At 41.6% G+C, this 95,678-nt stretch carries 90 protein-coding genes, 1 other RNA gene and 3 pseudogenes (1 of these 94 cut by a window edge); 51 read left to right on the plus strand and 43 right to left on the minus strand.

Features of this window, described 5'->3' with window-relative positions; all coding sequences use genetic code 11:
- From nuoF to ndhC, 5 genes are all read right to left on the minus strand, one after another.
- Window positions 1-151, minus strand: the 5' end (the start) of a protein-coding gene (gene nuoF, locus FTU39_RS02495; RefSeq protein ID WP_004975453.1) for an NADH-quinone oxidoreductase subunit NuoF. The gene continues 1,187 nt to the left of window position 1, outside the view; the window shows 151 of its 1,338 coding nt (coding positions 1-151); the start codon lies at window positions 149-151; its stop codon lies off the left edge, out of view.
- On the minus strand, window positions 148-657 hold the full coding sequence (gene nuoE / locus FTU39_RS02500; RefSeq protein ID WP_004975451.1) for an NADH-quinone oxidoreductase subunit NuoE: 510 nt from the start codon (window positions 655-657) through the stop codon (window positions 148-150). The genes nuoF and nuoE overlap by 4 nt, the downstream gene beginning before the upstream one ends.
- A gap of 14 nt (window positions 658-671) precedes the next feature.
- The gene (nuoC, locus tag FTU39_RS02505) at window positions 672-2,459 is read right to left on the minus strand and encodes an NADH-quinone oxidoreductase subunit C/D (RefSeq protein WP_004975450.1); all 1,788 of its coding nucleotides are present in this window, start codon (window positions 2,457-2,459) and stop codon (window positions 672-674) included.
- Window positions 2,460-2,544: 85 nt separating this feature from the next.
- Window positions 2,545-3,222: an NADH-quinone oxidoreductase subunit B family protein gene (locus FTU39_RS02510; protein ID WP_004975447.1), complete on the minus strand. Its 678-nt coding sequence runs from the start codon at window positions 3,220-3,222 to the stop codon at window positions 2,545-2,547.
- A 6-nt stretch (window positions 3,223-3,228) separates the two neighbouring features.
- The gene (gene ndhC, locus FTU39_RS02515; protein WP_004975445.1) at window positions 3,229-3,774 is read right to left on the minus strand and encodes an NADH-quinone oxidoreductase subunit A; all 546 of its coding nucleotides are present in this window, start codon (window positions 3,772-3,774) and stop codon (window positions 3,229-3,231) included.
- A gap of 440 nt (window positions 3,775-4,214) precedes the next feature.
- Between ndhC and FTU39_RS02520 the strand changes: the two genes are divergently transcribed.
- A complete protein-coding gene (locus tag FTU39_RS02520; protein WP_096901797.1) occupies window positions 4,215-4,571 on the plus strand; it encodes a hypothetical protein in 357 nt (118 codons plus the stop codon).
- 124 nt (window positions 4,572-4,695) lie between these two features.
- Here the strand turns inward: FTU39_RS02520 and FTU39_RS02525 are convergent, their stop codons facing one another.
- Both FTU39_RS02525 and prpF read right to left on the minus strand, forming a co-directional pair.
- Window positions 4,696-5,631: a polyprenyl synthetase family protein gene (locus FTU39_RS02525; protein WP_178866902.1), complete on the minus strand. Its 936-nt coding sequence runs from the start codon at window positions 5,629-5,631 to the stop codon at window positions 4,696-4,698.
- Between the two features lie 140 nt (window positions 5,632-5,771).
- Window positions 5,772-7,016, minus strand: a complete 1,245-nt coding sequence (gene prpF / locus FTU39_RS02530) for a 2-methylaconitate cis-trans isomerase PrpF (protein ID WP_180051674.1) — start codon at window positions 7,014-7,016, stop codon at window positions 5,772-5,774.
- Window positions 7,017-7,337: 321 nt separating this feature from the next.
- Here prpF and FTU39_RS02535 point away from each other — a divergent pair, with 321 nt between their 5' ends.
- From FTU39_RS02535 to FTU39_RS02560, 6 genes are all read left to right on the plus strand, one after another.
- Complete coding sequence (locus FTU39_RS02535) at window positions 7,338-8,693, plus strand: amino acid permease (protein ID WP_171287414.1); 1,356 nt, start codon at window positions 7,338-7,340, stop codon at window positions 8,691-8,693.
- A 266-nt stretch (window positions 8,694-8,959) separates the two neighbouring features.
- Window positions 8,960-10,078 (plus strand): ABC transporter ATP-binding protein, encoded by a 1,119-nt coding sequence (locus tag FTU39_RS02540; RefSeq protein ID WP_180051675.1) that lies wholly within the window; start codon window positions 8,960-8,962, stop codon window positions 10,076-10,078.
- A gap of 21 nt (window positions 10,079-10,099) precedes the next feature.
- Window positions 10,100-11,116: an extracellular solute-binding protein gene (locus FTU39_RS02545; RefSeq protein WP_136143844.1), complete on the plus strand. Its 1,017-nt coding sequence runs from the start codon at window positions 10,100-10,102 to the stop codon at window positions 11,114-11,116.
- An 87-nt stretch (window positions 11,117-11,203) separates the two neighbouring features.
- On the plus strand, window positions 11,204-12,826 hold the full coding sequence (locus FTU39_RS02550; protein WP_180051676.1) for an iron ABC transporter permease: 1,623 nt from the start codon (window positions 11,204-11,206) through the stop codon (window positions 12,824-12,826).
- Between the two features lie 382 nt (window positions 12,827-13,208).
- Window positions 13,209-14,444: an OmpP1/FadL family transporter gene (locus tag FTU39_RS02555; RefSeq protein ID WP_373686604.1), complete on the plus strand. Its 1,236-nt coding sequence runs from the start codon at window positions 13,209-13,211 to the stop codon at window positions 14,442-14,444.
- A 311-nt stretch (window positions 14,445-14,755) separates the two neighbouring features.
- Window positions 14,756-15,937 (plus strand): OmpP1/FadL family transporter, encoded by a 1,182-nt coding sequence (locus tag FTU39_RS02560; protein WP_180051678.1) that lies wholly within the window; start codon window positions 14,756-14,758, stop codon window positions 15,935-15,937.
- Window positions 15,938-16,010: 73 nt separating this feature from the next.
- Here the strand turns inward: FTU39_RS02560 and thrH are convergent, their stop codons facing one another.
- A complete protein-coding gene (gene thrH / locus FTU39_RS02565) occupies window positions 16,011-16,628 on the minus strand; it encodes a bifunctional phosphoserine phosphatase/homoserine phosphotransferase ThrH (RefSeq protein ID WP_180051679.1) in 618 nt (205 codons plus the stop codon).
- Window positions 16,629-16,818: 190 nt separating this feature from the next.
- On the opposite strand from thrH, the gene FTU39_RS02570 reads away from it, so the two are divergent.
- Together FTU39_RS02570 and FTU39_RS02575 are read left to right on the plus strand one after the other, a co-directional pair.
- Window positions 16,819-17,550, plus strand: a complete 732-nt coding sequence (locus FTU39_RS02570; RefSeq protein WP_180051680.1) for a phosphoadenylyl-sulfate reductase — start codon at window positions 16,819-16,821, stop codon at window positions 17,548-17,550.
- A 178-nt stretch (window positions 17,551-17,728) separates the two neighbouring features.
- Entirely contained in the window at window positions 17,729-19,108 is a 1,380-nt protein-coding gene (locus FTU39_RS02575; RefSeq protein WP_179994820.1) for a wax ester/triacylglycerol synthase family O-acyltransferase, read from the plus strand.
- A 59-nt stretch (window positions 19,109-19,167) separates the two neighbouring features.
- Here FTU39_RS02575 and FTU39_RS02580 read toward each other — a convergent pair whose 3' ends face one another.
- The 6 genes from FTU39_RS02580 to FTU39_RS02605 form a co-directional block, all read right to left on the minus strand.
- On the minus strand, window positions 19,168-19,338 hold the full coding sequence (locus FTU39_RS02580; protein ID WP_004975418.1) for a PA1571 family protein: 171 nt from the start codon (window positions 19,336-19,338) through the stop codon (window positions 19,168-19,170).
- A gap of 129 nt (window positions 19,339-19,467) precedes the next feature.
- Window positions 19,468-20,922, minus strand: coding sequence for a ribonuclease G (gene rng, locus FTU39_RS02585; RefSeq protein WP_104852376.1), 1,455 nt, complete (start codon window positions 20,920-20,922; stop codon window positions 19,468-19,470).
- Between the two features lie 39 nt (window positions 20,923-20,961).
- Window positions 20,962-21,528, minus strand: coding sequence for a Maf-like protein (locus tag FTU39_RS02590; RefSeq protein WP_180051681.1), 567 nt, complete (start codon window positions 21,526-21,528; stop codon window positions 20,962-20,964).
- The gene (gene mreD, locus FTU39_RS02595) at window positions 21,516-22,022 is read right to left on the minus strand and encodes a rod shape-determining protein MreD (protein WP_154320436.1); all 507 of its coding nucleotides are present in this window, start codon (window positions 22,020-22,022) and stop codon (window positions 21,516-21,518) included. The genes FTU39_RS02590 and mreD overlap by 13 nt, the downstream gene beginning before the upstream one ends.
- The gene (gene mreC / locus FTU39_RS02600) at window positions 22,009-22,866 is read right to left on the minus strand and encodes a rod shape-determining protein MreC (RefSeq protein WP_167846190.1); all 858 of its coding nucleotides are present in this window, start codon (window positions 22,864-22,866) and stop codon (window positions 22,009-22,011) included. The genes mreD and mreC overlap by 14 nt, the downstream gene beginning before the upstream one ends.
- Window positions 22,867-22,882: 16 nt before the next feature.
- On the minus strand, window positions 22,883-23,929 hold the full coding sequence (locus tag FTU39_RS02605) for a rod shape-determining protein (protein WP_004975408.1): 1,047 nt from the start codon (window positions 23,927-23,929) through the stop codon (window positions 22,883-22,885).
- A 137-nt stretch (window positions 23,930-24,066) separates the two neighbouring features.
- Between FTU39_RS02605 and gatC the strand changes: the two genes are divergently transcribed.
- From gatC to FTU39_RS02625, 4 genes are all read left to right on the plus strand, one after another.
- Entirely contained in the window at window positions 24,067-24,381 is a 315-nt protein-coding gene (gene gatC, locus FTU39_RS02610; RefSeq protein WP_004975405.1) for an Asp-tRNA(Asn)/Glu-tRNA(Gln) amidotransferase subunit GatC, read from the plus strand.
- A 52-nt stretch (window positions 24,382-24,433) separates the two neighbouring features.
- Window positions 24,434-25,912, plus strand: a complete 1,479-nt coding sequence (gene gatA, locus FTU39_RS02615) for an Asp-tRNA(Asn)/Glu-tRNA(Gln) amidotransferase subunit GatA (RefSeq protein WP_180051682.1) — start codon at window positions 24,434-24,436, stop codon at window positions 25,910-25,912.
- Window positions 25,912-27,387: an Asp-tRNA(Asn)/Glu-tRNA(Gln) amidotransferase subunit GatB gene (gatB, locus tag FTU39_RS02620; protein WP_180051683.1), complete on the plus strand. Its 1,476-nt coding sequence runs from the start codon at window positions 25,912-25,914 to the stop codon at window positions 27,385-27,387. Before gatA ends, gatB begins: the two co-directional genes overlap by 1 nt.
- 89 nt (window positions 27,388-27,476) lie before the next feature.
- Window positions 27,477-28,427: a DUF5655 domain-containing protein gene (locus tag FTU39_RS02625; protein WP_180051684.1), complete on the plus strand. Its 951-nt coding sequence runs from the start codon at window positions 27,477-27,479 to the stop codon at window positions 28,425-28,427.
- Between the two features lie 181 nt (window positions 28,428-28,608).
- Here the strand turns inward: FTU39_RS02625 and FTU39_RS02630 are convergent, their stop codons facing one another.
- Both FTU39_RS02630 and sbmA read right to left on the minus strand, forming a co-directional pair.
- Window positions 28,609-29,574 (minus strand): hypothetical protein, encoded by a 966-nt coding sequence (locus FTU39_RS02630; protein WP_180051685.1) that lies wholly within the window; start codon window positions 29,572-29,574, stop codon window positions 28,609-28,611.
- Window positions 29,575-29,853: 279 nt separating this feature from the next.
- Window positions 29,854-31,050: a peptide antibiotic transporter SbmA gene (gene sbmA, locus FTU39_RS02635; protein WP_180051686.1), complete on the minus strand. Its 1,197-nt coding sequence runs from the start codon at window positions 31,048-31,050 to the stop codon at window positions 29,854-29,856.
- Window positions 31,051-31,445: 395 nt separating this feature from the next.
- Here sbmA and FTU39_RS02640 point away from each other — a divergent pair, with 395 nt between their 5' ends.
- The gene (locus tag FTU39_RS02640; protein ID WP_004975391.1) at window positions 31,446-31,652 is read left to right on the plus strand and encodes a hypothetical protein; all 207 of its coding nucleotides are present in this window, start codon (window positions 31,446-31,448) and stop codon (window positions 31,650-31,652) included.
- 664 nt (window positions 31,653-32,316) lie between these two features.
- Window positions 32,317-33,675, plus strand: a complete 1,359-nt coding sequence (locus FTU39_RS02645; protein WP_180051687.1) for an NAD(P)-binding domain-containing protein — start codon at window positions 32,317-32,319, stop codon at window positions 33,673-33,675.
- A 119-nt stretch (window positions 33,676-33,794) separates the two neighbouring features.
- Here the strand turns inward: FTU39_RS02645 and glpK are convergent, their stop codons facing one another.
- The gene (glpK, locus tag FTU39_RS02650; protein WP_180051688.1) at window positions 33,795-35,279 is read right to left on the minus strand and encodes a glycerol kinase GlpK; all 1,485 of its coding nucleotides are present in this window, start codon (window positions 35,277-35,279) and stop codon (window positions 33,795-33,797) included.
- A 130-nt stretch (window positions 35,280-35,409) separates the two neighbouring features.
- Between glpK and ssrA the strand changes: the two genes are divergently transcribed.
- The 18 genes and pseudogenes from ssrA (at window position 35,410) to FTU39_RS02730 (ending at window position 49,847) form a co-directional block, all read left to right on the plus strand.
- Window positions 35,410-35,769, plus strand: a transfer-messenger RNA (tmRNA) gene (gene ssrA, locus FTU39_RS02655).
- Between the two features lie 179 nt (window positions 35,770-35,948).
- Complete coding sequence (locus FTU39_RS02660; RefSeq protein ID WP_180051689.1) at window positions 35,949-37,178, plus strand: tyrosine-type recombinase/integrase; 1,230 nt, start codon at window positions 35,949-35,951, stop codon at window positions 37,176-37,178.
- A gap of 149 nt (window positions 37,179-37,327) precedes the next feature.
- A complete protein-coding gene (locus tag FTU39_RS02665) occupies window positions 37,328-38,185 on the plus strand; it encodes a hypothetical protein (RefSeq protein ID WP_180051690.1) in 858 nt (285 codons plus the stop codon).
- A 122-nt stretch (window positions 38,186-38,307) separates the two neighbouring features.
- The gene (locus FTU39_RS02670; RefSeq protein WP_180051691.1) at window positions 38,308-38,523 is read left to right on the plus strand and encodes a transcriptional regulator; all 216 of its coding nucleotides are present in this window, start codon (window positions 38,308-38,310) and stop codon (window positions 38,521-38,523) included.
- 1 nt (window position 38,524) lies between these two features.
- Window positions 38,525-38,743 carry a helix-turn-helix domain-containing protein gene (locus tag FTU39_RS02675; RefSeq protein ID WP_180051692.1) on the plus strand — a complete coding sequence of 73 codons (219 nt, stop codon included), beginning with the start codon at window positions 38,525-38,527 and terminating at the stop codon, window positions 38,741-38,743.
- Window positions 38,740-39,108, plus strand: coding sequence for a hypothetical protein (locus tag FTU39_RS02680; RefSeq protein ID WP_180051693.1), 369 nt, complete (start codon window positions 38,740-38,742; stop codon window positions 39,106-39,108). Before FTU39_RS02675 ends, FTU39_RS02680 begins: the two co-directional genes overlap by 4 nt.
- A gap of 8 nt (window positions 39,109-39,116) precedes the next feature.
- A complete protein-coding gene (locus tag FTU39_RS02685) occupies window positions 39,117-39,512 on the plus strand; it encodes a hypothetical protein (RefSeq protein ID WP_373686603.1) in 396 nt (131 codons plus the stop codon).
- Window positions 39,505-39,822 carry a hypothetical protein gene (locus tag FTU39_RS02690; RefSeq protein WP_180051694.1) on the plus strand — a complete coding sequence of 106 codons (318 nt, stop codon included), beginning with the start codon at window positions 39,505-39,507 and terminating at the stop codon, window positions 39,820-39,822. Before FTU39_RS02685 ends, FTU39_RS02690 begins: the two co-directional genes overlap by 8 nt.
- A complete protein-coding gene (locus tag FTU39_RS02695) occupies window positions 39,806-42,601 on the plus strand; it encodes a DUF927 domain-containing protein (RefSeq protein WP_180051695.1) in 2,796 nt (931 codons plus the stop codon). The genes FTU39_RS02690 and FTU39_RS02695 overlap by 17 nt, the downstream gene beginning before the upstream one ends.
- 98 nt (window positions 42,602-42,699) lie before the next feature.
- Complete coding sequence (locus FTU39_RS02700; RefSeq protein ID WP_180051696.1) at window positions 42,700-43,116, plus strand: hypothetical protein; 417 nt, start codon at window positions 42,700-42,702, stop codon at window positions 43,114-43,116.
- 10 nt (window positions 43,117-43,126) lie between these two features.
- Window positions 43,127-43,450 (plus strand): annotated as a pseudogene (gene ssb / locus FTU39_RS02705) (single-stranded DNA-binding protein); the annotation flags it as partial.
- A gap of 483 nt (window positions 43,451-43,933) precedes the next feature.
- Window positions 43,934-44,062: a hypothetical protein gene (locus FTU39_RS13805; protein ID WP_257224385.1), complete on the plus strand. Its 129-nt coding sequence runs from the start codon at window positions 43,934-43,936 to the stop codon at window positions 44,060-44,062.
- Window positions 44,063-45,064: 1,002 nt separating this feature from the next.
- Window positions 45,065-45,277 (plus strand): hypothetical protein, encoded by a 213-nt coding sequence (locus tag FTU39_RS13810; RefSeq protein ID WP_136144447.1) that lies wholly within the window; start codon window positions 45,065-45,067, stop codon window positions 45,275-45,277.
- Window positions 45,278-45,462: 185 nt separating this feature from the next.
- Window positions 45,463-46,614 (plus strand): efflux RND transporter periplasmic adaptor subunit, encoded by a 1,152-nt coding sequence (locus FTU39_RS02710; protein ID WP_004975381.1) that lies wholly within the window; start codon window positions 45,463-45,465, stop codon window positions 46,612-46,614.
- Window positions 46,611-47,819: an ABC transporter permease gene (locus FTU39_RS02715; protein WP_180051698.1), complete on the plus strand. Its 1,209-nt coding sequence runs from the start codon at window positions 46,611-46,613 to the stop codon at window positions 47,817-47,819. The genes FTU39_RS02710 and FTU39_RS02715 overlap by 4 nt, the downstream gene beginning before the upstream one ends.
- A 1-nt stretch (window position 47,820) precedes the next feature.
- A complete protein-coding gene (locus FTU39_RS02720) occupies window positions 47,821-48,528 on the plus strand; it encodes an ABC transporter ATP-binding protein (RefSeq protein WP_180051699.1) in 708 nt (235 codons plus the stop codon).
- Window positions 48,529-48,802: 274 nt separating this feature from the next.
- Window positions 48,803-49,060 carry a hypothetical protein gene (locus tag FTU39_RS02725; protein ID WP_004975373.1) on the plus strand — a complete coding sequence of 86 codons (258 nt, stop codon included), beginning with the start codon at window positions 48,803-48,805 and terminating at the stop codon, window positions 49,058-49,060.
- 30 nt (window positions 49,061-49,090) lie between these two features.
- A pseudogene (locus FTU39_RS02730) lies at window positions 49,091-49,847 on the plus strand (zeta toxin family protein).
- Between the two features lie 94 nt (window positions 49,848-49,941).
- On the opposite strand, the gene FTU39_RS02735 reads toward FTU39_RS02730, so the two are convergent.
- The 3 genes from FTU39_RS02735 to FTU39_RS02745 form a co-directional block, all read right to left on the minus strand.
- Window positions 49,942-50,259: a hypothetical protein gene (locus tag FTU39_RS02735; protein WP_104852389.1), complete on the minus strand. Its 318-nt coding sequence runs from the start codon at window positions 50,257-50,259 to the stop codon at window positions 49,942-49,944.
- A 140-nt stretch (window positions 50,260-50,399) separates the two neighbouring features.
- On the minus strand, window positions 50,400-51,182 hold the full coding sequence (locus tag FTU39_RS02740; protein WP_104852390.1) for a sulfite exporter TauE/SafE family protein: 783 nt from the start codon (window positions 51,180-51,182) through the stop codon (window positions 50,400-50,402).
- Window positions 51,183-51,226: 44 nt separating this feature from the next.
- Window positions 51,227-51,910, minus strand: coding sequence for an MBL fold metallo-hydrolase (locus tag FTU39_RS02745; protein ID WP_096902279.1), 684 nt, complete (start codon window positions 51,908-51,910; stop codon window positions 51,227-51,229).
- Between the two features lie 193 nt (window positions 51,911-52,103).
- On the opposite strand from FTU39_RS02745, the gene FTU39_RS02750 reads away from it, so the two are divergent.
- The gene (locus FTU39_RS02750; RefSeq protein WP_180051700.1) at window positions 52,104-53,441 is read left to right on the plus strand and encodes a sigma-54-dependent Fis family transcriptional regulator; all 1,338 of its coding nucleotides are present in this window, start codon (window positions 52,104-52,106) and stop codon (window positions 53,439-53,441) included.
- Here FTU39_RS02750 and FTU39_RS02755 read toward each other — a convergent pair.
- The 5 genes from FTU39_RS02755 to FTU39_RS02775 all read right to left on the minus strand — a co-directional run bounded on the left by FTU39_RS02755 (window position 53,436) and on the right by FTU39_RS02775 (window position 58,350).
- Entirely contained in the window at window positions 53,436-54,269 is an 834-nt protein-coding gene (locus FTU39_RS02755; RefSeq protein ID WP_096902277.1) for an SDR family oxidoreductase, read from the minus strand. The genes FTU39_RS02750 and FTU39_RS02755 overlap by 6 nt on opposite strands.
- A gap of 40 nt (window positions 54,270-54,309) precedes the next feature.
- Window positions 54,310-55,164, minus strand: coding sequence for a TauD/TfdA family dioxygenase (locus FTU39_RS02760; protein ID WP_180051701.1), 855 nt, complete (start codon window positions 55,162-55,164; stop codon window positions 54,310-54,312).
- Entirely contained in the window at window positions 55,118-56,809 is a 1,692-nt protein-coding gene (locus tag FTU39_RS02765) for an AMP-binding protein (RefSeq protein ID WP_180051702.1), read from the minus strand. The genes FTU39_RS02760 and FTU39_RS02765 overlap by 47 nt, the downstream gene beginning before the upstream one ends.
- Window positions 56,810-56,837: 28 nt before the next feature.
- Window positions 56,838-57,632 carry a thermostable hemolysin gene (locus FTU39_RS02770; RefSeq protein ID WP_167846200.1) on the minus strand — a complete coding sequence of 265 codons (795 nt, stop codon included), beginning with the start codon at window positions 57,630-57,632 and terminating at the stop codon, window positions 56,838-56,840.
- Between the two features lie 220 nt (window positions 57,633-57,852).
- Window positions 57,853-58,350, minus strand: coding sequence for a thioesterase family protein (locus tag FTU39_RS02775; RefSeq protein WP_096902274.1), 498 nt, complete (start codon window positions 58,348-58,350; stop codon window positions 57,853-57,855).
- A gap of 120 nt (window positions 58,351-58,470) precedes the next feature.
- Between FTU39_RS02775 and hemB the strand changes: the two genes are divergently transcribed.
- Both hemB and thiO read left to right on the plus strand, forming a co-directional pair.
- Window positions 58,471-59,484: a porphobilinogen synthase gene (gene hemB / locus FTU39_RS02780; protein ID WP_004975342.1), complete on the plus strand. Its 1,014-nt coding sequence runs from the start codon at window positions 58,471-58,473 to the stop codon at window positions 59,482-59,484.
- A 13-nt stretch (window positions 59,485-59,497) separates the two neighbouring features.
- On the plus strand, window positions 59,498-60,616 hold the full coding sequence (thiO, locus tag FTU39_RS02785) for a glycine oxidase ThiO (protein WP_004975341.1): 1,119 nt from the start codon (window positions 59,498-59,500) through the stop codon (window positions 60,614-60,616).
- Between the two features lie 20 nt (window positions 60,617-60,636).
- Here thiO and FTU39_RS02790 read toward each other — a convergent pair whose 3' ends face one another.
- On the minus strand, window positions 60,637-61,554 hold the full coding sequence (locus FTU39_RS02790) for a TIGR01777 family oxidoreductase (protein WP_180051703.1): 918 nt from the start codon (window positions 61,552-61,554) through the stop codon (window positions 60,637-60,639).
- 136 nt (window positions 61,555-61,690) lie between these two features.
- A complete protein-coding gene (locus FTU39_RS02795; protein ID WP_004975337.1) occupies window positions 61,691-62,137 on the minus strand; it encodes an ABZJ_00895 family protein in 447 nt (148 codons plus the stop codon).
- A gap of 481 nt (window positions 62,138-62,618) precedes the next feature.
- Between FTU39_RS02795 and FTU39_RS02800 the strand changes: the two genes are divergently transcribed.
- From FTU39_RS02800 to FTU39_RS02810, 3 genes are all read left to right on the plus strand, one after another.
- The gene (locus FTU39_RS02800; protein ID WP_180051704.1) at window positions 62,619-63,869 is read left to right on the plus strand and encodes an exonuclease SbcCD subunit D C-terminal domain-containing protein; all 1,251 of its coding nucleotides are present in this window, start codon (window positions 62,619-62,621) and stop codon (window positions 63,867-63,869) included.
- Between the two features lie 9 nt (window positions 63,870-63,878).
- Window positions 63,879-67,490, plus strand: coding sequence for an AAA family ATPase (locus FTU39_RS02805; protein WP_180051705.1), 3,612 nt, complete (start codon window positions 63,879-63,881; stop codon window positions 67,488-67,490).
- A gap of 139 nt (window positions 67,491-67,629) precedes the next feature.
- Window positions 67,630-67,905: a hypothetical protein gene (locus tag FTU39_RS02810; RefSeq protein ID WP_004975329.1), complete on the plus strand. Its 276-nt coding sequence runs from the start codon at window positions 67,630-67,632 to the stop codon at window positions 67,903-67,905.
- Window positions 67,906-68,265: 360 nt separating this feature from the next.
- On the opposite strand, the gene FTU39_RS02815 is transcribed toward FTU39_RS02810, so the two are convergent.
- Window positions 68,266-68,955, minus strand: coding sequence for a YggS family pyridoxal phosphate-dependent enzyme (locus FTU39_RS02815; protein ID WP_131261727.1), 690 nt, complete (start codon window positions 68,953-68,955; stop codon window positions 68,266-68,268).
- 124 nt (window positions 68,956-69,079) lie between these two features.
- Between FTU39_RS02815 and FTU39_RS02820 the strand changes: the two genes are divergently transcribed.
- Entirely contained in the window at window positions 69,080-70,117 is a 1,038-nt protein-coding gene (locus tag FTU39_RS02820) for a type IV pilus twitching motility protein PilT (RefSeq protein ID WP_004975327.1), read from the plus strand.
- A 21-nt stretch (window positions 70,118-70,138) separates the two neighbouring features.
- Window positions 70,139-71,257 (plus strand): PilT/PilU family type 4a pilus ATPase, encoded by a 1,119-nt coding sequence (locus FTU39_RS02825; RefSeq protein ID WP_104852406.1) that lies wholly within the window; start codon window positions 70,139-70,141, stop codon window positions 71,255-71,257.
- A 72-nt stretch (window positions 71,258-71,329) separates the two neighbouring features.
- On the opposite strand, the gene fur is transcribed toward FTU39_RS02825, so the two are convergent.
- Entirely contained in the window at window positions 71,330-71,767 is a 438-nt protein-coding gene (fur, locus tag FTU39_RS02830; protein ID WP_004975325.1) for a ferric iron uptake transcriptional regulator, read from the minus strand.
- 118 nt (window positions 71,768-71,885) lie between these two features.
- Between fur and FTU39_RS02835 the strand changes: the two genes are divergently transcribed.
- A complete protein-coding gene (locus tag FTU39_RS02835; protein WP_004975323.1) occupies window positions 71,886-72,284 on the plus strand; it encodes an outer membrane protein assembly factor BamE in 399 nt (132 codons plus the stop codon).
- A 56-nt stretch (window positions 72,285-72,340) separates the two neighbouring features.
- Here the strand turns inward: FTU39_RS02835 and FTU39_RS02840 are convergent, their stop codons facing one another.
- From FTU39_RS02840 to FTU39_RS02885, 10 genes are all read right to left on the minus strand, one after another.
- Window positions 72,341-72,661, minus strand: coding sequence for an RnfH family protein (locus tag FTU39_RS02840; protein ID WP_004975319.1), 321 nt, complete (start codon window positions 72,659-72,661; stop codon window positions 72,341-72,343).
- Window positions 72,658-73,743: a hypothetical protein gene (locus FTU39_RS02845; protein WP_004975316.1), complete on the minus strand. Its 1,086-nt coding sequence runs from the start codon at window positions 73,741-73,743 to the stop codon at window positions 72,658-72,660. The genes FTU39_RS02840 and FTU39_RS02845 overlap by 4 nt, the downstream gene beginning before the upstream one ends.
- Window positions 73,744-73,888: 145 nt before the next feature.
- Entirely contained in the window at window positions 73,889-74,344 is a 456-nt protein-coding gene (locus FTU39_RS02850; protein WP_154320417.1) for a bacteriohemerythrin, read from the minus strand.
- A gap of 263 nt (window positions 74,345-74,607) precedes the next feature.
- The gene (locus FTU39_RS02855) at window positions 74,608-75,456 is read right to left on the minus strand and encodes a class II glutamine amidotransferase (protein WP_096902262.1); all 849 of its coding nucleotides are present in this window, start codon (window positions 75,454-75,456) and stop codon (window positions 74,608-74,610) included.
- Window positions 75,457-75,605: 149 nt separating this feature from the next.
- On the minus strand, window positions 75,606-76,406 hold the full coding sequence (locus FTU39_RS02860) for a GNAT family N-acetyltransferase (RefSeq protein ID WP_026438333.1): 801 nt from the start codon (window positions 76,404-76,406) through the stop codon (window positions 75,606-75,608).
- Window positions 76,407-76,615: 209 nt separating this feature from the next.
- Window positions 76,616-77,521, minus strand: a complete 906-nt coding sequence (gene argB / locus FTU39_RS02865) for an acetylglutamate kinase (RefSeq protein ID WP_004975310.1) — start codon at window positions 77,519-77,521, stop codon at window positions 76,616-76,618.
- Window positions 77,522-77,531: 10 nt separating this feature from the next.
- On the minus strand, window positions 77,532-78,974 hold the full coding sequence (locus tag FTU39_RS02870) for a phosphomannomutase/phosphoglucomutase (RefSeq protein ID WP_004975308.1): 1,443 nt from the start codon (window positions 78,972-78,974) through the stop codon (window positions 77,532-77,534).
- Between the two features lie 219 nt (window positions 78,975-79,193).
- Window positions 79,194-79,646, minus strand: a complete 453-nt coding sequence (gene dut / locus FTU39_RS02875) for a dUTP diphosphatase (RefSeq protein WP_004975307.1) — start codon at window positions 79,644-79,646, stop codon at window positions 79,194-79,196.
- Between the two features lie 97 nt (window positions 79,647-79,743).
- The gene (locus FTU39_RS02880; RefSeq protein ID WP_004975304.1) at window positions 79,744-81,783 is read right to left on the minus strand and encodes a UvrD-helicase domain-containing protein; all 2,040 of its coding nucleotides are present in this window, start codon (window positions 81,781-81,783) and stop codon (window positions 79,744-79,746) included.
- 169 nt (window positions 81,784-81,952) lie between these two features.
- Complete coding sequence (locus FTU39_RS02885) at window positions 81,953-82,606, minus strand: OmpA family protein (protein ID WP_004975301.1); 654 nt, start codon at window positions 82,604-82,606, stop codon at window positions 81,953-81,955.
- Window positions 82,607-82,862: 256 nt separating this feature from the next.
- On the opposite strand from FTU39_RS02885, the gene FTU39_RS02890 reads away from it, so the two are divergent.
- From FTU39_RS02890 to FTU39_RS02915, 6 genes are all read left to right on the plus strand, one after another.
- A complete protein-coding gene (locus FTU39_RS02890; protein ID WP_004975299.1) occupies window positions 82,863-83,789 on the plus strand; it encodes an acyltransferase in 927 nt (308 codons plus the stop codon).
- 15 nt (window positions 83,790-83,804) lie between these two features.
- Entirely contained in the window at window positions 83,805-84,863 is a 1,059-nt protein-coding gene (locus FTU39_RS02895) for a hypothetical protein (protein ID WP_004975298.1), read from the plus strand.
- Between the two features lie 143 nt (window positions 84,864-85,006).
- Entirely contained in the window at window positions 85,007-85,732 is a 726-nt protein-coding gene (minC, locus tag FTU39_RS02900; protein ID WP_004975296.1) for a septum site-determining protein MinC, read from the plus strand.
- Window positions 85,733-85,800: 68 nt separating this feature from the next.
- Complete coding sequence (gene minD, locus FTU39_RS02905; RefSeq protein WP_004975294.1) at window positions 85,801-86,613, plus strand: septum site-determining protein MinD; 813 nt, start codon at window positions 85,801-85,803, stop codon at window positions 86,611-86,613.
- 2 nt (window positions 86,614-86,615) lie between these two features.
- Window positions 86,616-86,888 carry a cell division topological specificity factor MinE gene (gene minE, locus FTU39_RS02910; protein ID WP_096902698.1) on the plus strand — a complete coding sequence of 91 codons (273 nt, stop codon included), beginning with the start codon at window positions 86,616-86,618 and terminating at the stop codon, window positions 86,886-86,888.
- A gap of 94 nt (window positions 86,889-86,982) precedes the next feature.
- Window positions 86,983-87,270, plus strand: coding sequence for a PA4642 family protein (locus FTU39_RS02915; protein ID WP_180051706.1), 288 nt, complete (start codon window positions 86,983-86,985; stop codon window positions 87,268-87,270).
- A gap of 130 nt (window positions 87,271-87,400) precedes the next feature.
- On the opposite strand, the gene FTU39_RS02920 is transcribed toward FTU39_RS02915, so the two are convergent.
- On the minus strand, window positions 87,401-90,589 hold the full coding sequence (locus FTU39_RS02920) for a DNA translocase FtsK (RefSeq protein ID WP_004975289.1): 3,189 nt from the start codon (window positions 90,587-90,589) through the stop codon (window positions 87,401-87,403).
- Window positions 90,590-90,930: 341 nt separating this feature from the next.
- Between FTU39_RS02920 and trxB the strand changes: the two genes are divergently transcribed.
- The 3 genes from trxB to FTU39_RS02935 all read left to right on the plus strand — a co-directional run bounded on the left by trxB (window position 90,931) and on the right by FTU39_RS02935 (window position 93,563).
- Window positions 90,931-91,884: a thioredoxin-disulfide reductase gene (gene trxB / locus FTU39_RS02925; protein WP_070154293.1), complete on the plus strand. Its 954-nt coding sequence runs from the start codon at window positions 90,931-90,933 to the stop codon at window positions 91,882-91,884.
- Window positions 91,885-91,991: 107 nt separating this feature from the next.
- Window positions 91,992-92,723, plus strand: coding sequence for a leucyl/phenylalanyl-tRNA--protein transferase (gene aat, locus FTU39_RS02930; protein ID WP_131261723.1), 732 nt, complete (start codon window positions 91,992-91,994; stop codon window positions 92,721-92,723).
- Between the two features lie 24 nt (window positions 92,724-92,747).
- Complete coding sequence (locus FTU39_RS02935; RefSeq protein WP_131261724.1) at window positions 92,748-93,563, plus strand: arginyltransferase; 816 nt, start codon at window positions 92,748-92,750, stop codon at window positions 93,561-93,563.
- Window positions 93,564-93,603: 40 nt separating this feature from the next.
- Here FTU39_RS02935 and rimI read toward each other — a convergent pair whose 3' ends face one another.
- From rimI to FTU39_RS02950, 3 genes and pseudogenes are all read right to left on the minus strand, one after another.
- A complete protein-coding gene (gene rimI, locus FTU39_RS02940; RefSeq protein WP_004975283.1) occupies window positions 93,604-94,062 on the minus strand; it encodes a ribosomal protein S18-alanine N-acetyltransferase in 459 nt (152 codons plus the stop codon).
- A gap of 106 nt (window positions 94,063-94,168) precedes the next feature.
- The gene (locus tag FTU39_RS02945; RefSeq protein ID WP_004975282.1) at window positions 94,169-95,050 is read right to left on the minus strand and encodes a metal-dependent hydrolase; all 882 of its coding nucleotides are present in this window, start codon (window positions 95,048-95,050) and stop codon (window positions 94,169-94,171) included.
- Window positions 95,051-95,552: 502 nt separating this feature from the next.
- Window positions 95,553-95,678: pseudogene (locus tag FTU39_RS02950) on the minus strand (elongation factor Tu); the annotation flags it as partial.

Here is a 95,678-nt window from a genome sequence, read left to right on the forward strand (position 1 = left end):
GCATAGAAATCGCTTTCTTAAAGCCTGCATAGCCTTCTAGTGCTTCGTAATCATCTGCATTACGCACGTGCTCTTGCTTGCTTAAACGCCAAGTTAATGGATGCGTTTCTGGGTTACCGTCACCATAAATTGGTCTTGGTTCGGTATTCATACATACTTCTCCAATAACTGTTGCACCGATGTCACCTCAACTAAACCGTGAGTATCTTCATCAATCATCAAGGTTGGACCCTTATCGCAATTTCCTAAACAGCAAATTGGCAATAACGTGAAACGACCATCTGCAGTCGTTTGACCAAACTGAATGCCTAATTCACGCTGGAATGCTTCTGCAAGTGTTTCTGCACCCATCAAAAAGCATGCAATCGAGTCACACAATAAAATCACGTGACGACCTACAGGCTGGCGATAAATACGGTTATAGAATGTTGCGACACCTTCTAAATCAGCAACGCTGATGGTTAGAAGCTGTGCAATCGCATTTAACTGCGCATCATCTACCCAGCCATTACGGCGCTGTACACACTTCAAGGCATCTAAAGATGCTGCACGTGGGTACGGATAATGACCAATGTGATGTTCAATTTCATGGATTTCTTCCGCAGTCAAAATCCCTTCAACATTCACACGTGGCTTTTTATCAGTCAAAATCATCATAATGCGTTTACCCCTTAGCGATCCACGTCTGCCATTACGACGTCAATGGTCGCTAAATAAATGATTAAGTCAGATACCAGACTGCCGTTAATCACAGAAGGCATTTGCTGTAAATGCGTGAAAGTTGGTGTACGAATACGGGTACGGTAACTCATCGTTGACTTATCTGAAGTCAAGTAGTAATTCGATGCACCTTTCACCACTTCTGCCATTACAGATGCTTCACCAGCAGGCATTACAGGACCCCAAGACACGCTTAAGAAGTGCGTAATCAGGGTTTCAATATCTTGTAATGTCTTGTCTTTTGGTGGTGGAACAGCCAATGGATGGTCTGCTTTATATGGACCAGATGGCATGTTATCTAGACATTGTTTGATGATTTTCAATGACTCTTCGATTTCACGGAAGTGAACCAGTACACGAGCGTAAGCATCGCCTTCGTACTCTACAGGTACTTCGAAGTCATAGTTTTCATAACCACTGTATGGACGGTATTTACGCACGTCAAAGTCGATACCTGTTGCACGTAAACCAGTACCTGTCACACCCCAAGCCAAGGCAGATTTCGCATCATACTGCGCTACGCCTTGCGTACGACCCATGAATACCGAGTTGCGTAATGCCGCAGTGTAGTATTCGTTCATACGTTTTGGCATCCACTCTAAGATTTCACGAATCAGGTGTTGCCAATTGTTTGGTAAGTCGTGTGCGGTACCACCGATACGGAACCATGCTGGGTGCATACGGTAACCGGTAATAGCTTCAATCGCATCGTAGATTTTTTGACGGTCTGCGAACATATAGAATACAGGGGTCATACCGCCCGCATCCTGAATTGCAGTACCAATGAACAATAAGTGGTTATTGATACGGAACAATTCCGACATCATGACACGGATACATTGTGCGCGGTCTGGCACAGTAATGCCTGCCAGTTGTTCCACACCCATGACATACGGCATGTTTTGCGCACAACCACCCAAGTAGTCCACACGGTCTGTATAAGGAATGAATGAATGCCAAGTTTGACGCTCAGCCATCTTTTCCACACCACGGTGGTGATAGCCGATATCTGGCACACAGTCTTTCACTTCTTCACCATCCAACTGCAAAATTACACGGAACGCACCGTGCGCAGATGGGTGGTTAGGACCCAAGTTCAGGAACATGAAGTCTTCGTCTTTATTACCGCGCTTTAAGCCCCAATCTTCAGGCACAAAGCGAAGGTGTTCTTGCTCGAAGTCTTGTTTGGCTTGGTTCTGCATATACGGTGTATATTCCGTTGCACGTGCAGAATACTCTTTGCGTAACGGATGACCTTCCCAATATGTTGGCAACAAGATACGACGAAGCATTGGATGCCCTTCGAAGTTGATACCAAACATATCGTAAGCTTCACGCTCGTACCAGTTGGCATTTGGCCAAATGTTGGTTGCTGTTGGAATATTGAGATCACTCTCATTCAACGCAACTTTAATACGAATGTCCGTGTTACGCTCTAGCGATAACAAGTGATAGAACACAGTAAAGTCAGACGCAGGTAGACCATCGCGGTGAGTACGCAAACGCTCATCTACCGCAGACAAGTCGAACAACATCACGTATGGACGTGACACTGTACGCAAGAACATTAAAACTTCTTGTACACGTGCGCGCTCAACCCAGACTGTTGGAAAATCTTCAAAAGTCGTTTGCACATAGAAGTTCTCACCAAATTTGGTTTTGAGCTCTTCTACAATTGCAAATGCTGGGCGTGAATCAACTGCTGTTGATTCTGGCATAGCAATGTCAGTTTCAGCCATTGGCTTGGCTTCCTATTTAATACAAATTCAGTCAACCTAAACGACAACTACACCCGTCGGGTGCATCAATATTTGTACGTTTAAATTATTTAATTTCATCCATAGAGCGTAAGTTTTTCACCGCAATACGCTGCGCATTCTTACGGTCACGTTCTGGCATCATCTTCGGCTTATATACTGGCTTAAGATCATCACCAATCACCGCAGACAACGGACGACGCTCTAATTGAATTTGGTCTTGTAATAACATCAATGCTTGGATTAATGCTTCAGGACGTGGTGGGCAACCCGGAATGTACACATCCACAGGAATGATTTTATCCACACCTTGCACAACTGAATAAATGTCGTACATACCACCTGAGTTTGCACATGCGCCCATTGAGATTACCCACTTAGGCTCAAGCATTTGCTCGTACAAACGTTGAATTACAGGTGCCATTTTCACAAAACACGTACCTGCAACAATCATCAAGTCTGCCTGACGCGGTGAAGCACGAATAACTTCTGCACCAAAACGTGACAAGTCATGCACACCTGTTAAGGTAGTTGCATACTCTACGTAGCAGCACGATGTACCAAAGTTAAACGGCCAAACTGAGTTCTTACGTCCCCAGTTTACTGCTGTATGTGCCAAGTCCTCTAAACGAGTCATGAACACATTTTTATTCACTTCTTCTTCAAGCGGATCGGTTACGATCTGACGCTCTTGAAGTGGATATTGATCAGCATCGGGATTCGCACGGGTTAAGGTATATTTCATCCCGAGTTACTCCTTGTCAGATGAGGTAGTCGCAGATTTTTTTACACGACCAGAGGATTGAGCTGGAATTTGACCGGTAGGGTCCGTTACCAATTCTTCAATTGAGTTAAAGCGTGTGATTTCTGCAAGATCCATATTTGGCGAACCAATTTTAGGTTTAATCCCTGCTGCTTTACGCTTATCAGATGGAGCCCAGTTCAGCGCACCAGTTGATAATTCATAAATTAAGCCAACGAGTAAAACTAAAATAAATACAGCAGCCGTTGCAAAGCCCACCCAACCTACTTCACGAACAGAAGCTGCCCATGCGTATAGATAAAGTGCTTCTAAGTCGAAAACAACGAAGAAAATTGCAACCAAATAGAACTTTGCAGATAAGCGGATACGTGCTCCACCAGCACCTACAACACCCGACTCAAACTGCTCTTGCTTCGCACGCCCCCATGATTTACCCCCAAGGAGTAAAGGAACGGTCAGCATAAAGACGCATAAAAATGTAACGCCGATCACGAAGGCAATAATTGCCCATTCGTATGGAGTAATGGCACTCATGCGGGGATAACTCCTGGCAGGCCTATTTATTAACAAAGAATGTATGTATTGGCCTTCAAATACACCAAACACAAAATTAATCACGCCAATTGTACCTGATTTATGATTTCACTTGCTAGTTCATAAGTCTTAGTCTTTCGGATGATTTTTTATTCAAATACTTGATATTTTAGAATTCCACTACTCCGTAGGGCTCTTAATCGCTTTAACAAATAGATAAGTCAGTTGTGATTATTTTTTCCAAAACACCAATTGAGCGGTTCGTTGCAAAGTTTTTAAATTTATAGAGAGATCATCGCAACTTCAGGTTTCAGCTTAGTTTAAGCCGCACAAAATTTTGTGTAGTTTTTGCAACTTAGACCCTGAGTTTCTTTAATTTTTCACCCAGAGTGTGCTATTCCTAGTAAGCATTAAAAATTTGAATAATAAGGAGTAAACACATGAGCTTAGACTATACCCACAAACCAAATTACTTTATGTTTGCGCAATTATTTATTCGTCATTTGCAAAATTATTTTGAAAAACATCCTGACGCACAAAATGCAATTTTTGACCTGCGTGATATTTACGAGTTATTTCGCCAAGACAAAGCATCTGCCACCATTAATTTAGACGGCATTATGAATATTGCAGATGAATACCGCCTTGAAACCTTACAAGGCGATCAAAAATTAATTAGCCGTTATGCGATTGATCCACAAAATAATTCTTTGTTGGTAGATTTTAACCGCGAGGCTTTAGACAGCTTAAAACAAGGCAAAGCAATTTTACCACCTGATGCAACGCTACAAGAATAAAGCCGTATAGAATCTGCATTAAAGTGTGTTGCTTAAAACAGCCAACACTTTCATAAAGCACAAAAAAGCGAGCATCTGCTCGCTTTTGAGTATTGAGAGCCACAAGCCCTCCATCTAGAATAATTTAGCTTTTACGTGACAATAAAAACTCGGAAATTTGCTGTAACTCTAAGACGGTATCAGTTTTAAAATATGCCAACGCAGCAAAGGCTTGATCGTGCAATTCTTGTGCATAAGCTTGTGCTTTTTCCAAGCCCATGAGTGCAGGATAGGTCGATTTTTCAACTTGTTCATCTTTCCCTGCAGTTTTACCTAGTACTTCAGTATCCGAAATAATATCTAAAATATCGTCTTGTACCTGAAAGGCTAAACCAATCGCCTGCGCATATTCACGCAATTGCGGAATCGCTTTATCTCGTCCATCAAACACGGTCACAGCGGCCATCATCACCGCTGCAGAAATTAACGCCCCTGTTTTATTACGGTGGATATTTTCCAAAGTCGCCTGATCTACCTGTTTACCTTCAGACTGCAAGTCTAAAACCTGACCACAGACCATTTTTGAAGAAGCGGTGGCTAAAATTTGCATCTGTTTGAGCACAATGCCTTGATCTACTGCAACAGCCTGATCAAACAAACGACTGCCTAAAATTTCAAATGCCATCGACTGTAAAATGTCGCCTGCCAACAATGCTGTATCTTCACCATACGCTGCATGGCACGTCGGTTGCCCACGACGCAACAAGTCATTGTCCATACACGGCAAGTCATCATGTGCCAATGAATAGCAATGAATCAGCTCAATCGCAACTGCAGCACGGCGTACCGCAGCAGAGTTTTGATTCGGTCTTAATGCTGCGGTGGCATAACACAAGGCAGGGCGAACACGTTTTCCACCCAACATGACGGCATGATGCACGGCAGACTTTAACGGTTCTGGCAATGCAAAAGCCTCTAAAGCGGTAAGCAAGTCTTGCTGAATACGTTGTTGGGCTGCGGTTAATGCATGCGCCTGTAAATCGTGAAGTGATGACACATTCGCCTCGAGTGGTTGGTTCATGTCTAATAAGCAGTAAGCTGCCTGTGTTGCAGCATTGTACCTGTAATTCAAAGTTTTTTAAGCCTTAACTGAACTGATATAACATTTCAGCCATAAGAAAGCCCCTATCGAAATAGAGGCTGTATTTAGTTAACTAGAGTCTATGACACTTCGTCTATCCTATCCTTCACTGCGCCTTGCACTGCAAACAAAACATATTCTAATGTTTCCGCAGGTACACGCACCCAACCTTCCATTAATACACGTGCACTACGGCTCATCACAGCTTTTTTGACTTGCCATTGTCCATTTTCCTGCACGGCTTGCGCACCCACACGAAGCGTACCTGATGGATGTCCAAAGCGCACTGCTTCACGCTCTCCCCCGCCCGCAGCCAAGTTGACCAATGTTCCCGGAATGGCTGCAGCTGTACCAATCGCGACTGCTGCTGTACCCATCATGGCATGGTGTAATTTACCCATCGACAATGCACGTACCAATAAATCGGTATCTTCAGCCTGAATTTGTTTACCACTTGAAGATACATAACTTTTTGGCGCAGAAACAAAGGCAATTTTTGGCGTATGTTGGCGTTTTTCAGCTTCAGCAATTTCCTGAATCAAACCCATTTGTTTAGCACCATAAGCGCGAATGGTTTCAAAACGTGCCAAAGCTTGTGCATCACCATTGATTGCATCTTGCAGTTCTGTGCCTGTATAACCAATTTCTTCTGCATTTAGGAAAATTGTTGGAATACCCGCATTAATAAAGGTCGCTTGGAATGTTCCAATATCTGGCACATGCAAAGTGTCCACCACATTTCCAGTTGGGAACATCGCCCCACCTTCTTCGCCATCATCGGCAGGGTCTAAAAATTCAATTTGCACTTCTGCTGCTGGGAATGTCACGCCATCCAGCTCAAAATCACCTGTTTCCTGCACCTGACCGTTGGTCATCGGTACATGCGCAATAATGGTTTTTTCAATATTTTTCTGCCAGATACGTACAGTACAAATGCCATTTTCTGGAATTTTACTGGCATCAACCAAGCCATTGCTGATCGCAAATGCACCGACTGCAGCCGTTAAGTTACCGCAGTTACCACTCCAATCCACAAAAGGCTGATCAATCGAAACCTGTCCAAACAGATAATCGACATCATGATCGGGCTGCGTACTTTTCGCCAAAATTACCGTTTTGCTGGTGCTTGAGGTTGCACCGCCCATTCCATCAATTTGCTTGGCATAAGGGTCTGGACTGCCAATGACGCGCAATAAAATTTGATCTCGAATTTTGCCTGGCAGCTGCGCTGCTGCAGGTAAATCATCAAGTTTAAAAAATACGCCTTTACTAGTACCGCCGCGCATATAAGTCGCTGGAATTTTAACTTGTGGTGCAAAACGCATGAATTTTATTCCCTTGTTTTTTGATTGTTATGGCCATATAAAAAGACCCTTTTGCATCATAACGGTTTTTATTCAAAAGGTATCGCGGTCTTGACTTAAGTATAAAAAAACAACATTTGGTAAATTTTACCCTAACCAGTCATCTTGATTTATAAGGCAAAAATAAAATTAATATATTGATTCACTTATCTTTTATACAAATAAAAACCATAAAATATTTTAATATTTATCATAAATTTATTTCATTATTGTCTAGCTACTAGGCTAATGAAATTTGATCTATTACAATCTTGTCACTTTTTCCTTGTCGGGCTGAATACTTTGAACAACGAGTCTTCACAACTTCAGCGTGGCTTAAAGAACCGCCATATTCAATTGATTGCCATGGGTGGAGCAATTGGTACAGGCTTATTCTTAGGTTCCGCGCAGGTCATCCAATCTGCTGGCCCTTCTATTATTTTGGGTTACGCCATTGGTGGTCTTATTGCATTTTTAATTATGCGCCAATTGGGGGAAATGATTGTTCATGAGCCCGTTGCAGGATCATTCAGTCACTTTGCCTATAAATATGCAGGTAAATTCCCTGGCTTTTTAGCAGGTTGGAACTACTGGATTTTGTATATTTTGGTGGCAATGGCAGAACTCACCGCAGTTGCCAAATATATTAACTACTGGTGGCCGCATATTCCTGCTTGGACTTCGGCATTGTTCTTTTTCATTGTGATTACCATTATTAACTTGGGCAATGTAAAGTTCTATGGTGAGTCAGAATTCTGGCTAGCAATCATTAAAGTCGCTGCTGTGGTTTCGATGATTGTGTTTGGTTTATATCTCTTACTTTCTGCAGATGCCAATTCAACCGCATCATTCAGCAACCTTTGGGCGCATGGGGGGTTCTTCCCGAATGGCTTTGAAGGTCTGTTCTTCATGCTTGCATTCCTCATGTTTGCCTTTGGCGGCATTGAGTTGATTGGTATGGCTGCCGCAGAAGCGCAAGATCCTGAAAAAACCATTCCTAAAGCCATTAACCAAGTGGTGTTCCGTATTCTAATTTTCTATATCGGTTCACTCACCATTCTATTGTCTTTAGTGCCTTGGAATCAGTTAGATTTAGGTGGTTTAGATAAAAGTCCATTCGTAATGATTTTTAGTCAAATGGGCATTGAATGGGCAGCGCACTTACTGAATTTCGTGATTTTGACTGCGGCACTTTCTGTGTATAACAGTGGGATGTATGCCAACAGCCGTATGCTGTTTGGTTTGGCCAAACAAGGTAACGCACCAAAAATTTTCCTAAAAGTGAATAAACAAGGTGTGCCAATTCCAGCAGTATTATTCTCTGCGGTATTAATTTTCGGCTGTGTATTGTTGAACTACTTTGTACCCGAAGAAGCTTTAAGCCACCTCATGTATATTGTCGTTGGTGCATTGGTTTTAAACTGGGCGATGATCAGTTTGACTCACCTTAAATTTACCAGCACACTGAAAAAATTAGCGATTCCAACTAAGTTCCCTGCGCTATGGTCACCATTTAGCAACTATTTGGTTTTAGCGTTTATTGCAGTGGTACTTTATATTATGTGGACTCAAGGCTTTAAAGAATCAGTCATTATGATTCCTGTATGGGTGGTCTTGATGTACATTTTATTTAGAGTGCTTAATGCGAAAAAACCTTAATTTGCATAGTACGCATAGTACAGATTTCTAAAAATTGAAAAGTTATTGCTTCGGCAGTAACTTTTTGCTTTTAAGCCCCCCTTTTAATAGCCCATAAATAAAGTGCTGCACTTAAAATAATTTAAATTCCAACCTATTGTTTTCAGTTGATATTTCAACTTTTTGTAGCAAAAACTACATCATTTACATTCTAAATGATAAAAGACTCTACATGAGAAGAGTTCTTAGTTATCATTTGAGCACAAAATTTGTCGTGTGAATAAACTATGAATGCGTACGCTGCTCAACCTGCCAATGTCTTGACGATCCAACAGCTCAGTAAAAAGTTTGGTTCGCGTTTTGCAGTGCAACAAGCAACATGGTCAGCGATGAGTGGACAAATTGTGTGTTTATTAGGTCATTCAGGCTGCGGCAAAACCACAATGCTACGTCTGATTGCAGGCTTGGAAACACCAAGCAGCGGCACAATCCAACTGGAACAAAATACCTTGTGGAGTGAGCAAGCACAGATTCCTGCGGAAGCACGCCATATTGGTTTAGTGTTTCAGGATTATGCACTTTTCCCACATTTAAGTGTGTTAGACAATGTTATGTTTGGCTTAAAGAAATTTCCCAAAGCGCAGCGGGAAACCATTGCCAAACAAGCTTTAGCGCATGTTTCCATGTTGCATCATCAAGACAGCTATCCATATACACTTTCGGGCGGCGAACAACAACGCGTTGCCTTAGCACGTGCCTTAGCACCAGAACCGCAAGTTTTGTTGATGGATGAACCTTTTTCAAATTTGGATCATCGTCTGCGTGATCAAATTCGTCAAAATACCATTCAACTCCTCAAACAAACTGCAACGACTACGGTTATCGTGACACATGACCCAGAAGAAGCATTGCAAATTGCCGATCAAATTATTTTGATGCATCAAGGGCAAATTATTCAAATTGGTTCACCGAAACAACTTTATTTACAGCCTAAAACGTTATTTGCTGCACGCTATTTTTCCGCATTGAATGAAATCCCAGCGCAAATCGATCACCAAGAAATTCATACCGTATTTGGCAAGATTGATTTGCCAGAACATACCACCGCTCAAGATTCACTGGTCTGCTGCTTCCGTCCGCATCACTTGCGTGTCAGCCAAACACCAAGTGAAAATGCGTTGCCCGCAAGCGTTGTGTCATCCAGTTTTATGGGTCATGCACAACAACTGCATCTAAAACTACGCGATCATGATCTCACGCTTTTAGCACAAGTGAACCACCTTCAAGATATTCAACCTACTGATCAGGTCTATGTTTCTGTCGATTTAAACAGCTGTTATTTCTTGGCGTCTGATGAACAATCACCCACTGCTTCATCTTCTACTCAAGCTGCTGTTCAGGTTTAAATTTTTAATTAGGAATACTGCATGAAACCACTGTCTAATTTATCATTGCTTGTTACAGGTTTACTTGCATTTGGTGCAAGTGTCGCACAAGCAGCGGAAGTCAATTTATACACCACGCGCGAACCTGTGCTGATTCAAACCTTATTAACCGAATTTACCCAAAAAACTGGGGTAAAAGTCAATACGGTTTTTATTAAAGATGGTTTATTGGAACGTGTAAAAGCAGAAGGTCGTCGTTCTCCTGCCGATGTGATGCTGACTGTAGATTTTGGCAATTTGGTTGATTTAGTAGAAAGTGGTTTAACCCAGCGCGTAAGTTCTAAAACCTTAAATAGCGCAATTCCTGCCAATTTACGAGCTGCCAATGGTCATTGGTATGCTTTGTCGATGCGTGCACGTGCAGTCTACGCCTCTAAAGACCGTACACCGCTTAATGCGATTACTTATGAAGATTTAGCCAATCCAAAATGGAAAAATAAAATCTGTATTCGTTCAGGCAACCATCCATATAACACTGCTTTAATTGCAGCGTATATTGCCCATCATGGTGAAAAACAAGCCGAAACTTGGTTGCGTGGCGTGAAAGCCAATTTAGCACGCCCAGCAAGTGGTGGTGACCGAGATGTGGCGCGTGATATTTTAGGTAAAATTTGTGATATTGGCGTTGCCAACACCTATTATGTCGGCACGATGCGTACAGGTGACGCGGAACAAAAACGCTGGGGCAATGCGATTAATGTTGTGTTACCACGCTTTAAAAATGGTGGAACGCATGTCAACGTATCGGGTGCAGTGGTTTCTAAACATGCACCAAACCGTAAAGAAGCCGTACAGTTGCTCGAGTTTTTAGCTTCAGATCACGCGCAAGCCATTTACGCACAAAACGGCTTTGAATACCCAGTCAAACCTGGGGTAAAAATTGACCCTATTATTGCCAGCTTCGGTAAACTCAATATCGACTCGATTCGCTTAAGCGATATTGCACGTCACCGTAAAGCCGCCAACTTATTGGTCGATAAAGTCCAGTTTAACCGCTAAAATTTCCTGCTTTTGTCTTACAGTGCAGCGCTTTGCACTGTAAGATGCTCTGCTGCTCCCTCCCCCTTATTTAGTACCTCTATCGCAATGCTTAAAAATAAATTTAATTTTTTATTTTCGCTCAGTGGGTTATTGACACTACTCGCCTGTTTACCTGTGGTCGCTTTAATTTGGACAGCATTACAAGGTGATAGTGAAATTTGGGGGCATCTGCTGCGTTATGTAATTCCACACACGTTGGCAGAAACAGGGATTTTATTGTTGGGTGTGGGAATTCTCACCATCCTGATTGGTACAGGCAGCGCATGGATTGTAACAGCGTATCAATTCCGAGGTCGTGCATTTTTAGATTGGGCCTTACTGCTGCCTTTAGCCGTACCAACTTATATTATTGCGTATAGTTATATCGACATTTTGCATCCTATTGGTCCTGTGCAAAGCATTCTGCGTGATTGGTTTAATTTAGAATTACAACAGTTTTGGTTTCCTAATATTCGTAGCGTTTGGGGCGGCATCTTCTTGCTTAGCTTTGTACTGTATCCGTATGTGTATTTAAGCACCCGTGCAATGTTTCTGATGCAATCGGCCAGTTTAATTGAGGTTGCACGTACATTAGGATTAAAACCCGATCAAGTGTTTTTACGTGTTGCAATTCCACTGGCACGTCCTGCAATTGCTGTGGGTACTAGTCTGGTTTTAATGGAAACCATTAATGATATTGGTGCAACAGAATTTTTAGGCATTAAAACCTTAACTTTGTCGATTTATTCAACCTGGACCAATCAGTCCGATTTAGCCAGTGCCGCACAAATTGCCATTTTCATGTTGATGATTATTACTTTATTGGTGTTAGTAGAGCGTTTAGGTCGACGTAAACAGCGCTATATGAACTCTGCACAACGCAGCCGTTTAATGCCTGCACAATCGGTCAAAGGTACTAAAGCACTTGTATTATTGGGTTTAGGTTTAATTCCTGTTTGTATTGGCTTTTTAATTCCCACCAGTCATTTATTGGTCGAATCCTATAAACGCATTCAATATGCGGGCTTTTCAGATTTCCTATTACAAGCCTCAATCAACACACTAATCCTTGCCAGTCTTGCAACTGTGGTAACTATTTTGATTGGTTTCTTTATTGTCAGTGCGGCACGTTTTAGCAAACACCACTGGTTTAGCCGTATTGCCAGTTTAGGTTATGCCATTCCAGGAACTGTTTTAGCCATTGGTCTCATGTTGGCTTTGGGAAAAATTGATCATGCCATTGCCGACTTTTTAGAATTTAAATTAGGGATACACACAGGTTTATTATTTCTCGGTACCAGTTTTACCCTTATTTATGCTTATGCAGTGCGTTTTTTAGCTATTTCAGTAGGTGGCATTGAGTCAGGCTATAACCGTATTCATGGTGTTTTTGATGATGCTGCACGCAATTTAGGGCAAAACAACTTCGCACTGTTGTGGCGTGTACACCTACCATTATTACGCCCTGCTATTATTTCTGCAGCTTTATTAATTTTTGTAGATTGCATGAAAGAGCTGCCTGCCACTTTGTTGCTCCGTCCTTTAAATATGGAAACACTCGCTACCCAGCTATATGCAGAAGCCTCTAGGGGCACTTATGAAGATGGCGCAGTAGCAGCTTTACTAATTGTATTGGTTGGGCTGATTCCTGTCATTCTTTTGGCAAAGCTTGGAAAAACCACACGTTAATGCACCCCATTTTGTTGCAAGATATGCCTTGCAACAAAATGAGTTTTGATAAAAAGTATTTTTTTTAACCAATTAAAAACATTTAAACAAGAGATTGATTTTTAAATTTTATTCTTTAATTTCAATCACTAATAAGCCAAAAACCCATACCAATTAGAACAAATACTCTATTTGGTTTAATTTTTATACTGAATAGTTTTTTCTAGAGCATTTACTCTTATTTTAATTGTGATATTTTTGTCACATGGAGTAACAAATGGTCTCGGTGAATACAAGCCGAAATCATCCTAGATTAAAGCTTAAAGCATCAACAAAAACTGTCATAAAAGACTTTATAGCCCAAGGGAAATGTATAATGAAATTAAAAGCACTAAGCACAGCAATGATTTTAGCAACTGTACCAATGACAGGTGCTTTTGCTGCAGGTATGGATCGTTCTGGTCAATCCATCGCTGCGTTCTTACAACCGGGTAACTACTTTGAAGCAGGTATTTCTGTATTAGACCCAGATGTATCTGGTAAAACTACAGCTATGACCACACTTACGGGGCAGCAAATTCCATCACACGCAACAGGTGATATGGCAAGTGATTATTACTTCCCTCACGCTGCCTTAAAACTACAAGTCACCGATCAATTTTCTTTCGGTATAATTTACGATCAACCATTCGGTGCAGAAGCTGAATATACTGCTCAATCAGCAGCATTTAATCCGACAGGAAGTGACGGTACTCGTGCGGAAGTAACGACTGAAAATCTAAGCTTCTTATTTGGTTTCCAACCAACTGAAAACTGGAATATCTACGCAGGTCCTGTATATCAAACTGCAAAAGGTAATGCTGCATTACGTGGTGATGCATATAGTCTATTACAGGGTTACGATGTATCCATGAAAAAAGACAGCGAAATTGGTTGGTTAGCAGGTCTAGCTTTCCAAATTCCAGAAATTGCACTTAAAGCCTCTTTGACCTATCGCTCTGAAGTTAAGCATGAGTTAGCAACTACAGAAGCAACACCTCAAATTGGCCTTGGTCCAACGGTGCTTGCTCCTGCAATGCCACTTACACCAACAGGAAATACCAAAGTAACAACTCCACAGTCTGTTAATTTAGATTTTCAAACAGGTATTATGGCAGATACCGTTGCTTTCGCAAATGTCCGTTGGGTAGATTGGTCTGACTTCAGTATTCGCCCACCTGCTTTTGGTAAAACTCTAGATGGTTTAGCAACGGCATCTGCTTCACCACTCGTACCTGCTCCATTAAAACCTAAGCTAGCAAGCTTAAAAGGTGGCAACCTTGTTGAATATAACGAAGAGCAATGGTCAGCTACTGTTGGTGTTGGCCGTAAACTGAACGATAAATGGGCAGGTAATGTCTCTGTAGGTTGGGACTCTGGTGTCGACAATCCTGTAACGACTCTTGGTCCAACTGAAGGCTACTGGAATGTAGGTCTAGGTGTTCAATACTCACCTGCACCAAACTACTTTATTGCGGGTGGTGTTAAATACTTCTGGTTAGGTGATGCAACCGCTTTAACAGTTGCTAACCCGAATGTTGGTGAATTCACAGATAACCATGCGATTGGCTACGGTTTAAAAATGGGTTACCGCTTCTAATCTATTGTGCTTTTCAAAGGAGCCATCCTTCAGGGTGGCTTTTTTTTCAACTAAAACTCCCAGTTTTTATACGAGTGTTAACCAAATGTTCAAATTTAAAACAATCAAACTTATACTTACCCGAACATCCATCCAAAAAATTATTCAATAAAATTCAATTATTTAAAATTAATTAATAGTACATTTACTCTAATCAAGTACAATTTATAACTTATTCAGTTCATTTATTCTACGAAGTTGAGCATTTACTCTTTTTTTAAATATGTTACTTTTCCTGCACTTTTTGTTACATAAAGCATCAGGGAACGACCATGAAGCTCAATAAAATCTATTCGGCTATTTTACTTAGCACTCTCCCACTTACACCTGCGCTTGCTGCTGGTTTAGACCGTTCTGGTCAATCTATTGCTGCATTTTTACAATCAGGCAATTATGCAGAAGCAGGTATTTCAATTTTAGATCCAACAGTTAAAGGAAAAGATCTTATAAAAAATAACGTCAGCGATATGGCTGAAGACTATTACTTCCCTTCTGCTGCAATTAAAGTACAAGCGACTGAACAAATTTCTTTAGGTCTTTTATATGACCAGCCATTTGGTGCAGATGCGATGTATAGCCTAGAACAGAGCATGTTTACTAATGGAATTGAAGGCACAAAAGTTGAAGTTGAAACACACAATCTTACCGCTTTAATTGGTTACCAACCTACAGAAAACTGGAATTTCTACGCTGGACCAGTTTGGCAGACAGTAGAAGCAGATATTAATTTACGTGGTCAAGCGTATGGTAATACTGGTTACAACATTGAGGTTAAAAAGGAAGAAGCTTGGGGTTGGCTTGCTGGTTTTGCTTATCAAATTCCAGAAATTGCATTAAAGACTGCTGTTACCTATCGTTCTGAAATTAAGCACAATGCTAACTCAGTAGAAACATCGGATATAAAAATTCCTGCGGGTTACCTCCCCCACTTACCAAATGGAATTGAAGAAACACGCTTAGAAAAACTAAATGCAACAACACCACAATCTGTAAATATAGATTTTCAAACAGGTATTGCAGCGAATACTTTAGTTTTTGCCAATATTCGCTGGGTACATTGGGATCAATTTGCTGTTAAACCCTCACTATTAGGGGATTTATCCATTATCCAAAAACCTACAGCACAGCGCCAAAACCTCATCGACTATTCAGATGATCAATGGTCTGCAACCGTAGGCGTGGGTCGCAAGTTTAATAGTCATTGGTCTGGTTCTGCTTCTGTAGGTTATGACTCTGGTGCAGGTAACCCTGTAACTACTTTAGGCCCTGTTGAAGGCTTCTGGAGCGTAGGTTTAGGTGGTCAATATAGCCCTGCGGAAAATTATTTTATTCAAGCTGGCGTAAAATACTTCTGGTTGGGTGATGCCACTGCACGTACGGGTACAACAGACGTTGGTGAATTTGAAGACAACTATGCTTTGGGTTATGGTCTAAAAATCGGCTACCGCTTCTAAATCAATGCACTGTTAATATCGCATAAAAACAAAGGGCATCAAATGATGCCCTTTATTGTATTCAGCTTCGGAATTAAGCTGGAATATCACGTACCGAAGCACCACGAATTGCTTCTTTTAATGCTTCATAACCATAAATTGCAGGGAATTGTGGGAATTCTGCAATCACATTTTCAGGTGCATCAAATAAGAAACCTTTGTCCGCTTCACCTAGCATCGTGGTGTCGTTATATGAATCACCTGCAGCAATTACACGGAAATTTAAACCGTGTAAGGCTTTAACAGCTTGACGTTTTTGGTCTGGTTGACGCAATTTATAAGCGGTAATCATGCCATTTTCATCTGATTCTAACTTGTGGCAGAAAATTGTTGGCCAACCCAATTGCTTCATCAACGGATGTGCAAATTCATAGAACGTATCTGAAAGAATAATCAATTGGAAGTGTGTGCTCACCCACTCGACAAACTCTTTCGCGCCAGGGAATGGCCCCATATCCGCAATCACCGCTTGAATATCATTCAAACCCAAGCCATGCTGTTTCAGAATATTTAAACGCTGAGTCATCAACACATCGTAGTCAGGAATATCACGTGTAGTTGCTTCAAGTTCTTTAATGCCAGTTTTTTTAGCAAAGTTAATCCAAATTTCTGGAACTAACACACCTTCAAGATCAAGACATACGATTTCCATGGGTTCTCCCAAAATACCTGTAAAAGTTTTTCCCTATCATAGCCGAAGATTTGCTATTTGCCTTGTTCTTTTTTAAATCTATTTCATTCATAAGCATTTATTTTTTAGTGATAAGACCTTTTTAGGAATTCCATTAAAATAATCCGCTCAAGAACAAAGATTAGCCCTCAAGCCGACTGCAGGAAGACTTATGCACACCATTCCCACCATAGATATTGTTGATGCACTCGCGACTGAATATGCCGATAAATCACCGAGCGACATTTTAAAACTTGCCTTAAGTCAGCAAGGCGAAGTCGCGATTTCATTTTCAGGTGCAGAGGATGTGGTGCTGATTGATATGGCATCCAATTTAGGTTTGCCATTTCGTGTATTTAGTTTAGATACAGGACGTTTGCATCCTGAAACCTATCAATTTTTAGAAACTGTACGCAAATATTATAATATTGAGATCGAAATTTGCTTTCCTGAAACCGAAGCAGTGCAACAGTTGGTACAAGAAAAAGGCTTATTTAGCTTTTTTGAAGATGGTCATCAGGAATGTTGTGGGATTCGTAAAGTTCAGCCTTTACGTAAAAAACTGGCAACACTAGACGGCTGGATTACAGGACAACGTAAAGACCAAAGTCCGGGTACACGCCAAGATATTCCTGTCGTACAAGCAGATGCAGGATTTTCAGGCCCTAACAAGCAATTAATCAAATACAATCCACTGGCAAACTGGTCAAGCAGTGACGTATGGAATTACATTCGCATGATGGAAATTCCATACAATCGTTTGCATGAAGAAGGTTTTATTTCAATTGGCTGTGAACCTTGCACCCGCCCTGTGTTGCCAAATCAACATGAACGCGAAGGTCGTTGGTGGTGGGAAGAAGCAACGCACAAAGAATGCGGTCTACATGCTGGAAATTTAAAATAACAAATCTGTTACTACAATAAAAATCACAGTTTTACTGTGATTTTTATTGACTTGCGATGGCGCAAAAATCACTATATTTGTTTGATAAAAAAGATATACTGAATTAAATCTTATATAACTCTAAAAACCTTGTTCAGATAAGAACAAGCGTAGAAATTGCAGTGAGGCAATCCACAATATGCGTCCATTACACCCTATTGATTTTATTTTCCTATCACTCGAAAAACGTCAACAGCCCATGCATGTGGGTGGATTATTCTTATTCCAAATTCCAGAACATGCGCCAGACACTTTTATTCAAGACTTGGTTGCCGATATTCGCAATTCAAAGTCGATGCCTATTGCACCATTTAACAATAAGCTCAATGGTCTATTTTGGGATGAAGATGAAGAGTTCGATCTCGATCATCACTTCCGTCATATTGCCTTGCCAAAACCAGGTCGCATTCGTGAATTATTAACGTATATTTCACAAGAACACAGTTCACTGATTGATCGTGCCAAACCTTTATGGACTTGCCATATTATTGAAGGCATTGAAGATAATCGTTTTGCAATGTTCTTTAAAATTCATCATGCCATGGTAGATGGTATTGCTGGCATGCGTTTGGTGGAAAAATCCCTTTCGCACGACGAAAATGCAAAAAGAATTGTACCGCCTTGGTGTGTGGAAGGTCCGCGTGCTAAACGCCTGAAAGAACCGAAAGTCAGCCGTTTAAAGAAAATTTTTGGTGGGGTTAAAGGTCAGTTTGAAGCAACCCCTCGCGCAGTTTATGAAGTATCACAAACTGTTGCCAAAGATATGGGACGTAATCCTGATTATGTCTCCAGCTTCCAAGCACCAAGCACCATCTTAAACCAACGTGTGAGCGCCTCACGTCGTTTTGCCGCTCAATCTTTTGAGTTTGCACGTTTGCACCGTATTGCCAAAGCTTTAGGCGTAACCATTAATGATGTGGTGCTGGCAATTTGCTCAGGCGCATTGCGTGAGTACTTACTCAGCCAATATGCATTACCTAAAAAACCTCTTATTGCAATGGTGCCTGCCTCTATTCGTGATGACGATTCTGAAGTATCCAATCGAATCACCATGATTTTAGCCAACTTAGGTACGCACAAAGAAGATCCGCTTGAACGTTTAAAAATTGTGCGCCGCAGTGTACAAAATGCCAAGCAGCGTTTTAAGCGCATGAATGCCAATCAAATTATGAACTATAGTGCTTTTGTTTACGGCGCTGCTGGTTTAAATATTTTGTCAGGCATTATGCCAAAGCGTCAGGCCTTTAACTTGGTGATTTCCAATGTACCTGGCCCACGTGAACCTTTGTATTGGAATGGTGCAAAGCTAGATGCACTATACCCTGCTTCAATCGTGTTAGATGGACAAGCTTTAAACATTACCATGACCAGCTATTTAGACAAATTAGAAGTTGGTTTAACTGCTTGTCGTCATGCCTTACCGAAAATGCAAAACTTATTGCAACACTTAGAAGATGAAATTCAGCGCTTTGAACAGATTATTGATGCGCCTGAAGGGGTCAATAAAATCGTGGATTGATACGTCAATCCATCAGAAAAATAATTCAATAGAATCAATTAAGGGGCAATTGCTGCCCCTTATTTTTGAATAGTACGACACTGTTTTAATAATTGCTGACAAACTGCGCTAACCATTGCAGTGGTAATTTGAGTTTCTTTACCTTGCTCATCCACAATATAACCGTTATGTGTCACTTTACGATCTAATACTTTTAAACTCTTTTGAATCACAACTTTACTCATACCCATGACATACCTCATTTGCTAAACCGAGGGAGATGTTCGGCTTTGGCTACTCTGTATGCTTAGTATTGAGAATTCACTCAAAAAAGTAAAATTTCAGATGTAACAACTGTTTAGCGATATCCTGTTACAATTTCAGCTCAGAATGATATCGTATTGCTCTTGCGTATATAAATTTTCCACCTGAAATTTAATCACACGGCTGACAAAGTGCTCTAAATCCGCCACTGCTGGCGCTTCGGCAGTTAACAATCGGTCAATCACCGATGGGTGTGCAACGACAGTAAAGCCACGTTGTGATTCAAATGCGCGTGCATATCTTAAAATTTCTCGAAAAATTTCGTAACACACTGACTCTGCTGTTTTGACATATCCCCGCCCCTGACAAGTTGGACAGGCTTCACAAAGTAAATGTTCTAATGATTCACGGGTGCGTTTACGGGTCATCTCGACCAAGCCCAGTTCAGACACTTGGGTAATTTTGGTCTTGGCATGATCTCGCTCAAGCATACGCTCAAACTGACTCAAGACTTCATCACGATGCTGTACTTCTTGCATATCAATGAAGTCGATAATGATGATGCCACCCAAATTACGCAAACGTAACTGGCGGGCAATGACCTGTGTCGCTTCCATATTGGTTTTAAAAACAGTGTCTTCTAAAGTCCGACCACCGACATAAGAACCCGTATTCACATCAATGGTGGTCATGGCTTCGGTCTGATCAATCATCAGATAACCGCCTGACTTTAATGCCACACGGGTTTGCAACGCTTTTTGAATATCTTCTTCGACATTGTATAAATCGAACAGTGGGCGCTCGCCTGGGTAATGAATCAGGCGATTGTGCATATTGGGCACAAACTCATCCACAAATTCTTTTAATTTGGCGTGAATTTCACGAGAATCGACATAAATTTTGGCGGTGTTATCATTCGCCAAATCACGAATTACGCGTTGCGGTAACGGCAACTCTTCAAAAATCAAAGAAGGCACAGCAATGCTTTTTTGTTTACGCTGAATGTATTCCCACAATTTTGCCAAGTAACACATATCTTGCACTAAGGCCGCTTCATCGACGCCTTCGGCTGCTGTGCGTACAATCACTGAGCCTGGTAATTTATGCTCAGCCTGAATGGTTTCAATGATCCCGCGTAGACGCTCACGTTCTTCACTCGATTCAATGCGTTGTGATACGCCAATATGACTGCCATACGGCATTAGAACCAAATAACGCGAAGGAATGGAAAGATCAGTGCTCAGTCGTGCGCCTTTAGTACCGAGCATATCTTTCATCACTTGCACGGTTAGAATTTGCCCAGGCTGCAATAATTCAAAGACATTCGGTGTAGGTTGGCTGCGCGGCCAAATCATGTCATTGATATGCAAAAAAGCAGTACGCGATAAACCAATATCGACAAAAGCGGCTTGCATGCCTGGCAGCACGCGCACCACTTTGCCTTTATAAATATTGCCCACCAAACCACGCTTGGCTGTACGCTCAACGAATAGTTCATTGACCGTGCCGTTTTGAATTAACGCCACCCGACACTCCATCGGTGTGACGTTAATCAACAACTCGTCAGACATAATAAAACTCAAAACATTATAAAAATTTTTGTGCAGCAGTTAATTTAGTGCCTTAACTGTCTGTAATAACTGTACGGTTTCATAGAGTGGCAGGCCGACAACATTGCTATAACTGCCCTCAATACGCGGAATATAACGTGCTGCGATGCCCTGAATCGCATAAGCACCCGCTTTTCCAATCGGCTCACCTGTTGCCCAGTAGCGTTCCATATCATCTAGGCTAAGCGATTGAAATTCAACCTGTGTACGTACCACTATACTGGATTTTTTCTGTTTTGTACGCACACAAACCCCTGAAAAAACATCATGTTTTCGACCAGAAAGTTGTGACCAAATGGCAAAGGCATGTGCTTTGGATTCTGGCTTGCCCAAAATCTGCCCATCTACGCCTAGACTGGTATCGGCAGCAATCACAATAGCATCAGGAAATAGCCGTAAAACCGCATCGGCTTTGGCACATGCCAACCGCTCAACATACACGGCAACATCTTCGCTCGCTAAAATAGATTCATCGATGTCTGGACTGTAAATTTCAAATTCCAGCCCAAGCTGTTGCAGGAGTTCCCGACGGCGCGGTGAACTTGAGGCAAGAATTAAATGCGCCATTTTCGCAAGAAATAATACAGCACAGGCCAGAGCAAAATACTACTCAGCAAAGGTTGCCAATGACGGGCAAATGGGAACTGAATCCCACCCATGACTTGCATCACCCAAATCAGGGCGAGGTGAGCCAAAATTGCGATTACACTAATGACCCATAAATTCGCAAACGTCATAATACGGCGCTCACGAGTCAGGAAACGCGCCACAAAAGTAATCACCACAAAACTCAAGGCATTCATGCCCAAAGGTGCATCGAGGAGCAAGTCTGCAAACAAGCCTGTACCAAAGGCAAACCAAATACCACACCAAGTTGGTTGCCCAAGCACCCAAAACAAGGTCACCATCAACATAAACAATGGTCGCCAACCCGAGCCTGTATAAGACAGCGGATACACCATGAGTACAGATGCAGCAATTACAGAAAAAATAATCGGAAATAGTGGATCTTTATTCTTGTTTTGTCCGAGTCGGGTTTGTCCAATTTTAGCGATTGGCATTTGGCTGCTCCTTCGCTAAAGATTCTGAGAACAGCACCACCACATGATGACCACCCGCCAATTGTGCTGCAGGCATCACATCAATTTGTGCAAACTCACCAGAATTATGTCGGCTGATTTTGGCAATGCTTCCAACCAAATATCCTGCAGGGAAATGCTCGCCCAAGCCTGAGCTATAGACTTTCTCTCCAACCTGAATATTGGCACTGGTCGGTACATATTCCATTTTCAAACGCCCTAAATCGCCCGTACCCGACACAATGGCTCGCATGCCTGTATGTTCCAAACGCACTGAAAGTGAGTGTTCTTTGTCAGAAAGCAACATGACACGGCTACTGTGTGGATACACAGCAATGATCTGCCCCATAATGCCTTTATCATCCAAAACGGTTTGCCCGACTTTGAGCTGATTTTGTGAACCACGGTTAATCACAATAATGTGGCGCAAAGGATCGGCATCGGTACCAATTACTTCAGCAATTTCCATGCGTCCATCAATGATTAGAGGCGTATCGAGTAGACCACGCAGGCGGGTATTTTCTGCAGAGAGTTCAGACAATTTTTGCAAACGGACTTGAGCCTGTAATAGCTCTGCCTGCATCGCGGTATTTTCACGACGCAATTGAGCCTCAGACTTACTTTGTTGACTTAGCCATTCTCGCGACAATACAGGATAGCTTGCAAGGGCATAAATTGGATTATATGCCGCATACAAAACATCACGTGCAGGTTGAATTACATGCGGGACACGCCAGTTAAAGAACAGGATGACCAAGCAAGTAATGACCGCAATTATAAAAGAGCGAAAAGATGGCGGTTGTCTGGAAAACAGATTTGTTTGCACCGCCGAATCCTATGTATTAGCCAACAAATAACATATCGTGGTTTGGATTATCAAAGAATTCCAAGACCTTGCCACCACCGCGGGTAACGCAAGTTAATGGTTCTTCAGCGACTACCACAGGCAAGCCAGTTTCTTGTGCCAAAAGCTTGTCTAGGTTACGCAATAGCGCACCGCCACCAGTTAACACAATTCCACGCTCTGCAATATCGGAAGAAAGTTCAGGTGGAGTTTGTTCCAGTGCAGATTTTACTGCCGATACAATGCTTTGTAACGGATCAGAAATGGCTTGGGTAATTTCATCAGAAGTTACAGTAATGGCACGTGGCACACCTTCTGCCAAGTTACGACCACGTACTTCAATTTCCAGTGGTTTAGCACCTTCATCTGGCAATGCCATGCCAACTTCTTTCTTAATGGTTTCTGCTGTGGTTTCACCAATCACACAACCATGTGCCTTACGCACGTAGTTAATGATTTGCTCATCAAATACATCACCACCAATACGCAATGAATCTGAATAAACACAACCTTGTAATGAAATGATCGCGATTTCTGTCGTGCCACCACCAACATCTACCACCATTGAGCCACAAGCTTGCTCGACAGGCATACCTGCACCAATTGCTGCTGCCATTGGCTCTTCAATTAAACGTACATCACGTGCGCCCGCATTAAACACGGCTTCACGAATGGCACGGCGCTCTACCAAAGTAGATTTGCATGGTACACACACCACTACACGCGGTGCAGGTGGGAATAAACGTTTTTCATGCACTTTGCCAATAAATTGGTTCAGCATGGTTTCAGTCACTTCAAAATCAGCGATAACACCATCTTTCATTGGGCGAATTGCAGAAATGTTTGCAGGGGTACGACCCAACATTTGTTTGGCATCAAGACCGACTGCGGCAACAATTTTCTGTGAACCGCTGTGACGAATTGCCACAACTGTCGGTTCATTTAATATAATGCCTCGTCCTGGCGCATAAATAAGTGTATTTGCTGTACCTAAATCAATGGCTAGGTCTGGCGAAAACAAGCCAATTAGTCGTTTTAGAATCACGGAGTCGTTCTCGATTAAACTTTATGTGGACGCAAGTTGGCAACTTTAACTAAATGTGGTGCGTTGAACAAGTCAATCGCTTATTATAACGCACGATATTTTGAAATTTTTTATTAATACTGATTTTAGGTGATGTTATGTCTACCTCGGATGCTCAGCATTCTGCAGATTTAAATGCACAAACAGTTTCAGCAATTGCCCATCTTGCTCGTCTTAAACTCAATGATACGCAATCTGCTGAGTATGCTCAAAGTCTAAATAAAATTTTAGGCATGATGGAAAGCTTAAAAGGCATAAATACCGATGACGTTGAGCCTTTAAAAAGCCCATTTGACCACCCTCAACCATTACGTGAAGACGTCGTAACCGAACAGAATCATCGTGAGCAATATCAAGCTGTTGCCCCTGCAGTTCAGGATGGCTTGTACCTTGTTCCACGTGTGATTGAATAATTTATTCGGCTGTTACATTTTGACTTCATAAAAAGGTAAAAGAATTTTTCTCATGACAGATTTACATCGCTTATCGATTCGTGAAATCTCTGAGGGTTTAGCGGCAGCCAAATTCTCCTCTCGCGAACTAACAGAACATTATTTAAAACGTATTGCCAAAATTGATCCGCAAGTGCGCTCTTATGTCACCGTGACCAATGAAGTAGCACTGGCACAGGCGGATGCAGCCGATGCATTACGTCAGGCGGGTCAAGCGACAGCACTGACAGGTATTCCTGTTGCACATAAAGATATTTTTTGTACCCAAGGCATTAAAACCTCTGCGGGTTCAAAAATGCTGGACAATTTTATCTCGCCTTATGACGCAACTGTGGTGGCACAAGGTAAAAATGCAGGTTTGGTCACTTTGGGTAAAGTGAACATGGACGAATTCGCAATGGGTTCAACCTCTGAAAGTTCGTTCTATGGCGCGACCAAAAACCCATGGGCACTTGACCATGTACCGGGTGGTTCGTCAGGTGGTTCTGCTGCTGTCGTGGCGGCTGACCTTGCACCATTTGCTACAGGTACAGATACAGGTGGTTCAATCCGTCAGCCTGCGTCTTTCTGTGGTTTGACTGGTCTCAAACCAACTTACGGACGTGTTTCACGTTACGGCATCATCGCTTATGCATCATCTTTAGATCAGGCAGGCCCAATGGCACGCTCTGCAGAAGACTGCGCATATTTAATGAATGTAATGGCAGGTCATGACGCCAAAGACTCAACCTCTATGGATAAAGCGGTTGAAGATTATGTGGCGAACCTGAATGTAACAACGCTCAAAGGCTTACGCATTGGTATTCCGAAACAATACTTCAATGTGGCTGGTTTAGATGCTGCGGTGAAAGCACGTGTTGAAGAATCACTAAAAAAATTAGAAGAATTGGGCGCAGTATTGGTTGAGATTGACCTCAACATGACTGAAAGCTACGTGCCAACTTACTATCTGATTGCCCCTGCAGAAGCATCGTCCAACCTTTCTCGTTACGATGGTGTACGTTACGGCTACCGCGCAGAAAATCCTCAAGATATTTTAGACCTCTACAAACGTTCACGTTCTGAAGGTTTTGGTGCAGAAGTGCAACGTCGTATCTTGATTGGTACGTATGCTCTTTCTGCGGGTTATTACGATGCTTACTACGTGAAAGCACAAAAAGTCCGTCGTTTAATTCAGCAAGACTTCTTAAAAGCCTTTGAACAGGTCGATGTGATTGCAGCACCAACTGCACCAACAACTGCCTACAAAATTGGCGCGTCTTTAGACCCTGTTGAAATGTATTTGGGTGATATTTACACCATCGCGGTGAACTTAGCGGGCTTACCTGCAATTAGTGCGCCTGTTGGTTTTGACCAAGATCACTTGCCTGTAGGTTTACAATTGATTGGCAATTACTGGTCTGAATCACAACTGTTATCTGTGGTACATCAGTATCAACAAGCGACCGATTGGCATACTCAACGCGCTGCAATTGCTGAGGAGAACGCATAATGGCGAAGAATACTGCTAAACCAAAATCAAACCTGATTGATGGTTGGGAAGTCGTGATTGGTATTGAGATTCATACTCAGCTTGCAACCAATTCTAAAATTTTCTCGGGCTCATCAACCGAATTTGGTCAAGACCCAAATACGCAAGCCAGCCTTGTTGATTTAGCTATGCCGGGCGTCTTGCCTGTGCTGAATAAAGAAGTGGTGGATTTGGCAATCCGTTTTGGCTTGGGTATTGATGCCTACATCGACCAAGCCTCTGTATTTGCACGTAAAAACTACTTCTACCCGGATTCTCCAAAAGGCTACCAGATCAGCCAGATGGATAACCCGATTGTAGGCTTGGGTCATATCGACATCCAACTTGAAGATGGCACGACCAAACGCATTGGTGTGACCCGTGCGCACCTTGAAGAAGATGCAGGTAAATCGATTCACGACCAATTTGAAGGCATGTCAGGTATTGACTTAAACCGTGCAGGCACACCTTTATTGGAAATCGTATCTGAACCAGATATGCGTTCGGTTGAAGAAGCGGTTGCTTACATTAAAGCGATTCACACACTGGTTCGTTGGTTGGGTATTTCTGACGGCAACATGGCTGAAGGTTCGTTCCGTGCGGACTGTAACGTGTCGTTACGTCGTCCGGGTCAACCCTTCGGTACACGTTGTGAACTTAAAAACCTGAACTCATTCCGCTTTATTGAACAAGCGATCAATGTTGAAATTGAACGTCAAATGGAAATCTTGGAATGGGATGGCACCATTGATCAGGAAACACGTTTGTTTGACCCTGTGAAGATGGAAACGCGTTCAATGCGTTCGAAGGAAGAAGCCAACGATTACCGTTACTTCCCTGATCCAGACTTGTTGCCTGTGATTATTCCTGATGCGCAAATTGAAGCCATTAAAGCGACTATGCCTGAGCTTCCTGCTGCACGTCGTGCACGTTTCGTGGCGGACTTTGGTGTAACTGAGTACGATGCTCACGTGCTCACATTGACTCGTGAAATGTCAGAATTTTACGAAGCTGTGGTTGCTGCGGCTGGTGGCGCGGCACACGGTAAAATTGCAGCAAACTGGGTGATGGGTGAATTCTCAGGTGCACTCAATAAAGCAGGTTTAGATTTGGCAGACTCTCCTGTATCTGCCGAGAAACTTGGCGGTATGATCGCACGTATTGTGGACAACACAATTAACGGTAAGATCGCGAAGCAAGTATTCGGCTTTATGTGGGACGAAGGCAAATCTGCGGATGAAATTATTGCTGAAAAAGGCTTGAAACAGGAAACTGATACAGGCGCGATTGAAGCAATCATCAAAGACGTACTTGCTGCGAACGAGAAGATGGTTGAAGAGTATAAATCTGGTAAAGACAAAGCTTTCAACGGTCTTGTTGGTCAGGTAATGAAAGCTGCGAAAGGCAAAGCCAACCCTGCACAAGTAAATGAGTTGATGAAGAAATTGATTGGTTGATAATTGACTAATTCTTTGTTTTTATGAGATAAACCTCACTTCGTGTGGGGTTTATCACAATATACTTTTAAATCATAGAATGACTTAACATGCCAATATTTGAAATTAAAGATCAACAACAATTACAAGTTGTAGAAAAAACCAACTTCTTATTAGAAAAAGATCTGCAAAATTTAATTGAAAAGAATTTAATCCCTGTTTTTAATTGCAAGTTTATTGCTAGTGAGTTTTCAACTGGTGCAATACATGCAGGGCGCATTGATACACTCGCATTATCTGAAGACAACAACCCCGTCATTATTGAATATAAAAAAGTAGAGTCATCCGAACTCATTACTCAAAGTTTATTTTATCTACATTGGATTCAAGACCACAAAGGTGATTTTGAAGTCGCAGCTAAAAAAGTTTTAGGGCAAAACATTGAGATAGATTGGTCTGATATTCGCGTTATTTGTATTGCACCAAACTATAAAAAGTATGATTTACATGCAGTACAAGTGATAGGTGCAAATATTGAACTATGGCGTTACCAGCTATTTTCTAACCAAAGCCTATATCTCGAAGAAGTATTTCATACAGCCACATCAAATGCTCACGCTTTAACACATTCAACCGATCAGCCTACAAAAAATCCTGTGATGGTTGCTGCAGGAAAAAAAGCTGCAATTACCAGAAGTATTGGACAATATTCAATAGATGACCACTTAGCAAATAAGCCTAAAGAAATCATTGATCTGATCGAAGCTTTACAGGAGCTTATGATGCAAATTGATGAATCTATCGAGGAAATTCCTAAAAAATATTATATTGCTTATAAAAGCACTCAAAATATCCTAACTGTAGAAGTCCGAGCAAAAAACTTAAAAATTTATTTAAAATTAAAGCCTGAAGATATACCTACAAATACATCAAATTACCGTGATGTTTCCAATATTGGGCATCATGGAGTTGGCGATGTTGAATTTACAATTTGCACAATTGAAGAATTAAATGCAATACAGTCTTATATTGAACTTAGTTATAATAAAATCGGTGGATAACCCTTTTTATTCATACAATAAGAGTTTTTTTAATAGCAAAGGCGATTTATAAGTACACCTAGTTAGCAAACTTACTTGCAGCTTAGGACGTGTGCAATACTTAATGTACTTTTAATCTCTACTTGCTAATAAGCATTACTTAGCAAGTGCACAAATAAAAATTTAATGTGAGGCAATCACCTCACTTCATTCCTCTCAACATATTCTTAGCCCCTGCATGATTATAATTATTGGCTAAATTCTGCAAAATACGTTTTGCCTGTGCATCTGAATTTGGAAAACGACTCCGATAACTCGAAACACCCGTTAAACAACGTGCCACCAACATACCAGATTCTGTATAAATACGTGTACCCTCTGCGCCCTGTAACTTGCCATAGTTATAAGCACGTTGCGCATTATTACAGGCATTAATTTGATTACGCCCACTGTTTAAATCACGACGTGCCGCCACATATAAACGTGTCTGTTGCTGTTGTGGTGTTTCGACCACACGTGGTGGGGCTGTTTTTACTGGTGCAGTCACTGGCTCTTTTTTCTCTTCAGGTTTTTCCTTCGCTTCAGCAACTTTGGTTGCATTAGTTGTTTTTGGATTACTTGGAGCTGCTTTAGGTACGGCCTTTGTAGGTGCAGAAGCCGCGCGGTAAAAGCGTCGTGCTTCATCTTCAGACATTATTTTAGTAACCAAACTCACCACTCGCGCTTCACCACGCTGTTCCAACTGGCGCTCTGCCACAGGTTCAATAGATACAATCCAACTTTCGCCCTGATTACCTACACAGCGGTATGCCCCAATCCCCTGTTTTACATCTCGATAAGTATTGAGTAGTTTTTTAGACCATGCATTTTTGACTAAACTCATTGAGCTTTTATAGGCCAGCGTTAAGCGTCCATTTTGTGACTGACAATAGCTGCCCATATATTTACGTGGAATCATAGATTCAGCAGGCTGATCTTTGCGCTGTGGCCCCCAATAATAGACATATTCTTTAGCGGCACCACTGGGCTGATTTAAGTTTTTTTGAACAATCAGTTCTTGTGCAGATGCAAAATGCTTCACCGAATTTGGGCTAAATTGATCAACTGTTGCACAACCAAATAATAGGCTGCCAATTCCCCCAATCAAGAGTAATTTTTTGCAGGTCACGTCTCAATTCTCAATTGTTTTTATATCAATGAAAATATATGAATTGGGGCAAAATAACAAATACAACACCTTGATTTTATAGTTAATTAATCATAATTTTATTTGAATCAAGTTTGATATTTTTATAAAACAATCCAATTCATCGCAGTTTTTTATGATTTTGAACACTAGCACCAGTATTATTTTTATACAACTGTTCAGATCAATTTATATTTGGCAGTCACCACTCTAAACATGCGAACGCGACATCCACAACACTTATGAATGTCGCCATCAAAACTATTGATCCAAGGTCGATTCAAATGCTTTTAAACGCTTATGAATAGACAAGAGCTCAATAATAGTCGGCCAAGACGCGATGAGGTACTGGAACGACTCACGGACTTTGCCAAATACGTTGGCGATTTGCATCATCAAGCCCAAGGTAATTGCCCCTGCGGCAATGCTTGGGAATAACACAAATAAGCCGTAAATATTGTCTAATTGCATATACCAAATGCGTACCAAGTTAAAATAGGCATAGTGGAAATATAAACGGAAATAGTTCAAACGCACTTTGCTAAACAGTTCTTTTAAACTCAGCGGATCAGCACGTTCAGCGTGATCTTCACCATAAACCAATTCTTTACGATATGCAGCTTCGACTTTTTGGTTGTTAAATTCCAGACCTGGTAACTTCGCACCCACCACAATTAACACCACCGTACCAAATACTGCCCAGCCAACAGCCGCCCACACTAAGGCATACGGAATTTCCCCCACTATAGGCAGGGCTTTGACATGCACAGACAAACTAAACAGCACAGGTAAAAATGCCAACAAAGTCATTAGGGCTTCGACTAAATTTACCCCTAAAGTTTCCATGGTTCTGGCAAAGCGCATGGTATCTTCTTGAATACGCTGTGAAGCCCCTTCAATATGTCTGAGTTTTTCCCAATGTGCGGTGTAATAATTATTCATTGCCGTACGCCAACGAAAAACATAGTGACTAACAAAAAATAAATTCAAAACCATTAAGGTCACTGCCACCATGGCGATGTATAAAAAGGTCAGCACACCTGCATAGAGTTCATTGACATCTCCACCGCCACTACTGAGCATTTTTTGAATCAGGTCATAAAATGGGTTGTACCAAGCATTCACCACAACATTGACTTGTACCCCAAACCAAATATTGAACAGGATGAATGCCGATCCCCATACCGACCAACGCTGCCACGGGTTATTAGATTTAAATTTCCAAAAGGTGGCAAAAATAGTGGTTGATACAAAAAACCAGAAATAAAACCATAAAAATGCAGGTGACCAAAAACGACTGACATCAATGGGTAATGTTGCTTCGGCATAACCTTGTGGGAAGCCAATCCAACTGCCCCATGCGCTACCGCCTGAATACCACAAAGCCAGATTAATGGCGAACCAAACAAGCAATGAAATAAAAAACCACTTTGGATTTGGAAAAAATGACTTAAACATGCAGACAAAAAGCCTTTATTTTTTAAATTGGAATGTAAAACCCAGTGCCTTCACCACTTAAAAAAGCGTGAATGGATACTTTAACTTTTATACTTTATACGCTGTTTTTTCAGCAATAATTTTATTTTTATACTGAAAACTGTAAATTTCATCAATCGGCTATATTTTACTGCGCTGTTCATTTGCCATTCATCTAAGGAATTACATCAAATTTCAATTTCTTATATTTTTAAAATGTCAAATTATGAAGTATTGGGCAAATTTATTGCGATTTTTTGACCAACAATTCAAGTACAAAATATTTAAACCCGACACAAATTTACGATTTTGTGTAGATTATTCATCAATTTACTATATAATACAGTTGATTAAAAATAACTCATTTAGGGTGCGGTATGGAATCTCCAACAGAAAACATTGCTATTGAGCTACTTGAACCTATTGTTCTACGTAAAGAAAACTGCGCACCAATTGAATTCGAGCAAGGTACAATTTTAAAAGTTTTATTGGTTAATCCTAACTCCTACTTGGTTACCGTAGACGACGAATTTAACTTTACTGTCTCTTTAGAAGATGAAAATAAGGTGTGGCGTAAACTTTAATTACTGAGTCGCCACAAACTTTAATGATTGAATGTACGCAAAGCACATTCAATCATTAGATAAAGCTTGATAAATACGCTACTGCTTTCATGGCTTATAAAAACTAAACTTTCATTACACCTATCAATCACAGCATCCTTTTAATTTTTCAGAAGTCCACTTCGGGTATGGCTCTCTGAAAATGTTGCCTAAGATTCAGTTTTCAATCCTCTGTATATCATTGTAGATTTTGCAACAATCTCATCAAAATCACCTTTATATTGGGCAAAATGAGATAAAAATTAGCTTTAAATTTTCATCTTATTTTCTCTATAAAAATCAATAAAATATACCAATTGATCAAACCAAAACAACAACAGCAATGACTTTAAATTCACTTTTACAACTAAGCAAAACCAAAATTAATCAAAAATTATGATAAGATCATGCTTCTTGTAAAACACATTTTTTTATAAAGATGAGTTGCTTAAGCAATTTTTACTGTCTTTAGTGTGTTTTATTTTTTCTATTTTTTTAATTCACATCCTATTTTGACAAGATCTACTTGATCTCTAAATTTAGGATTGTATTTGCTTATTTTTATAATGCGGATATTTAAAATCCTGAATTGTGTCACTCAAAATTGGAGAAGTAATTAAGAACTCAAAAACTAATGGAGATAGCAATGGATCGAATTGCAATTATTGGCGCTGGCCCAAGCGGCATGGCCCAATTAAGAGCGTTTCAGTCAGCAAAGGCCAAAGGTCTACAAGTTCCTGAAATTGTATGTTTCGAAAAACAAAATGATTGGGGTGGACTCTGGAACTATACTTGGCGCACAGGTATAGATGAACATGGCGAACCTGTCCACGGCAGTATGTACCGTTATTTATGGTCAAATGGCCCTAAAGAAGCGCTAGAATTTGCCGATTATACTTTTGATGAACACTTCAAAAAACCAATCGCGTCTTATCCGCCACGCGCAGTGTTGTGGGATTATATTCAAGGTCGTGCAGAAAAAGCACAGGTGAAAGACTTAGTCCGCTTTAATACCGCTGTTCAGCATATTCATTATGATGATGCGACGCAAAAATTTACGGTTGATGTCGAAGATTACGCACAGCAACGTCATTATTCAGAACAGTTTGATTATGTTGTGGTGGCCTCTGGGCACTTTTCTACCCCGCGTGTCCCTGTTTATGAAGGCTTTGATCAATTCCATGGTCGTATTTTACACGCGCATGATTTCCGTGATGCACTGGAATTTAAAGGTAAATCAGTGCTGTTGGTGGGCAGCAGCTACTCTGCCGAAGACATTGGTTCGCAATGTTATAAATACGGCGCCAAACAAATTTACAGTTGCTATCGCAGTAAAGCCATGGGCTTTAAGTGGCCCAAAAACTGGTCTGAAAAACCACAATTACTGCGTGTAGATGAAAATACTGCTTATTTTGGTGATGGAACATCGGCCAAAATTGATGCCATTATTTTATGTACGGGCTATTTACACCACTTGCCGTTTATTGAAGATGGCTTGCGCCTCAGAACGCATAACTGCCTTTATCCACTAGGTTTATATCAAGGTGTGGTTTGGGAAAAGAATCCTCGTTTGTTCTATTTAGGCATGCAAGATCAATGGTACACCTTCAATATGTTCGATGCGCAGGCATGGTTTGTCCGTGATGTGATTTTGGGCAAAATTGCGTTGCCAAGCATAGACGAAATGCAAAGCCATACCCAAACCTTGCATGAAAAAGAACAACGCTTAATGAGCGATGAACAATCTGCACGTTTTCAAGGGGATTACATCAAACGCCTGATTGCGCAGACCGACTATCCATCTTTCAATATTGATGCAGTACACGATATTTTCATGCAATGGAAAAAGCATAAAAAAGAAAATATTATGGGCTTTAGAGATAAAGTTTATCGCTCAGTGATGACAGGAAAAATGGCTAAACCGCATCACACACCATGGCTTTATGCACTAGATGATTCTTTGGAAAGTTATCTAGAAGATGAAGCTCAACGTGAGGCAATGTAAGGCGTAATCTAAAAGATCAAAGTAACGAAAAAACAGCTACAAGCCTCAAAAGTTTTGCTGATGAGGCTTGTGGTTTAAAGATTTATTTCAACTTAGCGTTATTTTAGAAATAGCGCTGATTATAAGTCTGACTTAGCACGTTTTAAGGCTTGTTGCCAACGCGCTAAATGTTCTGCACGCTCTGCTTCATTCATTTGGGGTTCAAATACCCGATCTAACTGCCAAGATGCTGAAATTTCAGATAAGTCAGAAAATACACCCGCCTTTAAACCTGCCATAGCTGCTGCTCCCCAAGCGGTTGATTCCAACATTTTAGGACGTAACACAGGCACATTTAAAATATCGGCTTGGAATTGCATCAACATATCATTTTGACTAGCACCACCATCGACTCGAAGCTCTTTCAGTGGATGATCTAAATCGGATTGCATCGCAGTGAGTACATCCGACACCTGAAATGCAATGGATTCCAAGGCAGCACGGGCAATATGTGCCTTGTTGGTGCCACGTGACATTCCACATAAAAGCGCTCGCGCTTCACTGTCCCAATGTGGCGCACCAAGCCCTGTAAATGCAGGAACTAGCACTACACCATCGCTAGAAGTTACACTATTGGCAAGTTGTTCCACATCGCTGCTTTTTTGGATAATACCCAAACCATCGCGCAGCCATTGCACTACAGCACCTGCCATAAAAACACTGCCTTCAAGGGCAAAATGGGTTTGATTTTGACATTGCCACGCCAAAGTAGTGAGTAACTTATTTTGGCTAAATTGCACCTGATTGCCTGTATTAAACAACATAAAACAGCCTGTGCCGTAGGTATTTTTTGCTGTACCAACTTCAAAGCACGATTGCCCAAACAACGCCGCCTGCTGATCGCCTAAAATACCTGTAATTGGGATATTCGCCCCCAATAAACCCGTTGCGGTATCTGCAATATAGCTGTCGGATGCAATAATTTTAGGTAAAACTGATGCGGGAATTTGAAATAATTCCAGCAATTCTTCATCCCAAGTTTGGTGATGTAAATTCATCAACATCGTTCTTGAAGCATTACTCGCTTCAATGACATGCTCTGCGCCTTGGGTCAAATTCCAGATTAACCAACTGTCGATGGTGCCAAAAGCCACATGCCCCTGCTGTGCCAATGCTTTTAATCCATCGACATGCTCAAGCAGCCACACCAGTTTGCCTGCACTAAAATACGGATCTATACGCAGACCTGTTTTTTCCTGAATCAATTGCATCTGATTATTTTGAATCAAGTGATGACACCAATCAGCCGCACGACGATCTTGCCAAATTATTGCAGGCGCTAATGGTTTGCCTGTGCATTTATCCCACACCACTGTGGTTTCACGTTGATTGGTCACACCAATTGCGCGAATGTCTTTAGCCAAAATACCTGCAGTCGCCAGAGCCTGTTGCACCACTGCAATTTGATTTGACCAGATTTCTTTGGCATCTTGTTCCACCCAACCTGAATGTGGGGTCTGAATATGGGTTTCTCGTTGTGCCGTTGCCTGAACTTGTCCGTGTTCATTGAAGATGATGGCGCGACTAGAAGTTGTGCCTTGATCGAGTGCCAGTAAATAACTCATATTTTTTATTGTGTTTGACTTGAAAAATAAAATATTATCGCAATTATGTAACTAAGCACATCGAAATGTGTAATTGTGCAGAAAATACATCGTAATTTTTGCCAGCTATGCTATGATTGCGCTGTGATATGGGGGTGTTATTGGCTTCGACGCTGATGATGAAGCTCATAGATGCATGCCGAGAGCGCATTTTCTCTCGTAAATCAAATTTGCATTAAAATAGTCGCAAACGACGAATCTTACGCTCTAGCTGCCTAAGGGCCGCTTGTCCGCTTCACTGAATACTTGTGGTCAGTGAACCCGACTGAAGCGCACGCACACAAGTCCGTATAGAGTTGAGCCTCGGGACTTTATACCAAACTTAGAGGATCGCACTTTAAACCCTGTTCGTCGGGTCTTAGAGTGTTAAAACAATAGACGATATCTAAGCATGTAGTATTCTCGAGTGTAGTGTTGGCGGACGCGGGTTCAACTCCCGCCACCTCCACCATATACCTAACAAAACATGGCAGAATATGCCAAGTTTTAAAAGATAAAGGCTTGAATCTTAAGGGTTTAAGCCTTTTTTCTTGCCTAAACATAACTAAATATAACTAGCCACAGGGATACATGCCATGTATCCTAGCGTGTATCCCCTCATATTTATTGAACTGGCAGGGATACAAGAAAATGAAACGAACAGACATAAAACGCAGACCACTAGCAGACACCGTACTTGCAACCCTTGAGCCTGAATCAAAAGAATATCGGGAGCTAGACGGCAACGGCTTATATTTTCGTGTCAAACCTGATGGTAATAGATCGTGGCAACTACGATATAAAAAAGCTGATGGTAAATGGTCATGGTTAGGTATTGGTGGCTATCCTGAAATATCAGGACAGTTAGCACGTAAAAAAGCGCAAGAACTTTTAAGCGACATTTCAAAAGGTGATAACCCCATCATCACCAAACAAGAACGCAAGCGAAAAGAGATAGAACAGCACAGTGCTACTTTTGAAGTCTTAGCTCGTGAATGGTTAGACACAAAAAAGGAATCATGGGTACAGGACACCATGACCCGAAATAAAGGCGCACTGGAAAAACACATATTCCCGATTTTTGGGAAACGCTTTTACACCACCATAAAGCCTATTGAATGGATGAACTTATTAAAAAGTATTCAGCAAGAGAAAGGTATTTTTGAACAGGTGAACCGTATGCGCTCGATGTGTCGTGACATTTACGATTTTGCAAAGGTCACTGGACGTATGGACTACAACCCAGTTGAGGGCATTCAAAAATACTTACAGCAAGGCAAGAAGCAAAACATGTTGCATGTGGCTGAACCTGAGTTACCAGCCTTATTGAGAGCTATCAATAATTATCCGACTATGGATGTGCGTATAGGCTTGCAACTTTTAGCTATGTTGTTTTGCCGACCAACTGAACTAAGACAAGCCAAGTGGCAAGAATTTGATTTAGAGCAAGGCTTATGGAATATCCCTGCTGAACGTATGAAGAAACGCCGTGAGCATCTTGTACCGTTGCCAACTCAAGCCACTACCCTATTAAAAGAATTGCAAAGCTATGAAACCAATTCTGAATACTTATTTCCGAGCAGATCGGACAAGAGCAAGCCAAAGTCAGACACAGTTTTCATTATGGCTTTGCGCCGTATGGGTTATGAGGGCAGACAAACCCCACACGGATTTAGACATATTGCGAGTACCTTGTTAAACAATCGTGGCTTTGATGAACGTCATATTGAAGCAGCACTGGCACACGTAAAGGACGGTGTGGCAGGCGTATATAACAAGGCTCAATATTTAGATGACAGAGCAAGCATGATGCAATGGTACGCCAATCATTTAGAAGAAGTTGCAGATCAGAGCATTATTCAGTTTAAAAAAGCACAGTGACAAGGCTTGTCGCACTACTAGCCAATAAATGCACAATTATAGCTTAATATCGTTTATATTCAGATTGCTAAGTCTAGGTTAGCTCCCGAAAGTCGGACACCCAATCCGATTGGCTTAGCATCATTTTGGGGGATGCTGTGGGGGGCATTATGAGTAAACAAGGTGTTGTTAAATTAGATTTTTACTTTGATAGTAATTATATAGATTCACTATTTGATGAGTACAGAGAGCTTTTTGAGCAAATTAATACAGAGATAGAGTTTTATGAAGACCAATTTAAAGAAAGCATAACTCAATTACATCCAGACGACCCACAAGAGGAAAAAAATAAACTATATGATGCGGTTATAAGCTCTTATAACCCTCAAATTGAGTTTTCTAGGTATGTAATAGCTACACAGGTACACGCAATCAAAGAGGAGCTAAATGAAAAATTAGTGCATTATCTTGGTGATAATTTTGAATATTTTTCAACTATGCACGAGAGCATGTTTTATGGGGATAATCCTAAAGCACAAACGAAAGAAGCTATTAAAAACATAAAAAAAATGGAAGTACCATACATTTTTGATAAACAGCCAATTATTGAGATTGAGCTAACTGTTAGAGTTTTACATGCTATCCACATTTTAAAAGAAATTGAACAAGCCGTGAAAGCTGACAGTAATGCCCCTTTATTTAAAATATCATTGCTTATGAATTATTATCAAAAATTAACACCTGCATTCAATGATATTGAATACTACAAAGCGACTTTGGCAATATCGAACAAGCATAAACAAACGATAAATAGAGTAAATAATGAGAGCCAGTTAAAAGAAAAAGCCTTACAGGTTTTTAAAGATGGACATCCAACCCAAAAAAGGAAATGGAAGAATAGAACTGAATTTAAAAATTATTTTTTAGTGAAGCATAATTCATCCATAAACGATGAAAAAAAATGGGTAAAAGATGCGACCCTTGATAGATGGATTAAAGAGTTTTTTTCAAGTGAATTTCAAAATTAAAGTTAGCTAGAAAAAACATGAATTTGCTAGCAATCACACCTAAATACTAGCTATGAAATTTTGTTAAGTTATTAATTTCTAAATACTAAGCCCACTATATTTTTGTATGAGTGGGCTTTTTTATGACTATCACACCAATCCGCGTTCAATTCAAAACCGCTTGCCAAATTCTTGATGTAAGCCGTGAATCATTGCGCCATATCGTGCGTACAGATGCCACCTTTCCCCGACCGATTAAGACTGGCGACACCAAACAAGCCCCAGTCTATTTCGACTATACCGAGCTTGTAGAGTGGCACAACAAGCAGCGTTTAAGCCTTGCAGCTATGGAGGCTTAACATGAACAAAACTACTCAAGACCAAACCATCCTAGACCACCTTAAAAGCGGTAGAAGCATTACCGCCGTTGAGGCTGTACGTTTGTATAACTGTTACCGCCTAAGTGCGAATATCGAGCGTTTACGCAAAGCAGGCTACGACATTGTGACCCACCATGAAAAGAACAGCCGAACCACTGGCAGACATGCACGTTATGAACTTCGGGAGGTGGCAGCATGAATAAGCATATTGACCCTGAATTTTTTAAAGCCTTTGACCACTACAAAGCAATGGTGAAGCAATACGGAGATGACCACCCCATCACCGAGCAGGCACTCATTTTAACAATGCACTACACGCCTGAGCATATTAAAGAGGAAATGCACCAAAAGGCTAAGGAATTAAACCTATTGCCACCGCCAAGCGGTTACACGGATGACGGCGAACCCATGTACCGCCTAGAGGACATTGCCAAGCATTTTGGCATTAGCTTTGAAGAAGCAGAGCAGCATTTATTGCAGATGATGGATAACCGCCAAAAGGTCGGCTTATCGAATGATGGGATTTTGATTAATCCCAACACCAATTTTAACCGTGTGCAGTAGGTGGAAGCGTGAAAGAGCTATTTTTTGAAATGTTTAAAGGACTACTTCTAGGCATGTGCTTTGTTTTGTTTTGCTTTGTTATTGCAAGTCTAAGCCGTTCCGCTTATGCTGTAGACCTCTCAAAAACCGTTAGCGTCACCCCACAACGTCATTGTGGTTTTATTGTGCCTAAGTTTTGCAAAGCCTCTCAAGCTGTGCAGAAAACAAGCGCAAGCGTTTCAGCTACGCATACAAGGCTGCAATCCCTCTATGGGGAGTGGACACTGCAAAATAAAATACCCCTTGTGGGAAATATGCAGGGCAGAACTAACGGTCTGAGAGTGGCACTCCCTACCAGTTTTATTTATCAAAATGAGCTGGCTTTTACTCAAAAACTACCGTTAGGAGGCAATCATCATGCCTAATCAAAATCAAAAAACCGTTTCACTTGTTCATTATCTTGCTGATGTTTCAGATGCCTACTCACTTGCTGAAAGTGATATGCACTGGATGAGTACAGCTATATCGCATATCCGTAAAGAAGTCAGAAAACTTAATGAGTTGGCTAAAAGTGGCAAAGAGGTCACACAGTATCATTTTGGCGAATTGATGCAGCATATAGACATGTATGAATATCTTGCCGAGAACAGACATAACCAACATGCAGAACTAGCAGAGAGTTACACCGCCAAGTATGAAGCAGCTAAAGGGGGTGAACATGACACTACACCATGACACCCCCGAGCTACTCAAGCCGTTGGATATTCTAGCGCAATGCACAGAGCTTACGCCAACAGATGAGGCATACATTGAGCATAAACTCATACAGCGTTTTGGCAGTCCTGAACAAAAGATTCATGTTGATGACAGCATTGTCACCATCAACGGCGTTAGCTATGACAGTCCTATTGTTTTGCCTATCTACAATGGGCATCTTGAGCTTGTTCAATGTGCTGTGATGCAAGACAACAAGCCTGTGGCAGTCATTCCCGATGGATTGGCTAAAGGCTTTGCAAGGTATGGTCATTTTGACCATGCCAAGCCCATTATTGTGACCTACAACCTTGAGGCATTTTTTAAGATTGCTCAAACAGGGTACGCCGTTGCTTTGGTGCTACTCCCGACTTTGTGCAACTCAACTCTACCAGTGTTAAAGCCGTTTGATTTTAAGCAGATGCAATTTGTGATTAATCAATTAACACAGGCAGGCTATCAGCAGCTTTATATGCCTATCAGACCTGAACACCTAGAGGCATTTAAACCACTGGAAGAAAACACCGCCGTTAGATTGTTGAATCAATATCAAGATGACTTTGCATGTGACTTGTCACAGTACGAAAGCGTGGAGGATGTGCAGTCATTTTTAAATGATGCGATTGAGCAACTGCCTAAAAGTGAGGTATTGCCTAAAGGACATTTAGCCAAGCCGATGAAGTGGGAAAACGGACATTTCCACATTACAGAGGCAGGCTTATATTTTGTTGAAGAAGATAAAAACGGCATAAGCCATAAGCGTTTTATCTCAAGTCCTGTATTGGTCACAGCAAAAACAAGGGACGACTCTAGCAACAACTGGGGTGTGTTGCTTCAATGGAAAGATGACAACGGCGTAAAGCATATTCAAGCCTTGTCAATGGAGTTATTTCAAACAGACGGCGCAGACCTACGCAAAGCCTTAGCCTATCAAGGCGTAACGATTGCACCCGACCAACGAGCAAGAAACCTTTTCCAGTGCTACCTAATGAGCTATCGAGCAAACCGTTATGCCTTATGTGTAGATCGTGTGGGGTGGCATGAAAATGTGTTTGTATTGCCTCATGTGCAGATCGGACAAACAGCCGATAATGATTTAATTGTTTATCAGGCAAGTAACACCCTAGATAACCGCTATCAGAGCAAAGGCACGTTGGCACAATGGCAAAGTGATGTAGCGCAATTGGTCGCAAGCCATAGCTTGTTAGTGTTTTCTCTATCTACGGCGTTTACTGGGCAGCTACTCACACCACTAAATCAACAAGGGGGTGGCTTTCACATTAAAGGCGGTTCATCTAAGGGAAAAAGCACAGCCTTAAACTTGGCTTGTTCAGTATGGGGAAATCCTGAAAACTTCTACCGTACATGGAGAGCAACAGGCAATAACCTAGAGCATACCGCCTATATGCACAATGACGGCTTTTTAGTGCTAGATGAGATTGGGGAAATCAATAACCCGAAAGAGTTAGGAAACATTGTTTATATGCTTGCAAATGGCATGGGCAAAGGTCGCATGACTAAACAAATTACAGCAAAGCCAATGCACCAATGGAAAGTTATATTCTTATCTAGTGGAGAAAAAAGCCTTAAAGACATCATGCAAGAGCAAGGACAAAAGACCAAGCTAGGGCAAGAGATACGCCTTGCTGATATTGATATAGACCAATCAGAGCATGGCATTTTTGACTGTATAGACTTTGCAGAGGATGGAGCAAAACAGTCCATTGAACTTACTAAGCGTTTAAATCAATCCTACGGCGTGGCGGGTATTGCATGGCTTGAATATATCACCAGTCACAAGGCGCAAGCGATTAAGCAGGCAGAACAGCTATTAGAGCAGTACAGAGAAGCGTTAGCAGCCCATCATACGCAAGGGCATATTGTACGAGTGGCAAATTATTTTGCCCTTGTAGCCGTTGCAGGCGAATTAGCAACTCAAGCCAACATTACAGGGTGGAAATCAGGCACAGCGTTTAACGCCGTACAACAGGTATTTAATCAATGGTTAGGCAGTTTTGAGCAGGTCGGAGATTTTGAGGACAGGGAAATGCTTGCACACGTTAAGGCATTTTTTGAGGCAAACGAGTCTAGCCGTTTTGAATCTATTACACCCGACCCCGACCATGCAGAGCGCATTTACAACCGTGTTGGCTACTGGAAGATAGAGAACGGCGAAAAAGTCTTTTATGTATTGCCTGAACAATTTAAAAACGAAATTTGCAAAGGCTATGACAGCAGAAAAGTTGCAAGGGCATTGCTTACCCATAACCTGTTAGAGCATGACACAGGTAAGAGCGTTAAAACTGTTCGCCTACCATGCCGTAATCTTGCCGTTAAAGTTTACGCTATTAGGGAGAGTATCTTTTCACAGGAAATAGATATTTTTGAGGGTAACAAAGGTAACAAGGGTAACAGCCTTGATTCTAAAGGCTTTGAGCTTGTTACCCAAGCCAAAATAGAAAAGGTAACAAGGGTAACAAGTGGGGTAACAGGGGCAAGCAATACAGCCGTGTTACCTGTGTTACCTAACCAAAATAAAAAAGGTAACAAGGAAAACCCTAGTAATATCAATAGTGTTACCTGTGTTACCCATGTTACCCAAGAAAAACAGTCTTTCCGTGATTCACTCAGCAGCAATGCACCTGAATCAGCATCACATGGAGAACCCCCAACACCAAAAAAACAGGTAAAGGCTAAAGCATCACCGCCTAAAGAAGTGATAGACACAAAAACAATTGATATGTTCGGGGGTGGCGTATGAACATGCAAAAAGCACTACACATAATTCAGTTGGCGAAGTCGTACCAGTGCAGATTGTTTATCGCTCCACCTAATCAATTGAGATGGGAAAGTCCTGTCATGCCACCTGATGAACTACTGGAGGAGTTGAGAGCCAACAAACCCATTTTGATTGAGTACCTGAAACATACAAGCCGTGACCTATCAATATTGGTTAAACGTGCGCTAGATGGCTACCATTGGCTGCTAGACCGCAAGCGCACCCATTACCGCTATAACGGTGTACCTATTGTGACCGCACGTATAGCAGCAAGCGAATGGAGAGAAACAGTTAAGAGCGTGTTAAAGGTCAATGATGCTGAGTTGCATATCATTGAGAGATTGCTCATTCAAAGCGAGCAGCTTGTATATTTTGACCATGCAAAAACATTGCTCACTACCCCCGACCAACTAGAACATGACTACATGCCCGATGACAACACAGGGGCAGCATTTAATGCTTGGTTATCTATGCCATGCGAATTTATACACAGTTGAGAATTGAACAATGCCAAACGTGAACAAAGCAATCGTGATGGGTGTACTAGGTCGTGACCCTGAAACCAAGAACTTTCCTAACGGTGGTAGCGTTACCAATTTTAGCGTGGCAACTACTGAACACTGGAAAGACAAGACCACTGGAGAGCGCAAGGAGGCTACAGAATGGCACAGAATCAGCACCAACAACCGTTTAGCCGAGATTGCTAGCAAGTACCTCAAGAAAGGCAGCAAGGTTTATATTGAGGGCAGCTTGCGTACAAGGAAGTGGAAAGACCAAAGCGGTGCAGATCGGGAAGTCACAGAAATAAAAGCCGATGTTCTGCAATTGCTGTGATGCTAGATAACTCGGTATTAATTGATAGCTCCCTAAATATGGGGAGCTTTTTTTATTGGCTGAATGGTCAAGATAACCATGCAGACTATCCATTATGGTTTACCTCTATTTTGAGGGAATCCCATCCCATCAAAACCTAGACCTTGATTGCCAACCTAAATCATTAGTGAAATTTCATATTGAAAAACACTGTAAAATGACTGAAATACAGAGTACATAAGGCATTGAGCCTGATTTAATACCTATCAATTAAAGTGAGGTTATCAATGGAAAAAACACACGGTCAAATTGAAGATTGTTTGAGCTTGGACAGCCGAGTCATGGCTCGATATAAGGTATTTGATGGTGGAGGCAGTAACTCATGGGCATGGCGAAAAGGCGACTCTAAAGAAGTATTTTCATCTATAACATATCACTACGATAACGGCGGTTTAACATTAAGCTACACATGCAACGAGCAGCAGCACCGCTATTTAGTGAATGTTGTCACCACACCATGCAACTACGGTGGTAAGCGATATTGGTTTAATTGCCCAAAGTGTTCTAAGCGAGTTGCAAAGCTATACCTACGCAATTCAATGTTTTTCTGTAGAACTTGCCACAAACTGAACTACAGCACACAGCAGAGTTGCAAACTAGAAAGCACCCGAGTTGGTATGTATAAAATCAGGAATAAACTTAACTGGCAGTATGACACCGCATTCATGAAGTCGTGGCATAAGTTGAAGCCTAAAGGGATGCACCATTCAACCTATAACAGATTGGTGCAGAGGCATGACGAACTAGAGCGAAAGTCAGAGCAATATTGCATTGCAAACTTTCATGCCTTTATGAATAGACATGGTTTAAAGCCATCATGGGATTAAACAGGACTTGCACAGTAGTCCAAGCCTTATCATTTATTAACAGCATGACAGCGCAATTTTGCATTTCGCAACAACTACGCGCGCGCACGCGAGGGAGCGAGTACCTCAAAGTCACTCACAAAGGATAAGATTCTAAATCTGAGCCACCAGTAAGGGGAGCAGCTTTAAATACTCTATTCCGCTTCAATTGAATGGTGGGAGCGAAAAAACACAGCAAACAATTGTTGAAGTGCTAGAGAATCAAGAAAAACGCGCGCGTGCGAGCGAGTTTGAATCCTGAGTTGGACTCCCCTTTTCCCCACCAAACCCGACAAGAAAAACAGCCTAGCAGCACATAATTTGTATCCCAGTTTGTATCCCTAACTTTTCAATAATATTTTTATTATTTATAAACAATAGCTTATTAAGTTTGTTCAATTGACGCCACCCCACCAAATTCTTAAATTCATATGAAGTTACATAACTAAATATGACTAAAAAAGCCTTTAAACTCAATGTTTAAGGGCTTTTTTTATGGGTTTAGCGTCCAATGCTATCCAGAACAAATTGACCCAAATTTGAATAAATTGGGTCAAAATTGGGTCAATTTGACCCACAACTTTTGAGCATCGTTTACCACGAGTAAACACACTCTAAATGCAACTGTCATCAATCTGTAATATGACTTGCTTCTTCCTCATGTGATAATTCAACTTTATTTTTGAGGGTTTGGGAATGTCAGAGAACATCAGCTTAGATTATTTAAATGGACTCATCCGTACTGCTGAGAAAAAAAGATAAAAAAATTGATAAGATTTTATTGGGCTATAAGGCTTATTATTTTTTCATGTCAGATAGTGAGTTCCATAAGGCAGTGACTAGCTCTGCACTCTCGCCAAGCAAACGCAAATATAAAGACCATAAAATTAAAGTGACCCAAGACGACTATCAAATTGAGGTAAAACTTCACGAAAAATGATCAGGATTGCTCACTTTTGCACAATACAGGTTCAAATCCACTTTTAGGATTTGAGCCTTTTTATTGGACGGTTTATTCATCTCCAAACATTTTTCGCTTTCACTCCCCAAACCGAATAACTCCCCCGCACAACAACAAAATAGATTATATTATCCTTAATTGATAAAAAATTATGCGGAGTACACATGCAGGTATTTCCCTTAGGCAAGCGAACGATTTCCGTGATTGTGGTCATTGTAGCTTTGGTTTTATTGTTAATTTACGTAGTCTTACGCACAGGCCCATTTGCCCCTGTCAACGTCACCCTCACGCAAGTCAAATATCAATCCATTCAACCTAGCCTGTTTGGCGTAGCAACCGTTGAAGCGCGTTATAATTATAAAATTGGCCCAACTGCAGCAGGTCGCTTAAAAAACTTAAAAGTAGATATTGGCGATAACGTACAAGCAGAACAACTGTTAGGCGAAATGGATCCTGTCGATCTAGAAGATCGTTTATTGGCTCAACGTGCGATAATCCAAAAAATTACCGCTCAGCAACAAGACACTCAAATCCGTCAAAATTTTGCGCAGCAACAAGTCAATCGTTATCAACAACTAGCTAAAATCAATGCCACCAGCCAAGAATCTTTAGCCATTAAACAACAAGAGCTCGATTTGGCAACGGCGGCACTCAGCGCGATGCAACAAGAACTCAATAAAGCACGTGCAGACCTGAATACCTTACAAGCACAGCGTGATAATTTAAATTTAGTGGCCACAGCTGCAGGTGTCGTCACTGCACGTTATGCAGAACCGGGTTCAACGGTGGTAGCAGGTCAAACCGTACTAGAAATTGTCGATCCTAACTCCATTTGGATGAATGCCCGTTTCGATCAATCCAGTGCGATTGGTTTAGCTGCTGACTTACCAGCTCAAATTCATTTACGTTCACGGCAAAATAATGCTTTGGCAGGTCATGTGTTATGGGTAGAACCTCGTGCCGATGCCATTACCGAAGAAATTTTAGCTAAAGTGGTTTTTAATCAACCTCCAACGCCTCTTCCGCCTTTGGGTGAGTTAGCAGAAGTCACCATCAGCCTCGCACCATTGGCACGCAGCTTAACCATTCCCAATGCGGCAGTTCACCGTATCAATAACCAAGTAGGCGTGTGGAAAGTTGTGGCCGAAAAGCCGCAATTTGTTGAAGTTCAATTAGGACGTTCAAATTTAGCGGGCGATGTGCAAGTGCTCGCAGGCTTATCCGAAAATGATCAAGTGGTGCTGTATAGTGAAAAACCCCTACATGCCAAAAACCGTTTACGGGTTGTCAAGCAACTTGCAGGAGCAGCTAAATGATTAGTCTGGCAGGTCGTGATATTTTCCATTCATGGGGTAAATTTGTATTTACTGGCTTTGGACTCGGCTTGCTGATTGGTGTGACCTTAATTATGGCTGGCGTGTATCGCGGCATGGTAGATGATGCCAAAGCCCTGCTGAATAACAGTGGTGCTGACCTATGGGTAGTGCAGCAAGATACACTTGGCCCTTATGCAGAACCTTCAAGTGTGCGTGATGATTTATATCGCAGCGTGATGAATATGCCCGGGGTGGCGCATGCTTCAAATATTACTTATTTAACCATGCAAGTGCATCATCAAGATAAAGATATTCGCTCGATGGTGGTCGGGATTCAAACAGGTGAACATGCGTGGAATAACTTGGGGTGGCCGCCACATTTATTGGCAGGACGTCAATTGACCCGCGGGCACTATGAAGCCGTAGCCGACATGAGTACGGGATTAAAGTTGGGTGATCGTATTAAAATCCGTCGTAACACCTTTACCGTGGTGGGTTTAACCCGACGCATGGTGTCTTCGGGTGGTGACCCGATGATTTTTATTCCGCTGAAAGATGCACAACAGGCGCAATTCCAAAAGGACAATGCTGCCATTTTACAAGACCGTAGACGAATTGCAGAAAACCCGATTTATAATCGCCCTGCTTATCCTGACTTGCTTGAAAGCGTACTCAATGCACAAAGCAGCAACCGTTATGTAAACGCCATTTTAGTCCGTTTAAATGCAGGTGCTTCGGCTGAAGAAACAGCAGCACATATTCAGCGTTGGCAACAACTAACAGTCTATACCCGCCCGCAGATGGAACACATTTTAATCAGCAAAATGATTGCCACATCCGCCAAACAAATTGCCATGTTTTTGGTGATTTTGGCCTTGGTCAGCGCCGCGATTGTGGCATTTATTATTTATACCCTGACTATGGACAAAATTCGTGAAATTGCGGTCTTAAAATTAATTGGCACACGCAATCGCACAATCGCTTGGATGATCTTGCAACAAGCACTCGCGCTTGGATTAATTGGGTTTGCTGTTGGTAAAATCAGTTCAACCTTTGCCGCACCATATTTCCCGAAATATGTCTTATTGGTTCCGCAAGATTCTATTTTTGGATTTATTGCGGTGATGCTGATTTGCATGTTAGCCAGTTTGGTTGCAATTCGGATGGCACTGCGTATTGACCCTGCCGAAGCAATTGGGGGATAACATGACACACGGCATTTTAATTGAAGGTTTAAAAAAGCGTTTTGGACAAGGTGACAATGCCTTTTATGCCTTAAAAGATGTCAATATGCAGGTTGCGCCCGGTGAAGTAGTTGGGCTGATTGGCCCCTCAGGTTCGGGCAAAAGTACCTTACTCAAATGTTTAGGTGCAGTGATTGATCCTACCGAAGGACGCATGACTTTGGGCGATGAGGTGATTTTTGATCAACGTTGGTTAGTCAAAGACTTAAGCGCCTTACGCCGCGATAAAATTGGTTTTATGTTCCAAACCCCGTACTTAATTCCTTTTTTAAATGTTTTGGATAATGTAGCGCTGCTGCCGATGTTAGCAAGTGTAGCAAATGACATTGCCCGCGCCCGCGCATTGGAAATTTTAACGGCGCTCGATGTGCAGCATCGGGTACATGCCATGCCTGGGCAATTGTCTGGTGGTGAACAACAGCGTGTCGCCATTGCACGTGGTTTGATTAATCAACCGCCTGTGATTTTAGCCGATGAACCCACTGCACCATTGGATAGTGTACGCGCGATGACCGTGATTCGCTTATTACACGAAATGGCAGAAAAATTTCAAACTGCAATTATTGTAGTCACACATGACGATAAAATCATCCCTACCTTTAAACGCTTGTACCACATTCGAGATGGTGTGACTTATGAAGAACAAGGCGAAGGACGTCCTTTTAAGTAGGCTCTAAAGTTTTCAGCGCTGGAAACTGATGTTTTAGCTCAATATCAAAAGCAATAAAATATCTGCATTTCAAGTTACATGCGACACAATGCTAAAAAACGGTTGATGTGGTATTCTGATAGCATCAGAAATGCAAAAATATAATACTTACTAGCTTCATACTGTTCTTGGAATTTAATCAAAATACGCATATATTGATTAAATAGAGCAATTTATTCTTAATCCAAGAATTGACGCGCTAACCATGAAACTTAATCACCTAGAGGTTTTAGATATGTCAACTAGAAACCGAACCAATGAAAGTGAAATCGCTACAGCTGCAGCTGACGTTTTGCGTGAACGCTTCATTGCAGTAGCTCACAGTGATCGAGTACTTTATGTGGAAAATGATGCCTTAGTCAGCAAAACCCCGAATGGCAAACCAGTTTTAATCAAACAGTTATCTGGTCGGAACCCTGATCTAGCCCGCCAGTTTAATGGTCGCAGAACCTTTAAAATTAGAAAACGTAACATAGAGGCTACTGCAGAATAATTTATGTTGCCAAAAACACCTCGAATCAGAATGTTTGCGGGTCCAAATGGATCGGGCAAAAGTACGATGATTAATGGTTTAGATAGCCGTTTATCTAAATTGTTTTTGAATGCTGACAACCTTGAGCGCGATCTTAAAGCCACACCCATTCTTGATCTAAGTCAATTTGATATACGCATTAATGCAAACATATTGGTTGATTATCTTACTCAAGCAAGTCGACCACTAAAAAATGCAGATGGTACTCTAAGCAAAAGTCCTCTCCTCTCAGTAGATCCTGTGATTGATGGAAGCTTAATCGACTTAAGCGGGAACACGATTGATTCCTACCTCGCAGCCCGAATTCTTGATGTCATCCGTAAAGAGTTACTTACGCTTAAGGTTGGATTTACATTTGAAACCGTAATGTCTCATGAGAGTAAAATCGAGTTTTTGCGAGATGCTAAAACGCAAGGCTATCGTACCTATTTATACTTTGTGACGACTGAGGACCCTGATATTAATGTGGACCGAGTTAAACAACGTGTGAAAAATGGTGGTCATCCAGTCGAAGAAAACTAAAATCCGTGAACGCTATTTCCGCACTATGCACATGTTGATTGATGCGATTGAAGTATCTGACCGAGCGTATTTATTTGATAACTCAAGTAATGCGACCAAGAATATGGCTTCTTATATCTGAGAAGTGACTAACGGAGATACATTGATCATTAATCCAGATTTTAAAGGAGAGTTTCCGATCTGGTTTGAAAAATATGTACTTGTTCATTTGGTTGATGAAGAATAAAAAAACCGCGCTTAAATCATTCAAACGCGGTTTTTTAAATATTCACAGGTCAGTAAACTGAACCCATCGGCATCTTATTCAGCCAACATTTTACTCAGTATTCATAGCCATTGTTGATAGACCATTGCTGCAATTTGCCATAATAGATTTCATCACTGAACAGCAGGTCTGCTTTAGAGGCAGCATTACTTTCTTCGGTTGGGCAGAAACCATCATCACAATCGGCATCGACAACCCAGCAACCACGCACAAATAATACTTTATTGCCTTCTTGCTCCAGTTGTTTCTGAACGCGATCAATCGCTTCATGTAAGTCATCTGCGCCTAAATATGCGGTCAAATACGCATAAGAGCCTGTTTCATCGGATGCTTTGCGGAACTCGACACCCACACAAAATAAATGTTTTTTCATTCTTGGCTCCTTGTCATCTTATACAGCTAAACTAATCTTTAATTTGGTCTAGGTCTAGTGCTTTTTCTTACACTTAACAATACGTTACCTATTCACAATACTGCAGTTCAAAGTAAAAACATAGTATCCAAATATTAGACTTAAGCCATAATCGCTGTATAAATGAGGTAGAACGCAACACCAATGACTGTTGTAGCAAATACCTTTTGTACAGTATTGCTATTCATGCGATGTACCAAAGTACGTCCAAGTAACATCCCGACAATACACGCCAGAACAAAGGTGATGGTGACTGCCATTGGGTACTGAAAGCCATCTAAAACGTGTGCTGAAATACTCACGCCACCAATCAGGAAAATAATCATCAAAGAGGTTGCGACGATACTGCGCATATCCAAATCGGTAAATTTACGCAATAACGGCACAATAATAAAACCACCGCCCACACCCAACAAACCCGTCAGCAAGCCTGCAATTACACCCACACCACCAAGCAAAGACGCCGTTTTAACATTCCAAATTAAGCGTCCTGTGTTTTGGTTTACCTTACACGGTGGATTAGTTTGGTCGTTGACCTTATTAAAGAAAATACGATACGCCACAATAAACATGACCAGACTGAACGCCAGTGTTAACCACATGGGCGGCACAATACCTGCCAAATGCACCCCATAACGCGCAGATGGAATACTGATTAGGGCAATCCACAATGCAGCACGATAACGTACAATACGTTTGAACAAGCCTTCAACTGTGCCAACCAAAGCTGCCAAAGTGACTGCCAATAAACCCACGGGTGCAGCCTGCGCCACAGTCCAGCCTTGGCTTGCCATAAGAGCAGGAACGGCAAGAATACCGCCCCCTGCCCCTGTCAAACCCAGCAAAGTACCAATCGCCAAGCCTTCTAGGATTAACATCCACATGCGTATTTTCCCCTATTCCATCACTGTGTTGTGCTGTGCAAGCATTACTTGCCGCAAACTTTATTGGCAGGCAAAGCCACATCAATATGTTTTGGATAAGGCAGTTTTAAATTCTGCATAAGGGTAATAAATTCCGCTTTGGTGCGCCCTTGTCCTAAACGCGAGTTATTGCGTTTTTCCTGCCCAACGGTAGAAGACACACGCCCTTTGTAGTCATGCCCTGGGTACACCAAAGTGTCATCAGGTAAGCTAAAAATTTGTAGATGAATGCTGTCATATAAAGTCGCTGGGTTGCCTTCCTGAAAGTCAGTACGACCACAACCATCAATTAACAACGCATCGCCAGTGAATACCATGCCATTGACCACATAGCTGGTACAGGCGTTGGTATGACCCGGGGTATAACGTGCTTCAATCAACAATTCACCCACACGAATGGCGCTGCCATCGGTAATGAAAATATCGCCACACACCACACCTGAATTACGATGTAATACAGTTTTACAACCAAAACGTGTTCTGAGTTCGTTGGCAGCAGTAATATGGTCAGCGTGTACGTGCGTATCTAAGCTATACACCAATTGCAAATCATGCTGTTCTAGAAAAGCAGCATATTGCTCAACCTCTGAAATTACAGGGTCAATCAGCACCGCTTCACGGGTTTGTTCAGATGCCAATAAGTAAGTATAGGTCGAGCTGTCAGCTTCAAAAAATTGATGAAAGATCATGAGATATACACCAAGTTTTATATTTTGTTATTCTTAATTTTGCAAATATAGTGCCAACTTAATCTCTTTTAAATATATTAATAAAATACAATATATTAAGAGATATTGTTTAATTTAGATCATCCTCCATGTTTCACATCTGTTGCATTTTGTGTTTCAATTGAATCAATAATGAAACAAAAGATGAAACATCATGAATGCGATACATGACTTTGAACAACAAGCCAGTCTTGAAAGCTTTTTGTTTCATTTACAACAACTTTGTCCAGACAGTTTGCTCTATGTTTATGACGACATTGCTCAAACATGGATTTATGAATATGCACAAGATGCTTCTGTTTCTGCAGCTACGGGTAAAACATTAAAAAACCAATTATTGAAATTAAAACTACAATCACAATCAGCATCACAACCACAGACAGGTCTGCTGCAACTCCCGAATAGTGCTAAGGCATGGCACTACCACAGCTTAAATATTCGTGTCCATACAGCCGATTTCACAGGATGTTTATTCTTTCTGCAGCCTAGCGTTGCAACAGTGTCATCACAAACACTCACCCCATCTGCCCAAGCACAAAATAGTTTGGCGGAGTTTTTCCATAGTGATTCGCCACAAATGCAGCATATGTATTCCATTATTGAACGGGTAGCGATTACTGAGTTTCCTGTTTTGGTGCGTGGTGAATCTGGTAGTGGTAAAGAGTTGGTGGCGCAAGCAGTACATGCACGCAGCCAACGGCATGCACAAGTCTTTATTGCGATTAACTGCGCGGCTTTAAATGCCAATATTTTAGAAAGTGAATTGTTTGGGCATGTGAAAGGTGCATTTACAGGGGCAATTCGTGAGCATAAAGGTGTGTTTGAACGTGCTGCAGGTGGTACTTTATTTTTAGATGAAATTGCAGAAATTCCACTGGAACTGCAAGCCAAATTATTGCGAGTATTAGAAACGGGCGAATTCACCCCTTTGGGCGGTGAAAAAGCGATTAAATCGAATGTCAAAATTATTACCGCAACCCATCGCGCTTTACGTGAAGAAGCGCGTTTAGGCAGATTTCGCCAAGATTTACTTTATCGTTTACGGGTGATTCCAATTTTTGTGCCACCACTACGTGAACGTAAACAAGATATCCCTAAAATTGCAGCATTTATTTTGCAACAACAAGCCCAGTTTCAGGTCACGCCACATTTGACCGAGCAAGCACTGAAGGTATTAATCAATTACGACTGGCCGGGCAACGTGCGTGAATTAAAGAATACCTTGCTGTATGCATTGACCATGTCAGCAGGTAAAACGGAAATTGATCAACACGATTTACCCGATGAAATTGTGCATGCTAGTTTGAAACTCGCCACAGCTACCCCAACGCCACAACCTATTGAGCTGCCCATCAAAACCAACAATAAAGTAGATAAAGACACACTGCAGGATTTACTGGAAAAATATCAGGGGCAAACTGAATTGGTGGCACAAGCCTTGGGCATTAGCCGAACCACCTTATGGCGTTATCGAAAAAAATATCATTTATGAGGCGGAAGTTTGCTGAATAAAGGACGCTTTGCTTTGATCTGCATATTCATAAATGGTGTCTAAATCTTTTTGAATGGCAGCTGCGACTCGGCTAGGCATCAACTGATTAAGTTTTACAAAGACTTTTTCAGGATAACCGACCTGATAGGATTGACGGTCTGTTTGTAAAAATTGATACAGTTCTTGTGCCACAAATTCAGGTGAATCCACTTTTGTACCCATTTTGATATTCATTTCAATCACATCGGGATTATTCATACTGGTATTGGTCGCGCGTGGGGAGAAATATCTAAAACGAATGGCAGTCTGACAATACTCTCGCGCCAACGCTTCAGTTGCACCACGCAAGGCAAACTTACTGGCGCAATAACTCACATAGCCAGGATAGCCGATGCTGCCAAAAGTCGAGCCAATATTGATGATCTGACTCGGCTGACTGTCCGACATATATGGAATCACATCCTGAATCAGTTGCAGCGGATAAGCCACATTGACCAACATCATTTGCTCAATGGTATCCTGTGATTGCTGCGCAAACAGACGAAAATCATTCATGCCTGCATTGTTAATATAGTAATGAATCGGCTGTTTTAATGCGGCAAGTGCCTGAATAAAATCATGACGACTGCTGGCATCAATTAAATCACAACGCAGACTGTGTAATTGCAACTGAGGATACTGCTGCGCCAGACTTTGCTCTAGTTGTTGCAAGGTGTCTTGCTTACGCCCAACCAAAATTAAGTTTAAGCCTTTTTCAGCAAAATGATGCGCAATCGCATGACCAATCCCGCCTGTTGCCCCGAAAATCACCGCAGTTAAATTTGACATAAAAGATACTCTCAATTTTAAGATATTCGATACAACTCAATTATAAAAATGCAGGATTCAGTCCCAAGCCCATACAAATATAGAGTTTACGATCTTCTAATGGCACCAATATTTCACGTCTGCCATGCATAAAGCGCTTGTTATCAATGAGCACCACATCACCATCTTGCCAGTCAATTTCTGAGGTTTCACGCTCGCATCGCTCTGCCAACTCTTCCAATAATTCCGCTTGGATTTCGCTGCCATCGGCAAAGTAAAAACGCGGCTTTTCGTAATTATAAGAAGGCCCCAACAAGGTGTTGGCAAAGGCAGGCACAGCTTTTAAATTGTCATGGCGAATCATCGGCATGCTTAAATCGTACTGTACGCCTTCATCATGCGCAGGGCGAATCCGTTGTCTAGGAATCATCGCAATAAAATGAGCGAGTTCCCGCTGCCCGACCTGTGCAGCATCGGCAATATTGAGTGCTGTCGCCACATACTTTTGCCACATCGCTTTGGGTAAGTAACGGCTGATGGTCATCGGTTCAGCAAATTTCTGCTTCAGTGTGTCAGGCAGTTTTTGCCATACCTCATGTCCATCACATAAAGTAGTCTGCGAACCACGCGAAGCACTTTTTTCACTAAAAAAAGCAATAATATCAGGCGGCATTGGGGTTGAACCATTTTCTATATGCAGTCCCATTGCCTGCGTACCTGCATCTACTTTTTGCGATTGTCGGGTCACATTTTCACGTGCAGGGTCATAGGTCAGCTTTTGGCAAATATTGCTCATCAGCCCACTAAACGCATTCACATCATAATGTTCATTTCTAAGTAAAACCCAACCGTGCTCCACCAAACGATCTTTAATTTGTTGTGGGGAATGTTTGAATTGCTGTTGTGCAATATTCATGTGATTTCTCTCTATCTCTATTGATGACTGACAGGTTGATGTCTATCTGTGAAACATCTCCAAGATCAGCCATTAAATACGTTGTAGGATGTGCCAAAGCTGTCTGATACTGTTGCTGAATGACTGCTCTACGCAATTTTCCGTTATCGGTTAACATCTGATTATTTAAAGAAAAAGGTTGTTCAGCACGGCACCAGTGTTTAATTTGGGCATAATCAGGCATACGGGTATTGGCACGATAAATCGCGGCTGCCAATTGCGCATCTGAACGATGTTCCTCGGCATAAATCACTGCAGATAATGACGGCTGCGCTTCACCAAACACGGCAATCTGTTGAATTTCAAGCTCACTCAAACTGTTCGATTCAACCCATTCTGGTGAAATATTGCGCCCAAAACTGCTGACAATAATTTGCTTGATACGCCCCGTGATATATAAATAGCCATCTTCATCAAAATAACCTGCATCGCCTGTGTGAATATCGGCTGATACCGCATCCTGCTCACGCCCAAGTTCATGCATATATCCCAACCTGGCATTGCCCTTGACCACCACTTCTTGATTGGCAGCAATTTCGACTTGAACATGCGGTAATACGCGGCCAACACTGCCAATTCTGCGAGCTTCAGGCAGGTTTAAACTCACGACCGATGCACATTCAGACAGACCATAACCTTCATAAACAGGTAAATTGAATTGCTGACACTGCTTGAGTAAATCTGCAGACACCTTGCCACCACCCACGGCAATAAACTTCAAAGTGCGCAAGCCAAAATCGCCGTGTTGATGGATATATTCCACAATCGCTTTGAGCATTTGCGGCAATAAAATCACGCTTTCAATGCGATATTGCTGCACGGCATCGACAAAGCGTGAAACATCAAACTCATGGTTGGACAGCAAACCGAACTGGCTGACTTCACCCACCACCACTGCACGTCCCATGTGAAAAGGCACATACACGCCTGCGATATTTTCAAGCAATGTTGCAAATGGAATTAGACACAAATGCCGCCCAAGCTGGCTACTTTGTAATGCCTGACTTAAAGAGTGTGTAATTGAATTGATGGTGGCTTCTGCCAAACACACACTTTTGGGTGTACCTGTACTGCCCGAGGTATAAGTAATTTTTGTAGGCTGCTCAGCAGAATTTGGGGATAAATGCGGTTGTGCTGTTTCAACGCTTAGACGAAACAACTGCCCTTGATATAAATCTGATGGTGGCAAAACCTGTGCCTGAACTGCATCAATCATCTCCAACAAAGCTTCTGGAATAGCAGTATTTCCAATAGCCGAGTTAACATTGGACGGAGTATCGCTTTGTGCAGTATCCGTCAAAATACACAGCAACTCCGCTTGGCTGTCTTGCAGTAAATGTTGCACTTGTGCAGCAGTAAAAAATAAAGGCACAGGAATGACTGTCATTGCAGCTTTACGTGCGGCTAAATCGACCACAATCCAATCGGCCTGATTCACACCCCACAACGCCAAACGCTGTACTTGATAAGTTGCCAATTCTGCACTGAGCAACTCAACCCGTTGCTGTAATGTGGCATAACTCAGTGTGGTTTGTGCCGTCACAATTGCTTCACGCTCAGGGTCTGTTTGGGCATAGTGATTCAGGTTTTCAAATAACTCATTCATCTTTCAATTTCCGCCTTTCTGCATGACCTTAGGCATAAAAACAATATTGCTGTTGCGTGACCGCCAACGCTGCTGCAACGTCAATCGCCAGTACATAAGGCTTCTGTTGGTAATAACTGCCCCATTGATGCTGTGCATCGCCCAAGGCTTCGGGGTTGGCTTTTTCTAGTACCTGAAAATGCAAACCCATTTGCTGTAACACATAGCGCACTGCTGCTGTTCCTGTGCAAACTGCCCACGACACATTGTTCTGCGATAAGTGAAAGACCAAAAAAGCCACCATCAATTTGGCTTTGCTCATGTCTTGCGCTGCCAAGTTGCCAATTTCAACAATCTGCGCGCGCGTTACAGGCACTTGGCTCAATTGGGTTAAAATGGTTTCAATGGGTGCACCTAAATACTGTTCCAAAAAGGCTTGGTTTGCGCCCAATGGTTGCATGCCAATCACCACTTGCATGTCGTGGTTTACATAGCCTGCAAACAAGGTATCTGAAAAAGTATTTATGGATGCCTGATGGACTTTTTGGTATTTATCTCGAATAAAATGCTCTAATGCCAAGCGTTGTTTGCTAGCATCTTGGGTCACAGTTGTCACATTTAAATGTTGTGCTGTTGTGTGTGCTTGAATCACCGAGGCATAGCTGTGTAATACATCTAAATGTGGCTGTTCTAGGTTCAACTGTTTTGGGTTCGTTTGTGGTTTATACGGCTGCGCTACAGATGCATACCCGTTGAATTGTTTTTTATTTTTTTGCTGATGAAAATTCGCATCCAGAAAATGCGTTTGACTGGATGATTGAGCATCAAAATTAAATTTGATCATGTGCATCACATTGGATAGAAAATAACTCAATGCTCAAGATAGAAATCTAAACTTAAAGAAAACTTAAGTCGCTACAAACTGTCACAATTCATAAAGTTGTTTATGCACACAAAAAAGGAGCTGATCACTCAACTCCTTATATGTCTAAAACAATAAACTAATCAAAATAAACAGTCATCCAATTAGGCAAAACACAATTGTTCGCGCCCTACCTTAGATTTTAATAGGCATAAGACGCAATTGCCGTTGCAATTGGTTTATCTTCATCATTGACCATCGTCATGCGCATGGTGCAGCCTTTACGCCCTAAACGTAAAGTTTCCGCACGGGCAATAAAATACTTACCGCGTCCCGGTGCTAAGTAATCCACCCGCATATCTACGGTAGCCAAACGGGTGACTTTTTTTATGGTATCGGGCAAGTCGTCAGGTTCAGTTCTTTTATATAACTCACCCATCGCCACAATACCGCCCACACTGTCCAAAATGGTTGCAGCAACACCACCATGTAAAATTTGGAAAGCCACGTTGCCCACCATATACGGTTGCATCTCAATATAGGCTTCAATTTGACCATCGACCACACGCATGCTCATGCCATTGTGTTGAAAAAATGGCGATCCATTAAATGCATTGACCAATTGTCTTAGCACGACATCAATATCGACTTTCGCGCCTAAATGTATATTCCCAGTCCAATTTTTCTCTGCATTACTCATAACGTGCCCAAAAGTCCAAACAACTCAATTTACCAACAATAAAAACAGCCAATGTATGCCCAAATGAAATTTAAGGGGCTACAATAGTCGTCTAGTTTAATACTGATCAGTGAGATTTTTATGACCTATACGTTCAATCGCCCTGCATTTCCTGCCACTCGTATGCGTCGTATCCGTAAAAATGATCAATTACGCGCCATGGTTCGCGAAACTCACTTAACCACAGATCACTTGATTTATCCTGTATTTGTTTTACCGGGACAAAATCAAACCCAAGATATTCCAAGCATGCCGAATATTCAGCGTTTATCGGCAGACTTATTACTCAAAAAAGCCGAGCGTTTAATGCAGTTGGGCGTGTCTAAACTGGCATTATTTCCAGTCACACCACAAGAAGACAAAAGCCTGACCGCAGAAGCAGCATGGCGTGAAGATGGCTTGGTGCAAAACACACTACGCCTGCTGAAAAAAGAATTGCCAGAGATGGTACTTATTACCGATGGCGCACTCGACCCGTACACCACTCATGGTCAAGATGGCATTATTGATGACACAGGCTATGTCCTGAATGATGAAACGGTTGAATGTCTAATTAAACAGGCGTTAAGCCATGCCGAAGCGGGTGCAGATGTGGTTGCGCCAAGTGACATGATGGATGGCCGTATTGGTGCGATTCGTCAGGCGTTGGAAAGCAACGGGCATATCTATACCTCTATCATGGCTTATTCAGCCAAATATGCCTCTAGCTTTTACGGTCCTTTCCGTGATGCAGTCGGTTCTGCCAGCAACCTAAAAGGCGGCAACAAATACAATTATCAAATGGATATTGGCAACCGTGCCGAAGCCTTGCATGAAATTGCACTGGATATTCAAGAAGGTGCAGACATGGTGATTGTAAAACCAGGCATGCCTTATTTAGACATTGTACGTGAAGTGAAAGATAACTTTGGTGTGCCAACCTTTGTCTATCAAGTGAGTGGTGAATACGCCATGCTTGCTGCCGCGATTCAAAATGGCTGGTTGTCGGACAGTGTGATTATTGAATCGCTAATGAGTTGCCGCCGTGCAGGTGCAGATGGTATTTGGACATATTTTGCCGAAGAAGCAGCACTCAAACTTAAAGATATGGCATAAACAGGCGACTTTCATGCACATCGCAATCATTGGTGCAGGCATCAGCGGTTTGTTGTCTGCACTCGAACTGGTAGAGCAGGGCTGCTCTATCAGTATTTTTGATCAACAACAAGCAGCACAAGCGGCATCATGGGCAGGTGGTGGAATTCTTTCTCCCATGTATCCGTGGCGTTATCCTCAAGCGGTCAATGACTTAGCCCAATTTGCCAAACCGCAGTACCAAGCATGGAATGAAAAACTCAAACCTATTACAGGCATTGATTTTGAAATCCATGAAACAGGCATGTTGATTTTTGATGAAGATGATTTTGAGATTGGTATAAATTATGCCGAACGTCATCATGAACCGATGCAGCAAGCTGAATGTCTGAATCGGGAACAGCTCGAACAAATTAACCCGCATATCCACCCCAAATTTAAACAAGCCCTGTATTTCTCACAACTTGCCAATGTGCGCAATCCGCGTTTATTACAATCGCTCACGCAATATTTGAAACAACATCCGCGCGTGCGATTTTTTGAACACTGCCCAATTCAGCAATTTCAGATCACTGAAGATCGTATTCAAGCCATTCAATCTGCCGATGGTCGCTTGCATCGTGCAGATCATATCGTGCTTGCGACAGGTGCATGGTCACAGCACTGGGCGGCACAACTGGGTTTAGAGATTCCTGTACAGCCTGTACAAGGGCAAATTGTGTTATTTAAAACCCCTGCACAATGGTTGCCAAGCATGTGCATGAACAAGGTGATGTACTTGATTCCACGTCAAGATGGGCATGTGCTATGCGGTTCCAGTATGCGTCACGTTGGTTTTGACACCACACCAAACCCGCAAACCCAACAAGATATTTTAACGGCTTGTTTTGAAATGGTGCCTGAATTGGCACAGTTCCCCATTGTGAAACAATGGGCTGGTTTACGTCCAGGCTCGCCTACAGGTGTGCCGTATATCGGCAAAGTGCCAAGCCTAAATAATGTATGGATGAATTTCGGACACTTCCGTAATGGCTTATGTATGGGCACTGCTTCAGCGCAGTTATTAAGACAGCTCATGCTTGGGCAAGAAACGATTGTTGATCCTGCCGCTTATGATCCAAAGCAGTTACAGCCCACCTCAATCTGTGCATAACACTCAGCATCATCCTCTGTTTAAGTAGAGGATGATGCACCCAGACAAGCCGCTAGCGCCTGTTCAAGTTTTGGATATTGAAAGCAATAGCCTGCTTGTTCTAACGCTTGTGGTTTAACATATTGCCCATTCAGCACCAATTGCGATTGCTCGCCCAATAACCAACGCAAGACAAAAGCAGGTAACACCAAAAATGGACGACGTTTTAAAAGCCGAGCTGCGGTTTCGGCAAAGTCTTGCTGACTGGTTTTTTCAGGTGCAACCACATTCAAAATTTTGGCGTCTACAGGTTGCATCATTAACCAGTGAATGGCCTGTAAAACATCTTGTATATGCACCCATGCAACAGGCTGCCGTCCATGCCCAATCCGCCCGACGGCATTTAAACGAATTGGTAATAACATTTGCGGTAAAATGCCGCCACCGCGTCCAAACACCACACCCAAACGCATAATTTTAGTATTTTGCTGGCTAAAGCTTAAAGCAGCCTGTTCCCATTGCTGACACAGTTGCGACATAAAAATATCTTGTGCTGCACTGTGCTCGGTACACAATGTAGACCATTGTTCCTGCGGGTCAATTCCGTAATACCCCACAGCCGAGCCTGAAATAATACACTTGGGGAAAATACGGCGCTTTTCAAGATATTGATATAAGTACAGTGTGGTCTGAACTCGACTATCGAGCAATTTTTGTTTGCGTTCTGCTGTCCATCTGCCCTGTCCAATACTTTCTCCCGCCAAATTAATCACATAATCAATTTGGTCGGTGTCGAGTTCATCTAACTGCTGAATCCAGCGTAATTGTGGATGTTTGGATACTCGATTGGGCTGTCGGGTTAGCCCCACCACCCGATAATCCTGTTGCAATAAAAATGGCAACAATTGTAAACCAATAAAACCACTTGCCCCTGTTACCAGTACCAAAGGTTTATGCATCTTCCAATCTCAGCATGATGAAAAATATAGTTTTAGCTATACGAGATTTAGACTGAATGTTCAAGTCTGAGCAAATCATCATCACATAACTGATCATGTATATTTGAAGAAAATCAGATATTAACAACTTCTTTTATCAGCCAAACATTTTAACTGCCATACGCTGTGCCTGTTTACCATAAAACCAATAGGTCAGCAGATACAATGGAATTGCGATCAACAAGAACATGATCACCACCACACTCATAAATTGTGGCTGTTGCAAATACTGTAAAAAATCTTGCCAAATGCTTGGGTTTTGGCGAGAAAATATCGCCAAACCTAATAATAAAAACGCCAAGTTATAGCCCCAAAAAATCAGGCTAAATCCTAAAGTAAATGTCTTGCGTTCCTTGTCATTCGGCGCACGGCGTTGTTGTTTTAAAAACTTATACAGCACTAAAATCATGGCAACCAAATAAGGCACCGCAGTTAAAATCCCGCCTACACCCGCAGGTAATAATGCAGCCAATACGCCACAAATACAGGTCATCACAAAGCAATACAAGAAAAACCAGATAAAATAACGGCTTAGCGATACCATAAAGATGACTCAGACAAAAGATTCAGCCTAGTATAAAAAAAATTGATTTTTTTTTCATGAAATTGTCAACCGAATACAAAAGCCTGACGTTATATAGGCTACAAGGTCACAACAACCGTTAATGTGTATGGCATCCACAATATTTTCGGTGACCTGACTAAAGCAATAAATCGCATACAGTCATGCTTTGAACAGCAGCCAAAGCTTTACTGTATCGCAAGTTTTTCTTTGACCGACGATTTCATCATCACTCGAATCGTCGGTCTTTATTTTTTAAGGTCTTTTTTTAGCCTTTCTAACATCAGTATTTTAACTCTCTATATTTTTCTATACAGATCACGACAGATTTTACTTTCCCTTCTCTTTAAAATCTCTGCGACCTAAATTGTCGCTTTAAAAGCAGAAAACTGGTTTTTTGCCGCAGTGTTGCGCTCAGTTATGTTAAGTTATCCCATAATTCAACATCAAGATTGGAACACGCATGGCTGTTCATTTTTTACATACGTCTGATTGGCATTTGGGGCAATTTTTCCATCACCATGAACGTGAATATGAACATACTGAATTTTTAAATTGGCTCTTAACTCAAATTAAAAGCAAACAGCCGAATGCCCTGCTCATAGCAGGCGATATTTTTGATGTGGTCAATCCTGCTTCGAGCGCTCAGAAACAGCTCTATCAGTTCCTTACCGATGCGCATGCGCTTGCTCCACACATGCAAACCCTAATGATTGCAGGCAATCATGACTCTGGCTATCGCATTGAGCAAGTGGAACCTTTTTTAGATCGTTTCAACGCCAAAGCTGTGGGCGTAATTGGCAAAACAGCCGAGCAAAAATTAGATTTAGATAAACTCCTAGTGCCTATTTATGACGCTGCGCAAAATATTGTGGCATGGTGTCTGACCCTGCCCTATTTACGCAGTGCAGAAATTACAGGTTTAAATGAACATAGCAGTGACAATCAATCTGCGGTTGCTTACTTACATCAACAACTGATTGCAGAAGCCAAAGCCCGTAAACAACCCGATCAAGCCCTGATTTTAATGTCACATGCACACATGCAAGGTGGCGAAACTTCCGACTCAGAACGCCCCATTGTAGTGGGGAATGAAGAAGCCTTATCGACTGCGCTGTTTGATGAGGTGATTGACTATGTCGCACTCGGACACTTACACAAACCGCAACAGGTCGGACAGCCACACATTCGCTATAGCGGCTCACCCATCCCTTTATCATTTAGCGAGCTGAATTATAAACACCAAGTCCTTGAAGTTAGGGTTGATCCATTACAGGCAGATGCACAGCGTTTCCAATATGAAAGCTTGCTTATTCCACGTACGGTAGAGCTGCTTCGGATTCGCTGTGAACTTTCTGAATTAATCACCGAACTGAATAAATTGCCAAAAGATGAAATTGCAGAAGTTTGCGCACGGCATTTTTTAGAAATTGAATATATCAGCGATGCCCCGCCACCCATTGATTTACGCCAACAAATTGAACAAGCACTGCCTGCCAACCGCTATCGTTTACTGCGCATTGCACGACGCTTTCAAAACTGTGAAAACTCGAACGTGCAACAATCAAAAATTGATTTAGAGCCGCCTACGCCTGAAAAATTATTTTTAGATTTATGGGAAAAAATGGGCTATCAACCTGACCCAGAAGTGAGCCAAGATTTTTTACAGCTTTTGGCCGAAGCCCAACAAGAACTTGATCAGAATAAAGCTTAAGGATTTGCCATGAAAATTTTACGTTTAAGTTTAAATAATTTGGCATCTTTGGCAGGCACGCATGTCATCAATTTTGAAGATGAGCCACTGGCACAGGCAGGTTTAATTGCAATTACGGGCAAAACTGGTGCAGGCAAATCGACTTTGCTGGATGCCATGTGTTTGGCACTTTATGACGAAATTCCACGTTTGAAAGGTGCAACAGGCAGCCTGACCGATACCGCAGGCAAAGAAATTTCCTTAAAAGATTCTAAACATATTTTACGTCGTGGTACGACTTCTGGCTTTGCAGAACTTGAATTTATCGCGCTTGATCAAAAACGCTATTCGGCACGTTGGCAAATTCGCCGTGCGCACAATAAAGTGGATGGGAACTTAAAAGTTGAACGTGCCATCACCTGCTTAGATGAACAACGGGTTTTAAATCAAAAAATTTCTGAAGCTACGCCGATTGTAGAACAACTGATTGGTCTTAGTTTTGAGCAATTCACACGCGCAGTATTATTGGCACAATCGGAAGTTGGGGCATTTTTAAAAGCCAAAGACCATGAACGGGCAGATTTACTTGAATATTTAACCAATTCGCAAATTTTTACCGAAGTCAGTAAACGTGCAGCCGTTAAATTTAGTGAAATTAAACAAAAGCGAACAGATCTTGAAAATGTCATGGGGCATGTGGTGCTCCTCAGCGATGAAACACTAAAAGACTTAGAAACCCAACAACATGACCTAAGTCAACAATTAGCTTTGCTGACCCAAACCGAAAAACTGTATGAAAATGATGTGAAATGGCACAAAGATTGCCATGAACTCTATGCCAGCACCCAAGCTAAAAAAGAAATATATGATGTTCAAGTCGATGCCGATCTTAAACTCGCCTCTCAAAAACAATTGCTCAAACATTTAGATGAATTTCAAACCATCCGCGAGCAATTTGTCTTGCGTCAGCAAGCAGATACCGAGCTAAAAAATCTGAATCAGCAGCTTTTGAAATTTGAACCAAACTTGCAACAAGCGGAATACGCACAACAGCAAGCGATTAGTCAGCAACAGCAAGCGGAAAAAGACCTTCAGGCATGGCAGCAGCATGTTGAACAATTGAAACCACAACTTGAAATTGCGGCACAGTTACAACATGAAATTTCTAGCAAACTTCAACAATATACCGCTTTGGATGCTGCACAAAAATTATTTGCAGAGCAGCAAATTCAGCCTGTGCAAAATAATTTGAAGCAACTGACGACTCAACTTGCAACCGAGCAACAACAACAGCAACATTTACAACAGCAATTCAAACAGACTGCGGCATGGGCAAATTTTGATGATAATTTAGCCCTTACGTTGCAACGTCTGCAAGATTATTTGCAGCTTGAACAGCAACTACGTCAGCAAAACCCTACGCTGTTCCAATCTGCATTAGATACTTTAATTGAGCAACAACAACATACACAGCAACAACTGTTGGTTTGGGAAAAACAATATCAACATCCTGAACAACTTGAGCAGCAACTCACGGCAGAGCAACAGCAATTACAACATGCTTTAAAGAGTGTGCATGTTTTAGAGCGCTTGCGACAGGCACTTGAACAATGGCAACAACAGACCACCCTATTTGAGCAGTTACAACAGCGTCAGCAAGAAACTTTAAGTCTGCAACAGCAGACACAGACTCAAATTCAAACCCAACAGCAGCAAGTGCAAATTACTGAACAAGCCTTGCAACAATTACAGCAGATTTTTGAACAGCAGCGTTTATTGCAGCATCAAAGTGTGCAGGATTTACGTGCCCAATTAAAACCGAATGAAGCCTGTATGGTCTGCGGCAGCCATGAACATCCGTTTATTCAGCATGAAAATTTACTCAGTGACGCTTTAAACCAATTGCAGGATCAGCAATTGCAGCAGGCCAAAACTGAATTTGAGCATGCGCAAAAACAGCTACAACAATTGGAGCGTGCTCGCAGTCAATACGATGCAACTTATCATCAACAACAACAACGCAGTCTTGAACTGCAACAGCAACTTGAACAACAACAGACATTGGTGCAACAGCTTGCAACATCCTTATCTTTAGATTTGGATGCAGCGCTGCCTGTTGCAAAGCAAATTGAACACGTACAGCAACATTGGGCAACAACACATCAATCCACTCAACACTTGCAGCAGAGTATTCAACAAGCAAACGATACCCTGAAACAATGGCGCAATGCTGCACAGCAGGCAGAACAACTCAAATATGCTATTCAACAACGCCAAGACCTCGCTCAGCGTTTACAGCCTATTTTGTCGCTTTTAGATGCAGAACAAAGACACGCTTGGCTCAATCAACCGATTGAATACTATCAAAATGCCTTACAACAGTTAGAGCAACGTCATCACTTGCAGCAGCAGCAAGTTCAACTGAGCAAAACGATTGAACAACTGACTCAACAACAGCAGCAAGTGCAAGAAAAGTTGCTATTTTTACAGCAGCAACATGCAGAGAAAACCCTACAACTGCAGCAGATTAAAACTGCAGGAAGTGAGCTGCGTGATCAAATTAAGCAGCTTACAAGAACTCATGCGGGATGTGAATATCAGACCTATCAAGAATGGCAGCAGGCTTTAGATCAGCAACAACAGCAACTCAATCTTGCACTTAGCACACAACGAACTGTACTTAATCAAGCAGAACAGGTGTTAAAAGACTTACAACTGCAAAAACATGGTTTGGATAGTAGAATTCAACAGCGCATGCAGCAACACACTGAATGTCAGCAACACATTGCAACGTGGCAAGCGACACACACGCATTTTCAAGCCAGCATCATTGATAAATGTTTACAGATTTCTTATGCCGAACATCAGCAAATACGCAACATGCTGCAGCAACAACAAAACAGTTTGGAGAGTGCTAAAACGGCTTGGCAAACATTGGAAGAGCAATATCAAAAACACTTAAAGCAACAGCCACAACTGAGTTTTGACGAGGTCACCACGCAACTGGCAGCGCTGCAAACAGACAAAGCCAAACAACAGCAAAACTATAATGAGATTGAGGCACAGCTACGCCTGAATAGCACCAATCAAGGGATTTTTGCTACCTATCAAACTCAAATTGAAAATATCAAAGCTGAAGAATATCGTTGGGGACGTATTTACGATTTAATTGGGCATAAAGAAGGGACAAAATTTAAGAAAATTGCCCAAGAACATCACTTGGATATTTTGGTGGAATACGCCAATCAGCAATTGCTACCACTGAGTTCGCGTTATCAATTGCATCGTATTCCTGACAGTTTGGGGTTAGCGATTATTGATTTAGATATGAACAGTGAAATTCGCCCTGTTCTGTCTTTATCGGGTGGCGAAACCTTTTTGGTTTCTTTAGCTTTGGCACTAGCAATTGCCAATATGGCATCTGGCTCAATGAAACTGGAATCGCTATTTATTGATGAAGGCTTTGGCACTCTCGACCCGACTTCCTTGCACATGGTGATGAATGCCTTAGACCATCTGCAAAGTCAGGGACGTAAAGTGGTGCTGATTTCGCATATTCAGGAAATGCACGAACGAATTCCTGTGCAAATTCAAGTCAAACCAGTGGGTGCAGGGGCAAGTGAAGTCAATGTGGTGGGTTAAAGCCAATACTGCCTAAAATCTGAAGATTATTTGTCGATTGAAGAATTATTGAGATGACTGTGAGATTTCAGATTTTAGGCTTCCATGAAGTTGTATTGAATTTATTTTAAAATCACCCACACTTTAAGTACTTAATTTTATGGATATAAAAACGATTATTCTCTTTGCTGTATTGCCCAGTTTAAGTATTATTTTTCTCACATGGTTAATACGTTTCCCTAAACCTTGGGTTTTTAAAGCGGTTTTAATTTTTGAAATCATTCTCACCGTCTGCACTTTAGTCATTGAGTTGGATGCAAGAAAAACACCTGGAAATAGCGGTTGGACCATCATTTTCACAGGCTTCTTTCAGTTCTGTTTTTTACTATTTTTACTGATTGCCCGTATTCGAATCTGGATAGAAAATAAATCTTGAATGTCTACTTCACCTATTTACTGGACGGAAGTGGCGCTTTCTAAAAATAGTGAAGGTCATTAAAAATAATCTACACAAGCCAAAACTTTGACAGCTTTACAGCATACATAACTAAAAAAGCCTCGACATCCTGTCGAGGCTTTCTAGATTCAGTTTTTGGTATAACTCCTGTCGTACCAAGCACTTCCGTGTTGTTCTATTTCTTATTCTTCTTATTTAGGAAACTCCCTGATTCCCGATAAGTTCATATTAAGAAAATCCAACCTTCAGCACTAGCCGCAAAATTCCGCATTTCATGTCAGCCAAAACGTACAAGATAATGTTTGCAAAATCTTGGCAGATTCTTTGTTCATCTAGCAATTAAGCCTTGGAATAGTCACGTGCACCAAACAATGCTGTACCAATCCGTACCATAGTTGAACCTGCTGCAATTGCGGCATTTAAATCGCCCGACATCCCCATACTCAAAGTATCCCAATCTTCAGGTTGTGCATGTTGTGCTTTCACTGCATCAAACAATTGTTTGGCATCTTGAAAAGCTTGAGGATGATCAGGTGCAGGAATCACCATCAAACCGCGTAGTTTTAAATGCGGTAATTGGCTGATCTGTCGGACTAATTCTGCAACTTCGCTCGGCTGACAACCATCCTTCGTGTCTTGCGCATCAATATTTACTTGTAAACAAATATTCAGGGGCACTTGTTGAGCATCGCGCTGATTCGATAAACGCTCGGCAATAATCAAACGATCTACCCCATGCACCCATGCAAATTTTTCTGCCAAATGTTTGGTTTTATTGCGCTGCACATGCCCAATAAAGTGCCATTCAATTTCTAAATCACTCAGGGCCTGCATTTTATCCAAAGCTTCTTGCAAATAATTTTCGCCAAAAGCGCGCTGCCCTGTCGCATACATTTCACGCAAGGCTTCACTCGGATGAGTCTTAGACACTGCCAACAATTGCACCGTATTTGGCTCGCGCTGTGCCAACTGGCATGCCTGTTGAATTTGTTGCAAAACCTGAGTGCGCATAAGCTGCAGATTATTCATTGATGCATTTCTCATTTCATTCATCTTTTTTTACCTTGTCCAGCAACTAACAGTTGGTTAAGCTGATGGAAAGCCGTATTATTCTATCAAAATAATTAAGATTTAATTGATCTCGGGGACTTTCATGGATATTACAGAATTATTGGCGTTCTCCGCTAAAAACGGCGCTTCGGATTTACACTTATCTGCGGGCATGCCACCACTGATTCGTGTGGATGGTGAAATTCGTCGAATTAACTTACCAGCATTAGAACATAAAGAAGTACACAAATTAGTGTACGACATTATGAATGATAAACAACGTCGTGATTATGAAGAAAATCTAGAAACGGACTTTTCTTTTGAAGTCCCAGGCGTGGCTCGTTTCCGTGTGAACGCATTTAACCAAAACCGTGGTGCAGGTGCAGTATTCCGTACCATTCCTTCTAAAGTTTTGACCCTTGAAGATTTAGGCATGGGACAAATCTTTAAAGATATTTGTGAATATCCACGTGGTTTGGTATTGGTGACAGGCCCAACAGGTTCAGGTAAATCAACCACACTTGCCGCGATGATTGACTTTATTAATGACAATCGCTACGACCATATTCTGACCGTCGAAGACCCAATCGAATTTGTACACCAATCTAAAAAATGTTTGGTTAACCAACGAGAAGTACACCGTGATACGCATGGCTTTAACGAAGCATTACGTTCGGCACTGCGTGAAGACCCTGACATTATTCTAGTTGGTGAGATGCGTGACTTAGAAACCATTCGTTTGGCACTGACTGCTGCTGAAACGGGTCACTTGGTATTTGGTACGCTACACACCACCTCTGCAGCAAAAACCATTGACCGTGTGATTGACGTATTCCCTGCCGAAGAAAAAGACATGGTACGTGCCATGTTGTCTGAATCTTTACAAGCCGTCATTTCACAATCCCTGCTCAAGAAAAATGGTGGTGGTCGTGTAGCTGCGCATGAAATCATGATTGGTATTCCTGCAGTGCGTAACCTGATTCGTGAAAACAAAGTAGCTCAAATGTACTCGGCAATTCAGACTGGTGCCAACTACGGTATGACCACCCTTGACCAGAGTTTGAAAAACTTGGTATCGCGCGGTGTGATTAGCCCACAAACGGCTCGTACGGTTGCAAAACAGCCTGAATCATTCTTATAAGTTTAAAATTCGAGATACGCGATGGACTTTAATGATTTACTGAATTTAATGATTCAGCAAAAAGCGTCTGACTTGTTTATTACAGCCGATGTTGAACCTTCCATGAAAATTCATGGACAAATTGTGCCTGTAGCCAAAAGTAAACTTACAGGTGAAATTGTCGGTCAGCTGCTTAACTCAATTATGAGTGAAAAACAGCGCAAGGAATTTGCCGAAACCCGTGAATGTAACTTTGCGATTACCAACCGTGAAAAAACAGCACGTTTCCGTGTCAGCGCATTCCAACAACGTGATGAGCCGGGCATGGTACTCCGTCGGATTGAAACCAAAATCCCGACCATGGATGACTTGAAACTGCCACCTATTCTCAAAGATTTGGCGATGACCAAACGTGGCATCATCATTTTTGTAGGTGCGACAGGTACAGGTAAATCGACCTCTTTAGCGTCTATTATTGGTTACCGCAACCAAAATTCCAAAGGTCATATCATTACCATTGAAGACCCGATTGAATTTGTGCATGAACATGCAGGCTGTATTATTACCCAGCGTGAAGTCGGGATTGATACCGACTCCTTTGAAATCGCATTAAAAAATACCTTGCGTCAAGCGCCTGATGTAATTCTGATTGGTGAGATTCGTTCCCGCGAAACCATGGATTATGCAATTGCCTTTGCCGAAACAGGTCACTTGGTATTTGCCACCCTACACGCCAACAACGCTAACCAAGCAATTGACCGTATTATTCACTTCTTTGAAGCAGACCGTCATAACCAGTTGTTCATGGATTTATCGCTAAACCTGAAAGCGATTGTGGCACAGCAGTTAATTCCAACCATTGATGGCAACTCACGTCGTGCTGCGATTGAAATTTTAATTAACTCACCACTGATTGCAGATTTAATCCGTAAAGGTGATGTGCACGAAATTAAAGACCTGATGAAGCGTTCACGTGAGTTGGGTATGCAAACCTTTGACCAAGCTTTATACGACCTCTATAAAGCCAAGCAAATTAGCTACAAAGATGCACTTAAACACGCCGACTCGCCAAACGATTTGCGTCTACAAATCAAACTTGCAGAAGAAGGTGGCGAGCGCTTGTTACATGCAACTTCGAATATTACCTTCGATGGGCAATAACTTCGCAACAATGCTTAAACACAAACAAAATAGGCTTCCATACGGAAGCCTATTTTTTATGCTTACAGCAAATTATTTCTTGCGTAAGGCTTCACGACATTCTGGCGCATCACAATAACCATATAAATTCAGCGAGTGCCCTGTGAGCTCAAAACCAAATTTCTCTGCCACATCATGCTGTTCTTTTTCAATGGTATCGTTAATAAATTCAACCACTTTGCTACAGTTCAAGCAAACCAAGTGGTCGTGGTGATCTTCCTGCATAATTTCAAACACAGAATGATTGTTCTCAAAATTATGACGCTCAATAATGCCTGCAGCTTCAAACTGTGTTAACACACGATACACAGTTGCTAAACCCACATCTTCACCCTGATCGAGTAAAGTTTTGTAGATATCTTCTGCACTTAAATGATGTTGTTTTGAATTTTCTAATAATTCTAAGATTTTAATTCGTGGAAGGGTAACTTTAAGTCCAGCTTTGCGTAATTCTTGATTTGAAATAGGCATGAAAAAAGGTCTCTCAACAAAATTAAAGTTGGAATATGCAACAAAGTTAAGATGCAGTATGATCTAACACTGGATCAAGATCAAATGCATCATAATTAATTTGGGATAGTGTAGCAAAATGCAAAAAATCATGTTGACGTTATTGGTCACTTCACTGCTCGCAGGCTGTTCGACCTTGGGCGTTTATAAAGTCGATATTCCACAGGGTACACCTTTAACCCAAGCTCAAGCGTCTAAAGTCCAAGTCGGTATGAGTCATCAACAAGTCCGCTTTTTGCTGGGCAGTCCTACCATCGCCGACCCGATGAATCCATTACGTTGGGACTACATTTACAACTATATCCCAGGAACTTATGCTAAAAAAGCCAAGATCCCTGCCGCGCATGGTCAGCATTTGAAAATCTTTTTCAATCAAAATGGTATTGTAGAAAAAGTTGAAGGATTGGAAACGATTCCAGAATCTCAACCAGGCCTACCAGGATCGAAAGAAGCGATTCTCAACGCGCCACCACTATAGCCGCTTTAGAATAAAAAGAAACCCCTCACTGAAATTCATCTGAGGGGTTTTTTAAATCATTGCAATTGTCTCAAGCGATTGCTTTTGGCATAACGCCCTACTGGGTTCTTTGCGGCACGTTTACGACGAATATCTTTCGGGTTAATGGTCAAAGCACGATAAATCTCAACCCTATCACCTGCTTGTAATACATGCTGCGGCTCAACCCGTACACCAAAAATACCCAGCATCAACGGTTCAGGTAAAGTCGTTGCTGTCACAAGTCCACTCTGCTGAATTGCATCCAGTACAGTCATGCCCTGCTGAAATGCGACAGCCACATGCCATTGTTGTTCGGGTGTGGCATACGCCACCCAAACCTGCGCCATTTGACTCATGCGATCCACTGTCCAATTAACGCCACCATCGCCACTACGATAGATACAGGTAACACCACACGTACCGCAATACGCCAAATGTTATAAAAGGCTTCACTGCTAAAGTTCATGGCTTTACGCAAATGGCTGATTTTCATAATCCAGCCTGCAAAAATAGCGTAAATCAAACAAATAACTAAGCCCCAAAGCAATAAGGCAAAATTAAATACAGGACTAATGGCAGGAATTGCCCAAGCCAAAGTTGCTGCAATCAATACAACCCACTGAATCGCAACCACCATTTGACGTTGTGCCAATTGTTCACGTGCCAATTGTAATAAAACCGCTGCTGCTGCAACAGTTGCCACCACCAAAGCCAATGCTGGAATTTGTGCTTGCACGGCAAAGAATGCAAAAGCAACGACTGCCAATAGCTGAGCAATCCAAATTGGCAATACCGTTGAAGTTGCTGCAGATTGTTGCTGTACTTGCGGCAAACTAGTTTGCCAGTACAAGCCCATGCCTAAACCACTGGCCACCAAAGCCAAAACGGTTGCACTGCCCCATTCGCTAAACTCAATTGAGGTGACTTGCCATGCAGGGAGTTCTGAACCCATCACCATCGATAAAACCAAAGCCGCCACAACAGCAACAGCGGTACATAGCAATAAAATTTGACGCGGCACTAATGACAATGCCAGTGCGAAAATAGCCACAATCACAAACAAGACATGACTAGCCAAGTCTGCAGCGGCATATTGATTTAAAATTTGCGCAGCATTAGACAACAAACCGCCTGCTAAAAATGGAATGAACACCACTGCAAGCCAGCCCACCAAACGCCATTTTTGAGAAGCATCGGCATCACGGGTTAAACTTAAAAGTGCTTGTAATGCTGTCGTTTTTGAGCGTTTGGCTAAGGCAATTTCCAAATAAGTAATCGGTAATGCCAAAATCAGCATGGTTGCTAACCACAACAACCAAAAGTCGAGCTGACGCTCAACCTGAATACCTGTCATTGGTGCGAGTGTGGCAATAATAATGAATGATAAACCAAATGCCATCAGCGGCGATAACCATCGTGACATAGCATTGTCCTGCATGACGCTGTCCTAATAAAAATCTACGGCTATTTTGCCTTTGTCATCAAGGAAAAGCAAAACCTCAAAAAAGAAAAAGCAAACTATCGTTAGATAGCTTGCTGCGCAAATTTATAATTTTTATTCTTTCATTTTTATGGCTTCAGACTTATGAGAAGAAACGAGCGAACCAGCCTTTACCTTTCTTCTTCTCATTTTCCTTAATAATACCCATCATATTCTCTTTCACTGCACCGACATAATCGGCGTCATCGTGTTGAATATGATTAATTAACCATTTTGATAAAACTTCATGCAATTCGCCTTCAATGGATTGTCCCATTTCAAAACGATCACGATAAAACTCAATTTTTTTAATGAATAAATCATGTACACGTTTATGTGGTACGCGGTATTTATAACCCGCTTCTTCTTGTAATGATTCTTCAAACGTAAAATGCGACTGGGTGTAATCAATAATATTATCTAAAATCTGCTTTACACGTGCTCGATCTGTACCATCGCTAATTTCAACAATTTCATTAATATAATCGAGGATACGTTTATGCTGATCGTCAATCACATCGATACCAGTGTTGTATTCTGGAACCCATTTCATCTTCATACGACCACCTTACAGAAATAAATGATTAATCACATTGCGGAATGGTAGCCGTATTTCCCATAAATAAAAATGAAGCGAATTGGTAGGGATTGGTTTAAATCGCACAAAAACAACACAAGACATTGATTTAAATAAATTTTAACAAAAATACCCGACTAAAAGAATCAATTATTAATTAACCAATTTATACATTTTCATTCTTGATTTAATTGAATTGTACAATAATAAAATGAATATTTTTCAACCACACATACCCGTATAAATTAGTATTGATCCGCTTTGGTGATCCGTCTTAATTCAGGATTTAAACGCTCACGTTCCAAACGCGCAATATGTGTCATTTGGGTTTTAATTGGGCGTCCATGTTGAAATAAAATCATTTCACCTGGCTGAAATGCTGTCCATGTTTCATTTTGAGTCAAGGGTTCAGTGGTAATCACTGCCACACAATCCTCTGCTGTAGTAACTTGGCTAAAATCGACCTCAACATCTAAATCAATTAATTGTGCAGGTTGAAATGGATAAGCACGCACCAACCAATGTAATTTGGTCACCGCATAACTAAATAATGCCTGACCATTGGACAAACAAAAATTAAAAGTGCCATGTTCTGCAATTTTAGGAGAAATTTCGGCTAACAAGTCAAAAATTTGCGTCAGGCTAGGCTCATCATAACCAAAACGATTTACCAATTGATCTAACAAATAACAAAATGCACGTTCACTGTCGGTATTACCCACTGGGGTAAAACGACCTGATAAACGTGGATGAAAGTCATGTAAATCACCATTATGGGCAAAAATCCATTGGCGTCCCCACAACTCACGACTAAACGGATGCGAATTTTCTAAATTAATTTTGCCTTGTGTCGCTTTACGAATATGGGCAATCACATTACGCGATTTAATGGGATAGTTGCGGATCAATTCTGCAATGGGTGATTCCACTGCAGACTGGTTATCGACAAATAAACGGCAAGCTTTATCTTCAAAAAAAGCAATGCCAAAGCCATCAGAATGATCTGAGGTGATTCCTGCGCGCTGCGAAAATCCCCGAAATGAAAAGGTAATATCGGTAGGTGTCGCACAATTCATTCCAAGCAACTGACACATAAGGCCTTATCTTTATACAAATAATGAAATTATCTGATTATTGTGCATCAGCCATGTGGATAATTCAAATCTGAAAAATATAAATAGATTTCTACAGTACCACTTCATAGATATGCAGTGCTGTAGAAATCTCTGCTTAATTATTCTAGTTAAGATGCTTTCACTTTCTTTTGGCGAATAAAATGTTTCGCCATTTGTTTCACATCTAACAAAACAAAATAATCTAGACAGTTAAACTCACGGTCATAAAATGCTTGCTCAGACAGCTTAGCATTCATTTTCAGATAAACATCAAACAGTTTAGGTATTCGTTCATCTTGGCTAAAGCTATGACTTGGACAACTTGGCTCAAACGGCTGCTGTGACTGAATATCGCAGCGTTGATTTTCTGCCAATTGTTGAATCGCTTGATGGGTATGATACGCGCGTGCTTCATTACCTTCCAAACGAATACTGACACAGCCAATCATGTGTTTGGCACGCATTTCCCATAACACTTTAGGCACTAAATTCAGCCATAAAATAGAGAGTGTTTTGCCTGAACGATAACGTGGATGCACACAAGTACGCCCCATTTCGACAATATTCGAGAGATGCCCTAACTCATCTATAATTTTAAACTCGTGCGCACTATAACTGTTGGCTAGCTCATGCCCTTGCCAAAGTTTTAAACGAGTATAAGCAACAATTTCACCCGTAGATTTATCTCTGAGTACGGCGTGTTCACAGCCAAAATCGTACAAGTCCTGATCTAAACCCGATTCAAATTCAATGCCAAATTGCTTGGAAAATTGCTGTGCACGAAAGCGCTGTACTTCTTGTAGTTGCTTTAAATTTTCAACCCATTCAAACGCATATTGCGTAGCTTTGCTGTTTTTTTTCTGTGCTTTACCCACTTTAACCATAGGAAAGCTAAACTGCTGACGATACTGATTTAATTTTTGTAGCATCATAGATACCTCATGTTTTCTCCTACACTAGGACAGCAGCATGACACTATGATGACCGCGATTTTAGCGACTACAATTTTAAGATTGCAGGATAGGTGCAAAGCAATTTCAAGGATGCTGAATCAACAAAATTTCAGTTTCTTGCCGTAAATTTGACATAAAAAAGAGCTTCAATTGTGAAGCTCTTTTAGGGATCATCTTATAGAGTTTTATTTACGCGTTTGGACACGGTTGGTAATTAATGTTCCCACACCATGATCAGTAAAGATTTCCAATAAAGTAGCATGTGGCACACGACCATCTACAATATGTGCACTGATTACACCGCCTTTAACTGCATCCAATGCACAACCCACTTTTGGAATCATGCCACCGTAAATCACGCCTGTATCAATTAAACGATCTACTTCCTGCGTAGTCAAACCAGTTAACAGGTTTTTATTTTCGTCTAATACACCCGTAATATTGGTCAGCAAAATTAACTTTTCCGCACCCAATGCTTCGGCAACTTTACCTGCGACTAAATCGGCATTAATGTTATAGGTATTGCCTGCATCATCGACACCTAAAGGTGCAATCACTGGAATAAAGTCGCTGCTGGTAAACATTTCCAACACGTCGGTTTTGACACCCACCACTTCACCCACCAAACCAAGGTCAATTTGTTGTACTTCGCCTGTTTCAGTAGTTTTTTGCATCAATAATTTTTGTGCGCGAATCAAGTTACCATCTTTACCCGTCAAACCAATGGCACGACCGCCATGTTGGTTAATCAGATTGACGATAGATTTGTTGACGCTACCACCCAAGACCATTTCTACGACTTCCATAGTCGTAGGATCGGTGACACGCATGCCATCAATACGGTCAGACTCACGTCCCAATTGCTTGAGCATAGAATCCACTTGTGGACCACCGCCATGCACCACAATCGGGTTTAAGCCTACAGTCTTTAACAACACGATATCACGAGCAAAAGAACTTTCCAGCTCAGGATCGGTCATGGCATTGCCGCCATATTTCACAACAAGGGTCTTGCCCGCAAAACGTTGAATATACGGCAAAGCTTCAGTCAAAATTTGCGCTTTGTCGATACCAGTCTGTTGATGTGGCATTCGCCTCTCCTTATTGAGCATCTAAAATGTCTTGGGCGATTTCAGGGTATCGCTCACTTAACATGGAAACAAATGTATCGCGAATATCATTCAGTCGTGATGGATTATCGGCATCAAAACGCACCGTAAAATATTCGCCTGTATTGGATGCTCGAATAATGCCAAATCCATCTTCAAAATCAAGTCTTACACCATCTATTTTACTTAATTCTGCACCACTGCGATGGCTAGAACTTTCAACATCATTTAAAACCGCACTCGGTTCAATATTCCGTGTGCTGATATACGTGTCTTCAGTGCAGCAACGCTCAGGGTATTTCTGCATCAATGCCGAAAGGCTGCTGTAATTACTGTGGCTTAAATATTCCAACACACGCAGCGCTGCGTAAATACCATCGTCATAGCCAAAACCACGTCCATCATTGAATACATAATGTCCTGCGTATTCGCCACCGAACACAGCCTTGCCTTGCGACTGCGCCAAATAACGCCGCAAGAAGGTACTGCCCGTGCGAATCATCACCGCTTCGCCACCCAAATCACGCACGGTATTGCGCACCATAGTGGAGCATTTTACATCAAACACCACTTGATGCTGAGGATGAGTTTTTAAACACATTTCTGCAAATAAAGACAGCAAACGATCTGCTGAAAGCACATTGGCATGTTCATCCAAGAGGACGACACGATCACCATCGCCATCTAAAGCAATGCCAATGTCCGCCTGATGTTCACGCACCGCAGCTTTTAAATGTTGTAAGTGTTTTTCTTGTGATGGATCGGGTGCATGTTCTGGAAAATGACCATTGGCTTCGCAGCGTAAAGCAATCACCTCACAGCCCATTTTTTGCAAAACCAAAGCAGCGCAATGACCTGCCGAACCATACATCCCATCTAAAACCACTTTAAAAGTGCCCGCCAGTTGAATATCGTTCAACATTGCCTGCTGATATTGCTGACACGCATCTTCAATAAATTCATGTGAAATATTGGTGGCGTGTTGTGAGGCGATGGATGGTGCTGCATCGGTATTTAAATAATATGGCGCTGCATCGTGTGCCACGTGTTGAATCATTTCAGGGGTTGGCGGTTCGCCCTGCACAATCCATTTAATGCCGTTGTCTGATTTTGGATTATGACTGGCCGTAAGCATAATGCCATTGCCTGCCGTGTGTCGTGCCATAAAATACAACATCGGGCTAGAACAACAACCCACCATCGTCACTTGAAATTGATGGGCAAGAAAGACTTGGCGCATAATTTCAGCATAAGCGGGGCTATTTAAACGCGCATCATAACCAATACTAATTTGAGTTTGCTTTTCTTGTTGATATTGTTGCACCAATCCTTGTGCAATGGCGTGTACCAATTTCGCGGTCAGCACAGTTTCTTTGCCACGAATGTCGTAAGCGCGAAAAATATGCTGAGGAAAAAGTGTTTGTGGATTGTTCATAGGCTTACAACTACAAAGATGAGCCAACATAAAGTGAATAAATCTTGGCTCGAGATATTTTGAAAATTCTAATTAGATTTTTTAATAGATGTGCAATGGTCTCATCAGAGCTAGTGATTTACTTGTCATTATTAGTACATCTTTCGTTACTTTTCAAGAATTGTTGGTAAAGTTTCAGATAAAACTTTACCAAACGATATAGGCTGAAACCTAAGTAACTTAGTTTTTGCCCGTATGCCCAAAACCACCTGCACCACGTTCGGTGGCAACAAATTCATCTACTTGTTCAAACTTGGCCTGTACCACAGGAACCAAAACGTATTGCGCTAAACGCTCACCAGGTTCTAAGCTAAATGCTGTTTGGCTACGGTTCCACACCGAAACCATCAATTCACCCTGATAATCTGAATCAATCAAACCCACCAAGTTCCCCAACACGATGCCATGTTTGTGACCCAAGCCTGAACGCGGCAAAATCATGCCTGCAAAACCTGTATCTTGAATATAAATCGCTAAACCTGTTTTGACCAAGACTGTTTGACCCGGCTCAATCACGGTGCTGCTGTCTACACAAGCACGTAAGTCCAAACCTGCCGAACCTGCGGTTGCATAAGTTGGCATTGGCCATTCTGTGCCTAAACGTGAATCTAAGACTTTAACTTGAACTTTCATGAAGTTTATCCTGTTTTTAAATTTTCAATTTTCTTTCGATTTTCGATGTGCCATTTGATGCTGTACTTGCATCAATGCCCTAAGTATTTTCAAAAAATTAGCGCTTGATTAAGGCACGTAAATTTTCCAAATAATGCTGTGCCTGTAATTTCGGATCGACATCACCGGCTAACTTTTTCTTACGTCCGAGCCATTCCAATTCATCTTGTGGTAATTCATCCAAAAAACGACTTGGGGTCATTTGTTTCATTTGCCCGCCCGCTTTGCGCTGCTCTGCCAAAGTAATGGTTAAGCCCTGACGTGCACGAGTAATCCCCACGTACATCAAACGGCGTTCTTCCTCGACAGTATCTGCCACAATTGAGTTTTTATGCGGTAAAAGCTCTTCTTCCAAACCAATCAAATACACGTACGGAAATTCCAAGCCTTTGGACGCATGCAGGGTGAGTAAATTGACTTTATCAGTGTCTTCTTCTTCCTGTTGCTGTTCGAGCATATCGAGCAGCACCATTTTACGAATCACGCTTTCAATATTCTTTTCATCGACATCTTCAGCACGGTTAATCAAACTTTGGATGCTGCTATATAGAACTTCGATATTATCTAGCTTGGTTTTTTCCTGCGCAGGGGTAGCTGCTTGCTCTTTAATGTAGTCGATATAACCTGCTTCGAGCATCATTTGACGGATGATTGGCACAGGTTCATCATCTTCCAATAAGTTACGCGTAAAATTGCTAATAAAATCTGAAAACTCTGCCAACTGCGTCGTGGCTTTTTTCGGAATTGCCATGGTTAGGCGCTGATCACCTGCAGCAGCCAATAATGACAAATGGTTTTCCTGTGCAAACAGCCCTAGTTTTTCCAAAGTCACAGGACCAATCGCGCGTTTAGGCGTGTTAATAATGCGTAAGAATGCGCTGTCATCTTCAGGGTTAATAATCAGACGCAAATAACTCATGATGTCTTTGATTTCAGCACGTGCGAAGAATGACTGCCCCCCCGAAAGCTTGTAAGGAATTTGCATTTGACGTAATTGGGTTTCCAGAATACGTGCCTGAAAGTTCCCTCGGTACAAAATTGCATAATCTTTCCAGCTTTTACCATTCATCAGTTTATGCGTGAGTAAGTCTTTAACCACGCGTTCTGATTCATCATCATCATTGCGGCATGTAATTACCCGAATCACTTCACCATGACCTTTATCTGACCACAGTTTTTTGTCAAAAATATGTGGATTATTGCCAATGACGGTGTTGGCCGCTTTTAAAATGCGACTGGTCGAGCGATAGTTTTGCTCAAGTTTAATCACTTTTAAATTCGGGAAATCATCTTTCAGCAAGGCCATATTTTCAGGCTTCGCACCGCGCCAAGCGTAAATCGATTGGTCGTCGTCACCTACCGCAGTGAACTGCCCCATTACGCCCACAAGTAATTTCACCAAGATATATTGTGCGGTGTTGGTGTCCTGATACTCATCGACCAATAAATAACGAACACGGTTTTGCCACTTGTCACGCACTTCGGCATTTTCTTGCAAAAGTCGTGTCGGCATTACAATTAAATCATCAAAATCTACCGCGTTATAGGCACGTAAATTACGTTCATAAAGTTGATATAAATGTGCAAACTGGATGTCTTCTGGCGTTTCGCAGGTGGTATGCGCCTGCTCTGGTGCAATCAGATCATTTTTCCAGTCCGAAATCATCTTCATGGCTTTGGCAATCAATTCTTTGCTTTCTGCACCCGACAAATTATCGCGGTGCATTAAATCCATCAGAATACGTTTACAGTCATCGGCATCCAAAATAGAGAAGTTGGCTTTTAACGGCGTGTGTTTTAATTCAAAACGTAATAAATTCAGACCAAAGGTGTGGAAAGTCGAAACCGATAATCCTTTAGCTTCTTCACGTGACAACAATTTGGTCACACGCTCTTTCATTTCTCGTGCTGCTTTGTTGGTAAAAGTCATCGCTGTAATACGATGCGCAGGAATCCCGCAATGCTTAACCAAATAGGCAATTTTTCGGGTAATCACCGAAGTTTTGCCTGAACCTGCACCTGCAAGCACTAACAAGGGTCCTTGAGTGTATTTCATCGCTTCAAGTTGCTTGTCGTTTAACTGACTTGCCAGTGTCATAGTATTTCCTCTATTTCGGTTCGAGCTCGATTATAGTCATCTCCGCCAAAGATGACTAATCTAAAATGCTACTTTAGACGTCATTGTCTATTTGCTGAGTAGACCCTAGAAATTGCTTGCATAAAAAAACCGCCCGAAGGCGGTTCTTTACAATCTATACAATGCCAGATTATTGGATTGCATAAATGCTGATTTCTACACGACGGTTTTGCTCACGACCTTCTGCAGTAGCATTCGATGCGATTGGGTTTGCAGCACCGTGACCTTGTGCATTAATACGTGAAGTTGATACACCACGGCTAGCCAAGTAGTTTGCAACCGATTGTGCACGTGCTTGTGACAATGGAATGTTGATTGCGTCGTTACCAGTGCTGTCAGTAAAACCTGTTACCAAAATACCGCTCTTGTTATCTTGGGTTAGCGTTTGCGCTACTTTGTCCAAGGTAGAATAGAAGTTTGGTTTGATGTTTGATTTGTTAGTATCAAACGTGATGTTACCCGGCATGATCAAGCCAACAGAACCATCGGCATTACGGTTTACTTCTACGCCTGTACCAGCCATTTGTTGACGAAGTTGTTTTTCTTTATTGTCAAGATAAACACCCGCAGCAGCACCCACTACAGCACCAATTGCTGCAGCACGGTTGTTTTGTGCACTTGTATTTGCGTTACTTTTAGAGACCCCATAACCTGCAGCAGCACCAATTACTGTGCCTAACGCAGTTTTGTCATATTCCATACCACCAAGGTTGTTACCAGTCGTTTGACAACCAGTTAAAACCATTGCCCCTACGACTGCTGCCGAAATTGCTAATGCACGCATGGCATGCCTCCTTACTTGTGTTTTGTTGTATATGCTGAATATTGAATGAAAAAATATACTTAGACCATTGATTTTTTGTTAATAAAAAAACTTTTACTTACAAATATACATGATCATGTACAAATCTTGGTATAACTTCATCACAATTTCTACACACTTTCACTTCAACACTTTTTTATTTTAAAAACAACATTTATATTGGAGTCATCTACAAACACGTGACGCATTGGACGATTTATCTTCAGGATTGATTTATATGTCATCGCAAGCAAAGAAACACCCTTTATTAAAAAAAATCACAAAAGGTCTCACCGTGGGTACAGTCATCACTGGCAGTACATTTTTTCACGGCCCTCCTGTGTTGGCTTTGGGCTTAACCAAACTGTTAAAGCAGTCACGTAAGGTCGATGAAACCAATATTCAAATTACCAACAGTTGGCTCAGTGTAAACAACTGGCTGATTGATCATGTATTACCCAATACCCAATGGGATATCAGCATTGATGAAGATTTGCAACTGAGCATGCAAGGTCGTTATCTCATGACCTGTAACCATCAAAGTTGGGTCGATACCACAGTAAATCAGTATTTTGGCTTAACCCGTATGCCATTGACCCGCTTTTTTACCAAGTGGGAACTGATCTTTATTCCCTTTGTAGGACAAGCCTTTAAAATTTTAGGCTTCCCAATGATGAAGCGTCACAGCAAAGCACAAATTGCCAAAAAACCTGAGCTGAAAGACCGCGATATGGAAGAAGCGCGTAAAGCCTGCCAACAGTTATTAAGTCAGCCCTTTACCCTGCTGAATTATTTAGAAGGCACACGCTTTACCCAAGAAAAACATGATCAACAACAATCGCCTTATCAACATTTATTAAAGCCAAAAGCTGGTGGTTTAGCTTTGGCATTGAATATTTTGGGTGATCAAATTGATGCCTTGGTAGATATGACCATTGTGTACCCAGATGGCGTGCCGGGCTATAGCGAGTTTTGGTTAGGTGAGGTGCCGCGCATTGCGGTGAATTTACGCAAAATTAATATTCCAGCTTGGGTGTTGGGCGGCAATTACGAAGATGATACTGAATATCGTGAGCGTTTTCAGCAATGGGTGCATGAACTGTGGCTGGAAAAAGATCAATTGATTGAAAGCATGCAACAAAAACTTGCAGCTCCGACTGCATAACCATTCAGGTACGCCATGAAAAAGTCTGAAGAACCTGTCATCAAATCCTCTTTTCATCCCCTGCGTAAAGATTCATGGGGATGGAAAATTGCCTTGGCTTATGACTTGTTTTTGATGGGTTTAATCATCTTTAACTTGTTCTGTTTAAGTGCCAATGCCATTTTAATGAGTGATTTTGGCGAATGGTTGTTCGATTTTATTCGTCTACCTGAAATTTTACAGTTTTATCGAACAGAATTGCGCCCTTGGGTGGTGATTACCGAAGGCTGGTTTACCACGTTTTTAATTGTAGAGTTGGGCGTGCGTTGGGGTATTGCAATTATTTTCAAACATCATCAGCGTTGGTGGTTTTTCCCGTTTATTCACTGGTATGAAATTCTTGCAATTATTCCGCAATTGCGTTTTTTACGTTTATTACGTGCCATCGCGATTGGTTACAACCTGCATAGCCATGGCTATAAAGTCATTCCAGACAGTTGGTATAAACGCGGCAACTTTTACTACAACTTGCTAATGGAAGAACTGAGTAGCCGTGTGGTGCTCACAGTACTTAATGGTGTGCAACGTGAATTGACCACCAGTACCACTCACAAACAATTTATTGATGATTTGGTCGAGCATCATCGTCAATTACTCGCGATTGCCCTAGCCGATATTTTGCAGGAATCCTTAGGCAAAGAATTACAAATGCAGCGTCACATGATTGCGAAAAATGTCGGGTTGGTGGTGAATCAAGCCATTGAAGATACGCCTGAACTGACGCAATTGCTGCGCCTGATTCCATTGGTCGGTGGACGTATTGAACAGCAAATTCAAAGTATCGGACAACGATTGGGCGAAAATATCACCCAAGGTTTAATTGAACCTTTTGCACAGCAGCATCAACAAGTACAAAATCCAACTTATCAAATGATTGCTGAAAAAATTAGTCAGATTGAGATTGAACATAATCAGCATATTGATAAATTAGTGGAATCAGCGATATTTGAAAGTTTAGAAGCAATTCGCAAACAAGTAAAAGTTAAACAATGGCAACAAATTTTAAATGAAGGACAACAACACGATATTTCATAAAGGTCTTTCGATAATTTTAGCTAAAACAATGTGAAATATTTTTAGTAACTGAACTAGAGAATTCACCCAATTTGTTCTAGGATTTGCTCTATTTATAAGATGACTTCAACAACCAGCAAAGTTAGAAGTGTTAAGGAATTATTATGGCTGACATACGGATAAAAGGCAGATTGGTCAATGCGATTCGCATTAGCTTAGACACCAATGATCATGATGCGATCCGCCAGCAACTAAGCCCAATGTTGCAAAAATCATTTCCTCCAGGGGTTTTGGTGGTCATTGAAAGTTCAGTCGAACAAGAATTGATTGCGCTAATTCAATTGCTAATTAGCCTAGAAGCACAGCCAATTGCTGTGACTGAAGGCATTATGGCAGATCAGGCACGTGCTATTCAGTTCCCTGTCATCCCGCAAGACCGTCCATTGCAGGAAGTGAAAGCCACCAAAGAACAAGTGGTTGAAGTAAAACCTGAACCTGCGGCAGAACAGCAACAGACGGAAAATCAAGTTGCTGAAACTACACCTGCTGTAGCGCATATTACGTCTTATCACGATGAAATTTTGCGTACAGGTCAATGCTTGGTACAACATCAGGGCGACATTATTTTAACCGCAGGCATCAACAGCGGTTCTGAAGTGATTGCTTCAGGAAATATACATATTTATGGTAGTGTACGTGGTAGAGTCATTGCCGGCGCGGGCGGGAATATTGCGGCACGAATTTTCTGTCATTCCCTAGAAGCAGAATTGGTATCTATTGCAGGCACGTATTGCGTGGCGGACGATATTCCTCAGCATGTGACTAAAAAACCTGTGCATATTTACTTAAATGATAACCAAGAGCTTGTATTTGAAGCTCTACAATTTTAATGTATAAATAATCACCAAAAATCCCCAAAAAATATAGGGGAATTTAAACCATAACAGGAGTGGATTCGGTGGCGAAAATTGTTGTCGTAACATCAGGCAAAGGTGGCGTAGGTAAAACCACTACAAGTGCATCTTTTGCAACAGGTTTAGCCCTACGTGGTCACAAAACTGTTGTTATCGATTTTGACGTGGGTTTACGTAACCTTGACTTAATTATGGGTTGTGAACGTCGCGTTGTTTATGATTTTGTGAATGTTTTAAATAATGAAGCGCGTTTACAACAAGCATTAATTCGCGATAAAGATATTGAAAACCTTTATATTCTTCCAGCCTCTCAAACCCGTGATAAAGATGCCCTGACCGATGAAGGCGTGGCACGTATTATGGATGAGCTTGCACAAGAGTTTGATTACATTATTTGTGACTCACCTGCTGGGATTGAGCGCGGCGCTATTTTAGCGATGTATCATGCCGATGAAGCGATTATTGTGACTAACCCTGAAATTTCTTCAGTACGTGACTCTGACCGTATTATTGGTATGCTAGACAGCAAAACTAAAAAAGTAGAACAAAACGAAGGTCGTATCCGTAAGCACCTGTGTATTACACGTTACAACCCAGAACGTGCCGATAAACAAGAAATGCTGACGATTGATGACATTTCTAAAGATATTTTACGTGTACCTACTTTAGGCGTAATTCCTGAATGTAAGAGCGTACTTCAAGCATCAAACGAAGGTAAACCTGTCATTCTGTATAGCGATGCTGCTGCAGGTCAGGCTTATGATGACTTGGTTGCACGATTCTTAGGTGAAGAACGTCCGTTTCGCCATATTGAAGCGAAACCTAAGGGCTGGTTAGCACGATTATTTGGAGCGTAGACATGGCAGGATTTTGGAGCAAATTATTTAGCGGTGAAGATAAGCCATCTAGCGCACAAACAGCAAAAGATCGCTTAAAAGTGATTGTTGCTTCTGAACAAGGTCTTGGTAAACGCTTAAGCCAAGACAAAATTGATCAGATGAAAAAAGAAATCATGCAAGTGGTAAATCGCTACGTGCGTGGTGTCGATGAACAACATATTCAAATGTCTGTGCGTTCAGAAGCCAATATTGAAATGTTGGAAATGAATATCAATTTGCCTGAAGAGCGATAATCTGAATACTGATTAGTCAAGCAAATTGAATCAGGGCAAAATAACACTAGTTATTTTGCCCTATTTTTTTCAAAAGAATATAAAGGAGATTGCCATGGCATTATCTCAACCTGCGACCTTTAACGAAGCATGGTCGGATGAACGTGTATTTGCCTATTTGAATCAACTTCCACCTGCAGGTGTGAATGCAGATTTTCACGTACTCTATCACGCATTTAAACACATGCGTCCAAGCGACTATGAGCGCTTATTGACCCAGTTTATTGCCGATGGTCGTGACCTGAATGCCACCAATCCTGAAGGTCAACGTATTCATGACGTGATTGCTGAATTCCCTCGTCAAAAAGATGGTTTTTTAGCAGTTTTAGCCAAGTTTGCTTAAACTGTTTAAACACAATCTCTGGCTAAATTCAGCCAAAAAGATTGAGTGTAAAAAGAAAAAATCCCGCAATTGAATTGCGGGATTTTTTTATAGCACTACTTGATTCAAAATCAAACAGAAAGTGAAAGCTTTACACTAAAATTTCACGTTTCCCATTTGCTCCTTGCTCGCTCACAATGCCTTGCTCTTGCATCTGATCGACAATACGTGCCGCACGGTTATAGCCCAAGCTAAATTTGCGCTGTAAAGATGAGGTCGACACTTTACGTGTTTCCAAAACAAATGCTACACACTGATCATACAACACATCACGGTCTGGACTGCCTTCACCATCTTCAAAACCACGTGAAGATGGTTCTTCATCAAATGGCGTCAAGATTTCATCGACATAGTCAGGATCGCCACGCTCACGCCACGCATCACAAATACGGTTGACTTCATCATCCGAAATAAATGCGCCATGCACACGTTCTGGCTCAATTTTACCCGGTCCTAAAAATAGCATATCACCATGACCAAGCAGGTCTTCTGCACCGCCCGCATCCAAGATAGTACGTGAGTCAATTTTCGAGTTCACACGCAAAGCTACACGGGTTGGAATGTTGGCTTTAATTAGACCTGTGATCACATCCACCGATGGACGCTGAGTTGCTAAGAGTAAGTGAATCCCTGCTGCACGTGATTTTTGTGCCAAACGGGTAATCATTTCTTCCGCTTTCTTGCCCACTTGCATGATCATGTCGGCAAACTCATCTGCCACAATCACAATAGATGGCAATGGTGTTAAACGCGGTGCACGTTCTTGCGTTGCTGAATCTCCCGGCTTCCAAGTTGGATCAATTAAATCTTCACCATTGGCAATAGATTCTTCAACCTTACGGTTATAGTCGCTTAATTTACGAATTTTCAGGAAAGACATTAGCTTATAACGACGTTCCATTTCATTGACACACCAATTTAAAGCGCTGACGGCATCTTTCATATCAGTCACTACAGGCGTCAATAAGTGTGGAATATCGTTATAGTTGGCGAGTTCCAATTGTTTCGGGTCAATCAAAATTAAGCGTAATTGATCAGGCTTGTATTTCAGCAACATCGACAAAATCATCGAGTTCACTGCCACTGATTTACCTGAACCCGTTGTCCCTGCTACGAGCATGTGTGGTGCTTTGCCCAATTCAGTAATCACAGGATTGCCTGAAATGTCTTTCCCCATCGCCATAGATAAAATGCCGTTTGGATCTTCAAAAGCAGGCGTTTGTAATAACTCAATCAAACGTACCATTTCACGTGAACTATTCGGTACTTCAATGCCAATATACGGTTTGCCCGGAATCACTTCGACCACACGTACCGATGCCATCGACATTGAACGCGCCAAGTCACGAGAAATATTGGTTACTTTTGAAGCTTTGACCCCAGGTGCCAAATCCAGCTCAAAACGGGTCACGACAGGACCAGGCTGTGCTTCAACCACTTTGGCTTTGACATTAAATTCCTGTAATTTAATTTCCAGCAATTCCGACAAGCGCGATAATTGTTCTGCGGTGAAGTTCACTTTTTTGTTTGGATCGACTTTATCGAGCAAGTCCAAACCCGGTAATGGCGATAAATCACGACGTTTTTCTGCAACCTGCATGGCGCGTGACATCGGACGACCATGTGCATCGGTCAGCGGCGCATCAAAATCAAAGTCATCTTCGTCTAGTGGTTTGCCTGCGGTTTCCTGCCAAGCTTCGATAAATGCTTCTTTGGATAACGCCACTTTTTCTGCTTGTTCAGCCTGTGTAGCAGTCGCTGCGTTTGCCATCACTGCGGCAGTGGCTGCCGTCTGAATAGGTGCCTGAACAAAAGCAGAACTTTGTGCATAGCTACTGGTACTACGCGCTACAGGCGCTTGATCTTGAAATGCATCTTGCTGTAACTCATCACCCAAAAGATCATCCACCAACAAGTCATCTAAACTGTCTAAATCATGCTGCAAATGGCGCTCTTGGCGTACAGCATGATTTTGCGTATTCGAAGCACTTGACGATGGCGGGTTAAAATCTGACTCAAATCTGCTGAGATCATTGTTAAAATTGTGAGCCGTAGGATTCGAGTGCGGATGCACTGTTTCTTGCTGGGTCACAGACTCATCTAAAGTATCCATTGCCCCGCTGTTTTGGAATGGGCTGTGTAAATCACTTGCAGCTTTGCCTTGCGGAACTGCTGCGAGCAATTCATCAAAAATTTGATCATCATCCCAATCTAACGAAGATTTTGCAGTGGCTTGAGATGCCGTAGATGCAGGACGCACTTCATCAAAAGGATTCGATTGTAGATGTGGCTCTGGTTCTTCAGAAGCACGTAATAATGCATGAATGTCTTGGTTATGCTGACTGTCGGTATTTTCTTGTAAAGCACGCCACACTTCGCCTGTCGCAACAATACGCTGGCTGTCTTGTTCTAAGCGATGCGCCTTTTCGATGGTTTTTTCTAACTCAACATCATCAATTTCATCTTGCACCAATAGCTGTTGCTGCGCCTGTTGCTCTTCTTCTTCACGTTGCTGCATGTGATTAAACATACGCTCTGCCGCAGGATGTGGTGCAGTTGTTTCAGCTTCTTTCGCCTGTGCAACCACGGGTTCACTTGCTGCTTCTAAATCAGTTGATGCCACTTCAACAGCAACCACAGGTGCAGCAGCGACAACGGTCTTTTTCACCTGTGGTGTAGAACGGTCAAAGTCAGATTCTGCTTCAGGTACATTGCGATAGAACAAATCTTGCAGATAAGCAGGTGTAGCTTTTAAAGTTGCCCACGTTCTGTTCCACTTCACCCCAAATGCGAGGGTAAATAAGAAAATCCAAAAGACGACTAAAAAAAGTGTTGCTCCATAAATGGTTAAAATTTGCGATAAACTTTTCCCAAGTTCAAAACCAATGATGCCGCCTGAGGCATTGTCTAACGTATCGGCAGGTACTTGCCAAAATAAATACAGCAAACTTGCTGTTGCCAATAAAATGAAGAATTGTGCAGCATAACGAAATGGACGGTTTAAAAAACTACGTGGCCACCAGACTTGTAAGGCTTCAATAAAAAAATAAGCAGGAAGAAGCAGACTCGCCCAACCTAAAAAGCCAAACAGTAAATCGGCAATCCACGCACCTGCGATTCCACTCGCATTTGAAACCTGTTGGGTGTCACTGGAAATGTGCATCCAACCTGGGTCAAATGGAGTATAGGTCACCGTTGCAAGGAACAGATATATTCCAAAAGAGACCAAAAATAATGTCGCTATTAAGCGATGTGCATAAGCACCCGACACCGCAGTCATATATTGTCCTGTCGCCAATTCTTCATCAATGTTTTTTGTTTGTTCGATGGTCTTAAAAAGCCACCTGATTCGGAGCGTCTGTATTTCATTTAGCTGTGTCATTTAAGTTGCATTTCACGATGCAAGCTTCACCACACAGCAAGCTATAAATTATAACAGACCTTCTATTATGCATGTGTTGCCTAGAAAAAGATGCAAGATTATTGAAGTGTGTTGTTAACTTTTTCTATATAGCTCAAATCGATTTACATGATCAGTAATATCAACTTTAATCACACAGCAAATTCATCCTGTTTCACGTATAATTCCATAAATTTCTAAATAAAAAAAGGATGCTGTGCATGAGCGCTCGTCACTCACGTTTAATTATTTTAGGTTCAGGCCCTGCAGGTTATAGTGCCGCAGTATATGCTGCACGTGCCAACTTAAAACCGACTTTAATTGCAGGCTTACAATTGGGTGGTCAGCTCACCACAACTACGGAAGTTGATAACTGGCCGGGTGATCCTGAAGGTTTAACAGGCCCAGCGTTAATGGAACGTATGCAAGCTCATGCAGAACGCTTTGGCACAGAAATCGTGTATGACCATATCAATGAAGTGAACCTGAATGTGCGCCCATTTGTACTCAAAGGCGATATGGAAGAATTTACCTGTGATGCTTTAATCATTTGCACAGGTGCGACTGCACAATATTTAGGTTTAGAATCTGAAGCAGCATTTATGGGTCAAGGCGTAAGTGCTTGTGCTACCTGTGATGGTTTCTTCTACAAAAACCAAAAAGTGATGGTCGTTGGTGGTGGTAACACGGCTGTTGAAGAAGCATTATACCTGTCTAACATTGCATCACACGTGACATTGGTGCATCGTCGTGATTCACTTCGCTCTGAAAAAATCTTGCAAGATCATTTATTTGCCAAAGAAAAAGAAGGCAAAATCAGTATTCTTTGGAATAACCAAGTTGATGAAGTCTTGGGCGACAACACAGGCGTAACTTCAGTACGTTTAAAATCAACCACTGATGGCTCTACTCAAGATGTTGATGTGTCTGGCTTATTCATTGCAATTGGTCACAAACCAAATACAGGCATGTTTGAAGGTCAATTGAACTTGCGTGATGGTTATATCCAAGTACAAAGCGGCACTGCAGGCAATGCGACACAAACTTCTGTGGCTGGCGTATTTGCTGCGGGTGATGTAGCCGATTCCATTTATCGCCAAGCGATTACTTCTGCAGGTTCAGGCTGTATGGCAGCACTGGATGCAGAAAAATATTTAGATGCACTTGGTGAATAATTTAGTGACTAAGTTTAAAGACCGCTCTCCTTGAGCGGTTTTTTTATCACGACATTTTTAGGTATGATGAAATCAAGTTCATCGCAAAACTTCATACGGCAATTGATATGCACACGCTCCCCGCTTCACAATTCATTTTCCCCGATCCCATTGAAGTTGATCCTGAGGGTGAAGGCTTGATTTGTGTAGGTGCAGACCTTTCCCCTTCAACCTTATATGAAGCCTATACACATGGCTTATTTCCATGGTTTTCAGAAGGTGATCCTATTTGTTGGTGGAGTCCTGAGCCACGTTGCGTAATTATTCCGCAACATTATCAGCCGAGTAAGTCTTTAATCCGCAACATGAAAAAAATAGATTATCGTATTACTATCAATCATGCCTTTGAACAAGTGATTCGCAATTGTGCCTTGCCCCGTAGCTACGCCAATGATACTTGGATTTCTGAAGAGATCATTCAAGGTTATTGTCAGCTTTTTGCAGCAGGTTATGGCTATAGTTTAGAAGTTTGGGAGCAAGATAGTTTGGTCGGTGGTTTATATGGAGTCAGTATTGGCAAAGGCTGTTTTGGCGAGTCCATGTTTAGCCATCGTACCGATGTCTCCAAAATGGCATTTTATAGTTTGATGCTGCTCGGACAAGAACAACAATTGCCTTGGATTGACTGCCAATTGGTCAATGACCATTTAATCAGTCTCGGAGCATGTACACTTTCTCGCCAAGACTATCTTAAATCGTTACAAGATGTTGTAAAACAGCCTGCAATCAATTGGAAAAAATATCAGGACAGTGTATTTTCAAGTAAAACAATAGCGCAGTATGCGCGCCTACTTGAATGACAATAACAGAGAGGGATCTTGACAATGAATTCATATCACCCAAAATCCCTGCTAAATGATTTGCAGTATTACATTACTCCGCCGCATGATTGCAGCTATTTACCTGAAAAATCTGCGCGGATGGTTTTTTTAGATCCTGCACATAAAATTGATGTGCTGACTTTGTCTGAACTCTCTCGGGTCGGTTTTCGTCGCAGTGGCGATTTTGTCTATCGTCCTGAATGCCATTTGTGCCGCCAATGCCTTTCTTCACGTATTCCTGTCGCTGAATTTAAAATGAACAGCACGCAAAAGAAAGCTTGGAAACGCAATCACGATTTACAGATCAAAATCACCAAGCCACAAGATGCAGGTGATTTGCATTATGCGCTGTATGAACGCTATATCAATGAACGACATGCCGATGGCGATATGTTCCCTGCCAGCCGTGACCAATTTGAAAAATTCCTAATCCACAGTTGTACCAGCAGCTTCTTTTTAGAGGTTTGGCAAGATGATCGCTTAATTGCAGTATCGACCTGTGATTATTTAGATGATGGTATTTCTGCGGTCTATACCTTTTTTGACCCAGACGAAAGTCGTCGCTCACTCGGAACATTTGCGGTATTAAAACAAATTGAACAGGCACAGCATTTGGGACTGCAATATGTTTACTTAGGTTATTGGGTACCACATTCCAATAAAATGAACTATAAATCGCAATATGTGCCCCTTGAGCTACTGCTTGATGGTCAATGGCGACGCATTAACCGCAGCCTAAATACCGATGAGGTGCAGCAATTGGGAAACTCCTTAATGACCACGCTGCCCTTAGGCTGGAATAACTCCATCATCAAATAAAAATGTAATGATGCAATACTGATTTTTGCATCGATCAGATTCACTTAAACAAACTGGCAAAATCATCGCTACAAGATTTCACCATAATAATAGCATGCTCCCGTGTGCCATCCGTTTTAGGATAATAATTTTTACGTAAATCAATTTGATGAAAACCTGACTTTTCATACAGGGCTATCGCAGCTAAATTACTTTCACGTACTTCTAAAAAAATCTGCACAGGTTGGTTTTTCAAACCTGCAATAGAATGTTCTAGCAGTTGATAACCTAAACCTTTGCCTTGCTGACTTGGATGCACCGCCATCAACAACAAATTTGCTTCATCCAACACAGGTTGCAAAATACAAAAACCCACCACTCTCCCTGCATGTTCAATCACGGTACTGTGATAACTCTCTACCGCTTCGGCAAATTGTTTGGCACTCCACGGATGACTTTGTACCAAATTTTCAATCGCAACCACATCGGCGACATCATGGGCTTGCATTAAACGAATCATAAGAAATGATCTTGTGCTGTTCTAAGATGTAGGCATTATAGATTTCACGACAAAAAAATCGAGCAAAAAAAAAGGCAACTTACGTTGCCTGACCAAAAGGAAAAGTTTAAAAGCCTAATTTAGCTTTCCAAGTATTTAATAATGTTGTGGTATCAAAATCGTTAGGATGAAAATTCGGTTTGAAATAGAACAACATTTCTTTGCCCATGCCTGTAATAATCCCTTTAGATGGACTATAGGCATAACGATAAATCATGCGTAAATTTTCCAAATTCAACTGCTTGTCTTGTTTTAGTAAACGCCACAAAAAATAGTTTTGTACAAAAAATAAAGTCAGCATCGAAATAACCAAAGAACTTGTACGTAGTGCATAGGCTTTCAGACCTTTGCCAAACACACCTTCAAATACATCATACGCAACAGCTTTATGTTCGTTTTCTTCAATCGCATGCCACAACCACATAGTTTTCATGGTGTCATCGGTCATCAATTCTTGAATATGTGAATTGGTCAATAATTGTGAGGCAATCGTAGCTGTGAAATGTTCTAGCGCAGTGGTCGCAGTTAAATCTACCATTTTCTGTGTAATGCCAATCGGTTTAGCCAACTTTGCCATAAATTTGCGTGTAGTTTGAATCACAGTATCTGTATAACAATCCAAAGTATCAACATCATGCCCAAATTTCTGTGCAGAGGCATTAAAACCGACATGCTCATGCGTGTGCATGGCTTCTTGTCCAATAAATGCACTGATTTCTTTCTGTAAATCTGCATTGTCTTTCAGCATTGGGTGATAACGCACAGCACGCACACTGTCTATAAAGAACTTCTCACCTGCGGGAAATAACGCAGATAATGCAGTCATAAAATGCGTTAGACCTGCATTACCATTCATCCAATATTCAGGTACAGCATCAAAGTTGAAATTCATTCGACGGACAGGAAAACTCGCCCCTGCACGTTCACTAATACTCACTTTAGCATTCATGTTGCTCACTCCTGAGGTTACAACAATGAAGTCATTCATTTCCTGTAACCCGCTATATTTTTTATTTTTCGGTATGAGTTCATATTACGGTTTTCTGTGCGGTATTTAAGTGCAGTTAAGGACAGTGAGTTGTCAGTTCAGGACATGAGGAATAAAAAATAATGATAAGTGAAATTATTTTTTGTGACGCAAGAGTAAAAAATAGACAATTAAATTATTTTTACGACGCAAGAGTAACAAAATAGACGATGATTTTTTATGACGTAAGAGCAAGAATAATTAGACAGCAAATTTATTTTTATGATGTAAGAGAAAAAAAGGCAACTAAACCGCAGCAAAAGAATGTTCATAAAATGGTTTTAGATTGATTCAAGGTTTAAAGAACAGCTATTTCATCCATCAATACAGTAGGACAAGCTTTCATCCATCTGGAAACTAGCACACAAAATACAGCCATAAAAAAAGCGCCCCAAATGGAGCGCTTTTTCACACTATAAAGTGATTATGCTGTTACTTTAGCAACAACACCAGCACCTACAGTACGACCACCTTCACGGATCGCAAAACGTAGACCTGGGTCCATTGCGATTGGGTGGATTAATTCTACTGACATTTCAACGTTGTCACC

The sequence above is a fragment of the Acinetobacter sp. YH12099 genome, assembly GCF_013419195.1.
GTDB lineage: Bacteria > Pseudomonadota > Gammaproteobacteria > Pseudomonadales > Moraxellaceae > Acinetobacter > Acinetobacter towneri.

Coding starts and splice junctions, on each gene's coding strand:
- nuoE (WP_004975451.1), bottom strand. CDS start 657: ATGATGATTTTGACTGATAAAAAGCCACGTGTGAATGTTGAAGGGATT.
- nuoC (WP_004975450.1), bottom strand. CDS start 2,459: ATGGCTGAAACTGACATTGCTATGCCAGAATCAACAGCAGTTGATTCA.
- FTU39_RS02510 (WP_004975447.1), bottom strand. CDS start 3,222: ATGAAATATACCTTAACCCGTGCGAATCCCGATGCTGATCAATATCCA.
- ndhC (WP_004975445.1), bottom strand. CDS start 3,774: ATGAGTGCCATTACTCCATACGAATGGGCAATTATTGCCTTCGTGATC.
- FTU39_RS02520 (WP_096901797.1), top strand. CDS start 4,215: ATGAGCTTAGACTATACCCACAAACCAAATTACTTTATGTTTGCGCAA.
- FTU39_RS02525 (WP_178866902.1), bottom strand. CDS start 5,631: ATGAACCAACCACTCGAGGCGAATGTGTCATCACTTCACGATTTACAG.
- prpF (WP_180051674.1), bottom strand. CDS start 7,016: ATGCGTTTTGCACCACAAGTTAAAATTCCAGCGACTTATATGCGCGGC.
- FTU39_RS02540 (WP_180051675.1), top strand. CDS start 8,960: ATGAATGCGTACGCTGCTCAACCTGCCAATGTCTTGACGATCCAACAG.
- FTU39_RS02545 (WP_136143844.1), top strand. CDS start 10,100: ATGAAACCACTGTCTAATTTATCATTGCTTGTTACAGGTTTACTTGCA.
- FTU39_RS02550 (WP_180051676.1), top strand. CDS start 11,204: ATGCTTAAAAATAAATTTAATTTTTTATTTTCGCTCAGTGGGTTATTG.
- FTU39_RS02555 (WP_373686604.1), top strand. CDS start 13,209: ATGATTTTAGCAACTGTACCAATGACAGGTGCTTTTGCTGCAGGTATG.
- FTU39_RS02560 (WP_180051678.1), top strand. CDS start 14,756: ATGAAGCTCAATAAAATCTATTCGGCTATTTTACTTAGCACTCTCCCA.
- thrH (WP_180051679.1), bottom strand. CDS start 16,628: ATGGAAATCGTATGTCTTGATCTTGAAGGTGTGTTAGTTCCAGAAATT.
- FTU39_RS02570 (WP_180051680.1), top strand. CDS start 16,819: ATGCACACCATTCCCACCATAGATATTGTTGATGCACTCGCGACTGAA.
- FTU39_RS02575 (WP_179994820.1), top strand. CDS start 17,729: ATGCGTCCATTACACCCTATTGATTTTATTTTCCTATCACTCGAAAAA.
- FTU39_RS02580 (WP_004975418.1), bottom strand. CDS start 19,338: ATGGGTATGAGTAAAGTTGTGATTCAAAAGAGTTTAAAAGTATTAGAT.
- rng (WP_104852376.1), bottom strand. CDS start 20,922: ATGTCTGACGAGTTGTTGATTAACGTCACACCGATGGAGTGTCGGGTG.
- FTU39_RS02590 (WP_180051681.1), bottom strand. CDS start 21,528: ATGGCGCATTTAATTCTTGCCTCAAGTTCACCGCGCCGTCGGGAACTC.
- mreD (WP_154320436.1), bottom strand. CDS start 22,022: ATGCCAATCGCTAAAATTGGACAAACCCGACTCGGACAAAACAAGAAT.
- gatC (WP_004975405.1), top strand. CDS start 24,067: ATGTCTACCTCGGATGCTCAGCATTCTGCAGATTTAAATGCACAAACA.
- gatA (WP_180051682.1), top strand. CDS start 24,434: ATGACAGATTTACATCGCTTATCGATTCGTGAAATCTCTGAGGGTTTA.
- gatB (WP_180051683.1), top strand. CDS start 25,912: ATGGCGAAGAATACTGCTAAACCAAAATCAAACCTGATTGATGGTTGG.
- FTU39_RS02625 (WP_180051684.1), top strand. CDS start 27,477: ATGCCAATATTTGAAATTAAAGATCAACAACAATTACAAGTTGTAGAA.
- sbmA (WP_180051686.1), bottom strand. CDS start 31,050: ATGTTTAAGTCATTTTTTCCAAATCCAAAGTGGTTTTTTATTTCATTG.
- FTU39_RS02640 (WP_004975391.1), top strand. CDS start 31,446: ATGGAATCTCCAACAGAAAACATTGCTATTGAGCTACTTGAACCTATT.
- FTU39_RS02645 (WP_180051687.1), top strand. CDS start 32,317: ATGGATCGAATTGCAATTATTGGCGCTGGCCCAAGCGGCATGGCCCAA.
- glpK (WP_180051688.1), bottom strand. CDS start 35,279: ATGAGTTATTTACTGGCACTCGATCAAGGCACAACTTCTAGTCGCGCC.
- FTU39_RS02660 (WP_180051689.1), top strand. CDS start 35,949: ATGAAACGAACAGACATAAAACGCAGACCACTAGCAGACACCGTACTT.
- FTU39_RS02665 (WP_180051690.1), top strand. CDS start 37,328: ATGAGTAAACAAGGTGTTGTTAAATTAGATTTTTACTTTGATAGTAAT.
- FTU39_RS02670 (WP_180051691.1), top strand. CDS start 38,308: ATGACTATCACACCAATCCGCGTTCAATTCAAAACCGCTTGCCAAATT.
- FTU39_RS02675 (WP_180051692.1), top strand. CDS start 38,525: ATGAACAAAACTACTCAAGACCAAACCATCCTAGACCACCTTAAAAGC.
- FTU39_RS02680 (WP_180051693.1), top strand. CDS start 38,740: ATGAATAAGCATATTGACCCTGAATTTTTTAAAGCCTTTGACCACTAC.
- FTU39_RS02690 (WP_180051694.1), top strand. CDS start 39,505: ATGCCTAATCAAAATCAAAAAACCGTTTCACTTGTTCATTATCTTGCT.
- FTU39_RS02695 (WP_180051695.1), top strand. CDS start 39,806: ATGACACTACACCATGACACCCCCGAGCTACTCAAGCCGTTGGATATT.
- FTU39_RS02700 (WP_180051696.1), top strand. CDS start 42,700: ATGCCACCTGATGAACTACTGGAGGAGTTGAGAGCCAACAAACCCATT.
- FTU39_RS13805 (WP_257224385.1), top strand. CDS start 43,934: ATGTTGTCACCACACCATGCAACTACGGTGGTAAGCGATATTGGTTTA.
- FTU39_RS13810 (WP_136144447.1), top strand. CDS start 45,065: ATGGACTCATCCGTACTGCTGAGAAAAAAAGATAAAAAAATTGATAAG.
- FTU39_RS02710 (WP_004975381.1), top strand. CDS start 45,463: ATGCAGGTATTTCCCTTAGGCAAGCGAACGATTTCCGTGATTGTGGTC.
- FTU39_RS02715 (WP_180051698.1), top strand. CDS start 46,611: ATGATTAGTCTGGCAGGTCGTGATATTTTCCATTCATGGGGTAAATTT.
- FTU39_RS02720 (WP_180051699.1), top strand. CDS start 47,821: ATGACACACGGCATTTTAATTGAAGGTTTAAAAAAGCGTTTTGGACAA.
- FTU39_RS02725 (WP_004975373.1), top strand. CDS start 48,803: ATGTCAACTAGAAACCGAACCAATGAAAGTGAAATCGCTACAGCTGCA.
- FTU39_RS02735 (WP_104852389.1), bottom strand. CDS start 50,259: ATGAAAAAACATTTATTTTGTGTGGGTGTCGAGTTCCGCAAAGCATCC.
- FTU39_RS02740 (WP_104852390.1), bottom strand. CDS start 51,182: ATGTGGATGTTAATCCTAGAAGGCTTGGCGATTGGTACTTTGCTGGGT.
- FTU39_RS02745 (WP_096902279.1), bottom strand. CDS start 51,910: ATGATCTTTCATCAATTTTTTGAAGCTGACAGCTCGACCTATACTTAC.
- FTU39_RS02750 (WP_180051700.1), top strand. CDS start 52,104: ATGAATGCGATACATGACTTTGAACAACAAGCCAGTCTTGAAAGCTTT.
- FTU39_RS02755 (WP_096902277.1), bottom strand. CDS start 54,269: ATGTCAAATTTAACTGCGGTGATTTTCGGGGCAACAGGCGGGATTGGT.
- FTU39_RS02760 (WP_180051701.1), bottom strand. CDS start 55,164: ATGAATATTGCACAACAGCAATTCAAACATTCCCCACAACAAATTAAA.
- FTU39_RS02765 (WP_180051702.1), bottom strand. CDS start 56,809: ATGAATGAGTTATTTGAAAACCTGAATCACTATGCCCAAACAGACCCT.
- FTU39_RS02770 (WP_167846200.1), bottom strand. CDS start 57,632: ATGATCAAATTTAATTTTGATGCTCAATCATCCAGTCAAACGCATTTT.
- FTU39_RS02775 (WP_096902274.1), bottom strand. CDS start 58,350: ATGAGTAATGCAGAGAAAAATTGGACTGGGAATATACATTTAGGCGCG.
- hemB (WP_004975342.1), top strand. CDS start 58,471: ATGACCTATACGTTCAATCGCCCTGCATTTCCTGCCACTCGTATGCGT.
- thiO (WP_004975341.1), top strand. CDS start 59,498: ATGCACATCGCAATCATTGGTGCAGGCATCAGCGGTTTGTTGTCTGCA.
- FTU39_RS02790 (WP_180051703.1), bottom strand. CDS start 61,554: ATGCATAAACCTTTGGTACTGGTAACAGGGGCAAGTGGTTTTATTGGT.
- FTU39_RS02795 (WP_004975337.1), bottom strand. CDS start 62,137: ATGGTATCGCTAAGCCGTTATTTTATCTGGTTTTTCTTGTATTGCTTT.
- FTU39_RS02800 (WP_180051704.1), top strand. CDS start 62,619: ATGGCTGTTCATTTTTTACATACGTCTGATTGGCATTTGGGGCAATTT.
- FTU39_RS02805 (WP_180051705.1), top strand. CDS start 63,879: ATGAAAATTTTACGTTTAAGTTTAAATAATTTGGCATCTTTGGCAGGC.
- FTU39_RS02810 (WP_004975329.1), top strand. CDS start 67,630: ATGGATATAAAAACGATTATTCTCTTTGCTGTATTGCCCAGTTTAAGT.
- FTU39_RS02815 (WP_131261727.1), bottom strand. CDS start 68,955: ATGAATAATCTGCAGCTTATGCGCACTCAGGTTTTGCAACAAATTCAA.
- FTU39_RS02820 (WP_004975327.1), top strand. CDS start 69,080: ATGGATATTACAGAATTATTGGCGTTCTCCGCTAAAAACGGCGCTTCG.
- FTU39_RS02825 (WP_104852406.1), top strand. CDS start 70,139: ATGGACTTTAATGATTTACTGAATTTAATGATTCAGCAAAAAGCGTCT.
- fur (WP_004975325.1), bottom strand. CDS start 71,767: ATGCCTATTTCAAATCAAGAATTACGCAAAGCTGGACTTAAAGTTACC.
- FTU39_RS02835 (WP_004975323.1), top strand. CDS start 71,886: ATGCAAAAAATCATGTTGACGTTATTGGTCACTTCACTGCTCGCAGGC.
- FTU39_RS02840 (WP_004975319.1), bottom strand. CDS start 72,661: ATGAGTCAAATGGCGCAGGTTTGGGTGGCGTATGCCACACCCGAACAA.
- FTU39_RS02845 (WP_004975316.1), bottom strand. CDS start 73,743: ATGCAGGACAATGCTATGTCACGATGGTTATCGCCGCTGATGGCATTT.
- FTU39_RS02850 (WP_154320417.1), bottom strand. CDS start 74,344: ATGAAGATGAAATGGGTTCCAGAATACAACACTGGTATCGATGTGATT.
- FTU39_RS02855 (WP_096902262.1), bottom strand. CDS start 75,456: ATGTGTCAGTTGCTTGGAATGAATTGTGCGACACCTACCGATATTACC.
- FTU39_RS02860 (WP_026438333.1), bottom strand. CDS start 76,406: ATGCTACAAAAATTAAATCAGTATCGTCAGCAGTTTAGCTTTCCTATG.
- argB (WP_004975310.1), bottom strand. CDS start 77,521: ATGCCACATCAACAGACTGGTATCGACAAAGCGCAAATTTTGACTGAA.
- FTU39_RS02870 (WP_004975308.1), bottom strand. CDS start 78,974: ATGAACAATCCACAAACACTTTTTCCTCAGCATATTTTTCGCGCTTAC.
- dut (WP_004975307.1), bottom strand. CDS start 79,646: ATGAAAGTTCAAGTTAAAGTCTTAGATTCACGTTTAGGCACAGAATGG.
- FTU39_RS02880 (WP_004975304.1), bottom strand. CDS start 81,783: ATGACACTGGCAAGTCAGTTAAACGACAAGCAACTTGAAGCGATGAAA.
- FTU39_RS02885 (WP_004975301.1), bottom strand. CDS start 82,606: ATGCGTGCATTAGCAATTTCGGCAGCAGTCGTAGGGGCAATGGTTTTA.
- FTU39_RS02890 (WP_004975299.1), top strand. CDS start 82,863: ATGTCATCGCAAGCAAAGAAACACCCTTTATTAAAAAAAATCACAAAA.
- FTU39_RS02895 (WP_004975298.1), top strand. CDS start 83,805: ATGAAAAAGTCTGAAGAACCTGTCATCAAATCCTCTTTTCATCCCCTG.
- minC (WP_004975296.1), top strand. CDS start 85,007: ATGGCTGACATACGGATAAAAGGCAGATTGGTCAATGCGATTCGCATT.
- minE (WP_096902698.1), top strand. CDS start 86,616: ATGGCAGGATTTTGGAGCAAATTATTTAGCGGTGAAGATAAGCCATCT.
- FTU39_RS02915 (WP_180051706.1), top strand. CDS start 86,983: ATGGCATTATCTCAACCTGCGACCTTTAACGAAGCATGGTCGGATGAA.
- FTU39_RS02920 (WP_004975289.1), bottom strand. CDS start 90,589: ATGACTGCGGTGTCGGGTGCTTATGCACATCGCTTAATAGCGACATTA.
- trxB (WP_070154293.1), top strand. CDS start 90,931: ATGAGCGCTCGTCACTCACGTTTAATTATTTTAGGTTCAGGCCCTGCA.
- aat (WP_131261723.1), top strand. CDS start 91,992: ATGCACACGCTCCCCGCTTCACAATTCATTTTCCCCGATCCCATTGAA.
- FTU39_RS02935 (WP_131261724.1), top strand. CDS start 92,748: ATGAATTCATATCACCCAAAATCCCTGCTAAATGATTTGCAGTATTAC.
- rimI (WP_004975283.1), bottom strand. CDS start 94,062: ATGATTCGTTTAATGCAAGCCCATGATGTCGCCGATGTGGTTGCGATT.
- FTU39_RS02945 (WP_004975282.1), bottom strand. CDS start 95,050: ATGAATGCTAAAGTGAGTATTAGTGAACGTGCAGGGGCGAGTTTTCCT.